Consider the following 111,466-nt stretch of genomic DNA (forward strand, 5'->3'; position numbering starts at 1 on the left):
CCCTCACCCGCCCGGCCCCCCCCCGCCGTCTCGCCGCCGGCCGGGGCTAACTCATTTTTGTGGTGGTTTCAGTTTTCCCCCCCCCCCCCCCCGGCGCCCCCCCCCCCCCCCCCCGCCGGGCCTCAATGCACGTTGAGGCTGATGCCGACCCGGGTCAGCCACTCCGCTTCCAGGGCGAAGTCGGCTTGAGTCAGCTGGTTTTCATCCAGCCAGTTTTCCGGGAACACCACATCCAGGCTGTCGCCCGCGGCGTGCAGTTTGACCTGGGGCATTTCCTGGGTGCCGCGGATGTGATGGAACAGAATCGCAAAGCGCAGCAACACGCACAGGCGAATCAGCTTGGTGCCTTCATCGCCGAACTCGGCGAACTTGTCCTTGGGAATATTGCGCCGGTGGCCACGCACCAGTAGCGCGAGCATTTGCTGGTCTTCGCGGGAGAAGCCGGCAAGGTCCGAGTGCTCGATCAGGTAGGCGCCGTGCTTGTGGTAGTGATAGTGGGCGATGTCCAGCCCCACTTCATGCACCTTGGCCGCCCAGCCCAGCAGCTCGCGCCACACGCCGTCTTCCAGGTCCCAGTCCTCGGCCACCTGGTCGAAGGCATGCAGCGCCTTGCGCTCGACCCGGGCAGCTTGTTCCAGGTCGACGTGGTAGCGCTCCATCAGCGAGCTGAGGGTGCGTTCGCGCACGTCTTCGTGATGATGACGGCCCAGCAGGTCGTAGAGCACGCCTTCACGCAGCGCGCCTTCACAGTGGTCCATGCGTTGCAGTTCGAGGGCATCGAAGATGGCTTCGAGAATCGCCAGGCCTGCCGGGAAAATAGTCCGGCGATCGGGCTTGATTCCTTCGAAGTCGATTTTTTCCGCATCGCCCAGCTTGAACAGCTTGCGCTTGAGCCACGCCAGACCTTCGGCGTTGACCTCGCCGGTGCCATGCCCGCCGGCCTTCAGCGCCAGGCCGATGGCGCGGATAGTGCCCGAGGAGCCGATGGCTTCATCCCAGGTCAGGCGGTGCAGGGCGTGTTCGATGCTCATGATTTCCAGGCGTGCCGCGGTGTAGGCCTGGGCATAGCGCGCCGGGGTGATCTTGCCGTCCTTGAAATAACGCTGGGTAAAGCTGACGCAGCCCATCTGCAGGCTTTCGCGCAGCAGTGGCTCGAAACGCTGGCCGATGATGAATTCGGTACTGCCGCCGCCGATGTCGGCCACCAGGCGCTTGCCCGGGGTGTCGGCGAGGGTGTGGGACACACCGAGGTAAATCAGGCGAGCTTCTTCACGGCCGGAAATGACTTCAACCGGGTGGCCGAGGATTTCTTCGGCGCGGCGGATGAATTCGCCACGGTTGCGCGCTTCGCGCAGGGCGTTGGTGCCGACGATACGCACGGCACCCAGGGGCATGCCATTGATCAGTTGGGCAAAGCGCTTCAGGCAATCGAGCCCGCGCTGCATGGACTCTTCGTTGAGCTGGCGCTCGTCGTTGATCCCGGCGGCCAGTTGAACCTTTTCACCGAGCCGCTCGAGAATGCGAATTTCACCGTTCTGGGCCTTGGCCACGACCATGTGAAAGCTGTTGGAGCCCAGGTCGATGGCGGCGATCAGGGACAGATTCTTGGCTTGGGATTGCGGCATGGTTGGGGGGATCTCGGTCGATAACCTGAACATCCTGCCACGATCAACCGCTGCCGCCAACGCGCAGTGTTTAATGCGTTGATTCAGCGCATAAAAGCGGGCGCTGGCGGCCAGAGGCTCAGCCTACGGCCTCCTGGTTGCCGATGAAGTTGGCCAGCTCCTGGGTTTGCGGGTTGGCGAACAGCACTTTGGGGTCGCCCACTTCATGCACTTTGCCCTGATGCATGAACACCAATTTGTCCCCCACCTCGCGGGCGAAGCGCATTTCATGGGTGACCATGATCAGGGTCATGCCATCCCTCGCCAGCTGGCGCACCACGCTGAGCACTTCGTTGACCAGCTCCGGGTCCAGCGCCGAGGTGATCTCGTCGCACAGCAGCACCTTGGGCGACATCGCCAGGGCCCGGGCGATCGCCACCCGCTGCTGCTGGCCGCCGGACAGGCGGTCGGGAAAGGCGTCGAACTTCTCCGCCAGGCCGACCCGTTCCAGCATCTGCCGTGCCAGCTCGGCGGCCTTGGCCTTGGGCACTTTCTGCACCACCTGGGGCGCGAGCATCACGTTCTCGCCGACGCTCAGGTGCGGGAACAGGTTGAACTGCTGGAACACCATGCCGACCTTCTGTCGCAGGCTGCGCAGGTCGGCTCGCGCCGCATCGAGGTATTCGCCATCGACCTCGATGACCCCGTCGTTGATCGATTCCAGGCCGTTGAGGGTGCGCAGCAGCGTGCTTTTGCCCGAGCCGCTGCGGCCGATGATCGCCACCACCTGGCCCTCTTCGATGCTCAGGTCGATGCCTTTGAGCACATGGTGGTCGCCGTAATATTTATGCAGGGCGGAAATTCTAAGCAGAGGCATGCAGTCTCCTTTCCAGGTAGCGCGCGCTGAGGGACAGGGGGTAGCAGAGCAGGAAATATCCGAGCGCTACCAGGCCGTAGACCATGAAGGGTTCGAAGGTGGCGTTGGCGAGCATGCCGCCGGTCTTGGTCAGTTCGGTGAAGCCGATGATCGAGGTCACCGCCGTGCCTTTGACCACCTGCACCGAGAAGCCCACGGTGGGCGCCACGGCAATGCGCAGGGCTTGCGGCAGGATCACATGGCGCAATTGCTCCAGCGGGCTCAGGGCCAGGCTCGATGACGCCTCCCACTGGCCATGGGGGATCGACTCGACGCAGCCGCGCCAGATCTCCGCCAAGTAGGCGCTGGTGAACAGGGTCAGGGCGATCGCCGCCGCCAGCCAGGCGGAGATGTCGATCCCGAGCAGGGCAATGCCGAAGAACACCAGGAACAGTTGCATCAACAGCGGCGTGCCCTGGAACAGCTCGATATAGAGGCGGGCGAAGCCCCGTGGGAAGGCCTTGGCGGAAATGCGCAGGGTCATGATCAGCAAGCCGATCAGGCCGCCACCGATAAAGGCCACCAGGGACAGGGCCAGGGTCCATTGCAGGCCGCCCAGCAGGTTGCGCAGGATGTCCCAGAAGGTGAAGTCGCTCATTGGCTGCTCCTCGCGATATAGCGCCGGCCGACCCAGTTCAGCAATTGACGGATCAGCAAGGCCATGCACAGGTAGACCAGGGTGGTCAGGGCGTAGGTCTCGAAGGCGCGGAAGTTGCGCGACTGGATAAAGTTGGCGGCAAAGCTCAGCTCCTCCGTAGCGATCTGCGAGCACACCGCCGAGCCGAGCATGACGATGATGATCTGGCTGCTCAGGGCCGGCCACACCTTGCCCAGGGCCGGTAGCAGCACCACGTGGCGGAAGGCTTCCATGCGGCTCATGGCTAGGGCCGCGGCCGCCTCCAGCTGCCCCTTGGGGATGGCCTGGATGCCGGCGCGGATGATCTCGGTGGAATAGGCGCCCAGGTTGATCACCATCGCCAGCACGGCGGCCTGCCATTCGGAAATCTGCAGCCCCAGGGACGGCAGGCCGAAGAAGATAAAGAACAACTGCACCAGGAACGGCGTGTTGCGGATCAGCTCGACGTAGACGCCGAAGATCGCCGAGAAGGGCTGGATCTTCCAGGCCCGCACCAACGCGCCGACGATCCCCAGGCTGACCCCGAGCAGGGTGCCGATGGCGGTCAGCTCAAGGGTGAACAGGGCGCCACGCAACAGCAGGCCGGTGTTTTCCAGCACCGGTAGAAAGTCGAACTGATAGGCCATGGCTAACCTCCGTCGGTGCGATCAGAGATCAGCCGGCAGTGGCTGTTTGAGCCACAGCTGTGCGTTCTTTTCCAGGCTGCCGTCGCTCTTGGCGGTGGCCAGGATCTGGTTGACTTTGTCCAGCAGCTCCGGCTGGTTCTTGTTCACGCCGACATAGACCGGAGAGTCCTTGAGCTTGACCTTCATGGCCGGGATGCGTTTCGGGTTGCGTTCGCTGATGGCCACCATTACCACGTTGCCGCTGGCGATCAGGTCGACTTGCCCGGCGAGGTAGGCGGCGATGGTCGAGTTGTTGTCCTCGAAGCGCTTGATGGTCACGCCCTGGGGTGCCACTGCGGTCAGTTCGATGTCTTCGATGGCGCCACGGGTGACGCTGATGGTCTTGCCCTTCAGGTCGTCGAGGCTGCTGATGGCGGCATCCGGCGGGCCGAACACGGCGAGGTAGAAGGGAGCGTAGGCGCGGGAGAAGTCGATGACCTTCTCGCGCTCGGGGTTCTTGCCGAGGCTGGAGATCACCAGGTCGACCTTGCCGGTGGTGAGGAACGGGATGCGGTTGGTGCTGTTGACCGGGGTCAGTTCAAGTTTGACCTTGAGTTGCTCGGCCAGCAGCTTGGCGGTGTCGATATCCAGGCCGCGGGGTTTCATGTCCGGGCCCACCGAGCCGAAGGGCGGGAAGTCCTGGGGCACGGCGACCTTGAGCGTGCCGCGGGCGACGACATCGTCCAGGCCATTGGCGTGGGCGGGGGCCTGGCTCAGCATCAGGCTGGCAAACAGGGCGCAGAGCAGGGCGCTGAAACGCTGGGTCATGGCAATTCTCCGGAGCGGCGGCGAGTGATTTCTGGGTTGCGACACAGCACAGCCCATGCCAGATCACGGCAAAAGCCTTGCAGGGCCGGGTTTTACTGGGCTTGGTCGGTCTTACTGGTCTGAACAGTTGTGCCGGTTTTCGCACCCTTATCGAGCGTCGGCCCAAACGCCCGAACCCGCTTGGGGCACGACTTGCCGGGCTCGGCGAATAGCTTTACAACTACCGCTTTCGTGGCCCGACCCAGCTGAAATCTATGAACTCGATCTCCCGCGCCGTGCCCGAAGTGGCGTTGCAAGCCATTCGTCAATTGATTACCGAACAGGGCTTCGGCCCGGGCGATGCCTTGCCCTCGCAAAGGGACCTGGCACTGCAATTGGGCGTCAGCCGGGCCTCATTACGTGAGGCGCTGTCGTCCCTGAGTGCACTGGGGGTGATCAGCGTGCAGCCGGGCAAGGGGGTGTTCGTCCAGGCGCCGGAGCCGTTGGCGAATGCCGCAGGCCTGAGCTGGCCGTTCGCGGCCCAGGCCTCGCCGGTGGATATCTTCCAGCTGCGCTATGCGCTGGAGGGGTTTGCCGCCGGCCTTGCGGCCGTGACCCTGACCGCCGACGAGCTGGATGCCCTGGAAGATAACGTCGAGGCCATGCGCCGCGAGCTGCGGGCCGGGGACTTCGAAGCGGCGGCGCGGCTGGACTTCGAGTTTCACCAGAAGATCCTCCTGGCCAGCGGCAACCAGGCGATGCTGAGCATCCTCAGTGCCAGTGCCGAGGTGTTTCTGGAGAGCCAGAAACTACCGTTCATCCGACCCGAGCGAGCCATGGAAACCTGGCAGGAGCACCGCAAGATCCTGCGCGGCCTGGCCCGGCACGCGTCCGGCGCGGCGCAGAAGGCCATGCAGGAACATGTTCGGGGTGCCGCGCTGCGCACCGGAATCGCCTTTGTGACCCCTGGCTCGTCCTGAGTTGAGCTATACCCAAACTCATGCCTCACCATAGCGAGAGTCAATCATCTCCGGCTTCCTGAACGCGGGAAGGGCGGCTATGATGGGCCACGTTTTTTTGCTTACAACCTGGAGACTTCCATGAGCAGCGATCTTATCAAACACGTTAGCGACGCTAGCTTCGAGGCCGACGTACTCAAGGCCGAAGGCGCTGTACTGGTCGACTACTGGGCTGAATGGTGCGGCCCTTGCAAAATGATCGCTCCGGTTCTGGACGAAATCGCCGAGACCTACAAAGGCAAGCTGACCGTTGCCAAGCTGAACATCGACGAGAACCAGGAAACCCCTGCCAAGCACGGCGTACGTGGTATCCCGACACTGATGCTGTTCAAGAACGGCAACGTTGAAGCCACCAAAGTAGGTGCTCTGTCGAAGTCGCAACTGGCTGCTTTCCTCGACGCCAACATCTAAGCGGCGTTGTCAGATCCGGTCAAAAAAAGCCCCGCAAATTGCGGGGCTTTTTCATGATTGAGGGCTAGACGCTCAGAAACTCAGGTGTTACATTCGGCCCCGCACTGGTTTCTCCACTGCCCCCTGCAAGCCGTCGCCGACGCTCTCCTTTCGAACAAGTACGCGATCCTGTCGCCTTCTCCGCGGCGCGGCCTCATTAAGCCAAAAGCTTAATTTCCCCCCCTCCATAAATGATTACGTCATTCCTATATGAATCTGACTGAACTCAAGCAAAAGCCGATTACCGAACTGCTCGAATTGGCCGAACAGATGGGCATAGAAAATATGGCCCGTTCGCGCAAGCAGGACGTGATTTTCTCCCTGCTGAAAAAGCACGCGAAAAGCGGCGAGGAAATCTCCGGTGATGGCGTGCTGGAGATCCTCCAGGACGGCTTCGGCTTCCTCCGTTCTTCCGACGCCTCCTACCTGGCCGGCCCAGACGATATCTACGTCTCGCCAAGCCAGATCCGTCGTTTCAACTTGCGCACCGGTGACACCATCGTTGGCAAGATCCGCCCTCCAAAGGAAGGCGAGCGTTACTTCGCGCTGCTCAAGGTCGACACGATCAACTACGATCGTCCCGAGAACGCCAAGAACAAGATTCTGTTTGAAAACCTGACTCCGCTGTTCCCGACCGTGCGCATGAAGATGGAAGCCGGCAACGGTTCCACCGAAGACTTGACCGGTCGTGTGATCGACCTCTGCGCCCCGATCGGCAAAGGCCAGCGTGGTCTGATCGTGGCACCGCCAAAAGCGGGCAAGACGATCATGTTGCAGAACATCGCAGCCAACATCACCCGTAACAACCCGGAAGTGCACCTGATCGTTCTGCTGATCGACGAGCGCCCGGAAGAAGTAACCGAAATGCAGCGCACCGTGCGCGGCGAAGTGGTTGCCTCGACCTTCGACGAGCCACCAACCCGCCACGTGCAGGTTGCCGAAATGGTCATCGAGAAGGCCAAGCGCCTGGTTGAGCACAAGAAGGACGTGGTGATCCTGCTGGACTCCATCACCCGTCTGGCCCGTGCCTATAACACCGTGATCCCGAGCTCCGGCAAAGTGCTCACCGGTGGTGTCGATGCCCACGCCCTGGAGAAACCGAAACGTTTCTTCGGCGCCGCGCGCAACATCGAAGAAGGCGGCTCGCTGACCATCATCGCTACCGCGCTGGTTGAAACCGGCTCGAAGATGGATGAAGTGATCTACGAAGAGTTCAAGGGCACCGGCAACATGGAGCTGCCTCTGGACCGTCGCATCGCTGAGAAGCGCGTGTTCCCGGCCATCAACATCAACCGTTCCGGCACCCGCCGCGAAGAGTTGCTGACCGCCGACGACGAGCTGCAGCGCATGTGGATCCTGCGCAAGCTGCTGCATCCTATGGATGAAGTCGCCGCCATCGAGTTCTTGATCGACAAGCTGAAACAGACCAAGACCAACGATGAGTTCTTCCTGTCGATGAAACGCAAGTAAGTCGAGCGGGACCGCAAAAGCCGGGGAAACCCGGCTTTTTGCTATCTGATTATTGATCAACGGGCAGTTCGCTGTTCTGAACAGCTGGGTTCGGCGCTAAACTGCCTGCCCCGAACGCCACGGCCAAAACGAGGCTCACGCATGCAGTATCGCGACTTGCGCGACTTTATCAGCGGCCTGGAACAGCGCGGTGAACTCAAGCGCATCCAGGTTCCGGTGTCCCCAGTGCTGGAAATGACCGAGGTTTGCGATCGCACCCTGCGTGCTAAAGGTCCGGCCCTGTTGTTTGAAAACCCCACGGGTTATGACATTCCGGTGCTCGGCAACCTGTTCGGCACGCCCGAGCGTGTCGCCCTGGGCATGGGCGCGGAAGCCGTCAGCGAGCTGCGGGAAATCGGCAAGCTGCTGGCTTTCCTCAAGGAGCCCGAGCCGCCCAAAGGTCTGAAAGACGCCTGGTCCAAGCTGCCGATCTTCCGCAAGATCATCGCCATGGCGCCCAAGGTGGTGAAGGACGCGGTGTGCCAGGAAGTGGTCATCGAAGGCGACGACGTCGACCTGGCGATGCTGCCGGTGCAGACCTGCTGGCCGGGCGATGTCGGCCCCCTGATCACCTGGGGCCTGACGGTCACCAAAGGCCCGAACAAGGACCGGCAGAACCTGGGCATCTATCGCCAGCAGGTGATCGGCCGCAACAAAGTGATCATGCGTTGGTTGAGCCATCGTGGCGGCGCGCTGGATTACCGCGAGTGGTGCGAGAAGAACCCGGGGCAGCCATTCCCGGTGGCCGTGGCCCTGGGCGCGGACCCTGCGACCATCCTTGGCGCCGTGACCCCGGTGCCGGACAGCCTTTCCGAGTACGCCTTCGCCGGCCTGCTGCGGGGCAACCGCACCGAGTTGGTGAAGTGCCGGGGCAATGACCTGCAAGTGCCGGCCACCGCCGAAATCATCCTTGAGGGGGTGATTCACCCGGGCGAGATGGCCGATGAAGGCCCTTACGGCGATCACACCGGTTATTACAACGAGGTCGACAGCTTCCCGGTGTTCACCGTGGAGCGCATCACCCATCGCATCAAGCCGATCTACCACAGCACTTACACCGGCCGCCCGCCGGATGAGCCGGCCATTCTCGGCGTGGCGCTCAATGAAGTGTTTGTGCCGATCCTGCAGAAGCAGTTCCCGGAAATCACCGACTTCTACCTGCCGCCCGAAGGCTGCTCGTACCGCATGGCGGTGGTGACCATGAAGAAGCAGTACCCCGGCCATGCCAAGCGCGTGATGCTGGGTGTGTGGTCGTTTTTACGACAATTCATGTACACCAAGTTCGTTATTGTCACTGACGACGATATCAACGCACGCGACTGGAACGACGTGATCTGGGCCATTACCACGCGCATGGACCCCAAGCGCGACACGGTGATGATCGATAACACGCCGATCGACTACCTGGATTTTGCCTCGCCGGTTTCCGGCCTGGGGTCGAAGATGGGGCTCGATGCCACGCATAAATGGCCCGGTGAAACCACGCGCGAGTGGGGCCGGGTGATCGTCAAGGATGAGGCGGTGACCCGCCGGATCGATGCCATCTGGAATCAGTTAGGAATAGATTGATGCGTGTAACCTTGCAGCCCTCCGGAGCCGTGCTTGAGACACTGCCCGGCGAGCGGATTCTCGATGCGGCACGACGCCTGGGCTATGAGTGCCCGCAAAGCTGCCGCAATGGCAATTGCCACGTGTGTGGCGCCTTGCTGGTCGAAGGCAGCGTCCGCCAAGCTGGCGATGTGCGTGACCATGGCGAGTTCTACACTTGCATTGCAGAGCCGCTGGAAGACTGCATTGTGTTGTGGGATGGCGTGCTTGCCCTGGGAGAGCTGCCGGTGCGCAGTCTGTCGTGTCAGGTCAGTGAGTGCGTGGAAGTCGGCGGTGATGTCTGGCGGGTGAGCTTGCGTGCGCCCGCCGGCAAGCCGCCGCGTTACCACGCTGGCCAATATCTGATGCTGGAGCGGGAAAACGGCGAGAAATCGGCTTTTTCCCTGGCTTCGGCGCCCCATTCCGGGCGTGATATCGAACTGCATGTGCTGGTCCGCGAAAGCAGTGCCCAGAGCCTGATCGAACAGCTGCAACGCAACCGCGTCGTGCGGGTGGAGCTGCCGTTTGGCGATACCCACCTGGCCGAGTTGCCCGATGGGCCGCTGGTGCTGATCGCCGCCGGTACCGGCATGGCGCAGATGCACAGTCTGATCGAGCATTGTCGGGCCAGTGGCTTCAAGCACCCGGTACACCTGTATTGGGGCGTACGCCGGCCTGAAGATTTCTACCGTATCGACGAATGGGAACAGTGGCAGCAACTGCCCAATCTCTATCTGCATCAGGTCGTCAGTGATCTGTGCGGTTGGGAAGGGCGCTGCGGCATGCTGCACGAAGCGGTCTGCGAAGATATTGCTGACCTGTCCGCGGTGTACGTCTACGCCAGCGGCTCGCCGGCGATGATTTATGCGACGCTCGATGCGCTGGTCAATGCGGGAATGGATGCGCACCAGATGCGCGCCGATGTCTTCGCCTATGCCCCGCGGCCCTGAGTCGAGCCCAGGTTGCGCAGGGCGTCGGCTCTAGAAACGCACGCCGGTGGTGATCATTGCGGCGTTGGCGCCCAACAGCACCAGTTCCGCCGCCATCGGGCCGTAGTAAGTGCCCAGCGACGGGATAATCACCGGCGCTACACCGAAGCGGTTGAGCGGGATCTTGTTCTGGTATTTGCCGCGGTAGCCCTCCAGTAATCCCCCCGTGAGTTTCAGGTACAGCGGATAGTTGGCACTTTGATAACGTTTGCCGGCGTAGGCGTAATAGGAGCGCTGGCTGAACGAGTTGCGAAAAGTTGCCGCGCCATATACCCAGCCCGACGCTTCATTGCGCTCCAGGCCCAATAAGTCCTGGTTGTTATTGTGATCCGGGTCGGGGGAATAGTGTTTGGTAAAGACACTGGTTTGCAGGTACCAGAAACCCTGGTCTGTTGCCTGAGTGTCGCCGCTTGCCAGTGCTGCACCGGCGTGGGCCAGTAATAGCAGGCCGCTGAGTCGAAGTTTTTTCATGAGGGGCCTCTTTAGGCGTGCTGTATATGCCTGGGGACGGCCAAGAGTGGCGGTACTTCAGAGAGATGAGGGCACATCCTAGTCAAACATTAGGCTTATGCATATTTCATTCTGATATTTAAGACATTTCCTAAGTAGTATTAAGCTATATGCAAGTGGCCTGCGGCACCGAGTTTGGCCATTGTTGCCAGGTAATTGAGTCATACGTCTTTAAGCACTTTTCGTTTTATTCTTATTGCGATATGTTTCAGGGCGTTAATCTTGATTGCATTTCGTAATACTTGCGGGGCCGAACATCATCCGTTATGACCGCCATTGAATCTGCTTGTTTGAATCCTGCTTATCCTCCGCGGCTCGATCTGGGGCCGCAGCTGACTCACGAACAATTACTCAGCTCAATGCAATCGACCATGGCTCGCCACAAGGGTGGCCCGGTGTGGTTGTTTGCCTATGGGTCGCTGATCTGGCGCCCGGAATGCTCTGCTGTCGAGCGCATGCGGGGCCGAGTGCACGGCTACCATCGGGGTTTGTACCTGTGGTCCCACGAGCATCGCGGCACGCCGGAATTGCCCGGGCTGGTCTTCGGCCTGGATCGCGGCGGCTCCTGCAGCGGCTTTGCTTATCGCCTGCCGCAGGAACAGCTCGACGCTTCGCTGTTTGCGCTGTGGCAGCGTGAGATGCCTTATCCGTCCTATCGCCCGCACTGGCTCAATTGCCGACTCGAAGATGGCAGTCAGGTCCAGGCCCTGGGTTTTGTGTTGGAACGGCACCTGCCCAGCTATGCCGGCAATCTGCCGGACCATGTGCTGAGCCAGGTGTTTGAGAGCGCCAGCGGGCGCTACGGCACCACGCGTGATTACGTCGAACAGACCGTGCACGCCTTGCGTAGCCACGCGATGCCGGATCGCAACCTGGAAGCGCGGCTCAAGCGCTGCAAGTCCGCAGCGCATTAAGCCCGGTTTGCTGCGCCTCAGCGTACCTGCACCACCACCTTGCCCACGGCCTTGCGCTGGCCCAGATCGTCGATCGCCCGTGCGGCCTGTGCCAGGGGGTAGACCTGGGATACCAGCGGCTTGAGCTTGCCTTCGGCGAACCAGCCGAACAGCTGCTGGAAGTTGGCCGCGTTGTCCTGGGGCTGGCGCTGGGCGAATGAGCCCCAGAACACCCCGACCACCGCCGCGCCTTTGAGCAGCGCCAGATTCACCGGCAGCTCGGGGATGCGTCCGCTGGCGAAGCCCACCACCAGCAGGCGGCCGTTCCAGGCAATGGAGCGCACGGCCTGGTCGAACAGATCGCCGCCTACCGGGTCGTAGATCACGTCGGCGCCGTTGCCGTCGGTCAGGCGCTTGATCTCGTCCTTGAGGTTGCTTTCGCTGTAGTTGATCAGCTCATCGGCTCCGGCGGCCTTGGCCACCGCGAGTTTCTCTGCGCTGCTGGCGGCGGCAATCACCCGGGCGCCCATGGCCTTGCCGATTTCCACTGCCGCCAGTCCCACGCCGCCCGAGGCGCCGAGCACCAGCAGGGTCTCGCCCGGTTGCAGGTGGCCGCGCTGCTTGAGCGCGTGCATCGACGTGCCGTAGGTCATGCTGAAGGCAGCGGCGGTATTGAAGTCCATGCTCGGCGGGATCGGCAGCACGTTGTAGCCCGGCACCGCCACCTGCTCGGCAAAGCTGCCCCAGCCGGTCAGGGCCATGACCCGGTCGCCGACCTTGAGGTGGCTGACTTTCTCCCCGACCGCGCTGACCACCCCGGCTGCCTCACCGCCCGGCGAAAACGGGAAGGGCGGCTTGAACTGGTATTTGCCCTCGATGATCAGGGTGTCCGGGAAGTTGACCCCGGCCGCGTGCACCTCAAGCAGGATTTCGTTCTTCTTCGGCACAGGACTCGCGACGTCTTCCAGCACCAGCGTTTCGGCGGGGCCGAAGGCTTTGCACAGCACGGCTTTCATCAGGGCTATTCCTTTGGGAGTGGTGGCCGATAAGTGTAGGTGTGTGAATAACGCGGTCAACGAGCATGCCCCGTCCTGATAGCCGCCCATAAGCTTTGTGCTTGGGCTCAGGCAGTGGGGCCTTTATGCTAGGCCGCAAACCGGATAAGGAGCGAACTGTGAAAGCGTGGATCATGTTGATGCTGGCCCTGACTCTGCCCATGGCAGCCATGGCCGAAGAAGCCAAAGAAGGCGAAGCACCGAAAGTCAGCTACATCAGCCTGAGCCCACCGTTCGTGGGTAACTACGGCCTCGATGGCACCCAGAAGCTCAAGGTCTACAAGGCCGACGTGGCCCTGCGGGTCACGGGCGATGAAGCGGCCAAGGCGGTCAAGGCCAATGAGCCGTTGATCCGCAACCAGTTGGTGGCGCTGTTCGCCCAGCAGACCACCGAGACCATGAACAACGTCGAAGCCAAGGAAAAACTGCGCCAGGAAGCCCTGAAGCAGACCCAGCAGGTGATGAACGACGAAACCGGCAAGCCGGTGGTGGAAGACCTGCTGTTCAACAACCTGATTATCCAGTAAGCCGCGGCTCGGCATCTCGAGCGAGGTGCCGCTCCTGCCTCCAGCGCCTGCACGTCGACCCCTTGGCATGACTCTCCAGGAATCGGCGGGCCGGCGCTGTGTCGTTTTCGGCGCCGGCTAAACCCCGGCGGCTATGAGGCCAGGCTTTTGCGAAAGCGCGCCAGGGCAATGGCGAAGAACAACAGGCCGATCCCCGCCAGGGCCAACAGGTCCGGCCACACCACGCTGACCCCGGCGTCGCGAAACAGGATCGCCGCGCTCAGGCTGACGAAATGCGTCGACGGCGAGCCCTGCATCACCCATTGCAGCCACTGCGGCATGCTGTCCAGCGGCGTGCTGCCGCCCGATAACAGCAGCATCGGGATGATTACCGGAATCGCCAGCAGGCCAAACTGCGGCGTGGAACGGGCCAGGGTCGCGAGGAAAATCCCCAGGGCGGTGCTGGCGAACAGGTACAGCGCGGTCACCAGCAAAAACAAAGTCATCGAGCCCGCCAGCGGCACCCCCAGGGCACCTTTGACGATCACCTCCAGCGAGATCCAGGTGCAGAGCACCACCACCAGCATGTTGCTCCAGATTTTTGCCAGCATGATTTCCAGTGCCGTCAGCGGCAGCACCAGCAAGTGGTCCAGGGTGCCGTGCTCGCGTTCGCGCAGCAGGGCGGTGCCGGTGAGGACGATGGCGAGAATGGTGATGTTATTGACGATCTGGATCACCGCCAGGAACCAGCCCCCTTCGAGGTTGGTGTTGAACAGCGCGCGCGTGGTCAGCAGGGCGGGCGCCTTGCTGGTCGCTTCGTTCTGGCCGCCGTAGGTCAGCAGTTCGCGCTGGAAGATCCGTCCTATATAGCCGGCGCCCATGAACGCCTGGCTCATGGCCGTGGCATCGACGTTGACCTGCACCGCGGGCTCGCGCCCGGCCAGCAGATCGCTCTGGAAGTTGGCCGGTACGTTGATCACGAAGGTGTACTGGCCACTGTCCATGACCTTGTCCAACTGATCGTAGGGCAGCGCCACCGCGCTCTGGAATTCGGGCGGTTGCAGGGCTTCGGCCAACTGCCGGGAGAGGTGGCTGTGGTCCTCGTCCACCAGGGCCACGCTGGCGTTGTGCACGCCGATGACCGAGCCGGCCGCAGGCATGTAGATCGCCACCGTGAAGGCGTACAGCAGGAACAGTAGCAGCACGCTGTCGTGGCGCAGGCTGGTGAGTTCCTTGAGGCCCAGGCGCAGGATGTGGGTGAGCTGGTGCATCAGACCTCCTGCTTTTTCAGCATGGCCAGGCTGAGCCCGGTGAAGCCGAGGAAGAACCCGAATAGCGCCAGGCACTGCGGCCACAGCTGGCGCAGGTCCAGGGCTTTGGTGAAGGTGCCGACGGCGATATCGAGGAAATAGCCGGCAGGGAACATCTGCCCCATAAAGGCCGCCGCGCCTTCAAGGGACGAGCGCGGCACGATCAGCCCGGAGAACTGGATTGTCGGCAGGCTGGTGATGATCATGGTGCCGAGGATCGCCGCGATCTGGGTCCGGGTGAATGCCGAGATCAGCAAGCCCATGCTGGTGGTGGCCAGCACATAAAGCATGCCGCCGAAGGCCAGGGTCAGGCCGCTGCCCTTGAAGGGCACGCCAAACAGCCAGCGATTCATCGCCACCAGCAGGCCGAGGTTGATCAGGCTGACCGCCAGGTACGGCGCCTGCTTGCCCAGGAGAAACTCCAGGCGCGTCAGGGGTGTGGCGTAGAAGTTGGTGATCGAGCCCAGTTCCTTCTCGCGGACAATCCCCAGCGCCGTCAGCATTGCCGGGATAAACGCCAGGATCAGCGCCATCACCCCGGGGCCGATGGCATTCACGCTGACCACGTCCTGGTTGTAGCGAAAGCGTGTTTCCAGCCGGGCCGCAGGGCGCGGGTTGTAGGCCGGGCTGCTTTGTTCGGCCAGTTGCTCCAGGTTGGCCTGGTGCACGGCCTCGACATAGTTGCGACTGGTTTCGGCGCGAAACGGCATACCGCCATCCAGCCAGGCCGCCACCGCAGGTTGGCGCCCGGCGTACAGATCGCGGCCGAAACCGGGGGGAATTTCCAGTGCCAGCTTGATTTCCGAGCGCTGCAGGCGTCGGTGCAGTTCGGCCGAATCGCGGATCGGCGGCTGTTCCTGAAAGTACCGCGAGCTGCGAAACGCCTCCAGGTAGGCGCGGCTTTGCGGCGTCTGGTCCTGGTCGTAGACGGCGAAAGCCAGCTTCTCCACATCCAGGGAAATGCCGTAGCCGAAGATCACCATCATGAAAATCGCCCCCAGCAGGGCAAAGCCCAGGCGCACCTTGTCGCGCAGCAATTCCTTGCCCTCGCGGGTGGCCACGGCCAGCAGGCGGGCCAGGCTGAAACCGGGTTTGCTTGGCGGTACGCTGCTCGGGGCCTGGGTGGTTTCTGCCGCAGGGGCTGGCGTCGGTGCGGCGTCGGCGGCGCCTTGGGCCTGCTCCAGGCAGGTCACGAAGGCGGCTTCCAGGGTATCGCCGGCGAACTGCTGTTGCAGCGCGGCGGGGGTGTCGCAGGCCAGTACCTTGCCGGCGTGCATCAGGGAAATGCGGTCGCAGCGTTGGGCTTCGTTCATGAAGTGGGTGGACAGGAAAATCGTCACCCCCTGCTCGCGCGACAACTCGATCAGCAGGCGCCAGAAGTCATCGCGTGCCGCCGGGTCGACGCCCGAGGTCGGTTCATCGAGGATCAGCACTTCCGGACGATGCAGCACTGCCACCGCGAGCGACAGGCGTTGGCGCAGGCCCAGGGGCAGGGCGCCGGACTGCTGCTCGGCGATGGCGCCGAGGTCGAAACGCTGGATCAGTTCTTCGATACGCGGCGCGCTTTCACTAGCCGGTAGGTCGAATAGCCGGGCGTGCAGCACCAGGTTCTGGCGCACGCTGAGTTCGCCGTACAGCGAGAAGCTCTGGGACATGAAACCCACGCGTTTGCGGGTTGCCAGGTCCTTGGCGTTGACCGGGTTGCCCAGCAGTTTGGCGCTGCCTTCAGTGGCCGGCATCAGCCCGGTCAGGACTTTCATGGTGGTGGTCTTGCCACAGCCATTGGAGCCCAGGAAGCCAAAAATCTCGCCGCGGCCGATGGCGAAGCTGACTTTGTTCACCGCCGTGAAATCGCCGAAACGCAGGGTCAGCTCGTGGGCTTCGATGGCGATGTCGTGGTTGTCGCCGGCGCGCGGCGGGATCACCAGCGGCTCATTGTTATGGCCACTGTCACCCTGGAAATGGGTAAAGGCTTCGTCGAGCTTACCGCTGGGGGTTGCCGCCGCCAGCTCGCGGCTCAGGCCCTGGGCGATCAGCTTGCCGCGATCGAGCATCAGGCAGTGTTCGAACTGTTCGGCTTCTTCCATATACGCCGTGGCGACCAGCAGGGTCAGCTGCGGGCGCTGGCTGCGCACGTCTTCCACCAACTCCCAGAAGCGCCGGCGGGACAGGGGGTCGACGCCGGTGGTCGGCTCATCGAGGATCAGCAGGTCCGGCTCGTGGATCAGGGCGCAGCACAGTCCGAGCTTCTGCTTCATGCCGCCGGACAACTTGCCCGCCGGCCGCTCGGCGAAGCGCAGCAGGTCGGTGGCCAGCAGCAGGCCATGCATGCGCTGCTCGCATTCGGCTTTCGACAGGCCGAACAGGGTGGCAAAGAAGCGGATGTTTTCGCTGATCGACAGTTCGGGGTACAGGTTGCCGCCCAGGCCCTGGGGCATGAAGGCAATGCGGGGATACAGGCTGTTGCGGTGCCGGCGCTGCTCGATGGGGCCGCCCAGTACTTCGAGCTGGCCCTGTTGCAGCTTTTTGACCCCGGCGATCAGGCCCAGCAGGCTCGACTTGCCGGCCCCATCCGGGCCGATCAGCCCGCAGCGGGTGCCCGCCGGCAGGCTGAAGGCAATGTCGATCAGGGCCTGCTGTTGCCCATAGCGATGGTTGATCCCCGTGGCTTGCAGCGCCAGGGCGGTCATTGCAGGTTAGCCGGCCAGTCCACGGTCGCGGTGCGCACATAGCCGGCGCCGGGCATGCCCGGTTTGGCCTGGGGCACGGCACTCGGCTCGGTCAGCCGCAGTTTTACCCGGAACACCAGCTTCTGCCGCTCGTCACGGGTCTCGACTTCTTTCGGGGTGAACTGGGACTTGGCCGCGACAAAGGTGATTTTTGCCGGCAGCGGCTGATCGGGCAGGGCGTCGAGCAGGATCCGCGCGTCCGAGCCAACGGTCAGGCGACCGGTGACCGAGGCGGGCAGGTAGAGGTTCATGTACTGGTCATTGGGGTCAATCAGCAGCAGGACCCGGCCGCCGGCACCCAGGACTTCGCCTGGCTCGGCCAGGCGCAGCTGGATAATGCCGTCGATAGGCGCACGCAGGCTGCTGTCGTCGATCTCGCTGGTGAGCTGGGCAACCTGGGCCTGGGCGGCGCCGATGGCGGCCTGGACCGCCGCGACCTGGGACCTGGCGGCCAGCACGGCCGCGTTCCCGGTGTTCAGGCGGGCCTGTTGCTGGTCGATGATCTGCTGGCTGGCGAAGCCGCGCTTGAACAGCTCCTGGGAGCGCTTGAATTCCTGGTTGGCCAGCAACAACTCGCTCTGGCGCAGCTGCACGTTGGCTTCGGCGGCCGCGAAGTTTTCCCGCGCCCGCAGCACTTCCGCTTCCGCCTGGGTGCGCTGGGCCTCCAGGGTGCGGGTGTCCATGCGCGCGAGGAGTTGGCCTTGCAGGACTTTGTCACCTTCGTTGACCCGCACTTCCGCCAGGCGCCCGGGGATCTTGCTGGCGATCTGCACTTCTGTGGCTTCGAGCCGACCGTTGCCCATGCTCAGGCCTTCGGGCAGGCGATCGCTGAGCGACTTCCAATAACCGAAGCCGCCGGCAGCGAGCAGCAGGACCAATAAAGAAATGGCGAAAAGGCGGGAAGAACGATGGTTCGTCGACATAGGTGCATCCTGCGGCTTATAGCGTCCAAGTCTGACGGTAGACGCCGTTAGGCGACTTGATACCCGTCAAATGAAAGCCGTAAGCCTAACCCTATTGGCCAGACGATGCATGGTTGTGCGCGATGACTGCCGGGTTCTCGAGATAAAAGCCGTGGGCGCGTGCCGCGAGCGGTGCGCGGCACGGCTTGCCGTGGATCAGCGCAGGGCCAGTACCGCGGCCCATTGCTCGGCGGTCACCGGCATCACCGAGAGGCGGCTGCCTTTTTGTACCAGCGGCATTTCGTCGAGGGCGGCCTGTTGTTTCAAATAGTCCAGGCGCAACACCTGGGAGAAAGTCTCGACATGGGCAACGGTGATTGCACTCCAGGCATTTTTTTCCGGCGTGGCCTTGGCGTCGAAGTAGGGACTTTGCGGGTCCAGGGCCGTTGGGTCCGGATAGGCGGCTTCGATGATCTGCCCGATGCCGGCGATCCCGGGCTCCGGGCAACTGGAGTGATAGAAGAAGAATAGGTCGCCCACCGCCATGGCCCGCAGGAAGTTGCGTGCCTGGTAATTGCGCACCCCGTCCCAACGGGCTTCGCCGAGCTTTTCCAGGCCCTTGATCGAGAGTTCTTCGGGCTCGGACTTCATCAGCCAATAGGCCATTTTTTGCGCTCCTCGAGGGCTGTGGGCAAGTTGTCTGGCAATTTTATGACAAACCGACAGTCGGTTGACGTCAGCATTTGCGTGTCGGTTCACGTTATCGCAGAATGCCGGGATTTTAAGCTTGACGCTGCTGCACGGACTATTACGCAAGCCGTTGCTGTCATCGTGTGTGATAGGCCTTAGGGGGGCAATCGATGAAACGCAAACCGGATTTACTATGGATTTTGGTTATTTTGTTCGGTTTGGGTGTGGTGACCACTGGCTATGCGCAGAGCCTGTGGGCCAGTAAAGCCGATGCCCCGATCGAGCTCGCGCAACAGCAGCAACCCTTCAAGCGTTGATCCCGTCTCAGGCGCCGCTGCCTTCAAGTGGCGCCTGCTCTGCAAAATACCACCGCCCGTCTGTCACCGTAGCCTGCAACGGTACATCCCAGCTCGCCTGATCCAGTCGCTCGACCTTCTGACACTCATGGGCCAGGCCCAATAGCGTCGGCTTGCGCCAATTCTGGCGCCGGGCCAGGTACGCCAGGCTGCGGTCATAGAAGCCGCCGCCCATCCCCAGGCGCCCCCCCACATCGTCGAAACCGACCAACGGCAATAGCACCAGGTCCAGGGCCCAGACCTTGCGCTGGCGCGCGACATTCACCCGTGGTTCAAGAATCCGGAAACGATTGGGCCGCAGCTTCTCTCCCGGACGTACCCGCTGGAACACCATCTTGGTCCTGGGCCAGGCGCTGAGCACCGGCAGGTAGGTGGCCTTGCCCCGGCGCTGGGCGGCGCGCAGCAGCAGGCGCGGGTCGATTTCACCGTCGGTGGGCAGGTACAGGGAGATATGCCGCGCCCGGCGGAACAGCGGGTTTTGCGCCAGCTGTCGATACAGCCCGCGTGCGGCCTGGCGCTGCTCGCTGGGGCTGAGGGCACGCCGCGCGCGGCGTAGCAGGCGACGAAGTTGCGGGCGGGAGAGGGGGGCGTCGGTCATGGGGGCAGGCCGTGGGAGCTGGGTTCGGATGGCCCAGCCTACCGCTAAACGGCCGGCGCCAGAAACAACAATGCCAGCACGATGGCTGGCATTGGTTTGCAATTCAGGCTCCCCGGATGAACCGCTGTCGACTTAGCCCTTGAACCCGAAAGTTCAAGGTGGAAGATGCAGTAGGCTTTAAGGCTTTCCGTCTAGCGGACATGCACACCAGCCCAACGTGCAACCTCCAGGGTAGTGCGAATCGGCTCAGGGACATCGTCAACTGGCAAGCACCCCAGGGAGTGGCGGGAGTATACCGCAACCGCCTTCAGGAATCAGCTTTGGGTTGTTCCGGATCGGTCGCCAGGACCAGATCGACGCGCTCCAGCAGGTCGCGTACTTGCTCGCGGGTCGAACCGCTGGCCTGTATGGCGGGGCGCTCCTGCTTGTGCAGCAAATCGTGGGTAATGTTGAGGGCGGCCATGACGGCGATGCGATCGGCGCCTATGACTTTGCCGCTGCTGCGAATCTCGCGCATCTTGCCGTCCAGGTAACGGGCGGCGCTCACCAGGTTGCTGCGCTCTTCCTGGGGGCAGATGATCGAATACTCTTTGTCGAGGATCTGCACGGTTACGCTATTGCTTGAACTCATGAGTCTTGCTCCAGGGCCTTGAGGCGCGAAATCATCGATTCGACCTTACGCCGGGCGATTTCATTTTTTTCAATGAGGTGCGCGCGTTCCTCGCGCCAGGTTTTTTCCTGAGCTAATAAGAGTGCGTTTTGACTCTTTAGTTGCTCGACCCTGGTAATTAGCAATTCGAGTCTGGCCATCAGCGCTTGCAGGTCGGTGTCTTCCATTGGATCCCACTGGATTTGTCTGATGAGTGGCAACAGGCTGGGCAAACGAGTTGACGGCCTTGATGGTCTTGGCGCGTCCGCCGATGCTACGATACAAGGCCTCCATTCTAGACATTGCGCCGCTTGGCGCCTAGCTGCCCATGCCCATTCAGAATTCTCCGTACAACGCCTTCGCCACCCTGCTCACCAGCAGCGGTCACCCTGTCTCGCCAGCCGAATTGCACGGCCTGTTGCTCGGTCGCAGTTGCGCCGGCGCCGGCTTTGATGTCGACGGCTGGTTGATCGACGCCGCCGAACTGCTCGAAGGCGAACCACAAGACAACGTGCGCAACGCCTTGATCGGCCTGCAGGAAATGGTCAAGGGCGAGCTGACCAGCGATGACATGACCGTGGTTCTGCTGTTGCCCAGCGACGATGCGCCCCTGACCGAACGTGCTGCGGCACTGGGCCAGTGGTGCCAGGGTTTCCTCAGCGGTTTCGGCTTGAACTCCCGCGACAGCAGCGCCCTGAGCACCGAAGCCACCGAAGTGTTGCAAGACCTTGCCGCGATCGCCCAGGTGCAAGATGCCCTGGAAGAATCCGATGACGGCGAAAGCGACTATATGGAAGTGATGGAGTACCTGCGGGTCGCCCCCTTGCTGTTGTTCACCGAGACCAACAAGAAAGTTGAACCGGCTGCGAAGCCGTCTTTGCACTAACTGCTTGATAGGGAAGTCCGTCTGCCCATGATCCATATCCCGAAATCGGAATACACCCGTCGCCGCAAGGCGCTCATGGCGCAGATGGAACCCAACAGCATCGCGATTCTGCCGGCCGCCGCCGTGGCGATCCGCAATCGCGATGTCGAGCACGTGTACCGCCAGGACAGCGACTTCCAATACCTCAGCGGTTTCCCCGAGCCTCAGGCGGTCATCGTCCTGATGCCGGGCCGCGAGCATGGCGAGTACGTGCTGTTCTGCCGTGAGCGCAACGCCGAGCGTGAACTCTGGGACGGCTTGCGGGCTGGCCAGGAAGGCGCGATGCGCGACTACGGCGCTGACGATGCCTTCCCCATCACCGACATCGACGACATCCTGCCGGGCCTGATCGAAGGGCGTGACCGGGTCTATTCGGCCATGGGCAGCAATCCGGAATTCGACCGGCACCTGATGGACTGGATCAACGTCATCCGCTCTAAAGCGCACCTCGGCGCCCAGCCGCCGAACGAATTCGTTGCCCTGGATCATCTGCTGCACGACATGCGCCTGTATAAATCGGCGGCAGAAGTGAAGGTCATGCGTGAAGCCGCGCGAATTTCCGCCCAGGCCCATATCCGCGCCATGCAGGCCAGCCGAGCCGGTCTGCATGAGTTCAGTCTGGAAGCTGAGCTGGACTACGAGTTCCGCAAGGGCGGGGCGAAGATGCCGGCCTACGGTTCCATCGTCGCCGCCGGGCGCAACAGCTGCATCCTGCATTACCAGCAGAATGACGCGCTGCTCAAGGACGGTGACCTGGTGCTGATCGATGCCGGTTGCGAGATCGATTGCTACGCCAGCGACATCACCCGTACCTGGCCGGTCAACGGTCGGTTTTCGCCGGAGCAGAAGGCGATCTACGAATTGGTCCTGGCTTCCCAGGAAGCGGCATTTGCCGAGATTGCACCGAACAAGCACTGGAACCAGGCCCATGAGGCCACGGTGCAAGTGATCACCCAGGGCCTGGTGCAGTTGGGTTTGCTCGAAGGCGATGTCGACGAACTGATCGCCAGTGAAGCCTACAAGGCGTTTTACATGCACCGCGCCGGACACTGGCTGGGCATGGATGTGCACGACGTCGGCGAGTACAAGGTCGGCGGCGAATGGCGGGTGCTGGAGGTCGGCATGGCGCTGACGGTGGAGCCGGGGATTTACATTGCCCCGGACAATCAGAACGTGGCGAAGAAGTGGCGCGGCATTGGCGTGCGCATCGAGGATGACGTGGTAGTGACCAAGCAAGGTTGTGAGATTCTCACCGGTGGCGTGCCGAAGACGGTCGCCGAGATCGAAGCACTGATGGCCGCCGCACGGGCCCAGGTCGCATGACCCGGGTCAATCTGGCGATCATCGGTGGCGGCCTGGTCGGCGCCAGCCTGGCGTTGGCGTTGCAGGCCGGGGCCAAGGCCCGGGGCTGGAAGATCGTGCTGATCGAACCCTTCGCCCCCGGCGACAGTTACCAGCCCAGCTATGACGCCCGCTCCTCGGCGCTGTCCTTTGGCGCGCGACAGATTTATCAGCGGCTGGGTGTGTGGCAGGAAATTTCCCGTCGCGCCGAGCCGATCAAGCAGATTCATGTCTCCGACCGTGGGCGGTTTTCCACCGCGCGCCTGTCGGCCATGGAGGAGGGGGTTCCGGCCCTCGGTTATGTGGTGGAGAACGCCTGGCTTGGCCAGTGCCTGTGGCAGGCCCTGGACAAGGACGTGATCAATTGGCGCTGCCCGGCTGAAGTCACGCGCATGGAGCCGTTGCCGGACTGCTACCGCCTGACCCTGAATGACGAGACCACCCTGGAATGCGAGCTGGCGGTATTGGCCGATGGCGGCCGCTCCGGGTTGCGCGAGCAACTGGGGATCGGGGTCAAGAATCGCCCATACAACCAGAGCGCGCTGATCGCCAACATCACCCCCAGCGAAGCCCACAACGGCATGGCCTTCGAGCGTTTTACCGATGACGGCCCGATGGCCTTGCTGCCCCTGCCGGAAAATCGCTGCGCCCTGGTCTGGACCCGCCTGGGGATGGATGCGCAGCGCCTTGCCAGCCTGGATGACCGCAGCTTCCTCAGCGAGCTGCAGGGCGTCTTCGGTTATCGCCTGGGCACCCTCAAGCAAGTGGGCGCGCGGCATCTTTATCCGCTGTCACTGGTGGAGGCCGAAGAACAGGTGCGCCCGCACCTGGCCGTCCTCGGCAACGCCGCCCACAGCCTGCATCCCATTGCCGGCCAGGGCTTCAACCTGTCTCTGCGCGATGCCCAGGCCCTGGCCGATGCGTTGCTGGCCAGCCAGGATTCGCCAGGGGATTTCGCCACCTTGCAGGCTTATCGCGAACGCCAGCGCCAGGATCAGACCCTGACCGTGGGCTTCTCCGACCAGGTCACCCGCCTGTTTGGCAGCAAGCAGCCGCTGGTGTCCCTGGGGCGCAATATCGGCCTGCTGGGGCTGGATCTCTTGCCCCCGGCCAAGCGCTGGTTTGCCCGTCAGGCCATGGGCCTGGGTACGCGCCCGGATGCTTAAGTGGCTGAACCAGCGCCTGGGCAAGGCGCGCCTGCTGCGCTGGATCATGTGCCTGTATCCGCCGTACCTCGGTGCCGGGGTGCGGGTCCGCCACATCAGCGCGGATTTTCGTGAGGTCCGGGTGTCCATGGGCCTGGGCTGGTACAACCGCAACTATGTCGGCACCCAGTTCGGCGGCAGCCTGTACGCCATGGTCGACCCGTTTTTCATGTTGATGCTGATGGAAAACCTCGGCCGCGAGTACATCGTCTGGGACAAGGCCGCCACCATTGATTTCATCGCCCCGGGCAAAGGCCCGGTGTTCGCCCGGTTCACGATCGACCAGGCCCTGCTCGACCAGATCCGTCAGCACACCGCCAGTGGCGAGAAGTACCTGCCGTTGTTGCAGGTGGATATCCACGACGGCGACGGCACCTTGGTGGCGCGGGTCGATAAAACCCTTTACGTGCGGCTCAAGCCGCAAGCGAGACAGGCTTAAAGCATGGAAATGCGCGCAGATCTGCTGATTGTCGGTGCCGGAATGGTCGGTAGCGCCCTGGCGCTGGCCTTGCAGGACAGTGGGCTGGAAGTCCTGCTGCTCGATGGCAGCCCGCTGACGGTCAAACCCTTCGCTGCCGAGGCGCCCTTCGAGCCGCGGGTGAGTGCCTTGTCGGCGGCCAGCCAGCGGATCCTGCAACGCCTGGGCGTCTGGGAGGGGATTGCCCGACGCCGCACCAGCCCTTACGCGCAGATGCAGGTCTGGGATGGCAGTGGCACCGGGCAGATCCACTTTTCGGCGGCCAGCGTGCATGCCGAGGTGCTGGGGCATATCGTTGAGAACCGCGTGGTCCAGGACGCCTTGCTCGAGCGTTTGCACGAATGCGACCTGGGCCTGCTGGCCAATGCGCGCCTGGAGCAGATGCGGCGCTCCGGGGATGACTGGCTGCTGACCCTGGCCGATGGCCGGGTGCTGCGCGCGCCCCTGGTGATCGCGGCCGATGGCGCCAACTCGGCGGTGCGGCGCCTGACCGGTTGCGCCACCCGCGAGTGGGATTACCTGCACCACGCCATCGTCACCAGCGTGCGCAGCAGCCAGCCGCACCAACTGACCGCCTGGCAGCGTTTCACCGACAACGGCCCCTTGGCGTTTCTGCCACTGGAGCGCGATGGGCAGCAGGATTGGTGCTCGATTGTCTGGTCGACCACGCCAGGCGAGGCCGAGCGCCTCATGGCGCTGGACGACGAGGTGTTCTGCCGCGAGCTGGAGCGCGCCTTCGAGGGTCGCCTGGGCACGGTGCTGAGCGCCGACCCACGGCTCTGCGTGCCGCTGCGCCAGCGCCATGCCAAGCGCTACGTGGCCGAGGGCCTGGCGCTGATCGGCGACGCCGCGCACACCATCCACCCGCTGGCCGGGCAAGGCGTCAACCTGGGCTTTCTCGATGCGGCGGTGCTGGCCGAAGAACTGCTGCGCGCGCACAGCCGTGGCGAGCGCCTGGCCGATGTGAAGGTGCTCAGCCGTTTCGAACGCCGGCGCATGCCGCACAACCTGGCGTTGATGGCGGCGATGGAAGGCTTTGAACGTTTGTTCCAGGCAGACCCGCTGCCGTTGCGCTGGCTGCGCAACACCGGGTTGAAAATCGTCGACCAGATGCCCGAAGCCAAGGCGCTGTTTGTGCGTCAGGCGCTGGGGTTGAGCGGCGATCTGCCGGCATTGGCCAAGGCCTGAACCCCTCGGCTCTGCGCCTATTGCGTTCGGTGCAACATCTGGTAACGCCTCAAGGGCACGTTCGGTTTGAGAAGGTAAATGTGAGTCCTTATCATTTGGCCTCACTTTGATATCGAGAGACCGCTCCCATGTTGGCACCGAAGCGTCTACTGACTGCCCTGGCACTCACCCTTATCGGCGGAACCGCCCAGGCGGCCGATGAGGTGGTGGTCTACTCCTCGCGTATCGACGAGCTGATCAAGCCGGTGTTTGATGCCTACACCAAAAAAACCGGGGTCCAGGTCAAGTTCATCACTGACAAGGAAGCGCCCCTGATGCAGCGGATCAAGGCCGAGGGTGAAAACGCCACCGCCGACCTGCTGCTCACCGTGGATGCCGGCAACCTCTGGCAAGCCGAGCAGATGGGCATTCTGCAACCGTTCACCTCCAAGGTGATCGACGCCAATATCCCCCTGCAATACCGCTCCTCGGCCCACGCCTGGACGGGCCTGAGCCTGCGCGCGCGGACCCTCGCCTACTCCACCGACCGCGTTAAACCGGGTGACTTGACCACTTACGAAGCCCTGGCCGGCAAGCAATGGGAAGGCCGACTGTGCCTACGCACGGCGAAAAAGGTCTACAACCAGTCGCTGACGGCCACGCTGATCGAAACCCATGGCGCGGAGAAAACCGAAGAGATCGTCAAGGGCTGGGTCAACAACCTGTCCACCGATGTGTTCTCTGACGACATCGCGGTGCTGGAAGCGATCAACGCCGGGCAATGCGACGTCGGTATCGTCAACACCTACTACTACGGCCGCCTGCACAAGCAGAAGCCGGATCTGGCGGTGAAGCTGTTCTGGCCGAACCAGGGCGACCGTGGGGTGCACGTCAACCTGTCGGGCATCGGCCTGACCAAGCATGCGCCGCACCCGGAAGCCGCCAAGGCCCTGGTGGAGTGGATGACCACCCCGGAAGCGCAGAAGATCTTCGCCGACGTGAACCAGGAATTTCCGGCCAACCCGGCAGTGCAGCCGTCGGCTGAAGTGGCCAGTTGGGGCAAGTTCGTCGCCGATACCCTGCCGGTGGAAGTGGCCGGCAAGCGCCAGGCCGAAGCCATTCGCTTGATGGACCGCGCTGGCTGGAACTGAGCCTGCCGTTATACTGCGCCCCGCCTATGCGGGGCGTTTGCTTTAAAGGGGCGGCGATACCGCCGAGTGCGAGCACGCTCCTCGCCCCGGCGATCCGCAAGCCTTTTTGCCTGTCCCACCTGCCCGAGAGTTTTTTGTGGCCCATCCCGCCCAACGCCGCTGGTATCCCCTGGTCTTCGCCATTGCCGCACTGGTCCTACTGCCGCTGAGCGTCCTGCTGCTGTCCTGGCAGGTGGTCGACCAGCAGATCTGGTCGCACCTGTGGCAAACCCAGATGCCGAGGCTGCTGGGCAACACCTTGGTCCTGGTGTTGGGGGTGGGTGTCGGCGTGACCCTGCTCGGGGTCAGCCTGGCGTGGTTGACCAGCCTCTGTGAGTTTCCCGGTCGGCGCTGGCTGGATTGGGCGCTGATGCTGCCGTTCGCGATTCCGGCTTATGTGCTGGCCTTTGTCTTTGTCGGCCTGCTGGATTTTTCCGGCCCGGTGCAAAGCCTGCTGCGTGAGTGGTTCGGCAGCGGGTTGCGCCTGCCCCGGGTGCGTTCCACCGGCGGGGTGATCCTGGTGCTGGTGCTGGTGTTCTACCCCTATGTCTACCTGCTGGCGCGCACCGCATTCCTGGCCCAGGGCAAGGGCCTGATGGAGGCCGCGCGGGTATTGGGCCAGTCGCCGTGGCAGGCGTTCTGGCGCGTGGCACTGCCCATGGCGCGCCCGGCCATCGGCGCTGGCGTGGCCTTGGCATTGATGGAGACCCTGGCCGATTTCGGCGCGGTCGCCGTGTTCAATTTCGACACCTTCACCACCGCTATCTACAAGACCTGGTATGGCTTCTTCAGCCTGTCCAGCGCCGCGCAACTGGCCAGTCTGTTGCTGCTGGCGGTGATGCTGGTGCTGTACGGCGAGCGTCGCGCCCGTGGCGCCAGCCGTGCAGGCAATGAGCGGCCGCGGGGCAAGGCGTTGTACCACCTGCGCGGGCTCAAGGCCCTGGCAGCCAGCAGTTGGTGCCTGCTGGTCTTCGCCTGCGCCTTCGTGATTCCGCTGCTGCAACTGGTGGTGTGGTTCTGGCAGCGTGGACGCTTCGACCTCGACGAGCGCTATGCCGGGTTGATCGTGCACACCCTTTACCTGGGGGCCATGGCGGCGCTGATCACGGTGAGCGTGGCCCTGCTGCTGGCGTTTGCCCGGCGCCTCGCGCCGACCCGGGCGATCCGTACCGGGGTCAGCCTGGCCAACCTCGGCTATGCGCTGCCGGGCTCGGTGCTGGCGGTGTCAATCATGCTGGCGTTCAGTTACCTGGACCGCGAGCTGGTGATCCCGCTGTCGAGCTGGCTCGGCGGCGCCGGCAAGCCGCTGCTGCTGGGCAGCCTCTGTGCGCTGTTGCTGGCGTATCTGGTGCGCTTCATCGCGGTGGCCTATGGGCCGCTGGAAAACAGCCTGGCGCGGATCCGTCCGTCCTTGCCGGAAGCTGCCCGCAGCCTGGGGGTCAGCGGGCCACGACTGTTTTGCAAGGTGTATCTGCCGTTGCTGCTGCCCGGAACCCTCAGCGCCGCGTTGCTGGTGTTCGTCGATGTGCTCAAGGAAATGCCCGCCACCCTGCTGATGCGCCCGTTCGGCTGGGACACGCTGGCGGTACGGATCTTCGAGATGACCAGCGAAGGGGAGTGGGCGCGTGCTTCGCTGCCGGCCTTGACCCTGGTTCTGGTCGGGTTGTTGCCGGTCATTGGCTTGATCCGCCGCTCGGCTCATCGAATCAGTTAGGTGCCAGTCCTCAACCTTGCGGCTACAATGCGCGGCATTCGGTGCGGTCCATCTTCGGATCTGCTGGCTGGAATCGGCTGAAAGCCATCTATTTCAAGGCTTTCACTCGTGCAGCGGCGGTCCGCACCTTCGCCACGCCCGGAAGGAGAAACCCATGGGACAGCGCACGCCTCTGTATGACTTTCACCTCGCCCTTGGCGCGAAGATGGTCGATTTTGGCGGTTGGGACATGCCTCTGCATTACGGCTCGCAAGTCGAGGAGCACCATGAGGTGCGCCGTGACTGCGGTGTTTTCGATGTATCCCATATGACCGTGATCGACATCAGCGGCCCCCAGGCCAAGGCCTGGCTCCAGTATCTGCTGGCCAATGATGTCGAGCGCCTGCAAAGCCCCGGGCAGGCTTTGTACAGCACCATGCTCAACGAACGTGGCGGCATCGTCGACGATATGCTGGTCTACCGCACCGAAGACGGTTACCGGCTGGTGGTCAACGCCGCCACTCGCGACCAGGACATCGCCTGGATGCAGGCGCAGCTGGGGGCGTTCCAGGTGCAGTTGCGCGAACGCTCGGACCTGGCGTTGCTCGCCATCCAGGGGCCCCAGGCGCGGCACAAGATCGCCGAACTGGTGACCCAGGCCCGTGGCGCGTTGATCCACCAGCTCAAGCCATTCGAAGGCCGTTTCGACGGTGACTGGTTTATCGCCCGTACCGGCTATACCGGCGAGGATGGCCTGGAAATCATGTTTCCGGCCGATCAGGCCCCGGCATTCTTCAACGACCTGGTGGGCGCAGGCATTTCCCCTATCGGCCTTGGCGCCCGCGATACCTTGCGTCTCGAAGCCGGGATGAACCTGTACGGCCAGGACATTCACCAGGACGTGTCGCCCCTGGCGGCCAACATGGCCTGGAGCATTGCCTGGGAGCCGGCCTCACGCAAATTCATCGGTCGCACCGCACTGGAAGCCGAGCGGGCGAGCGGAGTGAAGCAGAAGCTGGTGGGCCTGGTCCTGGAAGAACGCGGTGTTTTGCGAGCGCATCAGGTGGTTCGCATCACAGATGTTGGCGAAGGTGAGATCACCAGTGGTAGTTTCTCCCCTACGCTGAGCAAATCGATCGCACTGGCGCGGGTGCCGATGGCCACCGCCGACCGTGCAGAAGTGGAAATCCGTGGCAAGTGGTACCCGGTTCGAGTGGTCAAGCCGACCTTCGTGCGCCATGGCAAAACCCTGATCTAACTTTTTCCGGCGGGCAGTCAGCCGCTGACATTTCTTCTTGAGGACACAGAATATGAGCGATATCCCTGCCGACCTGCGTTTTGCCGAAAGTCATGAATGGGCCCGTGTGGAAGCCGATGGCAGCGTGACCGTGGGTATTAGCGACCACGCTCAGGAAGCCTTGGGCGACGTGGTATTCGTCGAGCTGACCGAAGTCGGCACCGTGTTCGGTGCAGGGGATCAGGCGGGCGTGGTGGAGTCGGTCAAGGCGGCTTCCGATATCTACGCACCGGTGGCGGGCGAAGTGATTGCCATCAACGAAGAGCTGAGCGCCAGCCCCGAGCTGCTCAACAGCGACCCGTATGGCGCCTGGATCTTCAAGCTCAAGCCAAGCAATGCCGCAGATCTGGATAAGCTGCTGGACGCTGCCGGCTACAAGGCCGCCATCGGCGAGTAAGCCCTTGGAAAGAAAAAGCCTCGATCATTCGAGGCTTTTTTATGGGCGCCGTATCAGGCGTCTTTCAGCACGGCCTTGACCGCCGCCACCGAGCGCTCGACGTCGCTTTTGCTCATGCTGGTGAACATCGGCAGCGAAACGATCAGGCGCCCGACCCGTTCCGCCACCGGGAACATGCCCTCCTTGAAGCCGAGTTTGCGGTACAGGCTCAGCAGGTGGATGGGCGGGTAGTGATAGCCGATCCCGATGCCGCGTTCCTGCATCTGCTCCATAAAACTGGCGCGGGCGGGCTTGCCGTCCCGGCGTTCAGGCAGCACCAGCTGGAACAGGTGCCAGTTGCTGTTGCTGAAGTCCGCCGGCGGCAGTTGGGCGCCGTAGGTGGCCTCGAAATCGCTGCCGAAGCAGTCGAAGTAGTAGCGGGCCAGTTCACGGCGATGGGTGGTGATGTGTTCGATATGGGCGAACTGCCCCAGGCCGATGGCGGCGGCGACGTCGGTCATATTGAACTTGCCGCCCAGGACATCCACATCCAGCCCGTCGAAACCGTTGCGGGTGACGCCTTGCAGGCGGTACTTCTCGGCCAGGCGCACTTCTTCGGGAGTGTTCAGCACCAGGCAGCCGCCCTCGGACGAGGTGACGTTTTTGTTGGCCTGGAAGCTGAATGACACAAAGTCACCGCTGGCGCCGATGCGCTGGCCGTCCCAGCTCGAACCCAGGGCCTGGGCGGCGTCTTCCACCACCCGCAGGCCGTGCTTGCGCGCCAGGGCGTAGAGGCGCGTCATGTCCACCGGCAACCCGGCCAGATACACCGGGATGATGGCTTTGGTGCGGGGGGTGATCGCCGCCTCCACCTGGGCCAGGTCGAGGTTGCGGGTGATCGGGTCGATATCGGCAAATACCGGAGTGGCGCCGACTTCCAGAATCACGTTGGCCGTGGCCACCCAGGAGATCGGGGTGGTGATGACTTCGTCGCCGGGGCCGATGCCGGCGATGCGCAGGGCGATCTCCATGGTGCAGGTGCCGGAGTTGAAGGTGCGCACCGGGCGTCCGCCGAAGAACTCCGAGAGTTGGGCTTCGAACGCCTGGACCTTGGGCCCGCTGGTGATCCAGCCCGAGCGCAGGACGTCGCCGACAGCGGCGATGGTGGCTTCATCGATGGTGGGTTTGGAAAACGGCAGGAAAGGCAGTTGGCTCATGACGAGGGTGCACCCGGTAAGCAGAGGGTAGAAACAGGCAGGGTGCGCGCCGAGGCTGGCGCGCTGACGCCCAGCATAATGGTACCGATTCGGCGACGGCGCCAGCGTGTCGACGCCCGAAAGCGGCTGCTATGCTGGCTTGACCGTGTTGCATCGACGTTGAGCGCCACTTAAGAGAGAGCCCGTCATGTCCCAGTTGCCGTCCTTGAGCCAATTGCGCGATCCGAACGCTTTTTTACGCCGCCACCTGGGGCCCGATGCCGCCGAGCAGCAGGCGATGCTCGACAGCCTGGGGCTGGGCAGCCGGACCGAGCTGATCGAGCAGACAGTGCCGCCGGGGATTCGCTTCAAGGGAGCGCTGGCACTGCCGCCAGCCCTGGACGAAGAGGCGGCCCTGGCCAAGTTGCGTGGCTACGCCGAGCAGAACCAGGTCTGGACCAGCCTGATCGGCATGGGCTACCACGCCACTCTGACCCCGGGGGTGATTCTGCGTAACGTGCTGGAGAACCCCGGCTGGTACACCGCTTACACCCCCTACCAACCGGAAATCGCCCAGGGCCGGCTCGAGGCCCTGCTCAATTTTCAGCAACTGACCATCGACCTGACCGGCCTGGAGCTGGCCAATGCCTCGCTGCTGGATGAAGCCACTGCGGCGGCCGAAGCCATGGCCCTGGCCCGGCGGGTCGCCAAATCCACCAGCAACCGCTTCTTTGTCGACCATAACTGCCACCCACAGACGATTTCCGTGGTTCGCACCCGGGCCGAAGGGTTTGGCTTCGAGCTGGTGGTCGACGCTGTGGATAACTTGCCAGGGCAGCAGGTGTTCGGGGCCTTGCTGCAATACCCGGACACCCATGGCGAGATACGCGACCTGCGTCCGCTGATCGACCACCTGCATGGGCAGCATGCCCTGGCCTGTGTCGCCACCGACCTGCTCAGCCTGCTGCTGTTGACGCCGCCGGGCGAGCAGGGGGCCGACGTGGTGCTCGGCTCATCCCAGCGCTTTGGCGTGCCTATGGGTTACGGCGGTCCCCATGCGGCCTTTTTTGCCTGCCGTGACGAGTACAAGCGAGCCATGCCGGGCCGGATCATCGGCGTGTCGCGGGACGCCCGGGGCAATGTGGCCCTGCGCATGGCCCTGCAAACCCGCGAGCAACATATCCGTCGGGAGAAGGCCAATTCCAATATCTGCACGGCCCAGGTGCTGCTGGCCAATATCGCCGGTTTCTACGCGGTGTATCACGGGCCCGAGGGCCTCAAGCGCATTGCCCAACGGGTGCACCGGCTGACCTGCATCCTGGCCGCCGGGCTGGAGCGCCATGGCATCACCCGGCTCAATCGGCATTTTTTCGACACCCTGACCCTGGAGGTGGGCGGGAGCCAGACGGCGATCATCGAAAGCGCCAAGGCGGCGCAGATCAACCTGCGGATTCTCGGGCGCGGACAATTGGGCCTGAGCCTGGATGAGGGCTGCGACGAAAGCACCGTGGCCCGCTTGTTCGACCTGTTCCTGGGGGCCGACCACGGGTTGCAGGTGGCCGAACTCGATGCCCAGGCGCTGCCCGGTGGAATCCCCCCCGAGCTGCTGCGCAGCAGCCGCTACCTGACCCACCCGGTGTTTAACGCGCACCACAGCGAAACCCGGATGTTGCGCTACCTCAAGCAGCTGGAAAACAAGGACCTGGCGCTCAACCAATCGATGATCCCGCTCGGCTCCTGCACCATGAAGCTCAACGCCAGCAGCGAGATGATCCCCATCACCTGGCCGCAATTTGCCAACCTGCATCCCTTTGCTCCCCTGGAGCAGGCGGTGGGCTATGGGCTGATGATCGACGAATTGCAGCGCTGGCTGTGTGCGATCACCGGTTTCGATGCGATCTGCATGCAACCCAACTCCGGGGCCCAGGGCGAGTACGCCGGGTTGCTGGCGATCAGTAAGTACCACGCCAGCCGGCAGCAGGCGGGGCGTGATATCTGCCTGATTCCAGCCTCGGCCCACGGCACCAACCCGGCTTCGGCGCAGATGGCCGGGATGCAGGTGGTGATTGTCGAATGCGACGCTGCGGGCAACGTCGACCTTGAAGACCTCAAGGCCAAGGCCCAGGCCGCCGGCGAGCAACTGGCCTGCCTGATGGCGACCTATCCATCGACCCATGGCGTGTACGAGGAGGGCATGCGCGAAATCTGCGAAGTTATCCACAGCCATGGCGGCCAGGTGTACATGGACGGTGCCAACCTCAATGCCCAGGTCGGCCTGGCCCGGCCGGCGGATATCGGCGCCGATGTCTCCCACATGAATCTGCACAAGACCTTTTGCATTCCCCATGGCGGCGGTGGCCCGGGCATGGGGCCGATCGGCGTGCGGGCGCACTTGGCGCCGTTTGTCGCCAATCATCCGGTGGTGCCGCTGGAGGGGCCGTTGCCAGGCAACGATGCGGTCAGCGCGGCGCCCTGGGGCAGCGCGAGCATCTTGCCCATCAGTTGGATGTACATCGCGATGATGGGCCCGCAATTGGTGGATGCCAGCGAGGTGGCGATCCTGGCGGCCAATTACCTGGCGGAGCAGTTGAGCGGGGCCTTTGCGGTGCTCTACAGCGGGCGCAATGGGCGGGTGGCCCATGAATGCATCCTCGACCTGCGACCGCTCAAGGCCCAGACCGGAATCAGCGAGGAGGACGTGGCCAAGCGCCTGATGGATTACGGCTTTCATGCGCCGACCATGTCCTTTCCGGTGCCGGGAACCCTGATGGTCGAACCCACGGAGAGCGAGTCCAAGGCCGAGCTGGATCGGTTTATCGAGGCGATGCTGAGTATTCGCGCGGAGATCGCCCAGGTCCAGGACGGCCACTGGCCAGCCGACGACAACCCGCTCAAGGGTGCGCCCCATACCCTGGCCGATATCACCGGAGTCTGGGAGCGGTCCTACAGCATTCAACAGGCGGTGCTGCCCAGCGCCCATACCCGCAGCCACAAGTACTGGCCGACAGTGAATCGGGTCGATAACGTCTATGGCGATCGCAACCTGTTTTGCGCTTGCGTGCCGGTGGATGCCTATCGCTGAGGGCGGACTGATCAAAAAACAGGCAAAAAAATGCCGCTCATGGGAGCGGCATTTTTTATCTCACAACTTTTATCTCACAAGCGCGATCACTCTTGCGCGACCGCGTTTTTGGCCAGGATGGCGTTTGCCAGTTCCATGTCCGTCGCCTGCAGGCCCGGGTTATCGGCCCGGACTTTCTGCATGGCGGCTTCCAGGTACGGGCCACGGATCCCGCCGTCGCTGGCAACGAAACTGCCCGCGTCGTCCTGCGCCGCAACGATCAGTTTGTGATCCTTGAAGGTCAGGTAGGTGGAACCGGTGGTGGCACCGGAGGAAATGACGTTACGCCAGAAGCTGTCGGCCATTGCCGAACCGACAGGAAGGGAGAGCAAGGCAAGTGTCGCGACAGCTATTTTTAGACGCATGGTGGGTGACTCCGACTGGGGGTATCTGAACAATTTGATTACAGACGACCTGAAGGAGTTCCGTGGCATGGGAAGAAGGTTTTCGACCTGTGGTGGGTGTTTGGCCGGCGAGTGCGTGTTTCAACTGCCCGGCGTGTGATCCAGCGGTATGCCCGCCGGGGAAAATTTGGCACGATGCGCGGCTTCTGCCAGAGCACGGATGTTCACCTTTGATTTTCGGCCCCAGCCCCATCGCGTTCATGTACCTGTACCTGTTGCTGATCCTCTGCGGCGCCAGCGCGGCAGGGTTGGTGTCCCTGGTCATGGCGCTGCGCCACCCGGAAAAACGCCAGCGACTGCGCAAGCGCCTGTGGCTGCACGTGCCCCTGACCCTGGCGATGCTGTTTTTCGTCGGCCTGGGGCTCAAGTTTGTGTGGGGTATGGTGGCCCTTTCCGTCGCGCAACAAGAGCGGACCCAGGCGCTGAACCCGCGGTTGCAAGCGGATCTGCAACTGGACGAACTGCACTTCCCGGCCGGGACCCTGGTCAAGCTCGATACCCTGGACCCGGTGGACTGGAAGGGGGAGTCGCAGCTGTCGGGCCTGCAAAGCGTCGCTTATGCGACGTTCAAGACGCCGCAGTCGGTGCTGGGCCTGCAGGTCAGCGACATAGACATGCCGCCGCATTACTACTTTTCAAAACTGTTGCTGGTGGGCGACCAACAGATCGCCGGCTGGCCCTGCAAGGGTGGCGGCTGGGTCAGCTTTGACCGCACCGTCGAAGACCGGACCTTTCCCAGCCGCTGGCGCTTCGATGAATGCCACATGAGCCCGGATGCCCGCTTGGCCGATGTCACCTGGCCCGCGGGCAGCCAGGTGTTCCACGAGTCCTCCGGCTTTATCGTGCGCACCGACGGCGAGGTGCCGCGTCCCGTGGCCTACCAGGGCATGCAGTTCCTGTCGCTGACCCTGGACCTGGATGAAAACCAACAGTTACGCCAATGGTCGGGTGTCCTGGCCCAGCCGGTGCAGCTCGGGGAATGGCATTACCCGGCAGGCATGCGGGTGCGCCAGGAAGCGCCGGACCGCCTGCTGTTCAGCCCGACCCGCGAGTCCACCGCGGTGAACCATCAGACCCGCAAGAAGCTGTCCGTGGGGCGTTCCATTCTGCAGCAGCGTGCCGATGGCGCGGTGCTGGATATCCAGCCCAATGACAAGGTCGGGGTCATCGACTGGGAGGAATTCGGGGGCTAGGGCTGCTCGCTTTGCGGCGTGACGCGCAACACCTCCTCCAGGGTGGTCAGGCCGGCAGCGACCTTCTGCGCGCCCGATAGACGCAAGCTGCGCATGCCGTCCCTGGCCGCCTGGCGGCGCAAGGCCAGGAGGTCGGTGTCGCGGCTGATCAGGGCCTTGAGGCTGTCGCTCATCTGCATGATCTCGTACACCCCGGCCCGCCCGTGGTAGCCGGTGTCCCGGCATTCCGCACAGCCAACGGCGCGGCAGGCATGTTCGGGCAGGGGCAATTGCCGGGGGTGGGTCAGGGCCTGCCAGTCATCTGCGCCCAGCTTCTGGGGCGCCTTGCAGTGCGGGCACAGGGTGCGTACCAGGCGTTGGGCCATGACCCCCAACACCGTGGCCTTGATCAGGTAATGGGGAACGCCGAGTTCCAGCAGCCGGTTGATGGCGCCAGGGGCATCGTTGGTGTGTGCCGTGGACAGCACCAGGTGCCCGGTGAGCGCGGCCTGGATCGCCATTTCCGCTGTTTCCAGATCGCGAATTTCGCCAATCATGATGATGTCCGGGTCCTGGCGCATCAGGGCGCGCACGCCGCTGGCAAAGGTCAGGTCGATATTGTGCTGGACCTGCATCTGGTTGAACGCCGGCTCGACCATCTCGATCGGGTCCTCGATGGTGCACAGGTTGACCTCGGGCGTCGCCAGTTGCTTGAGGGTGGTGTACAGGGTGGTGGTCTTGCCCGAGCCGGTGGGGCCGGTGACCAGGATGATGCCGTTGGGTTGGCGGGTCATGTCCTGCCAGCGCAGCAGGTCCTCGGCGCCGAAGCCGAGCTGGTCGAAGTCCTTGAGCAACACCTGCGGGTCGAAGATGCGCATCACCATTTTTTCGCCAAACGCGGTGGGCAGGGTCGACAGGCGCAGTTCCACTTCAGCGCCATCCGGGGTCTTGGTCTTGACCCGGCCATCCTGGGGTTTGCGTTTTTCCGCGACGTTCATTCGCCCCAGGCTCTTCAGGCGGCTGACGATGGCCACGGTGACGTGGGGCGGGAACTGGTAGACGTTGTGCAGTATCCCGTCGATGCGAAAGCGTACCGTGCCCTGCTCGCGGCGGGGCTCGATATGGATATCGCTGGCGCGCTGCTGGAAGGCGTACTGGAACAGCCAGTCGACAATATTGACGATATGGGCGTCGTTGGCGTCGGGCTGCTGGTCACTAGCGCCGAGGTTGAGCAGTTGTTCGAAGTTGCCCAGGCTGTGCATCTTGCGTTCGGTGTTGGCGCCGCTGACCGACTTGGCCAGGCGGTAGAACTCCTGGGTGAATCGCTGGATATCCGCCGGGTTGGCCACGACACGCTTGATGGGCAGTTTCAGGACATGGGCCAGGTCGGCTTCCCAGGCGTTCACATCAGGCTGTGCGCTGGCCACGGTGACCCCATGGGGGTCGATGGCCACCGCGAGAATCTGGTGGCGCTGGGCAAAGGCGTAGGACATCAGCGGCGTGATGCTGGCGACATCGATTTTCAGCGGGTCGATTCGCAGGTAGGGCTGGCCCGCGCGTTGTGCCAGCCACAGGGTCAGGCTTTCCAGGTCCAGGCTGCGTCCGGGGCGACGCTGATCATCGAGTTGCTGGCCGGCCAGAAATTCCAGAGGGTGCAGCTGGCTGTTGGCGGCGTTGCGCCGGCTGCTCAGTGCGCGTTCGGCCGAGTCCTGGTTGAGCAGGCCCTGGCTGAGCAGGTCGCGCAGCACATCATTGAGGTCCAGCCAGCGGTCCTGGGTAACGCGGGAAACAGGCATTCGGGCTCCTTGGGGGTATTCGGGCACCAAGCGGTTTCAAGGTGTGCGCCTCTGACCGCGAATTGCCAAGAATAGTCCCGGGTAACCGACGGCCCGTCGTCCAAGGGTTGCAGGATTTTGCCGGCAGCCTGTCAGCCCGCCGCGTGCAGGCGGGAAAGCTCGATGGGCTCGAGCGTTACCGATTCCACGCTGATCAGGTTACGAAGTTTTTCCGCGATCACTCCGGCCCGGTGCCAGCTCAGACCGTCGAGCGCCACCTCGATGTGTAACTGGCCATCCCGTTGCAGCACTGCAACCTGCTGCGGCACCAGGCTCTGCAAGGCGAAATGGTTGAGCACCCGGCACAGCACGTCGGCTTCGGCTTCCGCGCTCATTTGATAGCGCACCTGGCAGTGGCTGTTGGCGCGGCTCCACACATCTGCACGGCAAGGTTCACGGTTTACGGCTTCGAGGTGGGGCATGGCGTTCTCCAGATCAGTGGAGAAATTTTTACATGGGGTCCCGGGTATTTCTTATCTAAGATGAGCGTGATTGCGCGAATAATGAATTGTTCATTTCTTGTATATGGCTATTTAAGGAATATCTATGCACAGCGAGCTTGACGCTTATGACCGCCGGATTCTCGCCTTGCTGCAGGAGGACGCCTCGCTGTCCAGCGCGCAGATCGCCGAGCAGGTCGGGCTGTCCCAGTCGCCATGCTGGCGCAGGATTCAGCGGATGAAAGAGGAGGGGGTGATTCGCGCCCAGGTGACCTTGCTCGATCGCAAGAAAATCGGCCTCAACACGCAGATCTTCGCCGAGGTCAAACTCAACGCCCACGGGCGCTCCAACTTTACGGAGTTCACCGAGGCGATTCGCGGCTTTCCCGAAGTGCTGGAGTGTTATGTGCTGATGGGGGCGGTGGATTTCCTGCTGCGCATCGTCACCGCCGATATTGAAGCCTATGAGCGGTTTTTCTTCGAGAAGCTGTCGATGGTGCCGGGAATCCAGGAGGTGAACTCGATCGTCGCCTTGTCCGAAATCAAGTCGACGACGAGTTTGCCGGTGCTGCGCTGAAACTCTAGGGCGGTGCGCTCACCGACAGGCCCGCAGGCTTGCCGGTGAGGAGCAGGTTACAGGCGCAGCAGGGTTTTCCAGGCACGGCTCTGGAACACAGTGATGGCTTGCTGTTTGCGCGCGTCGAGCACTTCATCGCTGATGGGCTCGTTGGCCAGTTGCACCAGCTTGTTCAGTTCGCCGTACAGGCGGTCCAGCTCCGGGATGTCCAGGACGTTGCGGGCGTGGTGCAGCCAGGCCTGGATCCGTTCGATACGCGGCAACTGTTCAGCCAGGTCTTCAGGCTGTTGCTGATAGCGCGGCAGTTGCAGGGCCACGGCCTCGTCGGCCAGCAGGCGCGGCAGCCAGTTGCCCAGTTGCGCGGCGCCCTGGCGGTTGCCACGGGTGTTGCGCTCGGTGGTCCAACTGCGGGCCAGCAACCAGCGCGAAGTGTTCAGCGAGAACAGGCCCCAGCGCACGTCTTCCAGTTCTTCGATGAACTGCTCCGGCGCTGCCTTGCGCACGTCTTCGTCTTCCAGGCCGGCTTGCACCAGTGGGCGCCAGTCTTCAAGCAGGGCGTCGAGGGCGCTGCGCAGTTCGGCGGTGGACTGGCGCGGTGCGGCCTGGCCCAGGCTGCTGAGCAGGGCGCGCAGTTCGGCGAGGTTTTCCACCCAGTCCTGCAGCAGGCGCCAGTGGCCGTTGAAGCGATACTGTTCGGCCAGGCGCTGGCTGCTGCCCAGCAGGTGCCAGGTCAGGGCGGCAAAGGCGTCATCCAGTGCGGTTTCGGCGCTGAACTCCGGTGCCGGCAGGCTCAGTGTGTAGCTGTTGGCATCGAACAGGCGATAGCCGCGCTCGGCCTTGCTGATATCGCACGGCATCAGGGCCAGGGTCGCCGCCAGTTCTGCGGCCAGCTCCAGCAGCGCGGCCGGTTCACCTTCGCGCAGTTCCAGTTCCAGCTCGCAGATTTCTTCCTTCTGCTTGCCAGCAACCACGTGGCCCAGGTCCAGGGCGGCCTCGATCACTACTTTGGCCTTGCCGCGGCCCCAGGCGATTTCCGCGCGTTCGCGGACGAAGTCGGTGGTGAAGATTGGCTTGAGGGTCTTTTTGTCCAGCTCGGCCAGTTCGTCGGGCCAGCATTCGCCGTCGAGCTTTTTCACGTCGAGCTTGGGTTTGGCCAGGTGCCAGTCGTACTCATTGCGCTCGGACAGACCGGCAACGCTGTGGCCACGGGTCTTGAGGGTCTGAATCACTTCTTCGCCATCGCGACGCAGGCGCAGGGCGACCTTGGCCTGGGCCAGGTCACGCTCTGGGGTGTCGAAGTACTGGTTCATCAGCTCACGGCGTTCCCAGCCACTTTTGTTGCGTTTTTTCAGCAGCGGGTGCTCGCGCAAGGCGGCGAGGGTTTCGCGGCTGACGCGGAGTTTGATTTCAGTTTCTTTCTGCATGGCCGGAAAATCCAGAATCGGGAGCGCAGCCAGGGGAATGTGTGGCTGCCAAGGCCGTGCAGTGTACAGGACAAGGCGCCTGGAGGTGCCGCGCCGGTTTATTCCTGTCGCAAGATGGCTCTATGATGAGCCTCATCTTTGCCGTCGGGAGCCAGCGCATGCCATTGCCGTCCATGAAAGACCAGTTCGCCGCGCTGATTGCCGCACTGTCCGTCAGCTGCACCCAGGCGGCGCTGGATCAATCCAATCGTGCAGTGATCGACCTGCTTGCCGCCTGGCTCGGTGACCTGGGGTTTGCCTGTGATATCCAGCAGGTCAGCCCCGGCAAGTTCAACCTGCTGGCCAGCTTCGGCAGCGGCCCGGGCGGGCTGGTCCTGGCAGGTCATAGCGATACCGTGCCATTCGACGAAGCCTTGTGGCAGACCGACCCCTTGAAACTGACCGAAGTCGACGGGCGCTGGATCGGCCTGGGCAGCTGTGACATGAAGGGCTTTTTTGCCCTGGTGATCGAGGCGGTCCAGCCGCTGCTGGACCAGCCGTTCAAGCAACCGCTGCTGATTCTGGCCACCTGTGACGAGGAAAGCTCCATGGCCGGGGCCCGCGCCCTGGCCGAAGCCGGTCGGCCACTGGGCCGCGCTGCGGTGATCGGTGAGCCCACCGGGCTCAAGCCGATCCGCCTGCACAAGGGGGTGATGATGGAACGCATCGACATCCTCGGGCAGAGCGGGCACTCCTCTGACCCGCGCCTGGGCCACAGCGCGCTGGAGGCGATGCATGACGCCATCGGCGAGCTGCGCGGCCTGCGACTGGCGTGGCAGCGCGAATTTCGCAACCCGCAATTCAGTGTGCCGCAGCCAACCATGAACTTCGGTTGCATCCACGGCGGCGACAACCCCAATCGAATTTGCGGCCAGTGTTCCCTGGAATTCGACCTGCGGCCTTTGCCGGGCATGGACCCGCAGATGCTGCGCGCGGCCATTCGGCAGAAACTGGAACCCCTGGCCGAGCGCCATCAGGTGAAGATCGACTACGCGCCACTGTTCCCCGAAGTGCCGCCCTTTGAACAGGCGGAAGATGCCGAACTGGTGCGGGTGGCCGAACGACTGACCGGGCATCGCGCCGAAGCGGTGGCGTTTGGCACCGAAGCGCCTTATCTTCAGCGCCTTGGCTGCGAGACCCTGGTACTGGGCCCTGGTGACATCGCCTGTGCGCATCAACCGGGGGAGTACCTCGAAATGTCACGCTTGCAGCCTACCGTGCATCTATTACGTGAACTGATCGAACATTATTGCCTGACGCCGGCCCAACCCCAGTAAAGCGCCGGTGCCCAGGTCCGTACCTATAAGGAGAGTCAGCGTGTCGCCAAGCCTGTTCCGACGATAACCATCAGCCCGATGTGCGTTCTCTGTTTCACCCTTTTATAGGCTGCTTTTTATTAAGGCTCAGGTTCATGCCCGAATACGTCAATTGGCTTCGTCACGCTTCTCCTTACATCAACGCCCACCGCGATTGCACCTTCGTCGTCATGTTGCCCGGCGATGGGGTTGATCATCCCAACTTCGGCAATATCGTCCACGACCTGGTGCTGTTGCACAGCCTGGGCGTACGCCTGGTGCTGGTGCACGGTTCGCGGCCGCAGATTGAAACCCGCCTGGCTGCGCGAGGCCTGACCCCCCATTACCACCACGGCCTGCGCATTACCGATGCCGCGACCCTTGAGTGCGTGATCGATGCGGTCGGCCATCTGCGGATTGCCATCGAGGCACGCTTGTCCATGGACATGGCCTCGTCGCCGATGCAGGGCTCGCGCCTGCGGGTCGCCAGCGGCAATCTGGTGACGGCGCGGCCGATCGGCGTGCTCGAAGGCGTGGACTTCCACCACACCGGTGAAGTGCGGCGGGTCGACCGCAAGGGCATCAACCGCCTGCTGGACGAGCGCTCGATCGTGCTGCTGTCGCCCCTGGGTTACTCGCCGACCGGGGAGATCTTCAACCTCGCCTGCGAAGACGTCGCCACCCGCGCCGCCATCGACTTGGCGGCCGACAAGTTGCTGCTGTTTGGCGCCGACCGCGGGCTGATCGACGAAAACGGCAAGCTGGTGCGCGAGCTGCGGCCGCAACAGGTGCCCGCGCACTTGCAGCGCCTGGGGGCCAATTACCAGGCCGAACTGCTGGATGCCGCTGCCGAAGCCTGTCGCGGTGGCGTGGGGCGCAGCCATATCGTCAGCTACGCCGAAGATGGTGCGCTGCTGACCGAGCTTTTTACCCGCGACGGCGGCGGCACCCTGGTGGCCCAGGAGCAGTTCGAGCTGGTGCGCGAGGCAGCCATCGAGGATGTCGGCGGTTTGCTGGATCTGATCAGCCCGCTGGAAGAACAGGGGATTCTGGTGCGCCGCTCGCGGGAAGTGCTGGAGCGTGAAATCGAGCAGTTCAGCGTGGTCGAGCGCGAAGGGATGATCATTGCCTGCGCGGCGCTGTATCAGATCGCCGACTCCGATGCCGGCGAGTTGGCGTGCCTGGCGGTGAACCCCGAGTACCGCCACGGCCGTCGCGGCGATGAACTGTTGGAAAGGATTGAAACCCGGGCCCGGGCTCAAGGGCTGAAAACCCTGTTCGTACTGACCACGCGCACCGCGCACTGGTTTCGCGAGCGCGGCTTTGTGCCCAGCAGTGTCGAGCGCCTGCCATCGGCGCGGGCCTCGCTGTACAACTACCAGCGCAACTCGAAAATCTTCGAAAAAGCACTCTGAAACCCTGCTCGTCCCCGCCGTATCGGCGGGGGCGCACTCGCCGCTGTCCTGCAGCGGCATGTGTCAGGCGTATAGCGGCAATGTTGCAAAAAAAAGTCTGTTCGACACATAAACTGTAACAAATTGACGGGAGGATGAGCTCTTCGCCATGATGGCGTCGCTTTTCTGACCTGGTTTGACGTATTTACTTGCGCCAAATCAGATCGGTCTTAAGCATTTATGGGAAATACCATTAAGGAATTGGCTCGGTAGCCGATGTGGATGATTCGGCTGGCTTACGGCACGCCAAGGCATATTCCTGAATGGTATGAAAAAGAATGAAATAATTCTTTTTGGGTTTATGAGGAATTCATTACCCTGCAGGGACCAAATCAGCACGATTAGACCATGGTCGTAGACGCCGATAGTTGCGATTGACTTATCAGTCACGGTCTGGCGCTAATCGCGCATCTGTGGATCCGGGCGTACGACCCAGGGCCAAAGAACCACAAAAATTAGAAACGAGGAGCGAAACATGAATAAGTCCACCTTGGCCCTGGCTGTGGCCGTAGGGGTTTTGGCGCAGCAAGCAGGCGCCGCTGGTTTTATCGAAGACAGCAAGGCAACCTTGGGTCTGCGTAACTTCTATATCAACAACGATAACCGTGACTCCGCTGCTGGTTCGGCCGCCAACAAGGCTAATGGTGTGCAGAGCAAGGCTGAGGAATGGGGTCAGGGCTTCCAGCTCAACTTCACTTCCGGTTACACCCAAGGCACCGTGGGTTTCGGTATTGATGCCATTGGTTTGCTGGGCATAAAACTGGATTCCGGTGGCGGCACTAACGGTGCAACTGCTCGTTCCGGTACAAACTCCGGCTCCTATGGCGGTACTGTTTTCCCAAGCAAGTCCAACGGCGAAGCGGTTGATAACTACTCCAGCCTGGGCCTGACTGCCAAAGCCAAGATTTCCCAGACCGAGCTCAAACTCGGCACCCTGCAGCCAAAGCTGCCGGTTATCGTGACCAACGATGGGCGTTTGCTGCCGCAAACCTTCCAGGGCGGCCAGATCACTTCCAACGACATCAAGGACCTGACTCTGGTCGGTGGTCAGATCGAGAAAGCCAAAGGTCGTAACTCCAGCAACAATGAAAACCTGTCCATTGCGGGCGCCAACGGTGGTTCCAACTTTGGCAATGGCAAGTTCAGCAACAAGTTCTACTACGGTGGTGGTGACTACAAAATCACCAAAGACCTGACTGCCCAGTACTACTACGGCAATCTGGAAGACTTCTACAAACAGCACTTCCTGGGTCTGACCCATAACTGGGCGATCGGCCCTGGCGTATTGAAGTCCGACCTGCGTTACTTCAATAGCCGTGACGACGGTGCCAACGGCCACGAAGCGGCCTACTACACCTCCGGCAACTACTCCGGTGTGCCTAGCGGTAAAGGCAAAGTCGATAACAACCTGTACAGCGGCCTGTTCCTGTACTCGGTCGCCGGTCATACCTTCGGTGGCGGTTACCAGGTCAGCAACGGCAGCAGTGACTTCCCGTTCCTGAACCAGGGTGACGGCGCTTCGGCTTACCTGACCACTGACATGCAGATCGCCAAGTTCAACCGCGCTGGCGAGCGTACCTGGCAGGCGCGTTACGCTTACGACTTCGCCAAGCTGGGTGCACCAGGCCTGACCGCCGGTGTGATCTACCTGCGTGGCGATAACATCGACACCGTAGCGGCGAACCGTTCCGTTGCAGGCTCCGGCCGCTCCGAATGGGAACGCGACCTGACCGTTGCCTACGTTATTCCGGAAGGCCCGTTGAAAAACCTGGGTCTGACCTGGAAAAACGCCATGTGGCGCAACGATGTACCGGGCCAGCGCGACCAGGACGAAAACCGTCTGATCGTCAGTTACTCGCTGCCGCTGTTGTAATACCGCGTTAAAACCACGCCCGGCGCAATGCCGGGCGTGGTGCTGTTTCAAGTCGGGCCCACCCCCGCGAGCCCTTCCCGAATCCCCTCTTTGCAACCACTCAAGGCCTTCTCGAACCCTGATGAGAATGGTGGTCTTCGCCTGCTCGTGGGTCCAGTGAATAGATTTTTAATATTCCTTTATGATCTGAATAAATCGATATTTATTCTTTTTAAATAAGCTCCAGTGCAGGCAGAGTAGCTGCATACCGCACTCACAGGAGCAGCACCCATGAGCCTAAGACTGGGCGACATCGCCCCCGATTTCGAGCAGGATTCCAGCGCCGGCAAGATCCGTTTTCACGAATGGCTCGGCGACAGCTGGGGCGTGCTGTTTTCCCACCCGGCGGACTTCACCCCGGTGTGCACCACGGAGCTGGGCTTTACCGCCAAGCTCAAGGACGAATTCGCCCAACGTGGGGTCAAGGCCATTGCCCTGTCGGTGGACCCGGTGGACTCGCACCACAAGTGGATCGAGGACATCAACGAAACCCAGAACACTATCGTCAACTTCCCGATCCTGGCCGACGCCGATCGCAAGGTGTCCGACCTCTACGACCTGATCCACCCCAATGCCAACGACACCCTGACCGTGCGTTCGCTGTTCGTGATCGATCCGAACAAGAAAATCCGCCTGACCATCACCTACCCGGCCAGCACCGGGCGCAATTTCCACGAGATCCTGCGGGTGATCGACTCGCTGCAGCTCACCGACAACTACAAGGTGGCGACTCCCGCCAACTGGCAGGACGGTGATGAAGTGGTGATCGTGCCGTCCCTCAAGGACGAAGACGAAATCAAGAAACGCTTCCCTAAAGGTTACCGCGCAGTGAAGCCCTACCTGCGCCTGACGCCACAGCCCAATCGTTAATCGCGCCTGGGGGAGCCGCGGCGCCGGCCACCGACTATGGGCTGCCATGCCCGCTCCCCCTGGGCTTTGCAGAATCATGAAGCAGGGGTTTAAGGCCGTCTTGACGGCCTATTTTTTTGCCTGGAAGATTTTGCTTCTTATATTCTTTTTAAGAATAAACAAATGAAAAAATAAGATTTATAGATATATAAATTGACTGTTAAGGTCTGTCCCATTCAGCGAGATCGCAAACCGCGAATCGCTTTCAGCCCTCAAGGAAACCTCTGCATGCTGGTCGTCTCACTCGGTGGAAGTCCCAGCCAACGCTCCCGTTCCGGGGTGCTGCTGGATCACTCCAGGCGCTGGTTGCAGCAGCACGGTGTGGAAGTTGTCAGCTATCAGGTACGGGACTTCCCGGCCGAAGATCTGCTGCACGCCCGCTTCGACAGCCCGAAAGTGATCGACCTGTTGCAACAGATCGACCAGGCCGACGGCTTGCTGATTGCCACGCCGGTGTACAAGGCGTCGTTCTCCGGCGCGTTGAAGACCGTGCTCGATCTGCTGCCCGAACGCGCCCTGAGTCACAAGGTGGTATTGCCAATGGCCACGGGTGGCAGCATCGCCCACATGCTGGCAGTGGATTACGCGCTCAAGCCGGTGCTGTCGGCGCTCAAGGCCCAGGAAATGCTGCACGGCATTTTTGCCGAGGACAGCCAGATCGCCTACGGCGAAGGCAGTGCCCAGGCGCAACTGGCTCCGGCTCTGGAGCAGCGTCTGAGTGAGGCCCTGGAGCAGTTCCACAGCGCCATGGCACGCCGTCCCAAGCCGCTGGATCCGCATATCTTGAATGAACGTTTGTTGAGTGCTCGCTGGAGCATTTGAGCCGCAACCGCCTAACCCGAATTTTGCAGTACTCACCTTACTCAGCCGCTAACGGCCAAGCAGGTGCAGCCAAAAACCCCACAGCAAAAGGAGAGCGCCATGCGCCCTGTAGTTTTGCGTCGCGGTCTGGTCGCTCTGTTTATTGCGGCTGTGTCCTTCGGCGCCATCACCCAAGCCCAGGCTGAAAGCCTGCGTATCGGTTATCAGAAATACGGCACCCTGGTGCTGCTCAAGGCCAAAGGCTCCCTGGAGAAACGCCTGGCGGCGCAAGGCGTCGACGTGCAGTGGACCGAGTTCCCCGGTGGCCCGCAGCTGCTTGAAGGGCTCAATGTCGGTTCGATCGACTTCGGTGTGACCGGTGAAACCCCGCCGGTGTTCGCCCAGGCCGCCGGTGCCGATCTGCTCTACGTGGCTTACGAGCCGCCGGCACCGACCAGCGAAGCGATCCTGGTGCCCAAGGGCTCGCCGATCAAGTCGGTGCAGGACCTCAAGGGCAAGAAGGTGGTGCTCAACAAAGGCTCCAACGTGCATTACCTGCTGGTGCGGGCCCTGGAAGATGCAGGTCTGAAATACAGCGATATCCAGACCATTTTCCTGCCACCCGCCGATGCCCGTGCCGCTTTCGAGCGCGGCAGTGTCGATGCCTGGGTGATCTGGGACCCGTACCAGGCCGCCGCCGAGCAACAGTTGCAAGCGCGCACCCTGCGCGATGGCAGCGGCATCGTCGACAACCACCAGTTCTACTTGGCAACCAAGCCCTACGCCGAGCAACACCCTGAGGTGATCAAGGCCCTGGTGGAAGAAGTGCGCGCAGTCGGTGAATGGTCCAAGGCCAACCCCGAGGAGGTGACCAAACAGGTGTCGCCGCTGCTGGGCCTGCCCGCCGACATCACCCTGACGTCGGTCAAGCGCCAGGGCTACGGCGCGCTGTTCCTGACCCCCGAGGTGGTGGTCGCGCAGCAGAAAATCGCCGACAGCTTCTACCAGCTCAAGCTGATTCCCAAGCCGTTGAGCATCAAGGATGTGATCTGGACCCCACCTGCCGCCGTTGCCAAAGCGCCGTAACTCGAACCCCTTAGGAGACAACTCCATGAGCCTCAATATTTTCTGGTTCCTGCCTACCCACGGTGACGGCCATTACCTTGGCACCGCCGAAGGCGCACGGGCCGTCGATCACGGTTACCTGCAGCAGATTGCCCAGGCCGCCGATCGTCTTGGCTTTGGCGGGGTGCTGATCCCTACCGGACGTTCCTGCGAGGACTCCTGGCTGGTGGCCGCCTCGTTGATCCCCGTGACCCAGCGCCTGAAATTCCTGGTAGCCCTGCGCCCCGGGATCATTTCCCCGACGGTGGCGGCGCGTCAGGCAGCGACCCTGGATCGCCTGTCCGGTGGCCGGGCGTTGTTCAACCTGGTGACGGGTGGCGATCCGGATGAATTGGCCGGCGATGGGTTGTTCCTGAGCCATGAAGAGCGTTACCAGGCTTCCGTGGAGTTCACCCGCATCTGGCGCCGGGTACTGGAAGGTGAAACCGTCGACTACGACGGCCAGCACATCAGTGTGAAGGGCGCCAAGCTGCTGTACCCGCCCATCCAGCAACCGCGCCCGCCGCTGTACTTTGGCGGTTCGTCGGAAGCGGCCCAGGATCTCGCGGCCGAGCAGGTGGAGATGGTCCTGACCTGGGGCGAGCCCCCGGCGGCGGTGGCCGAGAAGATCGAACAGGTGCGGGCCAAGGCGGCCAAGCTGGGGCGCACCGTGCGCTTTGGTATTCGCCTGCATGTGATCGTGCGTGAAACCAACGACGAAGCCTGGCAAGCCGCCGAGCGCCTGATTTCCCACCTGGACGACGACACCATCGCCCGGGCCCAGGCCTCGCTGGCGCGCTTTGATTCGGTTGGCCAGCAGCGCATGGCAGCCTTGCATGGCGGCAACCGCGACCAGCTGGAAGTCAGCCCCAACCTCTGGGCCGGCGTCGGCCTGGTGCGCGGTGGTGCCGGCACCGCCCTGGTCGGCGACGGGCCGACGGTGGCAGCGCGCATGCAGGAGTACGCGGACCTGGGTATCGACACCTTTATCTTCTCCGGTTACCCACACCTGGAAGAGGCTTATCGGGTTGCCGAACTGCTGTTCCCGCACCTGGATATCGAGCGTCCCGAATTGCCCAAAAGCAGCGGTTACGTGAGCCCGTTCGGCGAGATGGTGGCCAACGACATCCTTCCCAAAGCTGTGTCCCAGAGCTGAGCGCGGCCATGAACAGTCAAAACGTATTCCATCGGCTGGCGCCGTGGGCCTTGCCGGTATTGCTGCTGGCGGTGTGGCAGCTGTCGGTGTCGGCGGGCTGGTTATCGACGCGGATCCTGCCGGCACCGAGCGCCGTGATTGAAGCCGGGGTCAGCCTGATTCGCAGCGGCGAAATCTGGACCCACCTGGCCATCAGCGGCTGGCGCGCGGCGATCGGCTTCCTGATCGGCGGCGGCATCGGCCTGGCCCTGGGCTTTATCACTGGCCTGTCGAAGTGGGGCGAGCGCCTGCTGGACAGCTCGGTGCAGATGATTCGCAACGTGCCGCACCTGGCGCTGATCCCGCTGGTGATCCTGTGGTTCGGCATTGATGAGTCGGCAAAAATCTTCCTGGTGGCCTTGGGGACGTTGTTCCCGATCTACCTCAACACCTATCACGGCATCCGCAACGTCGATCCGGCGCTGGTGGAAATGGCCCGCAGCTACGGCCTGTCCGGCTTCAGCCTGTTCCGCCAGGTGATCCTGCCGGGTGCGCTGCCATCGATTCTGGTGGGGGTGAGGTTTGCCCTGGGCTTTATGTGGCTGACCCTGATCGTGGCGGAAACCATCTCTGCCAGCTCCGGCATCGGTTACCTGGCAATGAACGCCCGGGAATTCCTGCAGACCGACGTGGTGGTACTGGCGATCGTCCTGTACGCCGTGCTCGGCAAGCTGGCCGACCTGGCCGCCCGCGGCCTGGAACGTGTCTGGTTGCGTTGGCATCCGGCCTATCAAGTGGCTAAAGGCGGTGCGCAATGACGGCTCAACAACCTCCACGCCTGCTGCGCGGCATTCCGCTGGCAGTGCGCAAGCTGCAAAAGACTTTTGGCTCGCGCCAGGTGTTGCGCGAGGTCGACCTGCATATTCCGGCCGGGCAGTTCGTGGCCGTGGTCGGTCGCAGCGGCTGCGGCAAGAGCACCTTGCTGCGCCTGCTGGCCGGTCTCGACAAGCCCACGGCCGGCGAGCTGCTGGCGGGGTCGGCAGCGCTCAGCGAGGCGATTGAAGACACCCGGCTGATGTTCCAGGAGGCGCGCCTGCTGCCTTGGAAAAAGGTCATCGACAACGTCGGCCTTGGCCTCAAGGGCAACTGGCGTCCGCAGGCGTTGCAGGCCCTGGAGGCGGTCGGCCTGGCGGATCGGGCTCAGGAATGGCCGGCGGCGCTTTCCGGCGGGCAGAAACAGCGCGTGGCCCTGGCCCGCGCCTTGATCCACCAGCCGCGCCTGCTGTTGCTGGATGAGCCCCTGGGTGCCCTGGACGCCTTGACCCGGATCGAGATGCAGCAGCTGATCGAAGGCCTGTGGCAAAAACATGGCTTCACGGTGTTGCTGGTCACCCATGACGTCAGCGAAGCGGTGGCCATTGCCGACCGCGTGATCCTGATCGAAGACGGTGAAGTCGGCCTCGACCTGCTGGTGGACCTGCCGCGCCCTCGGGCCCGTGGTTCGCATCGCCTGGCGGCGCTGGAAACCGAAGTCCTGAATCGTGTGCTGTCGCTGCCCGGGTCACCCCCGGAGCCGGAACCTGTTTCACCCTTGCCCACGCAATTACGCTGGGCACAGTAAGAGCCGCTGCACGTTGCAAGCGTCCAGCGGCAAGCAAGAGCACGGCGCTTTTACTTGCTGCTTGAAGCTCGCCACTTGCCGCTTATTTTCGACCCTAGGAGAAATCGCATGACTATCAAAGCCATCAACGTCCGTAACCAGTTCAAAGGCACCATCAAGGAAATCGTCGAAGGCGACGTGCTGTCGGAAATCGACGTGCAGACGGCCTCCGGCATCGTCACGTCGGTGATCACCACCCGTTCGGTCAAGGAGCTGGAGCTGGTGATCGGCAGCGAAGTGATCGCGTTCGTGAAATCCACCGAGGTGTCGATCGCCAAGTTGTGATCGCGGTGTTGAGACAGCCTCGACGGGTGTGAGCCCTTCGGGGCTTTTTTATGGGCGCCCGGGCAAGCGGCGGGTCACGCCTCGCGTTTGGCCAGGTACGGCGGCAGGTACAGCCCCAGGTAGGCGTCGAACACCCGCATGCCTTCCTCAGCCATGCGCGGGGTGATTTGGCCGTGCTGTTGCACCGAGCGCGCATAGACCCGATCGCCCAGCTCCATGGCCAGGGCGAACACGTCGACATCGGTCGGCAGCGCCGGCAACTGGAAATGCCGATCGAATAGAGTGTGCATCAGGTCGCCCAGCTCAAGGTCGTGCTGGCGGTCGGCCTGGGTGACTTCGGTCAGGCCGTGCTGGGCGAGGATCAACTGGCGGGCCGCGGCATCCTCGCTGTAGATGGCGAGCATGCGTTGCTCCACCAGGCGCGAGAGATCGCGCCAGCTGTGCAGGCGGGTGGTTTCGATGGGTTCTTGCAGACAGGCGCGAAAGGCGGCGTGGACATCGGCGGTGAGAGCCTCCAGCAACGCCGGGACGCTGGCGAAGAAGTGGTAGACCGACGACGGCGGGATCTGCGCCCGTTCCGCCACGCTGTAGATCGACAGGCTGGCCACGCCCTCGGCGGCCAGCAGGGTGCGGGCGGCATCGAGGATCGAGTCGATGCGGGCCTGGCTGCGAGCGCGGGGTTTGCGAAGGGGGGCGGGGCGGGTCATCGAAGTCTCCTCACTGGGCAGCGGGCATTGTACGAGCAGGGTGGAGTGTTGTCTGCCAGGACACCGTCGCGCACCGCCGCTGATAAAAGCGCCCGGTGGCGACCCATAAAAAAACGCCGCAGGCGCTGAAGCCTGCGGCGTTGTTTTTATCGCAACCGTTTACACGGTATGCAGGTACCAGTTGTATTCGAGGTCGGAGATGGAGTGTTCGAACTCCTCCAGCTCGCTCTCTTTACAGGCGACAAAGATATCGATGTATTTCGGGTCGATGTACTTGGCCATGACTTCGCTGTCGTCCAACTCGCGCAGGGCATCGCGCAGGTTGTTCGGCAGGCTTTGCTCGTTCTGCTCGTAGGAGTTGCCTTCAACCGGCGCCCCCGGCTCGATCTTGTTGGTCAGGCCGTGGTGCACGCCTGCGAGGACCGAAGCCATCAGCAGGTACGGGTTGGCGTCGGCGCCGGCTACGCGGTGTTCGATGCGCACGGCATCGGACGAACCGGTCGGGACGCGGATCGCCACGGTGCGGTTGTCCAGGCCCCAGCACGGCGAGTTCGGCACGTAGAACTGAGCGCCGAAACGACGGTACGAGTTGACGTTCGGGCAGAGGAAAGCCATCTGCGCCGGTAGGGTCTCGAGCACACCGCCGATCGCGTGACGCAATGCGGCGTTCTGCTCGGGATCCTCACTGGCAAAAATATTCTTGCCGTCTTTGTCCAGAATCGAAATGTGCACGTGCAGACCGTTGCCCGCCTGGCCCGGGTAAGGCTTGGCCATGAAGGTGGTGTCCATCTCATGGTCGTAGGCGATGTTCTTGATCAGGCGCTTGAGCAGTACTGCGTAGTCGCAGGCCTTGATCGGGTCGGCGACGTGGTGCAGGTTCACTTCGAACTGCGCCGGGGCACTTTCCTTGACGATGGCGTCAGCCGGGATGCCTTGCTCTTTCGCACCTTCCAGAATGTCCTGGAGGCAGTCGACGTATTCGTCGAGGTCGTCGATCAGGTAGACCTGTGTCGAGTGCGGGCGTTTGCCGGAGATCGGCGAGCGCGGCGGTTGCGGGCGGCCATTCACGTTCTCCTGGTCGATCAGGTAGAACTCCAGCTCGAACGCGGCGCAGATGGTCAGGCCCAGGTCATCGAATTTTGTAACGACTTGGCGCAACACTTCACGCGGGTCGGCGAAGAAAGGTTCGCCTTCGAGTTCGTGCATGGTCATTAACAGTTGCGCGGTGGGGCGCTTCTGCCACGGCTCATTGCACAGGGTATCGGGGATCGGATAACAGATTCGGTCAGCATCACCGATGTCCAGACCCAGGCCGGTGCTTTCCACCGTCGAGCCATTGATATCCAGAGCAAATAGAGAGGCCGGCAGGTTGATGCCTTTCTCGTAAACCTTGTGGAGGCTGGTGCGTTCGATGCGCTTGCCGCGCACCACACCATTCATATCCGCAATCAGAAGGTCAACGTACAGAACCTCAGGATGTTCCTTAAGGAACGCGTTCGCTTCGTTAAGCTGAACGGCACGCGGGGGTACCGACATGATGCAACACCTTTGTTGTTAAAAATATCAATCATTGATCTTTTCTGGTTTCAGTCAACCCGAACGGCATGCCGAAGTCAAGTGAGGCCTTTTACGCCCTAATAAAGCGCTTGCACGGCACTTTCGCGGCAAAACAGGGCGTTTTTCCGTCTTCAGCTGCCTCCGGTACCGCAGGCTTGAGCGGGCCGTGTTGTATTTTTTACGGGGGTGTTGTGTAAAAAAATGAACAAGGCTAAGCTCGATTCAAACCCATAACAGCAATAATACCGGGGTGCTTCATGTCTCGCCTGCCGTTAATCGGCGTCACCGCCTGCACCAAGCAGGTCGGTCTGCATGCTTATCATATCAGTGGCGATAAGTACGTCCGCGCAGTTGCTGTTGCTGCCAAGGGCTTGCCATTGATTCTGCCAGCCCTGGCAGAGCTGCTCGACCCGAACGATATTATTGACGGTCTGGACGGCATTCTCTTTACCGGCTCCCCTTCCAATATCGAACCTTTTCATTACCAGGGCCAGGCCAGTGCGCCGGGTACTGCTCATGATTCTGCACGCGACGCCACCACCCTCCCGTTGATTCGTGCTGCTGTTGCGGCCGGAATTCCAGTGCTCGGCATCTGCCGCGGCTTTCAGGAAATGAACGTCGCCTTCGGCGGCAGCCTGCATCAGAACGTTCATCTGGTCGGCCCCTATATGGACCACCGCGAAGATCCCAGCCAGCCGCTGGAGGTGCAGTATGCCCCGGCCCATGCCGTGCACATCCAGGCCGGCGGCGTACTGGCCGGCCTGGGCTTGCCGAGCGAGATCCAGGTCAACTCGATCCACGCCCAGGGCGTCGATCGCCCGGCCCCCGGCCTGCGGGTCGAGGCGGTAGCGCCCGACGGCTTGATCGAGGCGATTTCCGTGACGGCGGGCAAGGCTTTTGCTTTAGGCGTGCAATGGCATCCCGAATGGCAGGTAAGCTCCAACCCTCACTATCTGGCCATTTTCCAGGCCTTTGGTGAGGCCTGCCACAAGCGGGCAACACAACGCGACGCCGATGCGTCACAAAACGCCTGACTTATAAGAGTCAGGAAACTCAGCCTAGAGGCATTTATGAGTAACAACCTCGACCAGCTCACCGATTGGTTGAAAGACCACAAGATCACAGAAGTCGAATGCATGATTGGCGATCTGACCGGTATCACCCGGGGCAAGATCTCGCCGACCAACAAGTTCATCGCCGAAAAAGGCATGCGCCTGCCCGAGAGCGTGCTGTTGCAGACGGTCACCGGCGACTATGTCGAAGACGACATCTATTACGAGCTGCTCGATCCTGCCGACATCGACATGATCTGCCGACCTGACCAGAACGCCGTATTCCTCGTGCCCTGGGCCATCGAGCCCACGGCGCAGGTGATCCACGACACCTACGACAAGCAAGGCAACCCGATCGAGCTGTCGCCGCGCAACGTCTTGAAGAAAGTCCTGAAGCTCTACTCCGATCGCGGCTGGCAGCCCATTGTCGCGCCGGAGATGGAGTTCTACCTGACCAAGCGCTGCGAAGACCCGGACTTCCCGTTGCAGCCGCCCATCGGCCGCTCCGGTCGCCCGGAAACCGGCCGCCAGTCGTTCTCCATTGAAGCCGCCAACGAATTCGACCCGTTGTTCGAAGACGTCTACGACTGGTGCGAGCTGCAGGAACTGGACCTCGATACCCTGATTCACGAAGACGGCACGGCGCAGATGGAAATCAACTTCCGTCACGGCGATGCCCTGTCCCTGGCCGACCAGATCCTGGTGTTCAAACGCACCATGCGCGAGGCCGCGCTCAAGCACAATGTAGCGGCGACCTTCATGGCCAAGCCCATGACCGGCGAACCCGGCAGCGCCATGCACCTGCACCAGAGCATCATCGACATCGAGACCGGCAAGAACGTCTTCTCCAATGAAGACGGGACCATGAGCCAGCTGTTCCTGCACCACATCGGTGGTTTGCAGAAGCTGATTCCCGAGCTGTTGCCGCTGTTCGCACCGAACGTCAATTCGTTCCGCCGCTTCCTGCCCGATACGTCGGCGCCGGTGAACGTGGAGTGGGGCGAAGAGAACCGCACCGTCGGCCTGCGCGTACCGGATGCCGGCCCGCAGAACCGTCGTGTGGAAAACCGCCTGCCGGGGGCTGACGCCAACCCTTACCTGGCGATTGCCGCGAGCCTGCTCTGCGGTTTTATCGGCATGGTCGAGGGGATCAATCCAAGCGCGCCGGTGGTCGGTCGTGGTTACGAGCGCCGCAACCTGCGCCTGCCGCTGACCATCGAAGACGCGCTGGAGCGTATGGAAAACAGCGCCACCGTCGAAAAATACCTGGGTAAAAAATTCATCACTGGCTACGTCGCGGTCAAGCGGGCCGAGCATGAAAACTTCAAGCGCGTGATCAGCTCATGGGAGCGGGAATTCCTGCTGTTCGCCGTCTGACACACCGGGCGCCGCGGCCGCAAGCGGCGCCCAACTGACTCTAGGAGAGCCGTATGACCAGCAACAACCCGCAAACCCGTGAATGGCAAGCCCTCAGCAACGATCACCACCTGGCCCCCTTCAGCGATTTCAAGCAGCTGAAAGAGAAAGGCCCGCGGATCATCACCACCGCCAAGGGCGTGTACCTGTGGGACAGCGAAGGCAACAAGATCCTCGACGGCATGGCCGGCCTGTGGTGCGTGGCCATCGGTTACGGTCGCGATGAACTGGCGGATGCTGCCGCCAAGCAGATGAAAGAACTGCCGTACTACAACCTGTTCTTCCAGACCGCCCACCCGCCGGTGCTGGAGCTGTCCAAGGCCATCGCCGACATTGCCCCTGAAGGCATGAACCATGTGTTCTTCACCGGTTCCGGCTCCGAAGGCAACGACACCATGCTGCGTATGGTCCGCCACTACTGGGCGATCAAGGGCCAGCCGAACAAGAAAACCATCATCAGCCGGGTCAACGGCTATCACGGTTCCACCGTGGCCGGCGCCAGCCTGGGCGGCATGACTTACATGCACGAACAGGGCGACCTGCCGATCCCGGGCATTGTCCACATCCCCCAACCCTACTGGTTCGGCGAGGGTGGCGACATGAGCCCCGAAGAGTTCGGGGTCTGGGCCGCCAACCAGTTGGAAGAAAAGATTCTGGAAATCGGCGTGGATAACGTCGGTGCCTTTATTGCCGAGCCGATCCAGGGCGCCGGTGGCGTGATCGTTCCGCCGGAAAGCTACTGGCCGCGCATCAAGGAAATCCTCGCCAAGTACGACATCCTGTTCGTCGCCGACGAGGTGATCTGCGGTTTCGGGCGTACCGGCGAATGGTTCGGCAGCGACTTCTACGACCTCAAGCCGGACATGATGACCATCGCCAAGGGCCTGACCTCGGGCTACATCCCGATGGGTGGCCTGATCGTGCGCGACGAAGTGGTCGCGGTGTTGAATGAAGGCGGTGATTTCAACCACGGGTTCACCTATTCCGGGCACCCGGTGGCGGCGGCCGTGGCCCTGGAAAACATCCGCATCATGCGCGATGAAAAAATTATCGAACGCGTTCATGCAGAAACGGCACCCTATTTGCAGAAACGTCTGCGCGAACTCAACGATCACCCCCTGGTGGGCGAAGTTCGTGGAGTGGGTCTGCTGGGCGCCATCGAGCTGGTTCAGGACAAGGCGACACGGGCGCGGTATGTGGGCAAGGGCGTCGGCATGATCTGCCGTCAGTTCTGCTTCGACAATGGCCTGATCATGCGCGCCGTGGGCGACACCATGATCATCGCTCCACCGCTGGTGATCAGCCACGCGGAGATCGATGAACTGGTGGCCAAGGCACGCAAGTGCCTGGATCTGACCTTGAGTGCGCTGCAAGGCTAAGTGCTAGGCTCTGGGCGGAGTATCTCGCGGTACTTTCGCCCTGAGCAGTTATAAAGGATGGGTCTTTCCTTGAAAGCCTGCCTTGGATCTTGCCAGACTACCCGCTGTTTTTAGTTGCCCGGGAATCGGCCGCCGGCTCTTGGTTAACAAGAATGTGGTTAAAAAGAATAATTGGAGCATTACGCATGAAGGCATTAGGTATGAAGATAGCTGGCAAGACCCTCCTCGCGATCTCCCTGATGGGCGCATTCGCTGGCGCAGCCCAGGCCGATGACAAGGTTCTGCACGTTTACAACTGGTCCGACTACATCGCGCCGGACACCATCAAGAAGTTTGAAACCGAATCCGGTATCAAAGTCGTGTACGACGTGTTCGACAGTAACGAAACCCTGGAAGCCAAGTTGTTGGCCGGCAAGTCCGGTTACGACATCGTGGTGCCGTCCAACAACTTCCTGGCCAAACAGATCAAGGCCGGTGTCTACCAAGAGTTGGACCGCTCCAAACTGCCTAATTGGAAAAACCTCAACGAATCCCTGCTCAAGGCCGTATCCGTCAGCGACCCGGGCAACAAACACGCATTCCCTTACATGTGGGGCTCGATCGGTATCGGCTTCAATGCCGAGAAGGTCAAGGCTGCATTGGGCGCCGATGCACCGACCAACTCCTGGGACCTGCTGTTCAAGCCTGAGAACGCAGCCAAGTTGAAATCGTGCGGCATCAGCTTCCTCGATTCGCCAACCGAGATGATTCCGGTGGCACTGCACTACCTGGGCTATCCAACCGACAGCCAGGACAAGAAACAACTGGCCGAAGCTGAAGCACTGTTCCTGAAGATCCGTCCTTCGATCGGCTACTTCCACTCTTCCAAGTACATCTCTGACCTGGCCAACGGCAACATCTGCGTCGCGGTCGGTTACTCGGGCGATATCTACCAGGCCAAGTCCCGTGCTGCCGAAGCCGGTGACAAGGTGAAAGTCAGCTACAACATTCCGAAAGAAGGTGCTGGCAGCTTCTACGACATGGTCGCCATCCCGAAAGATGCGGAAAACGTCGAAGGCGCCTACAAGTTCATGACCTTCCTGCAGAAGCCGGAAATCATGGCCGAGATCACCAACGCCGTGCGTTTCCCCAACGGTAACGCGGCTGCAACCGCCCTGGTCGATAAAGACATCACCAGCGATCCAGGCATCTACCCGCCAGCGGACGTGCAGGCCAAGTTGTATGCGATTGCCGACTTGCCAGCCGCGACCCAGCGGATCCTGACGCGCAGCTGGACCAAGATCAAATCCGGTAAATAACGCAAACCTGTAGCCGCTGCCCAAGGCCGCGATGGCCCCGAAAGGGGCCTGGCGCTGATGAAAGCAGGGTTTTCTTCGTCAGCGCTGGCAGCCTGCCAGCAGCGGCTACATCGGTTTTGCCGTAATTAAATGACAGAAAGTTTTGCTGGAACGGTTTATCGAGGGTAAGTTGCGCGCCGGTTTTGTTGCCGGGCAGCTTCGGGCTGTCATGTGACACGGGGCAACTTGGGCCCAACTATTTAGAGGACCTCCACTTGCCTATTTCTTTATTTCGCAAAGCCTTGCTGGTCGGCGCCGGGCTGACGCTGGCCGTCAGTGTCCAGGCAGCACCTACCGTGCATATTTATAACTGGTCCGACTATATCGGTCAGAGCACTCTGGCGGACTTTGAAAAAGCCACGGGCATCAAGCCGGTCTATGACGTGTTCGACTCCAATGAAACCCTGGAAGGCAAGTTGCTGGCCGGGCATACCGGCTATGACGTGGTGGTGCCGTCCAATCACTTCCTGGGCAAGCAGATCAAGGCCGGGGCTTTTCAGAAGCTCGACAAGGCGCAGTTGAGCAACTATTCCAACCTCGACCCGGTGCTGCTCAAGCGCCTGGAGAAGAACGACCCGGGCAACCAGTACGCCGTGCCTTACCTGTGGGGCACTAACGGCATCGGCTACAACGTGGAGAAGGTCAAGGCCGCGCTGGGCGTCGACAAGATCGATTCCTGGGCCATGCTGTTCGAGCCGGAAAACATCAAGAAGCTGTCCAGCTGCGGCGTGGCCTTCCTCGATTCGGCCGATGAAATGCTGCCGGCGGTGCTCAACTACATGGGCCTGTCGCCCAACAGCCAGAACCCCGAAGACTACAAGAAGGCCGAAGCCAAGTTGCTGGCCGTGCGCCCTTACGTGACGTACTTCAACTCTTCCAAGTACATCTCCGACCTGGCCAATGGCGAGATCTGCGTCGCCGCCGGTTTCTCCGGTGATGTATTCCAGGCCAAGGCCCGTGCGGCAGAGGCCGGCAAGGGCGTGGAAATCGCCTACGTGATTCCCAAGGAAGGCGGCAACCTCTGGTTCGACATGCTGGCCATCCCGCGGGATGCCGGCAACGTCAAGGAGGCCCATGCCTTTATCAATTACCTGCTCAAGCCTGAGGTCATCGCTCAGGTCAGCGACGCCGTCGGTTACGCCAACCCCAACCCCAAGGCGGGCGAGCTGATGGACCAGGCAGTACGAACCGACGAGGCGGTTTACCCAGCGCAAGCCATCGTCGACAAGCTGTACGTCAACTCCGAGTTGCCGCCCAAGATTCAACGTCTCATGACCCGTAGCTGGACCAAGGTCAAGTCGGGTAAGTAGCTTCAAAGGCTCAAACTATCCAAGGCTCGCCTGTATCGGGCGAGCTGCAAATTTTGTTGGGAGTTTCGCAAATGGCTGTTGCCTCCGGCGCCTACAAGAAAGCCCTCGAGGGCGACCAGACACCTAAGCAGGTGTTGGTCAAAATCGACCGGGTCACGAAGAAGTTCGACGAGACGATTGCCGTGGACGACGTGTCCCTGGAAATCAAGAAAGGCGAGATCTTCGCCTTGCTCGGCGGATCGGGTTCGGGCAAATCCACCTTGCTGCGCATGCTCGCAGGCTTCGAGCGGCCGACCGAGGGGCGAATCTTCCTCGATGGCGTGGACATCACCGACATGCCGCCCTACGAGCGGCCGATCAACATGATGTTCCAGTCCTATGCGTTGTTCCCGCACATGACCGTGGCCCAGAACATTGCCTTCGGCCTCAAGCAGGACAAGATCCCGGCGGCGGAAGTCGACGCCCGGGTCGCGGAAATGCTCAAGCTGGTGCAGATGAGCCAATACGCCAAGCGCAAGCCGCACCAGCTTTCCGGTGGCCAGCGCCAGCGCGTGGCCCTGGCTCGCTCCCTGGCCAAGCGTCCGAAACTGCTGCTGCTCGATGAGCCGATGGGCGCCCTGGACAAGAAACTGCGCTCGCAGATGCAACTGGAGCTGGTGGAGATCATCGAGCGCGTCGGCGTGACCTGCGTGATGGTGACCCACGACCAGGAAGAGGCCATGACCATGGCCGAACGCATCGCCATCATGCACCTGGGCTGGATCGCGCAGATCGGCAGCCCGATCGACATCTACGAAACTCCGGTCAGCCGCCTGGTCTGCGAGTTCATCGGCAACGTCAACATCTTCGAAGGCGAAGTGATCGACGACGCCGAAGGCCACGCAACCATCACCTGCAAAGACCTGGATCGCCAGATCTACGTCGGCCACGGCATCAGCACTTCGGTGCAGGACAAGTCGGTGACCTACGCGATTCGCCCGGAAAAACTGCTGGTCACTGCCGAAATGCCGACCTGCGAATACAACTGGTCCAGCGGCAAGGTGCACGACATCGCCTACCTGGGCGGACACTCGGTGTTCTACGTCGAACTGCCGAGCGGCAAGCTGGTGCAGTCGTTCGTGGCCAACGCCGAACGCCGCGGCGCCCGTCCGACCTGGGGTGACCAGGTTTACGTCTGGTGGGAAGACGACAGCGGCGTGGTACTTCGCTCATGAACATGCGAAAGCTCAAGCGCCGACTCAATCGAATAATTCCCGGTGGCCGTCAATTGGTCATCGGGGTCCCGTTCATCTGGCTGTTCCTGTTTTTCATGCTGCCGTTCTTCATCGTCCTGAAGATCAGCTTCGCTGAAGCCGATGTGGCCATCCCGCCGTACACCGAGATCTACAGCTACGTCGACCAGAAGGTGCAGCTGCTGCTGAACCTGGGCAACTACTCGATGCTGGGCGACGACGAGTTGTACATCGCCGCCTACCTCGGCTCGCTGAAGATGGCGTTTTTCAGCACCATCCTCTGCCTGCTGATTGGCTACCCGATGGCCTACGGCATCGCCACAGCACGCAAAGAGATCCAGACCGTGCTGGTGCTGCTGATCATGATGCCGACCTGGACCGCGATCCTGATCCGCGTCTATGCCTGGATGGGCATCCTCAGCAACAACGGCCTGCTCAACGGCATCCTGATGGGCATGGGTTGGATCAACGAACCGCTGCAGATCCTCAACACCAACATCGCGGTGTACATCGGCGTGGTCTATTCCTACCTGCCGTTCATGATCCTGCCGTTGTACGCGAACCTGGTGAAGCACGACCACAGCCTGCTGGAAGCCGCGTCGGACCTCGGTTCAAGCACCTTCAACAGCTTCTGGAAGATCACCATCCCACTGTCCAAGAACGGCATCATCGCCGGCTGCATGCTGGTGTTCATCCCGGTGGTGGGCGAGTTTGTGATCCCGGAACTGCTGGGCGGCCCGGAAACCCTGATGATCGGTAAAGTGCTCTGGCAAGAGTTCTTCAACAACCGTGACTGGCCGGTGGCGTCGGCCCTGGCGGTGGTGATGCTGGCGATCCTGATTGTGCCGATCATCCTCTTCAACCGTAGTCAGGCCAAAGAGATGGAGGGCAAAGAATGAAGCGCTTCAGTTTTTCTACCCTGATGCTGGTGCTCGGCTTGCTGTTCATTTACCTGCCGATGCTGATCCTGGTGATCTACTCGTTCAACGCCTCGAAGCTGGTGACGGTCTGGGGCGGCTGGTCGATCAAGTGGTACGTCGGCCTGCTGGACAACACCCAACTGATGGGCTCGGTCCTGCGCTCCCTGGAGATCGCCTGCTACACGGCGATCGCTGCGGTGGCACTGGGGACCCTGGCGGCGTTCGTGCTGACCCGGATCACCCACTTCAAGGGTCGCACGCTGTTCGGCGGCCTGGTGACCGCGCCGCTGGTGATGCCCGAAGTGATCACCGGTCTGTCGCTGTTACTGCTGTTCGTGGCCATGGCACAGATGATCGGCTGGCCCCAGGAACGTGGCCTGGTGACCATCTGGATCGCCCACACCACCTTCTGCTCGGCCTATGTGGCGGTGGTGGTGTCGGCGCGCCTGCGGGAGCTGGACCTGTCCATCGAAGAGGCGGCCATGGACCTCGGGGCACGGCCGTGGAAGGTGTTCTTCCTGATCACCATCCCGATGATCGCGCCCTCGCTGGCAGCCGGCGGCATGATGTCGTTCGCCCTGTCCCTGGATGACCTGGTACTGGCCAGCTTCGTTTCCGGCCCGGGTTCCACCACCTTGCCGATGGAAGTGTTCTCGGCGGTGCGCCTGGGGGTCAAACCGGAAATCAACGCCGTGGCCAGCCTGATTCTGCTGGCGGTGTCCCTGGTGACCTTCCTGGTCTGGTTCTTCAGCCGCCGCGCCGAAGAAGCGCGCAAACGTGCGATCCAGCAGGCCATCGAAGAAAGCGCGGCCGATTCCTGGAAACAGCCTGACGTCCGTCGGGCCCAGGCGCCGGAAGCCGTTTAAGCCCCAGCGATGCACTAAACGCCCCTGTCGAAGGGGCGTTTTTGTTTCTGCCGTTGGCCCCTGCTCAAGAGCTCCAGGGCGATTGGCGGATCACCTCGACAAAATTCAGCGGCTTGAAACCGGGCTCGCTGTCCACCAACACATCGGCGTTCACCGTGCCGAAGGTGGTCAAGGGCTTGTGTTTGAAGCCCCCGGCGAACGCACAGAGGATGCATTCCTTGAAGCCTTCGCCCCGTGGGTGCGCGTGAACCACGGCCTCGCGTTGCGCGGCAGGAAAGGCCGCGTAGTCGATGCCCAGCACGTCCATCTCCACACCGGCGGTGACCAGCGCCACGTTCGGCCGCAAATGCTGGGTGACCCCTGGCGTGGTGTGCAGGGCGATGGACAGCCAGACCTGCTCGAGATCATCGTCGTTCAGGCCGTAAGGCTGGAGGAAGGCCTTGGCTGCATTGGCGCCGTCCACTTCAAAACGTTGGTCGGCACTGCGCTGGCCCTGGACCAGGCCCAGGTCGTGGAACATCGCGCCGACGTACAGCAACTCCGGGTTGTAGGCCAGTTGTCGGCGTTCGCCACTCAGGGCGCCGAACAGGAACACCCGCCGCGAGTGGTGGTACAGCAGGTCGGGCTCGAGGTCGCGAATGTATTCGGTGGTGGCCCGGGCCAGGGCGCTGTCGGGGATCGGGATGCCGGCGATGCGGTTGCTCATGGGGTGGTCCTCGGGGGCGGGCGCCGGTGTGGCGCTGATCGATCCAGTCTGTTCCCGAGCCCCAGGGCCGACAATCGAGCCATGGCTGCGATCCCGGCCAATCGGCGTGCATTTCGTGCCAGCTCGCTTACTGGCCGGTGATTCGCTAGGGTTATGCCCCTTCGCCCCAGGCTGGCATCCAGCCTCTGGTCCGCCCTTCAACTCCCGGCAGGTGATCGATCCCATGGGCAAAAGCGTTGCCATCATCGTATTTCCCGGGGTGCAGTCCCTGGACGTCACCGGCCCCATGGATGTGTTTGCCGAGGCCAATCGTTTCCTGGCCCCCGAGGCCCACTACCGGTTGCAGGTCATCGGCGTCGAGCGCGGTCTGCTGGCTTGTTCCAATGGGTTGACGCTGCAGGCGCACCGGCATTTCAGCGAAGCCGACGCCCACTACGACCTGCTGCTGGCGGCAGGCGGGCCGCAGTTGCCGTTTCTGGATTTCGGCCCGCAGTTCGATGCCTGGCTGCGGCAGGCGAGCCTGGGCGCCGGCGGCTTTGGCTCGATCTGCAATGGCGCGTTCATGCTGGCCCGGGCCGGTCTGCTGGAGGGGCGCACGGTCACCACCCACTGGAACGATGCCACGGCCCTGGCGGCGCTCTGTCCCTCGGCCCGGGTCGAGGCCGATCGGCTGTATGTGCAGGACGGCGAGCTGTTCACCTCGGCCGGGGTGACGGCCGGGATCGATTTGTCGCTGTACCTGCTGGCCCGTGATCACGGCCCCGAAGTGGCCCTGAGCGTGGCCAAGCGCCTGGTGGTGTTCACCCAGCGCGCGGGCGGGCAGTCGCAGTTCAGTCCGTTCCTCACGCCCCATGCCGAAGCGACCTCGGCGGTGGCGCTGGTGCAGCACTACGTGCTGGCCAACCTCAATGGCGACCTGAACATCGCCGACCTGGCGCGAGCGGCCAACATGAGCGCGCGCAACTTTTCCCGAGTCTTTGCCCGGGAGGCCAAGGTCACTCCGGCGGAGTTCGTCGAGCGCGCACGGCTGGACGCGGCACGGGTGATGCTCGAAAGCACCCGCGCGCCGCTCAAGACCGTGGCCTATCAGTGCGGCTTCCGCGATGCCCAGCACATGCGCAGCGTTTTCAATCGCCGCCTGGGGGTAACGCCGCAGCAGTTTCGCCTGAACTTCGCCGCGCCGGCCTGAGTGACCGGCGCCGGGCTTCAGTGTGCCGGACGTGCTGGCAGCAGTTTCAGGGTGCTGCGGGTATTGGCGACGACTTCTTCCTCGCTGAAGTGCGCCTGCTGGTAGACCCCTTCGATATAGGCTTCGGCCTGGTCCTGGTAGTGCTTGTCGAAGGGCACGCCGCTTTGCCCGACCGGGTTGATGGTCAGGCTGTGGGCCGCGTCGGCGAAGTCGATGATGCGGCGGGTCGACGGGCCGTAAGTCACCGGCCAGGGCGCCGGGCCAATTTTCGAGGTCTGGTTGTTCGGCACTTCGTGGGCACCGGGAGCGGCAAACGGGCCGACATCGAGCACCCGCTCCAGGGGCTTCTGCGTGCCCAGCGGGTGGCCGTGGGTCAAGGTGTGGGCATCGCCCCAGCGCCATTGCGCCGGATCGTCGCCCAGGGTGCGCTTGAGGTGGTCGATGCTGGCGCGCCAGGCCAGCTTGAGGGTGTCGGCGCGGGTTTCCCGTTGCGGCGTCAGGCGGTTGTCCCACCACGGCGAGTTGGCGTCGGCGGTCAGGCGCGGCAGGGCGGCATCGATGACGCGGGTGGTGAGCAGGGTGTCGAACAGCGAGTCACCCAATTTTTCATGGAAGACCGCATCGGTCAGCTCGAACAGCAACTGGTTGAACAGGGTGGCGCTGGTGGACTGCAGCGGGTAGTCGCCCGGCCATTGCGCCAGTTGCTCCACCAGTTTCAGTTCCTGGGGATCGCTGACCAGGCTGCGCAGCTCCGGCAGCAGCGGAGCCAGTAAACGCGGACCGTAGGCGGTGGTGGTGCCCAGTTGCAGCTTCTGGCTGGCGTCGATGTCCCACTTCACGGTTTTGTCACTGAGTTGCCGATCCAGCTGCTGGCCACGGTCGGACAGGTTGTAGTACCCGGGGATCTCCATCCCGCTGGGCGACACCGGCTGGAAGTTGGCCGACACAATGTAGCCGCGTGCCGGGTTCTCCTCCTGGGGGTTGGCGCTGAACGGGTAGAAGCCGTCCTTGTCGGCCTGCACGCTGCTGCCGTCGAGGATAAAGCCCGGGGTGGCCCCCAGCGGACGCTTGGGCAGCAGGGCCGCGGCCCACCAGCCGATATCGCCACGGGCGTTGGCCCAGACGATATTCAGGCCGGGCGCCTGGACCTTGCTCGCGGCGTTGCGGGCCTTGGCCAGGGTGTCGGCGCGGTTGAGCTGGTAGAAACCTTCGAGGATCGGGTTGGGGGTTTCCAGAAACGCCCACCACATGGCGATCGGTGTCTGGCCGGCGTTGGCGCCAAGGGCGTCGTTGACGATCGGACCATGGGGCGACTGGCGCAGCACCAGGGTCACCGGGGCCTGGCCCTTGACCGCGATCTGTTGCTCGCTGCTGATGAGGTCGACCCACTGGTCGTGGTAGCGCACCTGGTTGGGGTTGTCCGGGTTGACCTTCTCCGCGATCAGATCGAGGTCGTCGTTCTGGAACATGGTCAGGCTCCAGCCGAAATCCAGGTTGTGCCCGAGGAACGCGAAGGGCACCAGGGCCTGGTGGTGGCCGTAGAGCTCGAAGCCCGGCGCCGAAAGCTGCGCCTCATACCACACCGCAGGCACCGAGAAGCGGATGTGCGGGTCTCCGGCGAGCAATGGCTTGCCGCTTTTGGTGCGGCTGCCGGCGATCGCCCAGGCATTGCTGCCCTCGAACTGCGGCAGGCCGGCCTCTTCCAGGGCCTGGCGGCTGAGTTGGGCGAGGGCGCCCAGGCCTTGCCAGTCGCGGGCGGAAAGGGCCGGGGCCGGTGGGTTCTTGTGGCTTGCCAGCACGCCTTTGGGCTGCCAGTCGAGGTCGAAGACTTTCAGGTAGTCAATGCCCAGTTGATCGCGCACATAGGTCAGCACCGGCTCGGTGCGAAAGGCTGCGGCAAAGCTGTAGGCCATGTAGCCGGCGACGCTGATGGTGTCTTCGGCGGTGAAGGGCCGCTTGGGGATGCCCAGCACGTCGAACTCGATCGGGCTGGCGTGGCTGTCCTGATAGTGGTTGATGCCGTCCAGATAGGCTTGCAGCGCCTTCCAGGCCGGCGACTCCCGATCCAGCGCCGCCACATAGCTGGCTGCCCGTTCGCGAATGCGCAGGCTGCGAAACAGTTTGTCGGTGTCCAGCAGCTTGGGCCCGAGCACCTCGGCCAGTTCGCCGCGGGCCAGGCGGCGCATGGCTTCCATCTGGAACAGGCGGTCCTGGGCGTGGACATAGCCGAGGGCGCGGTACAGGTCGGTTTCGTTCTCGGCGCGGATATGCGGTATGCCGCGCTCGTCATAGCGCACGGTGACCGAGCCCTGGAGGCCGGCCAGTTCGACCTGGCCCTGGCGTGAAGGCTGCTTGCTGTACAGGTACCCGCCGGCCCCGGCGGCAAGGGCGAGGATCAACACGGCGAGTACGCGCAAGCTGCGTTTCATGGAGGCTCCTGGTTCGATCTTCGAATGCCGTCCGGCTGGACCGCAGACATTTAGCACGGCCCGTCGACGGCTGGGCAGCCCTGTCCTTGAAAAGTCGGGAATGCCCTAGTTCAGAGGGTTCACCGGCCATGGACAATAGCAGCCCACCGCCAGGGTGTGGGTCGCGTCGACCGCGCGTCCTTGATGCAGGGCCTGCAGGATGGGTTCGATAAAGCTGTTGCTGGAGTTGCAGGTCAGGCCTTCGCTGTAGGGGCCGAAGTACGCCAGCTTGCCGTTGCGGTCCCAGATCGCCACGGCCGGGCTGGCGGGGATCTGCTCGGCGCCGGGCAGCGCGGCGATGGGCTTGAGTGCGCTCAGGGTGGTGGGGAGCTGGCCATGGCTGCCGGGCTTTTGCACGGCGTAGAACTCCACGCCCAGGGGGCCGAAGTGTTCGATCAATTCGCCCAGGTGCTGCTGGTTGCCGACATTGCACGGGCAGGCCGGGTCCCAGAAGTGCACCAGGCGGATCGCGCCGGGGCCGGCCAGTTCGGCGGGCAGTTGCAGCGGGTCGCCGGAAAACACTGCGGTGTGTTCGCTGAAGGCGCGCAGGTAGCGGCCCTGGAACCAGTCGTAGGCTGCCCACAGCACCCCGGCGCAGATGAGTGCAAGCAGGCTGGCAAGGAGTGTCGTGCGGTAAGGCTTGGGCATGCGGATCGGTCCTCGAGGTCGCGTAGCTTGCCATGCTTGCCGCGACAGATGAATATCGCAGGCCCATAAAGCCTGTTTTGCGCTTCGCGCCACCTTTGGAAAGCCCTATGCCTGCGACGTTCGACCCCGATCAATTGCGTGCCAGCCTGCAACCGTTGGCTGCCGCGCAGCCACTGTCGGCGCAGGCGCGGGCCTATCAGCGCTTCTACGGGCTGGATTTTGCCCAGCGTGCGACGCCGTTCCGTTGCCGCTTGGGACGGTTTGAAGTGCCGGGGTTTGAAGTGGTCAGCCAGGTCTGGTGGCCGGAAAATCCGGTGGCGACCCTATTTCTGTACCACGGCTATTACGACCACATGGGCCTTTACCGGCACGTGATCGAGTGGGCCCTGGAGCATCAGTTCGTGGTGATTGCCTGCGATTTGCCGGGGCACGGGCTGTCCAGCGGCGAGCGCGCCAGCATCGATGATTTCGCGGTGTACCAGGCGGTGGTGCAGGGCTTGTTTGCCGAGGCGCGGTCCCTGGATTTGCCCCAACCCTGGCATCTGTTCGGGCAGAGTACCGGTGGCGCAATCGTGGTTGATCATTTGCTCCATCAGGGCGAGCAGAGTCCTGCCCAGGGCCGGGTGATCCTACTGTCACCCTTGGTGCGGCCGCGCTCCTGGGGTTGGTCGATGCTCAGCTATTACCTGCTCAAACCCTTCGTCAGCGGGATTGCCCGGCGCTTCAGCGAGAACACCAACGATCCCGATTTCATGCCGTTCCTGCAGGCCGACCCCTTGCAGCCGCAGCGCCTGCCAACGGCCTGGGTCGGCGCCTTGTCGCGCTGGATCAAACGCCTCGAAGCCGCGCCCCGCAGCCCCCGGCGCCCGTTGATCGTGCAGGGCGAACAGGACATGACGGTGGATTGGCGACACAACCTGCAGGTGATCTGCGGCAAATTCGATCAGCCCCAGGTACTGATGCTGCCGCGTGCGCGACATCACCTGGCCAATGAAACCCCTGAATTTCGCGAGCAGTATTTCGCCTTCCTCGACCAGCACCTGTAAGCGCTGCGGCAGGTCCTTTGGGGCGAGGCAGTTTCAGTGGGGGAAATTTGCGGCGTCTGTGCGGGACAACGTAGCCTGTCGGCAGCGGCTACACATCCGCGCTGTAGCCGCTGCCGCAGGCCCTGTGAAGCGATGCACCTGTAACGGATGTATTTCGGCAGGGCGGCGACAGGGCTATGGGGCGAGGCTGGAGCTGCTTTGGCCGACGGCCAGACCGGCGCGGATGGCGGCGAGGGCGGCCTGGTAGTAGGCCTTGCCTTCGGTGGATTCGGCGAAGGTCGCGAACTCTTCCAGTTCGGTATCCGACAGGTCGCGATAGACGTACAGCAAGGTGTTGTTCAAATCGGCGCCGATCTGCTCCATCAGCCGCTGGCGCTGGCCGTTGAGCATGCCCTGGGCCTGGCCACCGCCCAACAGCCCGGGAATCATCTGGCTCAGGCTGTCGGCGGCCACCCCGGCAATCGCCAGGCTGACTTCGGCACCGGCCTCGCGGGCGGGCAGGGCCTGGGCCAGGTGGCCGATGATCAATTGACGATTGTCACTGGCCTGCATCTTCGGCAGACCCTGAGCGTTCTTGGCCAATTGGTCGCGACGCGTCGCCAGCAGTTCGGCGGCGGTGATCTTGCGTCCCAGGGGCGACTGGAAAAACGCCAGCGCCGGCTGCGGGTCGGCGAGGTTCTGCCTCAGCTGCGCCTGGGCGCGCCGATCCATCGCCTGGGGGGCGAAGCGTTGGTTGCTGTTGTTCACCAACGCCTGGTAGACCGCCGGTGGCAGGCTGTTCTGGTAGCGTTGCTGAGCCGCGGTGAGGGCATCGTTGAAATGCGCGCGTTGTTCTGGCCAGCCGGCGACCTTGTACAGCTGGTCGAGGCTGTCTGCCCACGCGGGCAAAACGCAGAACATCAACAGTGAAAAAAGCAAACGGCGCATAAGGACTCCTGTCAGCAGCCCACTATTCTCCGGGGCGAGGCGATGGTTGTCGAGAATTCGTATCAGGATCAGGGTGCAAAGTGTCCGATACCGGTGCGTTGAATTTTTGCGCGGTCCTCCGCTACACGGCTCTGTCAGATTCATCTGAGGCTGGATACTATGCGCGCCATGCAAATACCCTCTGATCACCCATTGTTGTTACGTATCGTCGACGACTTGGCCGCCTGTGGCTGGTCGCAGCAGAATATCTTTCTGCCAGAGGCTCTGACCCTGGAGTTGGCGGCTGAGTGCCGTAAACGTGCAGCCGAAGGTGAACTGGCTCCGGCGGCAGTAGGGCGCGGGCCATTCCAGGAGATCCGCGAGGGGATCCGGGGGGATCATATCCAGTGGCTCGAACCCGGCCAGGCCGAGCCTTGCGACACTTATCTGGGGCTGATGGACAGCCTGCGCGTGGCGCTCAATCGCGGCCTGTACCTGGGGCTGGAGGATTTCGAAAGCCATTTCGCCCTGTACCCGCCGGGAGCGTTCTACCTGAAGCACCTCGACCGTTTTCGCGACGATGATCGGCGCATGGTGTCGGCGGTGATCTACCTCAACCCGGGGTGGCTGCCTGAATACGGTGGTCAGCTGCGGATGTATCTGAAGGGCGACGTCGAATACGATGTGGTCCCCACGGGAGGCCGGCTGGTGGTGTTTCTATCCGGCGAGGTGCCTCATGAAGTCATGCCCGCAACCCGCGATCGCCTGTCGTTGACCGGCTGGTTCCGGCGGCGCGGTAACGAGCCGTTCTGATCATGCACAAGATTCTGGTAAGCCGCTGCCTGTTGGGCCACCGCGTACGTTATGACGGGGGAGCCAGCGGGCCATTCGATCAATTGGCCCATTGGCAGGCCGAGGGGCGGGTGGTTGCCTTGTGCCCGGAAGTGGCCGGCGGCTTGCCGACACCGCGAGCGGCGGCCGAGATTCCTGGCGGGCAGGGGAGCGAGGTGCTCGATGGTCGTGCGCAGGTACTGACCAGCGACGGTGAAGACGTCAGTGGCGAGTTTCTGGACGGCGCCCGGCAGGCCCTGGCGCTGGTGCAGCGCCATGGCATTCGCATCGCGGTGCTCAAGGCCCACAGCCCGTCCTGCGGCAATGTGCTGACGTACGATGGCTCGTTCAGCGGGGTCAAGGTCCAGGGCGCGGGCGTCACCGCCGCGCTGTTGACGCGCCACGGGGTGCAGGTGTTCAGCGAGTTGCAGTTGCCCGAAGCGGCCGCCGCCCTGGCCAGCCTCGCAGAATAAGACAGCACACCCGTAAGCCGTAGCCGCTGCCGAGCGGGCGAGGCTGCGCTGGCCCTCTGCAACACTGCAAAGACACCAGACAGCCACCGCTTCGGCTAGAACGCAGCCCAGCCGCTACAGGCTCAAGGCTTTGGCGGCTTGCTCGCATCCATGCCGAACCATTTCTCCGACAGCGCCATCAGGCGCCCGTCACTCTTGATGCGCTGCAGGGCGCCATCCAGGCTGGCCTGAAAGGCCGGGTTACCTTTCTGAAACGGAATCGCCAGGCTCAGCGTGGGGCCGACCTTGGCGCCTTCCTTGACCGGCAGGCGGCTGTCGCGAATGGCATAGGGAATCAGCAGGCGGTCGCTGATGGCGGCGTCGATCTGCTTGTCCGCCACGTCCTTGAGGGGCTGTTGCGCGTCCGGGTAGCTGCGCAGGTTGATGCCTTCGACGGTCCGCGCCTGGTCCACGAACTGGCTGCCCTGGGCCACGCCCAAAGCCTGGCCTTGCAGGGCCTGCAGCGTACCCAGCGGGCGCTGTTCTTCCTGGCGCACGATCAATTGTGCGCTGGAGTAGCTGTAGGGCTCGCTGAAATCGAAACGATCCTTGAGTTCCGGGGTCACTGCTATGTGGTTGATGGCCACATCGTATTTGCCGCTTTCGACGCCTGGCAGCAAGTCGGCGGCATCGGTGACCACGAAGTCGGCGCGCACATCAAGCTCGCCGGCCAGCAGTTGGCCCAGTTCAACCTCGAACCCGCTGAGTTTGCCGTCGTCCTTGAAGTTGAAGGGCGGGCTGTTGGCCTCGAGGGCAATGCGCAGCTCCCCACGATCATTGATGTCATCAATCAGTTCGGCTTGAGCGTAAGTGCTCACAAGGGGTAGCAAAAGTATCAGGCCAGGCAGAAAGCGCATGGTCACTCCTTGAATTTATAGGTGCGGTTCGCCGTTCAGGCTCGCTTTGCTATGGTGTTGAGTGCCTTCGACAACGAATCGCTCCGAAGTTGTCACAAACGTAAAGATTTTGCCGAAAAACTGGAGAAAATAATGAAAAGCTTCATCTCTCGTACTGCACTGGCCAGCCTGTTGCTGGGTGCTTCGATGTTCGCCGGTGCCGCGGAAATTCCTCGTACGCCAGCGCCTGCCGGTGCCCAGGTGAGCATCGTATCCCCTGAAGACGGGGCAACCGTGGACAAGACCTTCAAGGTCAAATTCGGTGTCGAAGGCATGGCCCTGGCACCTGCCGGCGATCAGACCCCGAACACCGGCCACCATCACCTGTTGATCGATGTCGACCAACTGCCGGCGGAAAACCTGCCGATTCCGATGGACGCCAACCACCTGCATTTCGGCAAGGCCCAGACTGAAACCGAAGTCACCCTGGCGCCGGGCAAGCACACCTTGCAACTGGAGCTTGCGGACAAGAACCACGTGCCGTTCAAGCCAGTGATTGTGTCGAAGAAGATCACAGTGACGGTGAAATAATCGTTATTCCCAGCTTTGGGTAATGACAATTGAAACGGGGGAGGCCAATGTGCCTTCCTTTTTTTGTGGACCGGTTGAAGAGGGCAGGGATGCGTAGAAAGCTTGCAAGGATCGGCTCCAGGCTGTTCTGGTGGTGTGCGCTGTGTACGGTCCTGTCGCTCGTATCGATCATCGTCGGCGCAATTATGTTCGGCACGGCACCCGAGGTGTTTTCGGCGCCCATGTATCTGGTCAGGCCGCTGTTCTTCCTGAGCCTGTTCGCCAACCTGGCCGTGGTGTTCTGGCCCAGGGAAAAGTCCCCGAAACAGGCCCCATAAAAAAGGAGCCCCGAAGGGCTCCTTTTTAGTCCGGCGCTGAACGCTTAGAACAACACGCGGCAACGGATGGTGCCGTTGATGTGTTGCAGCTTCTCTTGCGCCAGGTCCGAGTACTCGGCGTCGACGTCGATTACCACGTAACCGACTTTCTCGTTGGTCTGCAGGAACTGACCGGAGATGTTGATGCCGTTTTCGGCGAAGACCTTGTTGATCTCGCTCATCACACCCGGGATGTTCTCGTGGATGTGCAGCAGGCGGTGCTTGCCCGGGTGAGCCGGCAGGGCCACTTCCGGGAAGTTGACCGAGGACACCGACGTACCGTTGTCGCTGTACTTGACCAGTTTCTCTGCCACTTCCAGGCCAATGTTGGCCTGGGCTTCAGCAGTGGAACCACCGATGTGCGGGGTCAGGATCACGTTGTCCAGGCCACGCAGCGGGCTTTCGAACTCTTCATCGTTGGAGCGCGGCTCCACCGGGAATACGTCGATGGCGGCGCCGATCAGGTGCTTGTCCTTGATCGCGGCGGCCAGGTGGTCCAGTTCGACCACGGTGCCGCGTGCTGCGTTGATCAGGATCCCGCCCTTCTTGATGGCGCGGATTTCCTTCTCGCCGATCATCCACTGGGTCGCAGCGGTTTCCGGAACGTGCAGGGTCACGATGTCGGACATGGCCAGCAGGTCGTGCAGCTTGCCAACCTGGGTCGCGTTACCCAGCGGCAGCTTGGTCACGGTGTCGTAGAAGAACACCTGCATGCCCAGGCCTTCGGCCAGGACCGACAACTGCGTACCGATCGAACCGTAGCCGACGATGCCCAGCTTCTTGCCGCGGATCTCGAACGAGTTGGCAGCGCTTTTGATCCAGCCACCACGGTGGCAGGAAGCGTTCTTCTCCGGGATGCCGCGCAGCAGCAGGATCGCCTCGGCCAATACCAGCTCGGCAACCGAACGGGTGTTGGAGTACGGCGCGTTGAACACCGCAATCCCGCGCTCGCGAGCGGCGTTGAGGTCAACCTGGTTGGTGCCGATGCAGAAACAGCCGACCGCGACCAGTTTCTTCGCGTGGTCGAAGATCTCTTCAGTCAGTTGCGTGCGGGAACGGATGCCGATGAAGTGAGCGTCAGCGATCTTTTCCTTGAGCTGGGCTTCCGGCAAGGAGCCCGTGAGGTACTCGATGCTGGTGTAGCCGGCGGCCTTGAGGACGTCGACAGCGGATTGGTGGACGCCTTCGAGAAGAAGGAACTTGATCTTGCTCTTATCGAGAGAAGTCTTGCTCATCTGCGTAAACCTGTGTCCCGGAGAAAAATGGCAGGGAATCGGACAGCGATAGCTGACCCGGACGGCAGGAAAGCCGTCACCGCAGAGCGCCTTTGGGCACTACCCTGCGGGGGCGGTATGCTAGCATACGCACCCCGCTAAACACTCATTCCTGCGACGTGAAGCGTTCTCAGGATGACCATGAATTGTTCGAGAGTTCTGTCGATGACCAATCCTGCCCTGATTGATGAGCTGAAGACCCTGGTTGAGCCTGGCAAGGTGCTGACCGATGCCGACTCCCTGAATGCTTATGGCAAGGATTGGACCAAGCATTTCGCTCCGGCCCCCACGGCCATTGTGTTTCCCAAGACCACCGAGCAGGTCCAGGCCATCGTGCGCTGGGCCAATCAGCACAAGATCGCGCTGGTGCCGTCGGGCGGACGCACCGGGCTTTCCGCCGCTGCGGTGGCGGCAAATGGTGAAGTGGTGGTGTCCTTCGACTACATGAACCAGATCCTCGACGTGAACCTCACCGACCGTACGGCAGTCTGCCAGCCCGGCGTGGTCACCGAACAGTTGCAGAACCTGGCCAGCGACAAGGGCCTGTACTACCCCGTGGACTTCGCTTCTGCCGGTTCCAGCCAGATTGGCGGCAATATCGGCACCAATGCCGGCGGGATCAAGGTTATTCGCTACGGCATGACCCGTAACTGGGTTGCCGGCATGAAAGTCGTCACCGGCAAGGGCGACCTGCTGGAGCTGAACAAGGACCTGATCAAGAACGCCACGGGCTACGACCTGCGTCAGCTGTTCATCGGCGCTGAAGGCACCCTGGGTTTTGTGGTCGAGGCCACCATGCGCCTGGATCGTGCGCCGAAGAACCTCACCGCGATGGTGCTGGGCACCGCCGATTTCGACTCGATCATGCCGGTGCTGCACGCCTTCCAGAGCAAGCTCGATCTGACCGCGTTCGAGTTCTTCTCCGACAAGGCCCTGGCCAAGGTCATGGCCCGGGGTGATGTACCGGCGCCGTTCGAATCCGACTGCCCCTTCTACGCCCTGCTGGAATTCGAAGCGACCACTGAAGAAGTGGCCAACCACGCCCTGGAAACCTTCGAGCACTGCGTTGAGCAGGGCTGGGTGCTGGATGGCGTGATGAGCCAGAGCGAAACCCAGCTGCACAACCTGTGGAAGCTGCGTGAGTACATCTCCGAGACCATTTCCCACTGGACCCCGTACAAAAACGACATATCGGTCACTGTGTCGAAAGTGCCGGCTTTCCTGAAGGAAATCGACGCGATCGTCGGCGAACACTACCCGGACTTCGAAATCGTCTGGTTTGGCCATATCGGCGACGGCAACCTGCACTTGAACATCCTCAAGCCGGACAACTTGAGCAAGGACGAGTTTTTCGCCAAGTGCGCCACGGTCAACAAGTGGGTGTTCGAAACCGTCGAGAAGTACAACGGTTCGATTTCCGCCGAACACGGCGTGGGCATGACCAAGCGCGATTACCTGACCTACAGCCGCTCTGCGGTCGAGATCGAGTACATGAAGGCAGTCAAGGCCGTGTTCGATCCGAACGGGATCATGAACCCGGGCAAGATTTTTGCCGTTTGAAGCCGCAGTCCCTGAAGAATCCAACGAGCAGGAGTCGGTAATGAGCTATCAGCACCAATATGTCGACGGTACAAAAATCCACTTCCCGGTAGGCAAGGTGGTATGTATCGGCCGCAACTACGCCGAGCACGCCAAGGAACTGGACAACCCGGTGCCCACCGAACCGCTGCTGTTTATCAAGCCGGGCAGTTGTGTAGTGGCGCTGGAAGGCGGGTTCAGCATTCCGACCGAGCGTGGCTCGGTGCACTACGAGGCGGAAATCGCCGTGTTGATCGGCAAGCCGCTGTCGACCAAGCCCAGCCGCGAAGAGGTGCTGGATGCGATTTCCGGTTTCGCCCCGGCCCTGGACCTGACCCTGCGTGACAAGCAGTCCGAGCTCAAGGCCAAGGGCCTGCCCTGGGAAATCGCCAAGTCGTTCGACGGCGCGGCGGTCCTGGCACCGTTCGTGGTCAGCAGCACCTTCGCCGACCTGACCGACATCGGCATCCGCCTGACCATCAACGGTGAAGTTCGCCAGGACGGTAACAGCAGCGCGATGCTCAACCCCATCGTGCCGATGATCCAGCACATGGCCGGTTGCTTCTCGCTGCAGGCCGGCGATGTGATCCTGACCGGCACGCCGGTGGGCGTCGGTCCGCTGAATGTCGGTGACGAGTTGGTCCTGGAGCTTCCGGGTGCCAGCTCCTTCAGCAGCAGCGTTCGCTGAGCCTTCGCTGCCAATCGTCCGGGCTGGCCGATCCTGATCGGGTCGCGCCAGCCTGCAAGCACTCGCCCTGGGTGTTTGGCATTTTTTTCACATCTTGTCTGGATAAATGCCGGCTCAAAGTGCGCGAATCGTTATTGCGTGTGCTATTACAAATGGCTGATTTTCTGGAATGTCATTGATGGCCGTGCATCCCCTTCCCAAACTCAAAACCGCTCACCGCTCGCGCTTCGTCATGCGCTGGTATTCCTGGTTGCTGCTGGTAGGCGTGATCGTCTACGGCCTGGCGTACGCCATGCATTGGGATGATCGCGGCTGGTTGTGGGTCCAGGAGGGGTTTGAAACGCCGGTGGAGCGCCAGGAAAGCGTGTGGCTGCCCGACTACCGTGCGGTGATCGATGCCAAGGTGCTGCCGGGTATGGAGAAGGACGAGGCCTCCGACCTGACCTATAACCCGCAGACCAAGACCCTGTTTTCGGTGATGGGCAAGAACCCGTTCCTGGTGGAGTTGAGCCTGCAGGGCGATGTGCTGCGCAAGATGCCGCTGGTGGGCTGGGGCAATCCGGAAGGCGTGGCGGCGTTGGAAAACGGGCTGTTGGCCATCGTCGACGAACGCCAGCACCTGCTGACCATCGTCAAGGTCGACGCCAGCACCCGCGAACTGAACATCGCTGACTTCCCCAAATACGACCTGGGCCCTTCGAAAGACCAGAACAAAGCCTTTGAAGCCATCGCCTGGAACCCGCGCAAGCAGCAGCTGCTGCTGGGCGAGGAGCGGCCGCCGGCGCTGTTCACCTGGAGCAGCGACGGCAGCCAGGTGCTCAAGGGGGACAAGCAGAAGCTGGCCAGTGATGAGCTGGACCTGCGCAACCTGTCGGCCCTGGGCATCGATCCGCGCACCGGTCACACCCTGGTCCTGTCCGCCGATTCCCATCTGTTGCTGGAGCTGGACGAAGCCGGTGAGCAGGTCAGCTTCATGACCCTGCTGGGCGGTTTCAACGGTTTGAAGAGCACCATTCCCCGCGCCGAGGGCGTGGCCATGGACGACGCCGGTGTGTTGTACATGGTCAGCGAGCCCGACCTTTTTTACCGCTTCGAGAAGCGCTGAGTCACACGGCTGCGCCCTGCGGTGATGGCAAGGCGGGCCAGACACCCCGGGCAATTAAGTTTAAATTCAGTCAGGCGTGATATTTCATCCGTCCGTCCTGATCCCGAGCTTGCCTGAATGCGCCGACTTGCCCGCCCCAAAGCCCTTTCCCTGATGCTGTGCCTGGTCGCTCTGTTGCTGGTCGGTGTCGCCGCCCAGCAGTACCGATTGTTCGAGCGCGCCTGGTTCAATGTGCAAGGCCTGTGGCAACCGGCCGATGCCCGTTCCATCGGCCTGGGCGATTACCGGGTGGAGATCGAGGCGCAACAGATTCCGGGCCTGGACGACGACGTGTCGGCACTGACCTACGACCCGGTGCGCAAGAGCCTGTTTACCGTCACCAACAAGAATGCCGAACTGATCGAGCTGTCGCTCGAGGGGCAGATCCTGCGCCGGGTGGCCCTGGTCGGCTTTGGCGATCCGGAGGCGGTGGAGTTCATCAGCGCCGACACTTACGTGCTGACGGACGAGCGCCGGCAGCGCCTGATCAAGATCCACCTTGAGGACGATACGCAGTTTCTCGATGCGGCCGATGCCGAGCAAATGACCCTGGGTGTGCACATGAGCAGCAACAAGGGGTTTGAAGGGTTGGCGTACGACTCGGTGGGCAAGCGCCTGTTCGTCGCCAAGGAACGTGATCCGATGTTGATCTATGAGGTGCAGGGCTTTCCTCACTACAACCCGGAAAAGTCCTACGCGGTGCACGTGGTCAACAACCCCAAGCGCGATGCCGGGATGTTTGTCCGTGACCTGTCCAGCCTGCAGTACGACGAACGCACCGGGCATTTGCTGGCGCTGTCGGATGAGTCGCGGTTGGTGCTGGAGCTGGATGTCGACGGGCGACCGCTGAGCACCCTGTCCCTGACCAAGGGCCAGCAGGGGTTGCGGGCGACAGTGCCGCAGGCGGAAGGGATCGCCATGGATGACGATGGCAGCCTGTACCTGGTGAGCGAGCCGAACCTGTTCTACGTGTTCAAGAAACCCGCATTGTAAGGCGAGCCTGCCGACGCGGGTCCCATTCAAGGATCAGCGCCGGCAGGCGACTGCGGGATCAGGCCTTGAGGGTTTTCACGCCTTCGCTGGTGCCCAGCAGCAGTACGTCGGCCGGGCGCGCGGCGAACAGACCGTTGGTGACCACGCCGACGATGGCGTTGATCTGGCGCTCCAGCTCCACCGGGTTGGTGATCTGCATGTTGAACACGTCGAGGATGATGTTGCCGTTATCGGTCAGCACACCCTCGCGGTACACCGGGTCGCCGCCGAGCTTGACCAGCTCGCGGGCCACGTGGCTGCGGGCCATGGGGATCACTTCCACCGGCAGCGGGAAGGCGCCCAGCACCGAGACCAGCTTGCTGGCGTCGGCGATGCAGATGAAAGTCTTGGCCACGGCGGCCACGATCTTCTCGCGCGTCAGGGCCGCGCCACCGCCCTTGATCAGGTTCAGGTGCGCGTCGCTTTCGTCGGCGCCGTCGACGTAGAACTCCAGGTCGCTGACGGTGTTGAGCTCATACACCGGAATCCCGTGGCCCTTGAGGCGCACGGCGGTGGCTTCGGAGCTGGCGACCGCGCCGTCGAAGGCGCCTTTGTGCTGGGCCAGGGCATCGATAAAGCAGTTGGCGGTGGAGCCGGTGCCGACCCCGACGATGCTTTTGTCATCGAGTTTCGGAAGGATTAAATCGACGGCGGCCTGGGCCACTGCCTGTTTGAGTTGATCCTGGGTCATGCGGGCTCCGGAGCGGGCGGGGAGTAAAGAGGGGCGCGAGTATAACCCAACAAAACCTCTGTTTTCGTGTGGTCGCCCGCCCAAACGCTGGGTTAGACTCCCTGGCCCTGCCCAACCCGCTCAGTGATGCTTTCCGATGCTTGAACAGTACGTCAAAAAGATCCTCACCTCGCGCGTTTACGACGTTGCCGTAGAAACCCCCCTTCAGACCGCCCGCCAGCTTTCCGAGCGGCTGGGCAACCAGGTCTGGCTCAAGCGTGAAGACTTGCAGCCGGTGTTCTCGTTCAAGATTCGCGGCGCCTACAACAAGCTCACCCAGCTCAGCGAGGCAGAGCGCGCGCGGGGCGTGGTCACGGCTTCTGCGGGTAACCACGCCCAGGGCCTGGCCCTGGCGGCCAAGGTTCTGGGGGTCAAGGCGACCATCGTGATGCCCAAGACCACCCCGGAGATCAAGGTCGAAGGTGTGCGTTCGCGCGGTGGCAAGGTGGTGCTGCACGGTGACTCCTTCCCGGAAGCCCTGGCCTACTCGCTGAAGCTGGTCGACGAAAAAGGCTACGTCTACATCCACCCCTACGATGATCCGCACACCATTGCCGGGCAGGGCACGGTGGCGATGGAAATCCTGCGCCAGCACCCCGGGCGCCTGGATGCGATCTTTGTTCCGGTGGGCGGCGGCGGCCTGATCGCCGGCATCGCGGCGTACGTGAAGTACCTGCGCCCGGAAATCAAGATCATCGGCGTCGAGCCGGACGACTCCAACTGCCTGCAAGCGGCCATGGCCGCCGGTGAGCGAGTGGTGCTGCCGACCGTGGGCATCTTTGCCGATGGCGTGGCGGTGGCGCAGATCGGCCAGCACACCTTCGATATCTGCAAAGACTACGTCGACGAAGTCATCACCGTCAGCACCGATGAGATCTGTGCGGCAATCAAGGATATCTACGACGATACCCGCTCGATCACCGAACCTGCCGGCGCCCTGGGCGTGGCCGGGATCAAGAAGTACGTCGAGCAGCGCGGCATCACCGGCCAGACCCTGGTGGCCATCGATTCCGGCGCCAACGTCAACTTCGACCGCCTGCGCCACGTCGCCGAGCGCGCCGAGCTGGGCGAGGGCCGTGAAGCCATCATCGCCGTGACCATTCCCGAGAAGCCGGGCAGCTTCAAGGCGTTCTGCGAAGCCATCGGCAAGCGCCAGATCACCGAATTCAACTACCGCTACAACACCGGCAGCGAAGCGCACATTTTCGTCGGGGTGCAGACTCACCCGGAAAACGACCCGCGCAGCGCCTTGATCGCCAGCCTGACCGAGCAGGGCTTCCCGGTCATCGACCTGACCGACAACGAGCTGGCCAAGCTGCATATCCGCTACATGGTCGGTGGCCATGCGGAAAAGGTCAGTGACGAAGTGGTGTTTCGCTTCGAGTTTCCGGAGCGCCCGGGCGCCTTGTTCAACTTCCTGCACAAGCTGGGCGGGCGCTGGAATATCTCGATGTTCCACTACCGCAACCACGGCGCAGCCGATGGCCGGGTGGTTGCCGGCCTGCAAGTCCCGGCTGCCGAGCGTCATCTGGTGCCGGCGGCACTGGCGCAAATCGGCTACCCGTACTGGGATGAAAGCGACAACCCGGCGTATCAGCTGTTCCTGGGCTGAACGGCTACGCTGATGGGCACGGCCTAAGGAATAGATGACATGGAAATATTGACCACGCTGAAGTTGCTGCATGTGCTGGCCACGGTGCTGCTGTTGGGCAGCGCCCTGGGCCTGGCGGTCTGGGTCTGGCGCAACCGGGGTGACGCCACCTTTTACAGCCGGGTGCTGCGTCGGCCGGGGCTGTTCGGCTGGTTGCTGATGGCGCTGGGCGTCCTGAGCCTGCCCTTCAGCGGCTGGTGGATGGTGCACCTGGTGGGCTGGCCGCTGGGCCAGACCTGGATCCTCGCCTCCAGCGTGCTCTACACCCTGGGCGCGCTGGCCTGGTTGTGGTTGCTGGTGCGGCTCAACCGCCTGCGGCTGGCCAAGGCGGCCAGCGGCCTGAAATTCACCCTGGCGTTGGCGATATTCAGCTTTGTGTGTTTTTTCGCCATCGCCGGGTTGATGGGCGCCAAGCCGGTCTGAGCCGCACTGGGGAATCTGATGAAAATCCTTCTGGTGGGGGCCACGGGGTTTATCGGTCGCCATCTGCTGACGGCGCTGCACGCCGCTGGCCATCAATTGATCGCCACCAGTCGCCAGCCCCAGGCGCCTGGGCTGCCCGGGGTTGAGTGGCGCTGCCTGGACCTCGACCTGCTGGCCCGGGACCCGACTTATTTTGCTTTTCCCGAGCAGGTCGACCTGCTGATCAACGCAGCCGGGCTGCTGACTACCGACACCACGGCGCTGGCGCTGACCCAGGATTGGGGCGCCCGCGCGCTGTTTGATCTGGCGGCCCAGCGAGGCATGCGGGTATTGCAGATCTCGGCCCTCGGCGCGGCGGCGCAATCGGACGTGGCCTTTCTCGCCAGCAAGGGCGCGGCGGATGACTATCTGCTGCAACTGGGTATCGACGCGGTGGTGCTGCGCCCTTCGCTGGTGCTGGGGCAGGGCGGCGCCAGCAGTGGCTGGCTGGCCCGGCTCTCGCCTTGGCCGCTGATTGCCCTGCTCGACCTGAAGGCGCAGTCGCAGCCATTGCATGTGGACGACCTGAGTGGCGCGGTCCTGGCATTGCTGCGCCAATGGCCGGCGCAGGCCATGGTCTTGCCGCTGGTGGGCCCGCAGTGCCTGACTTTGGCCCAGGTCCTGGACCAGTTGCGCGTGGCCCAGGGTTGGGCGCCGGGGCGCTACATCAAAGTGCCGTCCGGGCTGCTGGCGGTTGGCGCCTGGCTGGGGGAGCGCCTGGGCTGGCGTGCCCTGAATCGACAAAGCCTGCGCATGGCGCAGCGCGACAACCTGGCCGATCCGCAGGTGCTGGAGTCGGTCTGCGGCTACCGTGCGGCGCCGTTGCCGACGCGTTTGCACGACTGGCCGACGGCGAGCCAGAGCAGCCAGCTGGCGCTGCGCCCGCTGATGCTGGCAGTGATGGTGTTGATTTGGCTGGGCACGGCAGCCGTGTGCATCGGCCCCGGTTACGACTGGGGGCTGCGGATCATGGGCGAGGCCGGGGTCCACGGCGTCATGGCCATGCTGGCGGTGGTCGGCGGCTCGCTGTGCGATGCGCTGTTGGGCGTCGGGCTGCTGCTCAAGCGCTGGCAGCGACGAACCCTGCAGGTGCAGCTGCTGTTGATGCTGGGTTACACCCTGTTTATCAGCCTGGTGCTGCCGCACTACTGGTTTGACCCTTATGCCGCCGTTGCCAAGAACCTGGTGCTGATGGTGGCGACCCTTTGGCTTCTCTGGACCGAACCGCGTCGATGAGTGTTTACCTGCTGCTTAAAACCCTGCACATCCTGTCTTCGACCATTCTGTTCGGGCTGGGCGCCGGCTCGGCCTATTACGCCCTGCGTGCCTGGCGCAGCGGCAAGGTCGAAGTGATCGCTGTGACCTTCAAGCACCTGGTGTTCGCCGACTGGGCGTTTACCGCGACCACGGCGGTGTTCCAGCCGCTGAGTGGCCTGGGGCTGATTCACCTGGCGGGTTGGTCGATCGGGCAGAGCTGGCTGATGTGGAGCCTGGGTTTGTATGTGCTGGCGGGTATTTGCTGGTTGCCGGTGGTCTGGTTGCAGATCCGGGTCCACCGCATGGCCGAGCAGGCGTTGCGCGACGGCACGCCGATGCCGCTCAAGGCCGCCACCTACATGCGCTGGTGGTTTGCCCTGGGCTGGCCGGCGTTCCTGGCGTTCATGGCGATTTTCTATTTGATGGTGGCCAAGCCGGCGTAATGGCTGGCATGGCCTGGGCCCCGGCCCGCTTGCCCACGCGGACCGGGCAGCGGCATCAGCCTCGCAGGCTGAGCACGGGCCAGCCACGTTTCTGGGCTTCGGCCAGCAGGTTCGGGTCGGGGTCGACCGCCACCGGGTTCGCCACCTGCTCCAGCAGCGGCAGGTCGTTCATCGAGTCGCTGTAGAAGTAGCTGTCGTCCAGGGTGTGGCCGGTTTCTTCCAGCCAGCGGTTCAGGCGTGTCACTTTGCCTTCACGGAAGCAGGGTACATCGGTGCTGCGCCCGCTGTAGCGGCCGTCGACCATCTCGCATTCGGTGGCGATCAGGTGTTCCACGCCCAGGCGCTCGGCGATCGGCGCGGTGACGAAGCGGTTGGTGGCGGTGATGATCACCAGCTTGTCGCCGGCCTCGCGGTGCTTGGCCAGCAGCGCCAGGGCCTTGGGCAACAGGATCGGCTCGATGCAGTCGCGCATATAGTCGCGGTGCCATTGATCGAGCACGCTCATCTCGGTGCGGCCGAGAATTTCCAGGCAGAAGTTCAGGTAGGCGGCGTTATCGAGCTTGCCCGCCAGGTAATCCTGGTAGAACTCGTCGTTGCGGGCCTTGTAGGTGACGGCGTCGAGGAAGCCTCTTTCGCACAGGTAATCGCCCCAGGCGTGATCGCTGTCACCGCCCAGAAGCGTGTTGTCCAAGTCGAATAAAGCCAGGCGCATTGCAGTTACTCGCTCACAGAAGGCTGAAAAAGGCGTCCAGAATACGGTCTTTTCACAAGAGTGCACATAAGGTAAGCCGCCTCGTTGCTGCTTTAACAACCTTTGTGGAACAATGCGGCGACATGCGTTTGCGAGGTTGTTGCCGTGATCGACCCCGATGGTTTCCGCCCCAATGTCGGGATTATTCTGACGAATGATGCCGGCCAGGTGCTATGGGCTCGCCGTATCAATCAAGATGCCTGGCAGTTTCCTCAAGGGGGGATCAACCCCGAGGAGACTCCGGAAGACGCCTTGTACCGCGAGTTGAACGAAGAAGTGGGCCTGGAGCGCGAAGATGTGCAAATTCTCGCCTGCACCCGGGGCTGGTTGCGCTATCGTTTGCCGCAACGTCTGGTCAGGACACACAGCCAACCGCTGTGCATAGGCCAGAAACAGAAATGGTTTCTCCTGCGCCTGATCTCCAACGAGCAGCGGGTGCGGATGGATTTGACCGGTAAACCGGAATTCGATGGCTGGCGCTGGGTCAGTTATTGGTATCCGTTGGGCCAGGTGGTGACATTCAAGCGCGAGGTTTATCGCCGCGCTCTCAAAGAGCTTGCCCCGCGCCTATTAGCGCGCGACTGACGACGGAGTTCGACCCCGAGCCATGCTCAATACGCTGCGCAAGATCGTCCAGGAAGTTAACTCCGCCAAGGATCTCAAGGCGGCGTTAGGGATTATTGTATTGCGCGTCAAAGAGGCCATGGGCAGTCAGGTCTGCTCGGTCTATCTGCTGGACCCTGAGACCAACCGTTTTGTCCTGATGGCCACCGAGGGCTTGAACAAGCGCTCGATCGGCAAGGTCAGCATGGCACCCAATGAAGGTCTGGTCGGCCTGGTCGGCACGCGCGAAGAACCGCTCAACCTCGAAAATGCCGCCGATCACCCGCGCTATCGCTACTTCGCCGAAACCGGCGAGGAGCGTTACGCCTCTTTCCTCGGCGCACCGATCATCCACCACCGCCGGGTCGTGGGCGTGCTGGTCATCCAGCAAAAGGAGCGTCGCCAGTTCGACGAGGGCGAAGAAGCCTTCCTGGTGACCATGAGCGCGCAGCTGGCGGGGGTTATCGCCCACGCCGAAGCCACCGGCTCGATCCGCGGCCTGGGGCGCCAGGGCAAGGGGATTCAGGAAGCCAAGTTCGTCGGCGTCCCGGGTTCGCCGGGTGCCGCAGTGGGTACGGCGGTGGTCATGCTGCCGCCGGCCGACCTGGACGTGGTGCCGGATAAAACCATCAGCGATATCGATGCCGAGCTCGGGCTGTTCAAGACCGCCATTGAAGGCGTGCGTGCCGATATGCGCGCACTGTCGGCAAAACTCGCGACCCAGCTGCGCCCGGAAGAGCGCGCCCTGTTCGACGTCTACCTGATGATGCTCGACGATGCCTCGCTGGGCAGTGAAGTCACCACCATTATCAAGACCGGTCAGTGGGCCCAGGGCGCACTGCGTCAGGTGGTCACCGATCACGTCAACCGCTTTGAGCTGATGGACGACGCCTACCTGCGCGAGCGGGCGTCCGACGTCAAGGACCTGGGCCGCCGACTGCTGGCCTACCTGCAGGAAGAGCGCCAGCAAACCCTGGTCTACCCCGACAACACCATCCTGATCAGCGAAGAGCTGACGCCGGCCATGCTCGGCGAGGTGCCGGAAGGCAAGCTGGTCGGCCTGGTGTCGGTATTGGGTTCGGGCAACTCCCACGTTGCGATCCTGGCGCGAGCCATGGGGATTCCAACGGTGATGGGCCTGGTCGACCTGCCTTACTCCAAGGTCGACGGCATCCAGATGATCGTCGATGGCTACCACGGCGAGGTCTACACCAACCCCAGCGATGTGCTGCGCAAGCAGTTCGCCGAGGTGGTCGAGGAAGAGCGGCAACTGGCCCAGGGCCTGGATGCGCTGCGCGACCTGCCGTGCGTGACCCTGGATGGCCACCGCATGCCGCTGTGGGTCAACACCGGCCTGCTTGCCGATGTGGCGCGGGCGCAGAAGCGTGGCGCCGAAGGTGTGGGCCTGTACCGCACCGAAGTGCCGTTCATGATCAATCAGCGTTTCCCGAGTGAAAAGGAGCAGCTGGCGATTTATCGCGAGCAACTGGCGGCCTTCCATCCGCAGCCGGTGACGATGCGCAGCCTGGACATCGGCGGCGACAAGTCACTGTCTTATTTCCCGATCAAGGAAGACAACCCCTTCCTCGGCTGGCGCGGCATTCGCGTCACCCTCGACCACCCGGAAATCTTCCTGGTCCAGACCCGGGCCATGCTCAAGGCCAGCGAAGGCCTGAACAACCTGCGCATTCTGCTGCCGATGATCTCCGGCACCCACGAACTGGAAGAAGCCCTGCACCTGATCCACCGTGCATGGGGTGAAGTGCGTGACGAAGGCACTGATGTGCCGATGCCGCCGATTGGGGTCATGATCGAAATTCCGGCTGCGGTCTACCAGACCAAGGAGCTGGCACGCCAGGTGGACTTCCTGTCGGTCGGCTCCAACGACCTGACCCAATACCTGCTGGCCGTGGACCGCAACAACCCGCGGGTTGCCGATCTCTACGACTACTTGCACCCGGCGGTGCTGCAAGCCCTGCAAAACGTAGTGCGCGACGCCCATGCCGAAGGCAAGCCGGTGAGCATTTGTGGTGAGATGGCCGGTGATCCGGCGGCAGCGGTGCTGCTGATGGCGATGGGGTTCGACAGCCTGTCGATGAACGCCACCAACCTGCCGAAAGTGAAGTGGATGCTGCGTCAGATCAACCTGACCAAGGCCAAGGAACTGCTGGCCGAGCTGATGACCATCGACAACCCGCAAGTTATCCACAGCTCGCTGCAACTGGCGCTGAAAAAGCTCGGCCTGGCGCGGATGATCAATCCGGCTTCGGCCAAGACGCTTTAAACCGCGCGGTTCTACTCACCACCCGGCCGGATCCTGCTCTGCAGCATCCGGCCTGGGCGTTTTAAACCTTCAGCTCGACCTCTCCCAAATGCCCGCCATAGGGCCCGAAACTGCGCTCCACCAGGTGCCGGGTGCCATCGGCGTGGACGATCAGCGCGGTGCTGGCGCGGGTGCCGTAGCTGGGGCTGGCGATAAACACGCTGGACAGCAGACTCTCGGTGGCCAGGCCGACGCCGGTGTCCGGCAAGTCGGCAAAGGGCGCGGTCTGCGGATCACTGAGCAAGGCCAGCAGCGCCTGGGGCTGCGGATCGTCCAGCAGTTCACCGAGGGCGGCACGGGCCTTGAGCAGTTTCGGCCAGGGCGTATCCAGGCCGGCGTTGGACAAGCCATACACGCCGCTGCCCAGGCGTTGGGGTTGCAGGTCATTGGCGTTGTAATGCCACAGCGCTTCGGCGGTGCCGAGCAGCAGGTTAAAGCCGGCATATTCCACCGATCGGCCGACAACGTCGGTCAAATAGTCATCCAGCGGGATTTTTCCGGCGAGAAAGCGTGCCACCAGTTCGCCCCGGGAACGGCGCGCCGGCGGTTGATGAGGGTCGCGGATATTGGTCAGTGCGGCAAAGCGGCCATCGGCGCCGACCCCCAGCCAGGTGCCGCCGGCTTCCAGGTCGCGTCCGGCGTGAATTTCCGGGGTTTCAGGCCACTGGGCGAGGGGCAGGCTGGGGCGGGCATAGAATTCGTCGCGGTTGGCCGCGACGATCAGCGGCTGGGCGTGGCCCGGCCGCCAAGCGAAAACGATCAAGCACATCGGGCTTATCCCTTTTGTGTTTTTGCCCACTCTACGCACAGATGAAGCGGGTATCCATCGCCATCCAGTGGAGCCGAGGGCCGTGCATCCGTTACCATGCCGGTCTTATTTTGGGGTGCACCCATGGAATTTCTGCTCTATCTGCTGTTGGGCGCCTGTGCGGGCGTGCTGGCCGGGCTGTTTGGCGTGGGTGGCGGGATCATCATCGTTCCGGTGCTGGTGTTCAGTTTCAAGGCGCAAGGCTTCGACCCGCTGGTGTTGACCCACCTGGCGGTGGGCACCTCGCTGGCCACCATCATCTTCACTTCGGTCAATGCGATTCGCGAGCATCAGCGCAGGGGCGCGGTGCGCTGGCCGATCTTTGTCTGGATGACCGTAGGGATTCTGATCGGCGCCGGCTTTGGTGCGCTGACGGCGGAGGCGATTTCCGGTCCCCACCTGCAAAAGATCATTGGTGTATTCGCCCTGGTGATCGCCCTGCAGATGGTCCTTGAACTCAAGCCCAAGGCCAGCCGAACGGTTCCCGGCAAAGTGGGTCTGACCCTGGCCGGTAGCGTGATTGGCTGGGCTTCGGCGATTTTCGGCATCGGTGGCGGCTCGCTCACCGTGCCGTTCCTGACCTGGCGCAGCGTGCCCATGCAACAGGCGGTGGCCACGTCATCGGCCTGCGGCCTGCCGATTGCCCTGGCCAGTGCCTTAAGTTTCATGATTCTGGGCTGGCATGATCCGTTGCTGCCGGCCCATAGTCTGGGTTTTGTGTATTTGCCGGCGCTGCTGGGCATTGCGCTGACCAGCATGGTATTCGCCCGCTTTGGCGCGCGCCTGGCCCACAGCCTGTCGCCGCGCCTGCTCAAGCGTCTGTTTGCCGCGCTGCTGTTTGGTGTAGGGCTGAGTTTCCTGCTCTGAAAGGGGCCGCAATCCTGGCTTAATCCCGGCGTGCCACTGTCACGCCCGCAATCTTGAGTTTTCTACTCTTACGAGGAGTCGCAATGCTGCCTTACCCGCAGATCGATCCGGTGGCCCTGGCCATCGGTCCGCTGAAAATCCACTGGTACGGGCTGATGTACCTGATCGGCATCGGCGGTGCCTGGCTGCTGGCATCGCGCCGGCTGAACCGTTTCGACCCGACCTGGAACAAGGAGAAGCTCTCCGACATGGTGTTCTGGATGTCGATGGGGGTCATTGTCGGTGGCCGTCTGGGGTATGTGCTGTTCTACGACCTGAACGCGTACCTGGCCAACCCGACCCTGATCTTCGAGGTGTGGAAGGGCGGCATGTCGTTCCATGGCGGCTTTATCGGGGTGATGCTGGCGGCCTTGTGGTTTGGCAAGCGCAACAACAAGTCGTTCTTCGAACTGATGGATTTCGTCGCGCCGATGGTGCCGATCGGCCTGGGCGCCGGGCGGATCGGCAACTTCATCAACGCCGAATTGTGGGGCAAGCCGACTGACCTGCCCTGGGCAATGATTTTCCCGCCGTTCAGTGACCCTTCGCAGTTGCCGCGGCATCCGTCGCAGCTGTACCAGTTCGCGTTGGAAGGCGTGGCGCTGTTCGTGATCCTGTGGCTGTTCTCGCGCAAGCCGCGGCCGACCATGGCGGTCTCCGGCATGTTTGCCCTGTTCTACGGGATTTTCCGGTTTATCGTCGAGTTCGTCCGGGTGCCGGATGCCCAGCTCGGCTACCTGGCGTGGAACTGGCTGACCATGGGCCAGGTACTGTGCCTGCCGATGATCATCGGTGGCCTGTTCCTGATCTGGCTGGCTTATCACCGCGCTCCGGCGAACACGAGCGCCGCGCTTTAAATTCGAATACCGGGGCCCTGGCCCCGGGTTCAAGGATGCAGGTAATTCATGAAGCAATATCTCGATCTGGTCGCCCACGTCATCAACAACGGCACCAAGCAGGCCAACCGCACCGGTGTGAACACCATCAGTTTTCCCGGTGCCATGCTGCGCTATGACCTCAAGGAAGGCTTTCCGGCCATCACCACCCGCAAGATGGCCTTCAAGTCGGCCATCGGCGAGATGTGCGGTTTTCTGCGTGGGGTGAACAACGCCGCCGAGTTCCGTGCCCTGGGCTGCAAGGTCTGGGACCAGAACGCCAACGAAAACGTGCAATGGCTGGCCAACCCGTTCCGCCAGGGCGAAGACGACCTGGGTGAAATCTATGGCGTGCAATGGCGCAAATGGCCGGCCTACAAGCAGATCGCCCTGAGCAACCCGGCCGCCATCGAGCAGACCCTGGCCCAGGGCTATCGGCAGATCGCCGAAGGCGAGGAAAACGGTCAGGCCTATGTGGTGCTGTACAAGGCCATCGACCAGATCCGCCAGTGTGTCGACACCATCATCAAGGACCCGGGCAGCCGCCGGATCCTGTTCCACGGCTGGAACTGCGCTCAGCTCGATGAAATGGCCTTGCCGCCGTGCCATCTGCTGTATCAGTTCCACCCGAATGTCGAGACCCGGGAAATCTCCCTGACCCTCTATATCCGTTCCAATGACCTGGGCCTGGGCACGCCGTTCAACCTCACCGAAGGCGCCGCCTTGCTGAGCCTGATCGGGCGCCTCACCGGCTACACCCCACGCTGGTTCACCTATTTCATTGGTGATGCCCACGTCTACGAAAACCACCTGGACATGCTCAATGAACAGCTCAAGCGCGAGCCATTCCCGATGCCTAAGCTGGTGATCAGTGATCGGGTGCCGGAGTTTGCCAAGACCGGTGTCTACCAGCCGGAGTGGCTGGAGCTGATCGAGCCGAGCGACTTCTCCCTCGACGGCTACCAGCACCATGCGCCAATGACCGCGCCGATGGCGGTTTAGGCCTTTACCCGGGGGCCGTGGGGCTGACACCGCGCGGCCCTTGTCGCTTCATCCATGACCTTTATCGACCTGTGCCCGGGAACCCTCCCGGGCATTGCTGTACCTGGCGGGCGGCTACGCTCTCAGGAGCAGCCTCGGTTCGTTCGGGGTGCAGTCCTTCTGATATTGAATGCGAGCCCTTGAATGGAAGAACTCAACCGCAGCCTGTTCCTGGCCATCAATGCCAGCGCCGAAGCATCGTTGCCGATGCGCGAACTGGCGGTGTTCCTGGCGCAATGGCTGGTCCTGAGCGTGCCGCTGCTGCTCCTGGTGTTGTGGGTGTTTGGCGGGCGGCGGCAACGAATGATCGTGCTGATCGCGACCTTGAGCATTGTTTTCGCCCTGGCCTGCAACCTGCTGATTCGCGATCTGTGGTTTCACCCACGGCCGTTCATGCTGGGCCTGGGGCAGAACTTCCTGGCCCACGCGCCTGGGGCGTCCTTTCCCAGCGATCATGCCAGCGGCATGTTTGCCATGGCGTTCGCTCTGATCCTGGTGTCCCTGTACCGAACCGGGCTGGTGATGCTGGCGCTGGCGCTGTTGGTGAGCTGGGCCAGGGTCTACCTGGGGGTGCATTTCCCGTTCGATATCCTTGGCGGCTGCCTGGTCGGGTTGCTCAGCGCCTGCCTGGTGCGCCAGGGCCTGGCCTGGCGCGATCTGGATCAACGGCTGCTGACGCTGCTTGAGGGGATCTACCAGCGGCTGATACCTCTGGGCCGCCACGGCTCCTGAAAACATGGCGCCCGGCCCACGGGCCTAGTGCCCGTGGCTGCGGCCGACATGGGAGTGCTCGGCGTCGCTGGGCGCGACCGAACCGCTGACCTCCAGGCGCTGCAAGATCCCGCATTGATCCAGGTCCGGCCCTTCGCAGCAGCGTTGGCGCAGGTCGAGCAGTTGTTCCTGCAGCGCCAGCAAGCCGTCGATGCGCAATTTGACGTGGTGGATGTGTTCGTCGATCAGGGCGTTGACGTTCTCGCACTGTCCTTGCGGGCTGTCGCGCAGGCCCAGCAGGCTGCGGATCTCCTCGAGGGTCATGTCGAGGCTGCGGCAATTGCGGATAAACGTCAGGCGTTCGGTGTGGGCCTGGGTGTAAAGACGGTAGTTGCCTTCGCTGCGAGCCGGTTCCGGCAGCAGCCCTTCACGTTCGTAATAGCGGATGGTTTCGACCTGACAGTCGGTCAGTTTCGCCAATTCACCAATTTTCATGGGGGCCGTCTCGTTTTGGGTGCTTGACCCTATAGTGGCTACAGGGTGTTCACTTGGCAACAGGCACCTTTCATGGACGTCACCACAATGAACAATTCGCTCCACACTTCCGGCAAGCCCCACGCTGATCACGATCACGATCACGATCACGATCACGATCACGATCACGGCCAGGAGCCGAAGCTGCAGGCCATCCCCAAGCATGACCACGGCAGCCATGGCGATTCCTGCTGTTCGTCCAAAGTCGCGCCGGCGCAGGTCCAGTTGAGCGCGACCATCAGCGCCAGCGCCCGCTTGAGCAGTTTTCGTATCGAAGCCATGGACTGTCCGACCGAGCAGACGCTGATCCAGAACAAACTGGGCAAGCTGGCCGGTGTGCAGCAATTGCAGTTCAACCTGATCAACCGGGTCCTGGGGGTCACCCACGACTTGCCGAGCACCGCGCCGATCATCGAGGCCATCAAGTCCCTGGGCATGCAGGCCGAGCCGATCGAGCAGGGCGCCGACGCCGGGCCGGCAGCGCCGCCGGTGAAGAAACACTGGTGGCCGCTGGCCCTGTCCGGCGTGGGGGCATTGGCGGCAGAAGTGATCCACTTCACCGACAGTGCGCCGTCGTGGGTGATTGCCCTGGTGGCGCTGGTGTCGATTCTCAGCGGTGGCCTGGGCACCTATAAAAAGGGCTGGATTGCCCTGAAGAACCTCAACCTCAACATCAACGCGCTGATGAGTATCGCGGTGACCGGCGCGGTGCTGATCGGCCAGTGGCCGGAAGCGGCGATGGTGATGTTCCTGTTCACCGTGGCCGAGCTGATTGAAGCGCGTTCCCTGGACCGGGCGCGCAACGCTATCGGTGGCCTGATGCAGATGACCCCGGAACAGGTCACGGTGCAGTTGCCGGACGGAACCTGGGTCGAACGTGAAGCCAAGAGCATCGAACTCGGAGCCTTGGTCCGGGTACGCCCCGGTGAGCGCATCGGCCTCGATGGCGAGGTGGTCTCGGGCAGTTCGACCATTGACCAGGCGCCGATTACCGGTGAAAGCCTGCCGATTGAAAAGACCGTGGGCGACAAGGTCTTCGCCGGCACCATCAACCAGGCCGGCTCCCTGGAATATAAAGTCACCGCCGCGGCCAACAACTCGACCCTGGCGCGAATCATCCACGCCGTGGAGCAGGCGCAGGGCGCACGGGCGCCGACCCAGCGCTTTGTCGACAAGTTCTCCACCATTTACACCCCGGTAGTCTTTGTTTTTGCCCTGGCCGTGGCCGTGATTCCGCCGCTGTTCATGGGCGCGGCCTGGTTCGACTGGATCTACCGCGCCCTGGTGCTGCTGGTGGTGGCGTGCCCGTGTGCACTGGTGATCTCCACCCCGGTCACCATCGTCAGCGGCCTGGCCGCCGCCGCGCGCAAAGGGATCCTGGTCAAGGGCGGGGTGTACCTGGAGGGCGGTTACAAGCTCGACTACCTGGCCCTGGACAAGACCGGCACCATTACCCACGGCAAGCCGGTGCAGACCGACTTCCTGCCCCTCGACCCCCTGGCCGAAAACACCGCGCCGGCATTGGCCGCCAGCCTGGCCGGGCGTTCGGACCACCCGGTGTCGCTGGCCATCGCCAATGCGGCTGTGGATAAAAAACTGGCGCTGCACGCTGTGGATAACTTCCAGGCCCTGGCCGGGCGCGGCGTGAGTGGCGAGATCAACGGTGAGCTGTACCACCTGGGCAACCACCGCTTGGTGGAAGAACTGGGCCTGTGCTCGCCCGCCCTCGAGGAAAAACTCTTCGCCCTGGAAAAACAAGGCAAGACCGTGGTCCTGCTCCTCGACCGCTCCGGGCCGCTGGCGCTGTTTGCCGTGGCCGATACGGTCAAGGACACCAGCCGCGAAGCCATTGCCCAGCTACATGAGCTGGGGGTCAAGACCCTGATGCTGACCGGTGACAACCCGCACACCGCCCAGGCCATTGCGGCCCAGGTGGGCATCGACCAGGCGCGAGGTGACCTGCTGCCCACCGACAAGCTGCAAGCGATTGAAGCGCTGTATGCCCAGGGGCACCGCGTGGGTATGGTCGGCGACGGCATCAACGACGCTCCGGCCCTGGCCCGGGCCGAAATCGGTTTCGCCATGGCCGCCGCTGGCACCGACACCGCGATTGAAACTGCCGATGTCGCCCTGATGGACGACGATCTGCGCAAGATTCCGGCGTTTATCCGCCTGTCGCGTCAGACCTCAAATATCCTGGTGCAAAATATCGCCCTGGCGCTGGTGATCAAGGCGATCTTTCTTGGAGTAACCTTTGCCGGCCTGGCCACGATGTGGATGGCAGTCTTTGCCGACATGGGGGTCAGCCTGTTGGTGGTGTTCAATGGTTTGCGCCTGTTGCGCAAATAACGACGAGAGTGCGCAGTGCTGAGTGCCGAGCTGAAGGCTTTTTACATGGTCGCCCGCCTGGGCAGCATTACCCTGGCGGCGAAAAAGCTCGGCCTTAGCCAGCCGACGGTCACCACCCAGATTCGCCACCTGGAAAGCCAGTACGCGGTTGAGCTGTTCTACCGTGGCGGTCGCCGCCTGAGTCTGAGCGACGAGGGTGCGCGGCTGCTGCCGATGGTCAAGCAACTGTTGCAGCAGGAGGCGGACATCGAGTTCTTCCTGCGCAACAGCGGCCAGATGCAGGGCAGCCTGCGCATCGCCGCCACCGCGCCGTATTACATCCTCGACCTGGTCAAGACCTTCCGCGAGCGCTTGCCCCAGGTCCAGGTGGCCGTGGAAATCGGCAATTCGCAGCAGGTGCTGGAGGCGCTGGAAGAGTACCGAGTGGACATCGCCGCCTCGTCGCAACTGCTCGAAGACCCACGCTTGATCCGCCGGGTGCTGGGCACCGACCCACTGGTGCTGGCGGTGCATCGCAACCATCCGCTGGCGGCGCTGGATCACGTGCCCCTGAGTGCATTGGCCGGGCATACCCTGTTGATGCGCGAAGCCGGCTCGACCACCCGCAGCCTGACCGAAGAACTGCTCAACAGTGCCCAGGTCAGCTTCGGCCCGCTGCTGGAGATCGGCAGCCGTGAGTCCATCCGCGAAGCCGTGCTGCGCAACATCGGCATCAGTATCATCGCCCGCCAGGAAGTGCCCCACGACCCGCAATTGCGCGTGCTGACCTTCGAAAACGCCCCACAGATCGCCGAGTACCTGTACTGCCTCAAGGAGCGTAAAAACGCGCGTCTGCCGGCGGCCTTCCTCGGGCTGGCCCAGGAAATGGCCGGCTGCTGAACCTGCTGTGCAGGGTTGCCTGGCCCCGGGCCAACCCAAATCTACCAATACCACTATCGGCAACTTTTGCCTCGCTGCCACAGTAACTACGCATTCGTTCCCTAGGATGGCCTGCATCTGCTTGATGAGGCCCCTCCATGAACAACTCGATTGCCACTGCCCTGAGCAACCCCGGTGCACCGATGAAGGTGCGCGGTCTGCAGAAACGCTTTGGCGCCTTTGCGGCGCTGGATAACGTGTCCCTGGACGTGGCGGCCGGCGAGCTGGTGTGCCTGCTCGGCCCGTCTGGCTGCGGCAAGACCACGCTGCTGCGCTGCATCGCCGGCCTTGAGCGCCAGGACCAGGGCGAGTTGTACCTGGGTGAGCGCGATGTGTCGCGCCTGGCGCCCCAGGCCCGGGACTACGGGATCCTGTTCCAGTCCTACGCGTTGTTCCCCAACCTCAGCGTCGAGGCCAACATCGCCTACGGCCTGGCCGGCAGCGGGCGCGACGAGGTGCGCCAGCGGGTAGGGCAGATGCTTGAGCTGGTGGGCCTGACCGGCAGCGAAAAGAAGTACCCCGGCCAGCTGTCCGGCGGCCAGCAGCAGCGGGTGGCCCTGGCCCGTGCCCTGGCACCGGCGCCTTCCCTGCTGTTGCTCGACGAGCCGATGTCGGCCCTGGATGCCCGGGTTCGCGAGCACTTGTGCACCGAGCTGCGCCAATTGCAGCGGCGCCTGGGCGTGACCACCTTGATGGTGACCCACAACCAGGACGAGGCGATGTTGATGGCCGACCGCATCGCGGTGATGAACAACGGCAAGGTCGAGCAGTACGCCACACCCCAGGAAATCTACGACCGGCCGGCGACGCCTTTCGTCGCCGAGTTCGTCGGCCAGGGCAACTGGCTGCCCTTCAGCCGTAACAGCGAGAGCCATGCCCAGGTCGGCGGAATGAGCATGCGCCTGGCCGACAACAGCGGCAAAGCCGCGTCGGGCCGGCTGTTCTGCCGCCCGGAGGCGATCAGCGTCAACCCGCTGGTGCACGAGGAAAACCTGTTTCCGGCCAAGGTCCGTGAAATCACCTTCCTCGGTAACCGCTGCCGCATGAGTTTTGAGCTGGAGCATTTGCCCGGCCATGCGCTGCTCGCCGAACTGGCGCCCGAAGCCATGCCGCGCCTGGGGGCGCAGAACATCATGGTCGCCCTGCCGCCGCGCAGCCTGCAGGTGTTTGCCTGATGGGCGCGCAGATCGCCCTGCCGCTGCCGGGCAAGCAGGTACGCCAGGCCTCCCGCGCCGAGCTGGGTGATCGGCTGTTCGTGGTCGGCGGCAAGGTCCTGCTCCTGTGTCTGCTGGGGGTTGCTGTGCTGATGCCGTTGCTGGCGATCTTCTGGCGCGGCTTCAGCAGTGAAGCCGGGCAGGGCGGTGGGCTGGTGGCGGCGCGGGAACTGCTGCGCAGCGAAAACTTCCACTGGCTGCTGGGCAACAGCCTGAAAGTCTCCCTCAGCGTGGCGGCCATCGTGGTGCCGCTGGCTTATCTGTTCGCCTACGCCCTGCAACGCACCCTGATCCCGGGCAAGGCTGTCTGGCGCGGCCTGTCGCTGCTGCCGCTGATGGCGCCCTCGATGCTGCCGGGCATCGCCCTGGTGTATCTGTTCGGCAACCAGGGCATGCTGCGCGGGCTGCTGTCGGACAACATCTACGGCTTCTGGGGGATTGTCCTGGGGGAGGTGATCTACACCTTTCCCCATGCCTTGATGATTTTGCTCTCGGCGCTGTCCCTGGCCGATGCGCGGCTGTTCGACGCAGCGTCGAGCATGGGCGCGAGCCCGGCCAAGGCCTTTCGCAGCATCACCTGGCCTGCGACCCGGCAGGCGGTGTTCGCCGCGTTCTGCCTGGTGTTCACCCTGACCATCACCGACTTCGGCGTGCCCGTGGTAGTCGGCGGCGACTATCAGGTGCTGGCACTGGAGGCCTACAAGGCGGTGGTCGGTCAGCAACAGTTCGGGCGCGGTGCCCTGATCGGCATGGTGTTGCTGCTGCCGGCGCTGTTCAGCTTCGCGGTCGATGCCTGGTTGCGCCGGCGCCATGGCGACTCCATGAGCGGCCGGGCCCAGGTCTTCAAGCCGCTGCCGAGTCGCGCCCGGGATGGCTGCTACCTGGCCATCGTGCTGCTGATCTGCGCGGCGTTGCTGCTGGTGTTCGGCATGGCGGTGTTCTCGTCCCTGGTCAAATTCTGGCCGTACAACCTGTCGCTATCGCTCAATCACTACCAGTTCAGCGACACCGCCGGCGGTGGCTGGCTGGCCTATCGCAACAGCCTGACCATGGCCCTGTGCACCGCCCTGATCGGCAGCGGGCTGATTTTCACCGGCGCCTACCTGATGGAGAAGACCCAGGGGCAGCGCGGCCTGAACCTGCTGCTGCGCATGCTGAGCTTTGTACCGATGGCAGTGCCGGGCCTGGTTCTGGGCCTGGGCTACGTGTTCTTTTTCAACCTCAACGGCAACCCGCTGCATGTGTTCTACGGAACCATGAGCCTGCTGGTGGTGTGCACCATCGCTCACTATTTGACCACCGCGCAGATGACCGCCACCACCGCCCTGCGCCAACTCGACGCCGAATTCGAAGCTGCCGCGCTGTCGCTCAAGGCGCCGCTGTACCGGCACTACTGGCGGGTCACGCTGCCGATCTGCCTGCCGGCACTGCTGGACATCGTGCGCTACCTGTTCGTCTCGGCCATGACCACGGTGTCGGCGGCGATTTTCCTCTACAGCCCGGACACCATTCTCGCCGCCGTCGCCGTGCTGAACATGGACGACGCCGGCAACGTCGGCGGCGCGGCGGCCATGTCGACCCTGATCCTCTTCACCTCGGCCGGCGTTTCGCTGCTGCTGGCCTGGGCCTCGCGCGGTTTGCTGCGCCGCTCCCAGGCTTGGCGCCAGACCGCGCCGGGCCACTGATTCCGCCCCTCCACCCACACTCATTAAAAGGAACCGCACCATGTTCAAGCCCCTGGCTCTTGCCGCTGCTGTCCTCACCGCCTTCAGCCTGAATGCCTTTGCCGCCAAGACCGAGTTGACGGTGTACACCGCCCTCGAAGCCGAGCAGCTGAAGTCCTACAAGCAAGCCTTCGAAAAGGCCAACCCGGACGTCGAGATCAAGTGGGTGCGCGATTCCACCGGGATCATCACCGCCAAGCTGCTGGCGGAAAAAGCCCGGCCACAGGCCGATGCGGTCTGGGGCCTGGCGGCGTCGAGCCTGGCGATCCTCGATCAACAGGGCATGCTGCAAAGCTACGCCCCCAAGGACCTGGGCCAGATCGGACCCAACTACCGCGACGCCGCCAACCCGCCCGCCTGGGTCGGGATGGACGTGTGGGCCGCGACCATCTGCTTCAACACCGTGGAAGCGGAGAAGCAGGGCCTGACCAAGCCGGTCAGCTGGCAGGACCTGACCAAGCCCGAGTACAAGGGCAAGATCGTGATGCCCAACCCGGCGTCCTCCGGCACGGGCTTCCTCGATGTCAGCGCCTGGTTGCAGACCTTCGGCGAGAAACAGGGCTGGCAGTACATGGATGAGCTGCACCAGAACATTGGCCAGTACGTCCACTCCGGCTCCAAGCCGTGCAAGCTGGCCGCTGCCGGCGAATTCCCGATCGGCATTTCCTTTGAGTACCCGGCGGTGCAGCTCAAGCGCCAGGGCGCGCCGCTGGATATCGTGCTGCCCAAAGAGGGCTTGGGCTGGGAAATCGAAGCCACTGCGGTGATCAAGGGCACCCCTCATGAAGAGGCGGCGAAGAAGCTCGCCGACTTCTCCGCCAGCCCTGCGGCGATGGAGCTGTACAAGGAAAACTTCGCGGTGCTGGCCCAGCCGGGTATCGCCAAGCCGCAGACCGAACTGCCGGCCGACTATGAGCAGCGCCTGATCAAGAACGACTTCGCCTGGGCCTCGAAGAACCGCGACCAGATCCTCGCCGAATGGCGCAAGCGCTACGACGGCAAGTCGGAAAAAGTGGCGGCGCAGTAAGCGCCAGGGACGCTCCCTGCGGGCCAAGGGCCTGTCAGGGGAGGACGAGTGGCTTTTTGTGGCGAGGGAGCTTGCTCCCGCTGGAGTGAACAGCACTCCTGACAGCAGAGTTTGCGGTGTGCTTGAAACGCCGCAGTACCCGGGGTTGGGACCGCTGAGCGGTCCAGCGGGAGCAAGCTCCCTCGCCACGCCCGCCTAATCTTTTCAGGACACGTACATGACTCGACACAGCGATATGCTGATTATCGGCGCCGGCATCCTGGGCCTGTCCCATGCCTATGCGGCCGCCAAGCGCGGCCTGCGGGTGCGGGTATTCGAGCGCAGTGCCACACCCCTGGGCGCATCGGTGCGCAACTTCGGCCAGGCCCTGGTCACCGGCCAGCCGCCGGGCATCATGCTTGAGCTGGCCCGGGCCAGCCGGGAGATATGGGGTGACTGGGCGCAGTTGGCGGGGTTGCAACTCAAGCGCAATGGCTCCTACCTGTTTGCCCGCACCGAGGCCGAAGAGCATCTGCTGCAAGCCTTTTGCAATGGGCGTGCAGTGGAGCACGGTTATCGGGTCGAGCTGCTGCGAGGCGCAGCCCTGAATGACCTGTACGGCGGCCAGTTTCGTCATCATCGCGCGGCGCTCCACGGCCTGGACGACCAGCAGTTGTATTCCCGCGAAGCGATTCCGACGCTGATCGAGTACCTGCGCCGCGACCTGGGGGTGGAGTTCCATTTTTCGACCCTGGTCCGCGACATCGAACCCGGGCAGTTGCACAGCACCGCCGGGACCTTTCGTGGCGCGCAGATCGTGCTCTGTTCCGGCCACGACTATCAGACCCTGCTCGCTGAACCCCTGGCCCGGCTCGAGCCGCAAATCTGCCGTCTGCAAATGCTCCGCGCCCGGCCCCAGGTCGACCTGAAGCTGCAGCACGCGCTGCTCACCGGCCTGAGTTGCGTGCACTACGGTGCGTTTTCCGACTTGCCGCAAGCGGCGGCGGTCCAGGCGCAAATCCTGGCCCAGGCGCCCCATCTGCATGAGCATGGCATTCACCTGCTGATCAGCCCGACCCCTTACGGTGAGTTGATCATCGGCGATTCCCACGATTACGGTCGCGATCCTTCGCCATTCAATGCCGAACAAGTGGACGACTGGATGATCGAGCTGGCCGAGCAGACCCTGGGTTGCAAGGTTCAGGTGCTGGAGCGCTGGCAGGGCGTGTACGGCGCGCGCGGGCCGCAGCCGTTTTCGTTCCTGCAGGCGGCGCCGGGGGTGCATGCGTCACTGATGCACACCGGAGTGGGGATGAGTGTTGGTCCGGCGATGGCGGAAAACAATATCGCCCGCCTGCTGGGAGAAAGCTGATGGAGCATCAGGCCCGGGCGGTTGCCGAGGTGTTTGCGCTGTACGAGCGCTTTGGCGACCACGACTACATTGGCGAGCCGGTGTCGCAGATCGAGCACATGTCCCAGGCGGCGCAACTGGCCATGGCCGAAGGCTTTGACGATGAAGTGGTGTTGGCGGCGTTCTTTCACGACATAGGGCACATTTGCGCCGAAGATGCGGCAACCATGGATGGTTTCGGCGTGGTCAGCCATGAGCGGCTCGGTGCCGACTACCTGCGTCGGATCGGCTTCAGCGAGCGCCTGGCGCGGCTGGTGGAGTATCACGTGCAGGCCAAGCGCTACTTGACCCTCAAGGAGCCGGGTTATTACCAGCGCCTCAGCGAAGCCAGCCGCCGGACCCTGGAGTTTCAGGGCGGGGTGATGAGTGCACAGGAGGCGATAGCTTTCGAGCAAGACCCGCTATGGGCCATCAGCCTGCGCTTGCGGCACTGGGACGAACAGGCCAAGGAGCTGTGGGTGCCGGTGATTGATATGCAGATCCTCAAGGACAAGGCGCTGGCCCTGCTGGCGCCGCTGCCGCTGGGCGGTTCGGACGCCGAGGTTATGCCGGGGGAACCCCGTCGTCAGTGATGGCCGGCGCAGCCTCGTACCTCGGCAGCGGCTACAGGTTGGTTATAACGACTGGGCCAGTAGCTCCACCTGTTCCTGGCGTTCTGCCTGATTCAGCCGCGGCTGAGGGTTGAGCGACGACCACTGAGGGTGGGCCCGGGCCTTGTGCAGGGCGTCGGGCAGCTTGCCTTCGCGCCAGCTTTTGTCCTCCGGCGTCGCCACCTGGATGCTGTCCATGGCCGCATGCCCGCGCTGGTTCAGGGCCTGCACCAACTGCCGTTGGCGCAAGGCCAGCAGGCGCAGCACGCTGTCATCCACCGTCAGTTCGCGCTGGCCCTTGATCTTGCCCAGCAGGCGGCTGCCATAGCTGCGGGCGGTTTGCAGGGCACCGCCGGCAATTGCACCGGCCAGCGCCGCCGCGCCCAGGGTCAGGCCGCCCACCAGCAGGTCGACGCCAGCCCCGGCGGCGGCCCCGGCCGCGATTCCGCTACCGACCCGAACCCCCAGTTGCTTGAGGGTTTCCGGGTTGAACAGGTCATCGCCCCAGCGTCCGTCCAGCAGCGGCAGGTCGCTGGCGGCGGCGTCTCCGGTGCGAAAGGCATAGAGCTTGAGCAGGGCTTCGACACAACGCTGCTCCCGTTGGCGGATGGCGCTGCGCAGTTCGCCGATGGCCTGTTGTTCCAGCGCCGCATCGCTGGCCACGCTGCGGCGGCAGGCCGCGCAATCAATCAGCAATTCGGCGATCAGCCGCTTCGCGCTCTGCTCGCGGGCCTGGCGTTGCGCCTGTTGGTCCGCAACCAACCGTTCCAGCTGCGGGCGCGAGCTTTCCAGGAGCAGGGCCAGGCTTTCATACAGCCTGCGCTCGCCGTCTTCCGGTGGCGCCACGCTGTCAAAACGCACCAGGGCGTGCAGCCCGAGTCGTGCCAGGGCTTCGCGCCAGTCAGGTTCGCGGTGGTTGGCGCTGCTGACAAAATTCAGCACCGGCAGCAGCGGCTTGCCGCAGCTGGCCAGTACTTGCAGCTCATCGCGGTACTTGGCCAGCACCGGTTCGCGGGCGTCGATCACATACAGCCCGGCGTCCGAGGCCAGCAACTGGCGCAGAACCTTGGCCTCCTGCTCGAAGCGCTGGCGAGCTTCGCTGCCTTCAAGAAACCGCGCCAGCCGCGCCGGGCCATCCAGGCGTTCGCCCGGGCGCTCCAGGCGTTCGAGGTAGTCGAGCAGGGCGATGGCGTCTTCCAGGCCAGGTGTGTCGTACAACTCCAGCAGGGCTTCGCCGTCCACCGACAAGCGCGCGCCCTCGACATGCCGGGTGGTGCTCGGCCGGTGGGAGACTTCGCCGAAGCCGACATCCCGGGTCAGGGTGCGCAGCAGCGAGGTCTTGCCGACATTGGTGTGGCCGACCACCGCCAGTTTCAGGGGCGGTTTGCGGGTATCAGTCATGACCGGTCTCCAGCCAACTCAAGGGGGCGCCATCGCTGAAGGGCAATTCCAACTGCTGCAGCGCAGCGTGCCAGTCGCCCAGGCGTTCGGCATCCAGGGCCTGGCCGGGCGGCGCCGGCAGCAACCAGGCGCGGCTGGCACCGGCATTGCGCGCCAGTTCGGCGATCAGCGCCAGGCTGCCGCGATCCGGCGAGCGCCGGGGGTCACAGGCGATGGCCAGGCGCGCCGGGGGGAAGCGGGTCATCTGTTCGAGGAGTTTTTGGCGCGACTCGCGGCTGTCGAGGATGCCGGCGTCTTTCACGCCGTGAGGCAATTGCGGCGGCCAGGGGTATTGGTCGTCGAGTTCGATGGCCACCAGCAGGGCGCCGTCGCTGTTCAGGGTGCCGGTCGCGCCTTCGACGCGATGCAACTGCTGTGGGGCGGCATCCTTGACCCCCAGGCGTTCGCTGCTCGGCATCAGCGCTTCGCGCAGTTGACTGTAGCCCGGCAGGTTGAGGTCCAGGCTCAGGGCCGCGCGGCCACGCTTCCAGCGCCACAGGCACAGCAGGGCCAGCAGCAGGCGCGGCAGCAGGCCGTAAACCAGCACCACGCCAACCAGCCATGCGGCCCAGGCCTGGCGGGCGTTTTCGATATTCAGGGCGCTGTCGCCACTGGCGCGGATCATGGCCTCGCTGGGGAGGCTGAAGCCGATCAGCGCGGGCAGGGCGCCCAGGGCCTGGGTCAGGGCGACGAAGGTGTCGCTGCGCAGTATGGTGGTTTCCCAGACAAAGCCGTAGCGCCGGGTGGCCATCAGCGTCAGCAACAGCACCAGGGCGCTGAGCATCGCCAGCAGCCACAGGCCATGCACCAGCAGGCCGATGGCCCAGCGATTGAGCTTTTTGCGTTGCAGCAACAGCAGCAGGGCCGGCGCCAGCTGCGCGGCCTTGGCGTCGCGCGCGAGTTTCTCGCTGAGCCACAGCCACAAACGGCCAAGGCTGGCGCCGTGTTCGCCAGCGAACAGCAGCCCCAGGGCCCAGCTCAGGAGCAGGATCAGGTTCAGGCCGAGCAGGCTGCCCAGGGCCCAGAACACATTGACCGGGAGCTGACCGTCACCCAGGGCGGCGAACGCCAGGCCGGCGCCGCTGATGATCGCCAGCAGCGCCATGGCCAGCAGCGCCAGGCGCGCGCCTTGCAGCCAATGGCCCAGGGCCTCGCTCAGGCCATCGCGGTCGGCCAGCCAGCGGGCGCGGGCGTGGACCCGGGTTGCCAGGTCGCCGCCGGCGTGGCGGGCCAGGCGATTGGCTTCCTGATCCTCGAGTGGGCCGGCGTGTTCCTCGCGCAGGCGCACGGTTTCGGTGAGCCAGAGTTGTTGCAGGGGCGTCAGGTCTGTCACGCGGTGGTCCGTTGCTCAAATGTGCGCTGAGCATAACCGCTGTCACGCTGATCGGGGTACGTGGCGAGGGCGCGAGCCTCTGGTATCCTCGCCGCCATGAAAAAAACTCTCCCCCTCAGCCTGATCGCAGCCCTCGGTGAAAACCGTGTGATCGGCATCGACAACAGCATGCCCTGGCACTTGCCGGGGGATTTCAAATACTTCAAGGCCACCACCCTGGGCAAGCCGATCATCATGGGGCGCAAGACCTGGGACTCCCTGGGTCGGCCGCTGCCGGGTCGCTTGAATATTGTGGTCAGCCGTCAGGCGCAGCTGCAGCTCGAAGGTGCCGAGGTCTTTCCATCGCTGGAGGCCGCCGTGGCCCGGGCCGAGGAATGGGCGCTGGAGCAGGGCGCCAGCGAGCTGATGCTGATTGGCGGGGCGCAGTTGTACAGCCAAGGGCTGGCGCACGCCGACCGCCTGTACCTGACCCGCGTGGCGTTGAGCCCGGAGGGGGACGCGTGGTTCCCCGAGTTCGATCAGCAGCAGTGGCAGTTGGTGTCGGACCTGCCGACCCCGGCCGAAGGCGACAAGCCCGCCTATAGTTTTGAGGTCTGGGAGCGGCGGTAGCCGCTGCCGCGAGGCTCGGGCCGCGTTTGGACGCTGGCCCTGAGCAGCTACATCCCTGTACCTGACACTCCCACGTCGCCCATTCTGGCCAGCGCAGCTTCGCGCCGCTCGGCAGCGACTACGGGTCAGGCTTGGGCCAGTTCTTCGTGTTCGTCGGCGTTGAGCAGGGTTTTGTCGGTTTGAGCCATGACTTGGCTGGTGATGGCGCCGGCGGTGATCGAGCCGCTGACGTTGAGGGCGGTGCGGCCCATGTCGATCAGCGGTTCCACCGAAATCAGCAGCGCCACCAGGGACACCGGCAAGCCCATGGCCGGCAGCACGATCAGCGCGGCAAAGGTCGCGCCGCCACCCACCCCGGCCACGCCGGCCGAACTCAGGGTCACGATGGCTACCAGGGTCGCGATCCACAGCGGGTCCAGCGGGTTGATGCCCACGGTCGGAGCCACCATCACCGCCAGCATCGCCGGGTACAGGCCGGCGCAGCCGTTCTGGCCGATGGTGGCGCCAAACGAGGCGGCAAAGCTGGCGATGGACTGCGGGATACCCAGGCGCCGGGTCTGGGCTTCGATGCTCAGCGGGATGCTCGCGGCACTGGAGCGGCTGGTGAAGGCGAAGGTCAGCACCGGCCAGATCTTGCGGAAGAAGCGCAGCGGGTTGATCCCGGCCAGGGACACCAGCACACCGTGGACCACAAACATCAGGCCCAGGCCGAGGTAGGACACCACCACGAAACTGCCGAGCTTGATGATGTCCTGCAGGTTGGAGCCGGCCACGACCTTGGTCATCAGCGCCAGCACACCGTAGGGCGTCAGCTTCATCACCAGGCGCACCAGGCGGGTGACCCAGGCTTGCAGGGTGTCGATGGCGTTGACCACTTTCTGGCCTTTCTCGACATCGTCCTTGAGCAGTTGCAGGGCGGCCACGCCGAGGAAGGCGGCGAAGATCACCACGCTGATGATCGAGGTCGGCTTGGCCCGGGCCAGGTCGGCGAAGGGGTTCTGCGGAATGAACGACAGCAGCAACTGCGGCACATTGAGGTCGGCGACCTTGCCCGCGTAATCGCTCTGGATCACCTGCAGGCGGGCCATCTCCTGGGTGCCGGCCACCAGGCCTTCGGCGGTGAGGCCGAACAGATTGGTCAGGCCGATACCGATCAGTGCGGCAATTGCGGTGGTGAACAGCAGGGTGCCGATGGTCAGGAAGCTGATCTTGCCCAGGGACGAGGCGTTATGCAGACGGGCCACGGCGCTGAGGATCGACGCGAACACCAGCGGGATCACGATCATTTGCAGCAACTGCACGTAGCCGTTGCCGACCAGGTCGAACCAGCCGATCGAGGCCTTGAGCACCGGGTTGCCCGCGCCATAGATGCTGTGCAGGGCGACCCCGAACAGCACGCCGAGGACCAGTGCCAGCAGCACTTTCTTGGCCAGGCTCCAGGAGCTGTGGCGGGTTTGCGCCAGGCCCAGCAGCAAGGCGAGGAATACCAGCAGATTGAGGATCAGCGGCAGATTCATTGAAGCTCCGAAAAGATAGGTGCCAATCGCGTGTGGCTGCGATTGCGAACCGGAAATCCTAACAGCTTGATAACTAAAAGATTTAATACCAAAAAAGCAGGTTGACTGTCGTTTTTGGAATAAGCGGCTGGCGCGCAGACGAATGTCGGTGGCGGAATCAGGACGCAGGCGGTCGCGTCGAGACGAGGATCGTCACACTTATTTGTTAGCGTCGATCTCTTTGAATCAGGGAGAACCGCCGATGAAACTTGCTCCGAAATTTCTGGCTGTCGCACTCTGCCTGGGCCTGGCTGGCCAGGCCCTTGCCGCTACCGAACTCAAGCACTGGCCGGCGGCGCAGGCCAAGCAGCTGGACGCGATGATTGCGGCCAACGCCAACAAGGGTAACTACGCGGTGTTCGACATGGACAACACCAGTTACCGCTACGACCTGGAAGAATCCCTGCTGCCCTTTATGGAGAACAAGGGCCTGATTACCCGCGAGACCCTCGACCCGTCACTGAAACTGATGCCGTTCAAGGACACCGCCGAGCACAAGGAAAGCCTGTTCAGCTACTACTACCGCCTGTGTGAAGTCGACGACACGGTCTGCTACCCCTGGGTCGCGCAAGTGTTCTCGGGTTTCACCCTCAAGGAACTCAAGGGCTACGTCGACGAGCTGATGGCGTCCGGCAAGCCGGTGCCGAGCACCTATTACGACGGCGACGTGGTCAAGACCATCGAGGTCAACCCGCCCAAGGTCTTCACCGGCCAGGCCGAGCTGTACAACAAGCTGATGGAGAACGGTATCGAGGTCTACGTGATGACCGCCGCTTCCGAAGAGCTGGTGCGCATGGTCGCCGCCGATCCCAAGTACGGCTACAACGTCAAGCCGCAGAACGTGATCGGCGTGACCACCCTGCTCAAGGATCGCAAGACCGGCGCCCTGACCACCGCGCGCAAGCAGATCAGCGACGGCAAATATGACGAGAAGGCCAACCTCGGCCTGGAGCTGACCCCCTACCTGTGGACCCCGGCCACCTGGATGGCAGGCAAGCACGCGGCGATCCTGACCTACATCGACGAGTGGAAGAAACCGGTGCTGGTGGGCGGCGACACCCCGACCAGCGATGGCTACATGCTGTTTCACGATGTGGACGTGGCCAAGGGCGGCATCCACCTGTGGATCAATCGCAAGGACAAGTACATGACCCAACTCAACGGCATGATGGCAAAGCACGCCGCCGCCCAGGCCAAGGAAGGGCTGCCGGTGACTGCCGACAAGAACTGGGTGATCGTCAAGCCCGAGGACATTCAGTAACCCGGTGACCGACGCCGGATCCTGCAGCCTCCGGTTGCAGGTGCCGGCTCGGGGTTGTGGATAAGATCGTTGCAGAGTGTTTCAACTTGTGACAAATAAAGGCCCTCTGCCATAATCGCCGCCGCTTAACGCCGCGGCTTGTTCCTTGCGTGCTGGGCTCCCTTCCGTCTGCGCGTAATGGAATACGTTGTGAGCTATCTCTCGATCGAATTCGGCTTCTGCTTCATCCTGTTTTTCGTCCTGTACTGGTGCCTGTGCGCGAGCCCGCGTCTACAGAACGTGCTGCTATTGGGCGCGAGCTACGCGATCCTCGCCAGCTTCAGCCTGAACTTCCTGTACATCCTGCTCGGCTATACCAGCCTGGTGTACCTGCTGGGGCTGTTGAGCCATCGGTATCCGGGGCGTGGCTGGGTCAATGGCTTGATGCTGTTGCTGGTGCTCGGCACCTTCTACCTGTTCAAGTATCAGGACTTCTTTACCAGCAGCCTGCAAAGCGCCCTGGCCCAGTTCGGCTTGGAAGTGTCGGTGCCGCTGCTGGAAGTGCTGCTGCCGGTGGGGCTGTCGTTCTATACCTTTCATTCGGTCAGCTACCTGGTGTCGATCAACCGGCGCGAAATGAACCCGGCATCGCCCTTCGACCTGGCGCTGTACCTGGCATTTTTCCCGAGCCTGATCGCCGGCCCGGTGAACCGTGCCAGCCACATGCTGCCGCAGATCCGCCCGCAAACCGTGCGCCAGGTGCTGGAGCCGCAGCGTGCCTTGGGCCTGATAGCCCTGGCGGTGGTCAAACTGTTTTTCCTCAGCTCGTGGCTGGCCAATGAATGGGTCGACCCGGTGTTCGAGAGCCCGGTGAGCTTTTCCGCCGAGCAGATTCTGCGCAGCGTCTACGGCTACTCGTTCCTGATTTACTTCAACTTCAGCGGTTACACCGACCTGGTGACCGGCATCGCGCTACTCCTGGGCTTCCGTCTGCCGGAGAACTTCAACTTTCCCTACGCGGCACGCAACCTCAAGGAATTCTGGGGCCGCTGGCACATCAGCCTGTCGACCTTTATCCGCGACTACGTGTACATCCCCCTGGGCGGTAACCGTCGGGGCGTGTGGCGCGGCAACCTGAACATGCTGCTGGCGATGCTGATTTCCGGGCTGTGGCACGGCGCCAGCGCCAACTTCATTATCTGGGGTGCCCTGCACGGCATCGGCCTGGCGCTGTACAAGCTCTTCAGCCAGTGGCTGCCGCAGCGCCCGACCTGGATCGGCGCCGACCTGCTGGCCCGTTTGCTGACCTTCCACTATGTGGCGTTTGCCTGGATTTTCTTCCGCTGTGCGTCCTTCAGCGATGCCATGGACATGTTCGCCGGCCTTGGCAACCTGTCGCTGGCCGGCTTGACCAGCCAGGGCGCCTCGCTCCTGGCGTGCCTGCTGTTTGTCGCCCTTTACCCGCAGATCGTGGCGCTGTTGCGCCGCCTGTTCGATGCCAGTACCCGGTTGCCGTGGCTGCTGTATCCGCTGCCGTTGGGGTTGTTCATTTGCTTGGTCATCTTTGCCTCGCCGTCGGGCGTACCGGGGTTTATCTATGCCAGTTTCTAACAGGTCGCCGTGGTTGAGCAGCCAGGGTGCTGCCGCCAAAGTGCTGTACGCCGTGCTGGTCATCAGCCTGATGCTGGTGTGGTTCAACCAGAACTCGATCCGCCTGTACTGCCAGCAGAAGTACCACGAGGGCTGCGAGATTCCCGGGCTGGCGCAGAACCCGCAGTGGCGTTGGGGCGCGCAGTTGAACCAGACGCTGGAGGATGGCCGGCAACGGCTGGTCAGCCAGTTCACCGGGCACGACGGGCTTGACCTGGTGGCCCAGGCCGAAGCCTCGGAAGACGAGCCGCTGGCGCCATTGCCGACCCTCGCCCCGACCTCTGTCGAGCCGGTGGTCCTGGCACCCGCAGCGCCGGCCGCGCACTCGGCCAGCCATCCGGTGGCGGTCCAGGCGCCGGTGCACGAACCGGCCCAGCCGGCCGTGCACGAGCCGGTGCATGAACCTGCAGTGGCCGTAGCGGTCGAACCCTCGACCCAGGCCAGCCCCACCCCTGGTGACAGTGCCCAGGTCACGCCGTTGATGGCGTCCCTGGCCTTGGGCGATGAAGTGTTTTTTGTCGGTGACTCGCTGATGCAAGGCGTGGCGCCGCACATGGCCAATACCTTGCGCAAACGCTACAACGTCAAAAGCGTGAACCTCAGCCGGCAGAGCACGGGGTTGGCCTACCCGAACTTTTTCAACTGGCCCAAGACCGTGGAAAGCACCCTGGCCGCCAATCCGAACATCCGCCTGATGGTGATTTTCCTCGGGCCCAACGACCCGTGGGACATGCCCGATGGCAAAGGCAAACCCTTCCTGCGCTTCAAGGCGCCGGACTGGGAAGTGGCTTACCGCCAGCGCATCGATTCGATCCTCGACGCCGCGCGCGAGCACAACGTGCAGGTGATCTGGGTCGGTCCGCCGAATATGGAGAAAGCCAAGCTGTCGGCGGCCATGGCCTACCTCAACGTGCTGTATAAAAGCCAGATCGAGCAGTACCACCAGCACTTTGTCTCGGCCAACGAGATCCTGGGCTATCAGAACGACCAGTTCTCCTATTACCTGACGGACGCCAACCAGAAGAAGGTCAAGACCCGGGTCGATGACGGCATCCACTTCACCCCTACCGGGCAACGGCTGATCGCCGAACGCGTGATCTCCATGATCAACTTTCCAACCCAACAAATAACGGAGCACTGACATGCGGCGACTGCACGGCATTGCGCTGTTGTTGAGCATTACCCTGCTGAGCAGTTGTAGTCCTACCTCCCAGGTCCAAGCCACTCCCGCGGCGGGCGCCGGTAAACCGGGTGTGGCCTCTAAGAAAATCCTCCCGGTGCCGGGCAGCGACCCGAACCTTGCCTTGCTGGCGCGCAAGTTCAGCACCTCGGATCGCACCCCGATCAGCATCGTGCAACTGGGCGACTCGCACACTGCGGCCGACCTGTTCAGCGGTGAAATGCGCCGTTTGTTACAGGCTCAGTACGGTGACGGCGGTATCGGCTTTATCGCCGCCACGCCGGTGCCGGGGACCCGCTATGAGCGGGTGATCCTCAACGTGGCCAAGCGTCAGTGGTCGCTGGTTTCGGCGCGTAATCAGCAGAGCACTCAGTTTCCCCTGGGCGGTTATCTGTCGTTGCCCCAGACCCCGGGGGCCAAGGTACAGATCCGCGAGCGCGAGCCCAGCCGCCAGCAGTACCGGGTGTCGGCGCTGTACCAAGCCACTACCAACGGCACCCTCAAGGCCCAGTCCAACCTGACCCAGGCTACCCGCATGCTGGCCGCCACGGGTGGGCAATGGCGCTTCAGCCCGCCGTTCAACAACCTGAGCATGCCCATGGAGCTGAGCGTCGCCAACAACACGGGCCTGGCCCTGGGCGGCTGGAATATCCTCGGGCAGAAGAGCGCCGGAGTGATCTATTCGTCGCTGGGCATCAACGGCGCGCGCCTGGATGTGGTGGATAAATGGCAGCCGGGTTGGGCCGATGCGCTCAAGGCCCTGCGTCCGGACATGGTGATCCTGGCCTACGGCACCAACGAGGCGTTCGATGATGACCTGGAGCTGGACAAGTACCGCGCCCAGTTGCAGGACAAAATCACCCTGTTGCGCAAAACCCTGCCCAAGGCGGTGATTCTGCTGGTCGGTCCACCGGACTCGATCAAGCGCCGTGGTGCTGGTTCCTGCGCCGCCGCGCAGCCGCAGCCCCTGCGCCAACTGGTGCGGATCCAGAAGGACCTGGCGCAGCGTAACCGCACCCTGTTCTGGGACTGGCAGGCCTTTATGGGCGGCCCGTGCTCCATCAGCCAATGGCAATCCAACGAACTGGCGCGCAACGACCTGGTGCACCTGACGGCCGATGGCTACCGCAAGAGCGCCGATGGCCTGTACCGTTTCCTGCGTGAGCAATTGGGCCAGCCTGTGCCCTAGGCGTGACCTGGCCCCGAATCGCTCGGCGGCCTGGGTAACGGACAAAAAAATGCCCCGCACTTGGCGGGGCATTTTTATTCAACGGTCAGTATCACAGCCCGTCGAGCATGGCCTTGTTGCGGACCGCGCCCTTGTCGGCGCTGGTGGCGAGCAGGGCATAGGCTTTCAGGGCGGTGGTCACTTTACGTGGCCGCACTTCGACCGGTTTCCAGCCTTTCTTGTCCTGTTCGGCGCGGCGTGCTGCCAGTTCCTCGTCGCTGACCAGCAGGTTGATCGAGCGGTTGGGGATGTCGATCAGCACTTTGTCGCCGTCCTGCACCAGGCCAATGGCGCCGCCGGCTGCCGCTTCGGGCGAAGCGTGGCCGATGGACAGGCCCGAGGTGCCGCCGGAGAAGCGGCCGTCGGTCAGCAGGGCGCAGGCTTTGCCCAGGCCCTTGGACTTCAGGTACGACGTCGGGTAGAGCATTTCCTGCATGCCCGGGCCGCCTTTCGGGCCTTCGTAACGGATGATCACGATGTCGCCGGCTTTTACTTCGTCGGCGAGGATGCCGCGCACGGCGCTGTCCTGGCTTTCGAAGATCTTGGCATTGCCTTCGAACACGTGGATCGACTCGTCGACGCCGGC

The 111,466-nt window shown here is 62.9% G+C and carries 105 protein-coding genes and 1 other RNA gene (1 of these 106 running past the window's edge); 70 read left to right on the top strand and 36 right to left on the bottom strand.

What is annotated here, in order from left to right:
* Positions 1-122: 122 nt before the first annotated feature.
* The 5 genes from ppx to ACOZJV_RS19200 form a co-directional block, all read right to left on the bottom strand.
* The gene (gene ppx / locus ACOZJV_RS19180) at positions 123-1,625 is read right to left on the bottom strand and encodes an exopolyphosphatase (protein ID WP_078470516.1); all 1,503 of its coding nucleotides are present in this window, start codon (positions 1,623-1,625) and stop codon (positions 123-125) included.
* 118 nt (positions 1,626-1,743) lie between these two features.
* Positions 1,744-2,481, bottom strand: a complete 738-nt coding sequence (locus ACOZJV_RS19185; protein ID WP_078470517.1) for an amino acid ABC transporter ATP-binding protein — start codon at positions 2,479-2,481, stop codon at positions 1,744-1,746.
* Positions 2,468-3,118 carry an amino acid ABC transporter permease gene (locus tag ACOZJV_RS19190; protein ID WP_078470518.1) on the bottom strand — a complete coding sequence of 217 codons (651 nt, stop codon included), beginning with the start codon at positions 3,116-3,118 and terminating at the stop codon, positions 2,468-2,470. The genes ACOZJV_RS19185 and ACOZJV_RS19190 overlap by 14 nt, the downstream gene beginning before the upstream one ends.
* Positions 3,115-3,783, bottom strand: a complete 669-nt coding sequence (locus ACOZJV_RS19195; RefSeq protein ID WP_020295942.1) for an amino acid ABC transporter permease — start codon at positions 3,781-3,783, stop codon at positions 3,115-3,117. Before ACOZJV_RS19195 ends, ACOZJV_RS19190 begins: the two co-directional genes overlap by 4 nt.
* A gap of 21 nt (positions 3,784-3,804) precedes the next feature.
* Complete coding sequence (locus ACOZJV_RS19200; protein WP_020295941.1) at positions 3,805-4,590, bottom strand: transporter substrate-binding domain-containing protein; 786 nt, start codon at positions 4,588-4,590, stop codon at positions 3,805-3,807.
* Positions 4,591-4,844: 254 nt separating this feature from the next.
* On the opposite strand from ACOZJV_RS19200, the gene ACOZJV_RS19205 reads away from it, so the two are divergent.
* The 5 genes from ACOZJV_RS19205 to ACOZJV_RS19225 all read left to right on the top strand — a co-directional run bounded on the left by ACOZJV_RS19205 (position 4,845) and on the right by ACOZJV_RS19225 (position 10,084).
* Complete coding sequence (locus ACOZJV_RS19205) at positions 4,845-5,549, top strand: FadR/GntR family transcriptional regulator (protein ID WP_078470519.1); 705 nt, start codon at positions 4,845-4,847, stop codon at positions 5,547-5,549.
* Between the two features lie 120 nt (positions 5,550-5,669).
* Entirely contained in the window at positions 5,670-5,999 is a 330-nt protein-coding gene (gene trxA / locus ACOZJV_RS19210; RefSeq protein WP_003206727.1) for a thioredoxin TrxA, read from the top strand.
* A 249-nt stretch (positions 6,000-6,248) separates the two neighbouring features.
* Positions 6,249-7,508 (top strand): transcription termination factor Rho, encoded by a 1,260-nt coding sequence (gene rho, locus ACOZJV_RS19215; RefSeq protein ID WP_020295939.1) that lies wholly within the window; start codon positions 6,249-6,251, stop codon positions 7,506-7,508.
* Between the two features lie 141 nt (positions 7,509-7,649).
* Complete coding sequence (gene ubiD / locus ACOZJV_RS19220; protein ID WP_020295938.1) at positions 7,650-9,116, top strand: 4-hydroxy-3-polyprenylbenzoate decarboxylase; 1,467 nt, start codon at positions 7,650-7,652, stop codon at positions 9,114-9,116.
* The gene (locus ACOZJV_RS19225; RefSeq protein WP_078470520.1) at positions 9,116-10,084 is read left to right on the top strand and encodes a CDP-6-deoxy-delta-3,4-glucoseen reductase; all 969 of its coding nucleotides are present in this window, start codon (positions 9,116-9,118) and stop codon (positions 10,082-10,084) included. Before ubiD ends, ACOZJV_RS19225 begins: the two co-directional genes overlap by 1 nt.
* A 30-nt stretch (positions 10,085-10,114) precedes the next feature.
* On the opposite strand, the gene ACOZJV_RS19230 is transcribed toward ACOZJV_RS19225, so the two are convergent.
* Positions 10,115-10,594, bottom strand: a complete 480-nt coding sequence (locus ACOZJV_RS19230; protein WP_421548243.1) for a sn-glycerol-3-phosphate transporter — start codon at positions 10,592-10,594, stop codon at positions 10,115-10,117.
* A 305-nt stretch (positions 10,595-10,899) separates the two neighbouring features.
* Here ACOZJV_RS19230 and ACOZJV_RS19235 point away from each other — a divergent pair, with 305 nt between their 5' ends.
* Positions 10,900-11,547, top strand: coding sequence for a gamma-glutamylcyclotransferase (locus ACOZJV_RS19235; RefSeq protein WP_201128513.1), 648 nt, complete (start codon positions 10,900-10,902; stop codon positions 11,545-11,547).
* A 17-nt stretch (positions 11,548-11,564) separates the two neighbouring features.
* On the opposite strand, the gene ACOZJV_RS19240 is transcribed toward ACOZJV_RS19235, so the two are convergent.
* Positions 11,565-12,542, bottom strand: coding sequence for an NADPH:quinone oxidoreductase family protein (locus ACOZJV_RS19240; protein WP_421548244.1), 978 nt, complete (start codon positions 12,540-12,542; stop codon positions 11,565-11,567).
* Between the two features lie 158 nt (positions 12,543-12,700).
* Here ACOZJV_RS19240 and ACOZJV_RS19245 point away from each other — a divergent pair, with 158 nt between their 5' ends.
* Positions 12,701-13,108 (top strand): flagellar basal body-associated protein FliL, encoded by a 408-nt coding sequence (locus ACOZJV_RS19245; protein WP_020295933.1) that lies wholly within the window; start codon positions 12,701-12,703, stop codon positions 13,106-13,108.
* Positions 13,109-13,239: 131 nt separating this feature from the next.
* On the opposite strand, the gene ACOZJV_RS19250 is transcribed toward ACOZJV_RS19245, so the two are convergent.
* The 4 genes from ACOZJV_RS19250 to ACOZJV_RS19265 form a co-directional block, all read right to left on the bottom strand.
* On the bottom strand, positions 13,240-14,358 hold the full coding sequence (locus tag ACOZJV_RS19250) for an ABC transporter permease (protein WP_201128502.1): 1,119 nt from the start codon (positions 14,356-14,358) through the stop codon (positions 13,240-13,242).
* A complete protein-coding gene (rbbA, locus tag ACOZJV_RS19255) occupies positions 14,358-17,087 on the bottom strand; it encodes a ribosome-associated ATPase/putative transporter RbbA (RefSeq protein WP_421548245.1) in 2,730 nt (909 codons plus the stop codon). The genes ACOZJV_RS19250 and rbbA overlap by 1 nt, the downstream gene beginning before the upstream one ends.
* A complete protein-coding gene (locus ACOZJV_RS19260) occupies positions 17,084-18,049 on the bottom strand; it encodes an HlyD family secretion protein (protein ID WP_078470526.1) in 966 nt (321 codons plus the stop codon). The genes rbbA and ACOZJV_RS19260 overlap by 4 nt, the downstream gene beginning before the upstream one ends.
* 195 nt (positions 18,050-18,244) lie before the next feature.
* A complete protein-coding gene (locus ACOZJV_RS19265; RefSeq protein WP_078470527.1) occupies positions 18,245-18,694 on the bottom strand; it encodes an EVE domain-containing protein in 450 nt (149 codons plus the stop codon).
* A 194-nt stretch (positions 18,695-18,888) separates the two neighbouring features.
* Between ACOZJV_RS19265 and ACOZJV_RS19270 the strand changes: the two genes are divergently transcribed.
* Complete coding sequence (locus tag ACOZJV_RS19270; RefSeq protein ID WP_178102934.1) at positions 18,889-19,035, top strand: hypothetical protein; 147 nt, start codon at positions 18,889-18,891, stop codon at positions 19,033-19,035.
* A 7-nt stretch (positions 19,036-19,042) separates the two neighbouring features.
* Here ACOZJV_RS19270 and ACOZJV_RS19275 read toward each other — a convergent pair whose 3' ends face one another.
* The 4 genes from ACOZJV_RS19275 to ACOZJV_RS19290 all read right to left on the bottom strand — a co-directional run bounded on the left by ACOZJV_RS19275 (position 19,043) and on the right by ACOZJV_RS19290 (position 20,509).
* Entirely contained in the window at positions 19,043-19,672 is a 630-nt protein-coding gene (locus ACOZJV_RS19275; RefSeq protein WP_421548246.1) for a 5-formyltetrahydrofolate cyclo-ligase, read from the bottom strand.
* Positions 19,673-19,777: 105 nt separating this feature from the next.
* Positions 19,778-19,956, bottom strand: a non-coding RNA gene (gene ssrS / locus ACOZJV_RS19280) — 6S RNA.
* 23 nt (positions 19,957-19,979) lie between these two features.
* Positions 19,980-20,303, bottom strand: coding sequence for a cell division protein ZapA (locus ACOZJV_RS19285; RefSeq protein ID WP_421548247.1), 324 nt, complete (start codon positions 20,301-20,303; stop codon positions 19,980-19,982).
* Positions 20,300-20,509 (bottom strand): TIGR02449 family protein, encoded by a 210-nt coding sequence (locus ACOZJV_RS19290; RefSeq protein WP_007940359.1) that lies wholly within the window; start codon positions 20,507-20,509, stop codon positions 20,300-20,302. The genes ACOZJV_RS19285 and ACOZJV_RS19290 overlap by 4 nt, the downstream gene beginning before the upstream one ends.
* A 140-nt stretch (positions 20,510-20,649) precedes the next feature.
* Between ACOZJV_RS19290 and ACOZJV_RS19295 the strand changes: the two genes are divergently transcribed.
* The 9 genes from ACOZJV_RS19295 to gcvH all read left to right on the top strand — a co-directional run bounded on the left by ACOZJV_RS19295 (position 20,650) and on the right by gcvH (position 30,014).
* Complete coding sequence (locus tag ACOZJV_RS19295) at positions 20,650-21,207, top strand: YecA family protein (protein WP_078470529.1); 558 nt, start codon at positions 20,650-20,652, stop codon at positions 21,205-21,207.
* Between the two features lie 27 nt (positions 21,208-21,234).
* Complete coding sequence (gene pepP, locus ACOZJV_RS19300) at positions 21,235-22,569, top strand: Xaa-Pro aminopeptidase (RefSeq protein ID WP_201128498.1); 1,335 nt, start codon at positions 21,235-21,237, stop codon at positions 22,567-22,569.
* On the top strand, positions 22,566-23,753 hold the full coding sequence (ubiH, locus tag ACOZJV_RS19305) for a 2-octaprenyl-6-methoxyphenyl hydroxylase (protein WP_421548248.1): 1,188 nt from the start codon (positions 22,566-22,568) through the stop codon (positions 23,751-23,753). The genes pepP and ubiH overlap by 4 nt, the downstream gene beginning before the upstream one ends.
* Positions 23,746-24,231 (top strand): DUF4442 domain-containing protein, encoded by a 486-nt coding sequence (locus ACOZJV_RS19310; RefSeq protein WP_421548249.1) that lies wholly within the window; start codon positions 23,746-23,748, stop codon positions 24,229-24,231. The genes ubiH and ACOZJV_RS19310 overlap by 8 nt, the downstream gene beginning before the upstream one ends.
* A gap of 9 nt (positions 24,232-24,240) precedes the next feature.
* The gene (locus ACOZJV_RS19315; protein WP_201132082.1) at positions 24,241-25,458 is read left to right on the top strand and encodes a 2-octaprenyl-3-methyl-6-methoxy-1,4-benzoquinol hydroxylase; all 1,218 of its coding nucleotides are present in this window, start codon (positions 24,241-24,243) and stop codon (positions 25,456-25,458) included.
* Between the two features lie 128 nt (positions 25,459-25,586).
* Positions 25,587-26,588, top strand: a complete 1,002-nt coding sequence (locus ACOZJV_RS19320; RefSeq protein WP_078470534.1) for an extracellular solute-binding protein — start codon at positions 25,587-25,589, stop codon at positions 26,586-26,588.
* Between the two features lie 136 nt (positions 26,589-26,724).
* Complete coding sequence (locus tag ACOZJV_RS19325; RefSeq protein ID WP_421548250.1) at positions 26,725-28,341, top strand: ABC transporter permease; 1,617 nt, start codon at positions 26,725-26,727, stop codon at positions 28,339-28,341.
* 154 nt (positions 28,342-28,495) lie between these two features.
* Positions 28,496-29,578: a glycine cleavage system aminomethyltransferase GcvT gene (gcvT, locus tag ACOZJV_RS19330; RefSeq protein WP_078470536.1), complete on the top strand. Its 1,083-nt coding sequence runs from the start codon at positions 28,496-28,498 to the stop codon at positions 29,576-29,578.
* A 52-nt stretch (positions 29,579-29,630) separates the two neighbouring features.
* A complete protein-coding gene (gcvH, locus tag ACOZJV_RS19335; protein WP_020295916.1) occupies positions 29,631-30,014 on the top strand; it encodes a glycine cleavage system protein GcvH in 384 nt (127 codons plus the stop codon).
* Between the two features lie 53 nt (positions 30,015-30,067).
* On the opposite strand, the gene ACOZJV_RS19340 is transcribed toward gcvH, so the two are convergent.
* Positions 30,068-31,210 (bottom strand): DegT/DnrJ/EryC1/StrS family aminotransferase, encoded by a 1,143-nt coding sequence (locus ACOZJV_RS19340; RefSeq protein ID WP_078470537.1) that lies wholly within the window; start codon positions 31,208-31,210, stop codon positions 30,068-30,070.
* 187 nt (positions 31,211-31,397) lie between these two features.
* Between ACOZJV_RS19340 and gcvP the strand changes: the two genes are divergently transcribed.
* Positions 31,398-34,271, top strand: coding sequence for an aminomethyl-transferring glycine dehydrogenase (gene gcvP, locus ACOZJV_RS19345; RefSeq protein WP_421548251.1), 2,874 nt, complete (start codon positions 31,398-31,400; stop codon positions 34,269-34,271).
* Positions 34,272-34,357: 86 nt separating this feature from the next.
* Here gcvP and ACOZJV_RS19350 read toward each other — a convergent pair whose 3' ends face one another.
* Complete coding sequence (locus ACOZJV_RS19350; RefSeq protein WP_020295913.1) at positions 34,358-34,675, bottom strand: DUF2388 domain-containing protein; 318 nt, start codon at positions 34,673-34,675, stop codon at positions 34,358-34,360.
* A gap of 209 nt (positions 34,676-34,884) precedes the next feature.
* Between ACOZJV_RS19350 and ACOZJV_RS19355 the strand changes: the two genes are divergently transcribed.
* Positions 34,885-35,907: a hypothetical protein gene (locus ACOZJV_RS19355; protein WP_421548252.1), complete on the top strand. Its 1,023-nt coding sequence runs from the start codon at positions 34,885-34,887 to the stop codon at positions 35,905-35,907.
* Here the strand turns inward: ACOZJV_RS19355 and ACOZJV_RS19360 are convergent.
* Complete coding sequence (locus ACOZJV_RS19360) at positions 35,904-37,682, bottom strand: GspE/PulE family protein (protein WP_421548253.1); 1,779 nt, start codon at positions 37,680-37,682, stop codon at positions 35,904-35,906. The two genes, ACOZJV_RS19355 and ACOZJV_RS19360, sit on opposite strands and share 4 nt — an antisense overlap.
* 131 nt (positions 37,683-37,813) lie before the next feature.
* On the bottom strand, positions 37,814-38,143 hold the full coding sequence (locus ACOZJV_RS19365) for a hypothetical protein (protein ID WP_421548254.1): 330 nt from the start codon (positions 38,141-38,143) through the stop codon (positions 37,814-37,816).
* A 124-nt stretch (positions 38,144-38,267) separates the two neighbouring features.
* Here ACOZJV_RS19365 and ACOZJV_RS19370 point away from each other — a divergent pair, with 124 nt between their 5' ends.
* On the top strand, positions 38,268-38,738 hold the full coding sequence (locus tag ACOZJV_RS19370; protein WP_020295909.1) for an Lrp/AsnC family transcriptional regulator: 471 nt from the start codon (positions 38,268-38,270) through the stop codon (positions 38,736-38,738).
* A gap of 56 nt (positions 38,739-38,794) precedes the next feature.
* On the opposite strand, the gene ACOZJV_RS19375 is transcribed toward ACOZJV_RS19370, so the two are convergent.
* Positions 38,795-40,162 carry an inorganic triphosphatase gene (locus ACOZJV_RS19375; RefSeq protein ID WP_421548255.1) on the bottom strand — a complete coding sequence of 456 codons (1,368 nt, stop codon included), beginning with the start codon at positions 40,160-40,162 and terminating at the stop codon, positions 38,795-38,797.
* 158 nt (positions 40,163-40,320) lie between these two features.
* On the opposite strand from ACOZJV_RS19375, the gene argE reads away from it, so the two are divergent.
* The 10 genes from argE (at position 40,321) to ACOZJV_RS19425 (ending at position 50,756) form a co-directional block, all read left to right on the top strand.
* On the top strand, positions 40,321-41,478 hold the full coding sequence (argE, locus tag ACOZJV_RS19380; RefSeq protein WP_421548256.1) for an acetylornithine deacetylase: 1,158 nt from the start codon (positions 40,321-40,323) through the stop codon (positions 41,476-41,478).
* Between the two features lie 134 nt (positions 41,479-41,612).
* Positions 41,613-42,911, top strand: a complete 1,299-nt coding sequence (argA, locus tag ACOZJV_RS19385) for an amino-acid N-acetyltransferase (protein ID WP_020295906.1) — start codon at positions 41,613-41,615, stop codon at positions 42,909-42,911.
* 514 nt (positions 42,912-43,425) lie between these two features.
* The gene (locus ACOZJV_RS19390) at positions 43,426-44,823 is read left to right on the top strand and encodes an OprD family porin (protein WP_421548257.1); all 1,398 of its coding nucleotides are present in this window, start codon (positions 43,426-43,428) and stop codon (positions 44,821-44,823) included.
* 270 nt (positions 44,824-45,093) lie between these two features.
* Positions 45,094-45,732, top strand: coding sequence for a peroxiredoxin (locus tag ACOZJV_RS19395; protein WP_020295904.1), 639 nt, complete (start codon positions 45,094-45,096; stop codon positions 45,730-45,732).
* Between the two features lie 267 nt (positions 45,733-45,999).
* On the top strand, positions 46,000-46,593 hold the full coding sequence (gene ssuE / locus ACOZJV_RS19400) for an NADPH-dependent FMN reductase (protein WP_020295903.1): 594 nt from the start codon (positions 46,000-46,002) through the stop codon (positions 46,591-46,593).
* A gap of 99 nt (positions 46,594-46,692) precedes the next feature.
* Positions 46,693-47,658 (top strand): sulfonate ABC transporter substrate-binding protein, encoded by a 966-nt coding sequence (locus ACOZJV_RS19405; protein WP_421548258.1) that lies wholly within the window; start codon positions 46,693-46,695, stop codon positions 47,656-47,658.
* A gap of 25 nt (positions 47,659-47,683) precedes the next feature.
* Positions 47,684-48,832, top strand: coding sequence for an FMNH2-dependent alkanesulfonate monooxygenase (ssuD, locus tag ACOZJV_RS19410; RefSeq protein ID WP_020295901.1), 1,149 nt, complete (start codon positions 47,684-47,686; stop codon positions 48,830-48,832).
* A gap of 8 nt (positions 48,833-48,840) precedes the next feature.
* Complete coding sequence (ssuC, locus tag ACOZJV_RS19415) at positions 48,841-49,629, top strand: aliphatic sulfonate ABC transporter permease SsuC (RefSeq protein ID WP_020295900.1); 789 nt, start codon at positions 48,841-48,843, stop codon at positions 49,627-49,629.
* Complete coding sequence (gene ssuB / locus ACOZJV_RS19420; RefSeq protein WP_201128468.1) at positions 49,626-50,432, top strand: aliphatic sulfonates ABC transporter ATP-binding protein; 807 nt, start codon at positions 49,626-49,628, stop codon at positions 50,430-50,432. The genes ssuC and ssuB overlap by 4 nt, the downstream gene beginning before the upstream one ends.
* 108 nt (positions 50,433-50,540) lie before the next feature.
* A complete protein-coding gene (locus ACOZJV_RS19425) occupies positions 50,541-50,756 on the top strand; it encodes a TOBE domain-containing protein (protein WP_003213899.1) in 216 nt (71 codons plus the stop codon).
* A gap of 74 nt (positions 50,757-50,830) precedes the next feature.
* On the opposite strand, the gene ACOZJV_RS19430 is transcribed toward ACOZJV_RS19425, so the two are convergent.
* Positions 50,831-51,463, bottom strand: a complete 633-nt coding sequence (locus ACOZJV_RS19430) for a TetR/AcrR family transcriptional regulator (RefSeq protein ID WP_201128467.1) — start codon at positions 51,461-51,463, stop codon at positions 50,831-50,833.
* A gap of 159 nt (positions 51,464-51,622) precedes the next feature.
* Entirely contained in the window at positions 51,623-52,999 is a 1,377-nt protein-coding gene (locus tag ACOZJV_RS19435; protein ID WP_020295897.1) for a glutamine synthetase family protein, read from the bottom strand.
* A gap of 278 nt (positions 53,000-53,277) precedes the next feature.
* Here ACOZJV_RS19435 and ACOZJV_RS19440 point away from each other — a divergent pair, with 278 nt between their 5' ends.
* The 8 genes from ACOZJV_RS19440 to ACOZJV_RS19475 all read left to right on the top strand — a co-directional run bounded on the left by ACOZJV_RS19440 (position 53,278) and on the right by ACOZJV_RS19475 (position 62,532).
* Complete coding sequence (locus ACOZJV_RS19440) at positions 53,278-54,054, top strand: gamma-glutamyl-gamma-aminobutyrate hydrolase family protein (protein WP_421548259.1); 777 nt, start codon at positions 53,278-53,280, stop codon at positions 54,052-54,054.
* 36 nt (positions 54,055-54,090) lie between these two features.
* Positions 54,091-55,449: a glutamine synthetase family protein gene (locus tag ACOZJV_RS19445; RefSeq protein WP_078470548.1), complete on the top strand. Its 1,359-nt coding sequence runs from the start codon at positions 54,091-54,093 to the stop codon at positions 55,447-55,449.
* 53 nt (positions 55,450-55,502) lie between these two features.
* Positions 55,503-56,867: an aspartate aminotransferase family protein gene (locus ACOZJV_RS19450; protein ID WP_078470549.1), complete on the top strand. Its 1,365-nt coding sequence runs from the start codon at positions 55,503-55,505 to the stop codon at positions 56,865-56,867.
* A 200-nt stretch (positions 56,868-57,067) separates the two neighbouring features.
* A complete protein-coding gene (locus tag ACOZJV_RS19455; RefSeq protein ID WP_078470550.1) occupies positions 57,068-58,165 on the top strand; it encodes a polyamine ABC transporter substrate-binding protein in 1,098 nt (365 codons plus the stop codon).
* 254 nt (positions 58,166-58,419) lie between these two features.
* Complete coding sequence (locus ACOZJV_RS19460) at positions 58,420-59,514, top strand: polyamine ABC transporter substrate-binding protein (protein WP_078470551.1); 1,095 nt, start codon at positions 58,420-58,422, stop codon at positions 59,512-59,514.
* 71 nt (positions 59,515-59,585) lie between these two features.
* Positions 59,586-60,728 carry an ABC transporter ATP-binding protein gene (locus ACOZJV_RS19465; RefSeq protein ID WP_020295891.1) on the top strand — a complete coding sequence of 381 codons (1,143 nt, stop codon included), beginning with the start codon at positions 59,586-59,588 and terminating at the stop codon, positions 60,726-60,728.
* A gap of 35 nt (positions 60,729-60,763) precedes the next feature.
* The gene (locus ACOZJV_RS19470; protein WP_177326759.1) at positions 60,764-61,645 is read left to right on the top strand and encodes an ABC transporter permease subunit; all 882 of its coding nucleotides are present in this window, start codon (positions 60,764-60,766) and stop codon (positions 61,643-61,645) included.
* Positions 61,642-62,532, top strand: coding sequence for an ABC transporter permease subunit (locus ACOZJV_RS19475; RefSeq protein WP_020295889.1), 891 nt, complete (start codon positions 61,642-61,644; stop codon positions 62,530-62,532). The genes ACOZJV_RS19470 and ACOZJV_RS19475 overlap by 4 nt, the downstream gene beginning before the upstream one ends.
* Positions 62,533-62,596: 64 nt before the next feature.
* On the opposite strand, the gene ACOZJV_RS19480 is transcribed toward ACOZJV_RS19475, so the two are convergent.
* Positions 62,597-63,238 (bottom strand): HD domain-containing protein, encoded by a 642-nt coding sequence (locus ACOZJV_RS19480; protein WP_421548260.1) that lies wholly within the window; start codon positions 63,236-63,238, stop codon positions 62,597-62,599.
* A gap of 223 nt (positions 63,239-63,461) precedes the next feature.
* On the opposite strand from ACOZJV_RS19480, the gene ACOZJV_RS19485 reads away from it, so the two are divergent.
* On the top strand, positions 63,462-64,427 hold the full coding sequence (locus ACOZJV_RS19485; RefSeq protein ID WP_421548261.1) for a GlxA family transcriptional regulator: 966 nt from the start codon (positions 63,462-63,464) through the stop codon (positions 64,425-64,427).
* A gap of 17 nt (positions 64,428-64,444) precedes the next feature.
* Here the strand turns inward: ACOZJV_RS19485 and ACOZJV_RS19490 are convergent, their stop codons facing one another.
* Together ACOZJV_RS19490 and ACOZJV_RS19495 are read right to left on the bottom strand one after the other, a co-directional pair.
* Positions 64,445-66,856, bottom strand: a complete 2,412-nt coding sequence (locus ACOZJV_RS19490; protein ID WP_421548262.1) for a penicillin acylase family protein — start codon at positions 66,854-66,856, stop codon at positions 64,445-64,447.
* 105 nt (positions 66,857-66,961) lie between these two features.
* On the bottom strand, positions 66,962-67,543 hold the full coding sequence (locus ACOZJV_RS19495; RefSeq protein WP_421548263.1) for a DUF6436 domain-containing protein: 582 nt from the start codon (positions 67,541-67,543) through the stop codon (positions 66,962-66,964).
* A gap of 107 nt (positions 67,544-67,650) precedes the next feature.
* Between ACOZJV_RS19495 and ACOZJV_RS19500 the strand changes: the two genes are divergently transcribed.
* Positions 67,651-68,589, top strand: a complete 939-nt coding sequence (locus ACOZJV_RS19500; RefSeq protein WP_078470556.1) for an alpha/beta hydrolase — start codon at positions 67,651-67,653, stop codon at positions 68,587-68,589.
* Between the two features lie 174 nt (positions 68,590-68,763).
* Here ACOZJV_RS19500 and ACOZJV_RS19505 read toward each other — a convergent pair whose 3' ends face one another.
* On the bottom strand, positions 68,764-69,516 hold the full coding sequence (locus ACOZJV_RS19505) for a DUF2059 domain-containing protein (protein WP_020295883.1): 753 nt from the start codon (positions 69,514-69,516) through the stop codon (positions 68,764-68,766).
* Positions 69,517-69,675: 159 nt separating this feature from the next.
* Here ACOZJV_RS19505 and ACOZJV_RS19510 point away from each other — a divergent pair, with 159 nt between their 5' ends.
* Complete coding sequence (locus ACOZJV_RS19510; RefSeq protein WP_421548264.1) at positions 69,676-70,308, top strand: 2OG-Fe(II) oxygenase; 633 nt, start codon at positions 69,676-69,678, stop codon at positions 70,306-70,308.
* A gap of 2 nt (positions 70,309-70,310) precedes the next feature.
* Positions 70,311-70,799 (top strand): DUF523 domain-containing protein, encoded by a 489-nt coding sequence (locus tag ACOZJV_RS19515; RefSeq protein ID WP_078470557.1) that lies wholly within the window; start codon positions 70,311-70,313, stop codon positions 70,797-70,799.
* A gap of 122 nt (positions 70,800-70,921) precedes the next feature.
* Here ACOZJV_RS19515 and ACOZJV_RS19520 read toward each other — a convergent pair whose 3' ends face one another.
* Positions 70,922-71,695: a transporter substrate-binding domain-containing protein gene (locus ACOZJV_RS19520; RefSeq protein ID WP_078470558.1), complete on the bottom strand. Its 774-nt coding sequence runs from the start codon at positions 71,693-71,695 to the stop codon at positions 70,922-70,924.
* A 132-nt stretch (positions 71,696-71,827) separates the two neighbouring features.
* Here ACOZJV_RS19520 and ACOZJV_RS19525 point away from each other — a divergent pair, with 132 nt between their 5' ends.
* Positions 71,828-72,265, top strand: a complete 438-nt coding sequence (locus ACOZJV_RS19525) for a DUF4399 domain-containing protein (RefSeq protein ID WP_020295879.1) — start codon at positions 71,828-71,830, stop codon at positions 72,263-72,265.
* 89 nt (positions 72,266-72,354) lie between these two features.
* Complete coding sequence (locus ACOZJV_RS19530; RefSeq protein ID WP_421548265.1) at positions 72,355-72,582, top strand: hypothetical protein; 228 nt, start codon at positions 72,355-72,357, stop codon at positions 72,580-72,582.
* Positions 72,583-72,626: 44 nt separating this feature from the next.
* Here the strand turns inward: ACOZJV_RS19530 and serA are convergent, their stop codons facing one another.
* Entirely contained in the window at positions 72,627-73,856 is a 1,230-nt protein-coding gene (serA, locus tag ACOZJV_RS19535; RefSeq protein WP_020295877.1) for a phosphoglycerate dehydrogenase, read from the bottom strand.
* Between the two features lie 204 nt (positions 73,857-74,060).
* Here serA and ACOZJV_RS19540 point away from each other — a divergent pair, with 204 nt between their 5' ends.
* From ACOZJV_RS19540 to ACOZJV_RS19555, 4 genes are all read left to right on the top strand, one after another.
* Positions 74,061-75,455, top strand: coding sequence for an FAD-binding oxidoreductase (locus tag ACOZJV_RS19540; protein WP_078470560.1), 1,395 nt, complete (start codon positions 74,061-74,063; stop codon positions 75,453-75,455).
* Between the two features lie 40 nt (positions 75,456-75,495).
* Entirely contained in the window at positions 75,496-76,161 is a 666-nt protein-coding gene (locus ACOZJV_RS19545; RefSeq protein WP_078470561.1) for a fumarylacetoacetate hydrolase family protein, read from the top strand.
* A gap of 178 nt (positions 76,162-76,339) precedes the next feature.
* Entirely contained in the window at positions 76,340-77,266 is a 927-nt protein-coding gene (locus ACOZJV_RS19550) for an SdiA-regulated domain-containing protein (protein ID WP_078470562.1), read from the top strand.
* 117 nt (positions 77,267-77,383) lie between these two features.
* Positions 77,384-78,298 (top strand): SdiA-regulated domain-containing protein, encoded by a 915-nt coding sequence (locus ACOZJV_RS19555; protein ID WP_078470563.1) that lies wholly within the window; start codon positions 77,384-77,386, stop codon positions 78,296-78,298.
* 58 nt (positions 78,299-78,356) lie between these two features.
* Here ACOZJV_RS19555 and rpiA read toward each other — a convergent pair whose 3' ends face one another.
* Positions 78,357-79,028 carry a ribose-5-phosphate isomerase RpiA gene (gene rpiA / locus ACOZJV_RS19560; protein WP_421548266.1) on the bottom strand — a complete coding sequence of 224 codons (672 nt, stop codon included), beginning with the start codon at positions 79,026-79,028 and terminating at the stop codon, positions 78,357-78,359.
* Positions 79,029-79,164: 136 nt separating this feature from the next.
* On the opposite strand from rpiA, the gene ilvA reads away from it, so the two are divergent.
* From ilvA to ACOZJV_RS19580, 4 genes are read left to right on the top strand one after another with little or no spacing between them, the layout of a single operon-like run.
* Entirely contained in the window at positions 79,165-80,679 is a 1,515-nt protein-coding gene (ilvA, locus tag ACOZJV_RS19565) for a threonine ammonia-lyase, biosynthetic (protein ID WP_020295871.1), read from the top strand.
* Between the two features lie 39 nt (positions 80,680-80,718).
* Positions 80,719-81,141: a DUF2269 family protein gene (locus tag ACOZJV_RS19570; protein ID WP_201128453.1), complete on the top strand. Its 423-nt coding sequence runs from the start codon at positions 80,719-80,721 to the stop codon at positions 81,139-81,141.
* An 18-nt stretch (positions 81,142-81,159) separates the two neighbouring features.
* A complete protein-coding gene (locus ACOZJV_RS19575) occupies positions 81,160-82,416 on the top strand; it encodes an SDR family oxidoreductase (RefSeq protein ID WP_421548267.1) in 1,257 nt (418 codons plus the stop codon).
* Positions 82,413-82,880, top strand: a complete 468-nt coding sequence (locus ACOZJV_RS19580; protein WP_078470567.1) for a DUF2269 family protein — start codon at positions 82,413-82,415, stop codon at positions 82,878-82,880. The genes ACOZJV_RS19575 and ACOZJV_RS19580 overlap by 4 nt, the downstream gene beginning before the upstream one ends.
* Before the next feature lie 55 nt (positions 82,881-82,935).
* On the opposite strand, the gene ACOZJV_RS19585 is transcribed toward ACOZJV_RS19580, so the two are convergent.
* A complete protein-coding gene (locus ACOZJV_RS19585) occupies positions 82,936-83,592 on the bottom strand; it encodes an HAD family hydrolase (protein ID WP_078470568.1) in 657 nt (218 codons plus the stop codon).
* A 144-nt stretch (positions 83,593-83,736) separates the two neighbouring features.
* Between ACOZJV_RS19585 and ACOZJV_RS19590 the strand changes: the two genes are divergently transcribed.
* Positions 83,737-84,216 carry an RNA pyrophosphohydrolase gene (locus ACOZJV_RS19590; protein WP_007927344.1) on the top strand — a complete coding sequence of 160 codons (480 nt, stop codon included), beginning with the start codon at positions 83,737-83,739 and terminating at the stop codon, positions 84,214-84,216.
* A 22-nt stretch (positions 84,217-84,238) separates the two neighbouring features.
* Positions 84,239-86,518, top strand: coding sequence for a phosphoenolpyruvate--protein phosphotransferase (gene ptsP, locus ACOZJV_RS19595; protein WP_020295866.1), 2,280 nt, complete (start codon positions 84,239-84,241; stop codon positions 86,516-86,518).
* A 61-nt stretch (positions 86,519-86,579) separates the two neighbouring features.
* On the opposite strand, the gene ACOZJV_RS19600 is transcribed toward ptsP, so the two are convergent.
* On the bottom strand, positions 86,580-87,326 hold the full coding sequence (locus tag ACOZJV_RS19600) for an NRDE family protein (protein ID WP_201128451.1): 747 nt from the start codon (positions 87,324-87,326) through the stop codon (positions 86,580-86,582).
* A 123-nt stretch (positions 87,327-87,449) separates the two neighbouring features.
* On the opposite strand from ACOZJV_RS19600, the gene ACOZJV_RS19605 reads away from it, so the two are divergent.
* From ACOZJV_RS19605 to ACOZJV_RS19620, 4 genes are all read left to right on the top strand, one after another.
* Positions 87,450-88,232, top strand: a complete 783-nt coding sequence (locus tag ACOZJV_RS19605; protein ID WP_020295864.1) for a sulfite exporter TauE/SafE family protein — start codon at positions 87,450-87,452, stop codon at positions 88,230-88,232.
* An 83-nt stretch (positions 88,233-88,315) separates the two neighbouring features.
* Complete coding sequence (gene lgt / locus ACOZJV_RS19610; RefSeq protein ID WP_020295863.1) at positions 88,316-89,128, top strand: prolipoprotein diacylglyceryl transferase; 813 nt, start codon at positions 88,316-88,318, stop codon at positions 89,126-89,128.
* A gap of 48 nt (positions 89,129-89,176) precedes the next feature.
* Positions 89,177-90,148 carry a thymidylate synthase gene (locus tag ACOZJV_RS19615; protein WP_201128445.1) on the top strand — a complete coding sequence of 324 codons (972 nt, stop codon included), beginning with the start codon at positions 89,177-89,179 and terminating at the stop codon, positions 90,146-90,148.
* Between the two features lie 183 nt (positions 90,149-90,331).
* Positions 90,332-90,919 carry an undecaprenyl-diphosphatase gene (locus ACOZJV_RS19620; protein WP_421548268.1) on the top strand — a complete coding sequence of 196 codons (588 nt, stop codon included), beginning with the start codon at positions 90,332-90,334 and terminating at the stop codon, positions 90,917-90,919.
* Positions 90,920-90,943: 24 nt separating this feature from the next.
* Here the strand turns inward: ACOZJV_RS19620 and cadR are convergent, their stop codons facing one another.
* Entirely contained in the window at positions 90,944-91,393 is a 450-nt protein-coding gene (gene cadR, locus ACOZJV_RS19625; RefSeq protein ID WP_020295860.1) for a Cd(II)/Pb(II)-responsive transcriptional regulator, read from the bottom strand.
* Between the two features lie 87 nt (positions 91,394-91,480).
* On the opposite strand from cadR, the gene ACOZJV_RS19630 reads away from it, so the two are divergent.
* From ACOZJV_RS19630 to ACOZJV_RS19660, 7 genes are all read left to right on the top strand, one after another.
* Positions 91,481-93,781, top strand: coding sequence for a heavy metal translocating P-type ATPase (locus ACOZJV_RS19630; RefSeq protein ID WP_421548269.1), 2,301 nt, complete (start codon positions 91,481-91,483; stop codon positions 93,779-93,781).
* 15 nt (positions 93,782-93,796) lie between these two features.
* Positions 93,797-94,660 carry a LysR substrate-binding domain-containing protein gene (locus tag ACOZJV_RS19635; protein ID WP_201128441.1) on the top strand — a complete coding sequence of 288 codons (864 nt, stop codon included), beginning with the start codon at positions 93,797-93,799 and terminating at the stop codon, positions 94,658-94,660.
* Positions 94,661-94,797: 137 nt separating this feature from the next.
* The gene (locus ACOZJV_RS19640) at positions 94,798-95,874 is read left to right on the top strand and encodes a putative 2-aminoethylphosphonate ABC transporter ATP-binding protein (RefSeq protein WP_020295857.1); all 1,077 of its coding nucleotides are present in this window, start codon (positions 94,798-94,800) and stop codon (positions 95,872-95,874) included.
* Entirely contained in the window at positions 95,874-97,598 is a 1,725-nt protein-coding gene (locus ACOZJV_RS19645; RefSeq protein WP_421548270.1) for a putative 2-aminoethylphosphonate ABC transporter permease subunit, read from the top strand. Before ACOZJV_RS19640 ends, ACOZJV_RS19645 begins: the two co-directional genes overlap by 1 nt.
* 40 nt (positions 97,599-97,638) lie before the next feature.
* The gene (locus ACOZJV_RS19650; protein WP_201128439.1) at positions 97,639-98,664 is read left to right on the top strand and encodes a putative 2-aminoethylphosphonate ABC transporter substrate-binding protein; all 1,026 of its coding nucleotides are present in this window, start codon (positions 97,639-97,641) and stop codon (positions 98,662-98,664) included.
* 217 nt (positions 98,665-98,881) lie between these two features.
* A complete protein-coding gene (locus ACOZJV_RS19655; RefSeq protein ID WP_421548271.1) occupies positions 98,882-100,015 on the top strand; it encodes a TIGR03364 family FAD-dependent oxidoreductase in 1,134 nt (377 codons plus the stop codon).
* Positions 100,015-100,626, top strand: a complete 612-nt coding sequence (locus tag ACOZJV_RS19660; protein WP_078473500.1) for a phosphonate degradation HD-domain oxygenase — start codon at positions 100,015-100,017, stop codon at positions 100,624-100,626. The genes ACOZJV_RS19655 and ACOZJV_RS19660 overlap by 1 nt, the downstream gene beginning before the upstream one ends.
* Before the next feature lie 42 nt (positions 100,627-100,668).
* Here the strand turns inward: ACOZJV_RS19660 and ACOZJV_RS19665 are convergent, their stop codons facing one another.
* On the bottom strand, positions 100,669-102,045 hold the full coding sequence (locus tag ACOZJV_RS19665) for a GTPase/DUF3482 domain-containing protein (protein ID WP_421548272.1): 1,377 nt from the start codon (positions 102,043-102,045) through the stop codon (positions 100,669-100,671).
* Complete coding sequence (locus ACOZJV_RS19670; RefSeq protein ID WP_421548273.1) at positions 102,038-103,417, bottom strand: DUF2868 domain-containing protein; 1,380 nt, start codon at positions 103,415-103,417, stop codon at positions 102,038-102,040. Before ACOZJV_RS19670 ends, ACOZJV_RS19665 begins: the two co-directional genes overlap by 8 nt.
* A gap of 96 nt (positions 103,418-103,513) precedes the next feature.
* On the opposite strand from ACOZJV_RS19670, the gene ACOZJV_RS19675 reads away from it, so the two are divergent.
* Entirely contained in the window at positions 103,514-104,026 is a 513-nt protein-coding gene (locus ACOZJV_RS19675) for a dihydrofolate reductase (protein ID WP_201128432.1), read from the top strand.
* Between the two features lie 125 nt (positions 104,027-104,151).
* Here ACOZJV_RS19675 and ACOZJV_RS19680 read toward each other — a convergent pair whose 3' ends face one another.
* A complete protein-coding gene (locus tag ACOZJV_RS19680; protein ID WP_078473504.1) occupies positions 104,152-105,543 on the bottom strand; it encodes an L-cystine transporter in 1,392 nt (463 codons plus the stop codon).
* Positions 105,544-105,784: 241 nt separating this feature from the next.
* Between ACOZJV_RS19680 and ACOZJV_RS19685 the strand changes: the two genes are divergently transcribed.
* The 4 genes from ACOZJV_RS19685 to ACOZJV_RS19700 all read left to right on the top strand — a co-directional run bounded on the left by ACOZJV_RS19685 (position 105,785) and on the right by ACOZJV_RS19700 (position 110,841).
* Positions 105,785-106,843, top strand: coding sequence for a haloacid dehalogenase-like hydrolase (locus ACOZJV_RS19685; RefSeq protein ID WP_421548274.1), 1,059 nt, complete (start codon positions 105,785-105,787; stop codon positions 106,841-106,843).
* A 189-nt stretch (positions 106,844-107,032) separates the two neighbouring features.
* Complete coding sequence (locus tag ACOZJV_RS19690) at positions 107,033-108,433, top strand: MBOAT family O-acyltransferase (protein WP_238596238.1); 1,401 nt, start codon at positions 107,033-107,035, stop codon at positions 108,431-108,433.
* Complete coding sequence (locus ACOZJV_RS19695; protein WP_421548275.1) at positions 108,420-109,613, top strand: DUF459 domain-containing protein; 1,194 nt, start codon at positions 108,420-108,422, stop codon at positions 109,611-109,613. The genes ACOZJV_RS19690 and ACOZJV_RS19695 overlap by 14 nt, the downstream gene beginning before the upstream one ends.
* 1 nt (position 109,614) lies before the next feature.
* On the top strand, positions 109,615-110,841 hold the full coding sequence (locus ACOZJV_RS19700) for an SGNH/GDSL hydrolase family protein (protein ID WP_421548276.1): 1,227 nt from the start codon (positions 109,615-109,617) through the stop codon (positions 110,839-110,841).
* A gap of 91 nt (positions 110,842-110,932) precedes the next feature.
* Here the strand turns inward: ACOZJV_RS19700 and ilvD are convergent, their stop codons facing one another.
* A protein-coding gene (gene ilvD, locus ACOZJV_RS19705) for a dihydroxy-acid dehydratase (protein ID WP_421548277.1) crosses the window boundary here: on the bottom strand, positions 110,933-111,466 show its final stretch. It continues 1,308 nt past the right edge of the window; only the last 534 of its 1,842 coding nucleotides appear in the window; the start codon falls outside the window, past its right edge; it ends in the stop codon at positions 110,933-110,935.

It is taken from the genome of Pseudomonas sp. QD4, assembly GCF_049199125.1.
Lineage (GTDB): Bacteria > Pseudomonadota > Gammaproteobacteria > Pseudomonadales > Pseudomonadaceae > Aquipseudomonas.

What these genes read in the sequence shown, in the direction of transcription:
- ubiH (WP_421548248.1), top strand. Translation starts at nt 22,566, where the DNA reads ATGACCCGGGTCAATCTGGCGATCATCGGTGGCGGCCTGGTCGGCGCC.
- ACOZJV_RS19480 (WP_421548260.1), bottom strand. Translation starts at nt 63,238, where the DNA reads ATGAGCAACCGCATCGCCGGCATCCCGATCCCCGACAGCGCCCTGGCC.
- ACOZJV_RS19505 (WP_020295883.1), bottom strand. Translation starts at nt 69,516, where the DNA reads ATGCGCCGTTTGCTTTTTTCACTGTTGATGTTCTGCGTTTTGCCCGCG.
- ACOZJV_RS19275 (WP_421548246.1), bottom strand. Translation starts at nt 19,672, where the DNA reads ATGACCGACGCCCCCCTCTCCCGCCCGCAACTTCGTCGCCTGCTACGC.
- ptsP (WP_020295866.1), top strand. Translation starts at nt 84,239, where the DNA reads ATGCTCAATACGCTGCGCAAGATCGTCCAGGAAGTTAACTCCGCCAAG.
- ACOZJV_RS19695 (WP_421548275.1), top strand. Translation starts at nt 108,420, where the DNA reads ATGCCAGTTTCTAACAGGTCGCCGTGGTTGAGCAGCCAGGGTGCTGCC.
- ACOZJV_RS19285 (WP_421548247.1), bottom strand. Translation starts at nt 20,303, where the DNA reads ATGAGTTCAAGCAATAGCGTAACCGTGCAGATCCTCGACAAAGAGTAT.
- ACOZJV_RS19270 (WP_178102934.1), top strand. Translation starts at nt 18,889, where the DNA reads ATGAAACGCAAACCGGATTTACTATGGATTTTGGTTATTTTGTTCGGT.
- argA (WP_020295906.1), top strand. Translation starts at nt 41,613, where the DNA reads ATGCCCGAATACGTCAATTGGCTTCGTCACGCTTCTCCTTACATCAAC.
- ACOZJV_RS19340 (WP_078470537.1), bottom strand. Translation starts at nt 31,210, where the DNA reads ATGAGCCAACTGCCTTTCCTGCCGTTTTCCAAACCCACCATCGATGAA.
- ACOZJV_RS19580 (WP_078470567.1), top strand. Translation starts at nt 82,413, where the DNA reads ATGAGTGTTTACCTGCTGCTTAAAACCCTGCACATCCTGTCTTCGACC.
- ACOZJV_RS19700 (WP_421548276.1), top strand. Translation starts at nt 109,615, where the DNA reads ATGCGGCGACTGCACGGCATTGCGCTGTTGTTGAGCATTACCCTGCTG.
- ACOZJV_RS19265 (WP_078470527.1), bottom strand. Translation starts at nt 18,694, where the DNA reads ATGGCCTATTGGCTGATGAAGTCCGAGCCCGAAGAACTCTCGATCAAG.
- ACOZJV_RS19320 (WP_078470534.1), top strand. Translation starts at nt 25,587, where the DNA reads ATGTTGGCACCGAAGCGTCTACTGACTGCCCTGGCACTCACCCTTATC.
- ACOZJV_RS19375 (WP_421548255.1), bottom strand. Translation starts at nt 40,162, where the DNA reads ATGCAGAAAGAAACTGAAATCAAACTCCGCGTCAGCCGCGAAACCCTC.
- ACOZJV_RS19545 (WP_078470561.1), top strand. Translation starts at nt 75,496, where the DNA reads ATGAGCTATCAGCACCAATATGTCGACGGTACAAAAATCCACTTCCCG.
- ACOZJV_RS19640 (WP_020295857.1), top strand. Translation starts at nt 94,798, where the DNA reads ATGAACAACTCGATTGCCACTGCCCTGAGCAACCCCGGTGCACCGATG.
- ACOZJV_RS19515 (WP_078470557.1), top strand. Translation starts at nt 70,311, where the DNA reads ATGCACAAGATTCTGGTAAGCCGCTGCCTGTTGGGCCACCGCGTACGT.
- ACOZJV_RS19620 (WP_421548268.1), top strand. Translation starts at nt 90,332, where the DNA reads ATGGAAGAACTCAACCGCAGCCTGTTCCTGGCCATCAATGCCAGCGCC.
- trxA (WP_003206727.1), top strand. Translation starts at nt 5,670, where the DNA reads ATGAGCAGCGATCTTATCAAACACGTTAGCGACGCTAGCTTCGAGGCC.
- ACOZJV_RS19200 (WP_020295941.1), bottom strand. Translation starts at nt 4,590, where the DNA reads ATGACCCAGCGTTTCAGCGCCCTGCTCTGCGCCCTGTTTGCCAGCCTG.
- ACOZJV_RS19550 (WP_078470562.1), top strand. Translation starts at nt 76,340, where the DNA reads ATGGCCGTGCATCCCCTTCCCAAACTCAAAACCGCTCACCGCTCGCGC.
- pepP (WP_201128498.1), top strand. Translation starts at nt 21,235, where the DNA reads ATGATCCATATCCCGAAATCGGAATACACCCGTCGCCGCAAGGCGCTC.
- ilvA (WP_020295871.1), top strand. Translation starts at nt 79,165, where the DNA reads ATGCTTGAACAGTACGTCAAAAAGATCCTCACCTCGCGCGTTTACGAC.
- ACOZJV_RS19315 (WP_201132082.1), top strand. Translation starts at nt 24,241, where the DNA reads ATGCGCGCAGATCTGCTGATTGTCGGTGCCGGAATGGTCGGTAGCGCC.
- ACOZJV_RS19370 (WP_020295909.1), top strand. Translation starts at nt 38,268, where the DNA reads ATGCACAGCGAGCTTGACGCTTATGACCGCCGGATTCTCGCCTTGCTG.
- gcvP (WP_421548251.1), top strand. Translation starts at nt 31,398, where the DNA reads ATGTCCCAGTTGCCGTCCTTGAGCCAATTGCGCGATCCGAACGCTTTT.
- ACOZJV_RS19250 (WP_201128502.1), bottom strand. Translation starts at nt 14,358, where the DNA reads ATGCACCAGCTCACCCACATCCTGCGCCTGGGCCTCAAGGAACTCACC.
- rho (WP_020295939.1), top strand. Translation starts at nt 6,249, where the DNA reads ATGAATCTGACTGAACTCAAGCAAAAGCCGATTACCGAACTGCTCGAA.
- ACOZJV_RS19660 (WP_078473500.1), top strand. Translation starts at nt 100,015, where the DNA reads ATGGAGCATCAGGCCCGGGCGGTTGCCGAGGTGTTTGCGCTGTACGAG.
- cadR (WP_020295860.1), bottom strand. Translation starts at nt 91,393, where the DNA reads ATGAAAATTGGTGAATTGGCGAAACTGACCGACTGTCAGGTCGAAACC.
- ACOZJV_RS19645 (WP_421548270.1), top strand. Translation starts at nt 95,874, where the DNA reads ATGGGCGCGCAGATCGCCCTGCCGCTGCCGGGCAAGCAGGTACGCCAG.
- ACOZJV_RS19490 (WP_421548262.1), bottom strand. Translation starts at nt 66,856, where the DNA reads ATGAAACGCAGCTTGCGCGTACTCGCCGTGTTGATCCTCGCCCTTGCC.
- ACOZJV_RS19430 (WP_201128467.1), bottom strand. Translation starts at nt 51,463, where the DNA reads ATGACCCGCCCCGCCCCCCTTCGCAAACCCCGCGCTCGCAGCCAGGCC.
- ACOZJV_RS19310 (WP_421548249.1), top strand. Translation starts at nt 23,746, where the DNA reads ATGCTTAAGTGGCTGAACCAGCGCCTGGGCAAGGCGCGCCTGCTGCGC.
- ACOZJV_RS19290 (WP_007940359.1), bottom strand. Translation starts at nt 20,509, where the DNA reads ATGGAAGACACCGACCTGCAAGCGCTGATGGCCAGACTCGAATTGCTA.
- ACOZJV_RS19440 (WP_421548259.1), top strand. Translation starts at nt 53,278, where the DNA reads ATGTCTCGCCTGCCGTTAATCGGCGTCACCGCCTGCACCAAGCAGGTC.
- ACOZJV_RS19525 (WP_020295879.1), top strand. Translation starts at nt 71,828, where the DNA reads ATGAAAAGCTTCATCTCTCGTACTGCACTGGCCAGCCTGTTGCTGGGT.
- ACOZJV_RS19685 (WP_421548274.1), top strand. Translation starts at nt 105,785, where the DNA reads ATGAAACTTGCTCCGAAATTTCTGGCTGTCGCACTCTGCCTGGGCCTG.
- ACOZJV_RS19570 (WP_201128453.1), top strand. Translation starts at nt 80,719, where the DNA reads ATGGAAATATTGACCACGCTGAAGTTGCTGCATGTGCTGGCCACGGTG.
- ACOZJV_RS19585 (WP_078470568.1), bottom strand. Translation starts at nt 83,592, where the DNA reads ATGCGCCTGGCTTTATTCGACTTGGACAACACGCTTCTGGGCGGTGAC.
- ACOZJV_RS19205 (WP_078470519.1), top strand. Translation starts at nt 4,845, where the DNA reads ATGAACTCGATCTCCCGCGCCGTGCCCGAAGTGGCGTTGCAAGCCATT.
- ACOZJV_RS19350 (WP_020295913.1), bottom strand. Translation starts at nt 34,675, where the DNA reads ATGCGTCTAAAAATAGCTGTCGCGACACTTGCCTTGCTCTCCCTTCCT.
- argE (WP_421548256.1), top strand. Translation starts at nt 40,321, where the DNA reads ATGCCATTGCCGTCCATGAAAGACCAGTTCGCCGCGCTGATTGCCGCA.
- ACOZJV_RS19465 (WP_020295891.1), top strand. Translation starts at nt 59,586, where the DNA reads ATGGCTGTTGCCTCCGGCGCCTACAAGAAAGCCCTCGAGGGCGACCAG.
- ACOZJV_RS19605 (WP_020295864.1), top strand. Translation starts at nt 87,450, where the DNA reads ATGGAATTTCTGCTCTATCTGCTGTTGGGCGCCTGTGCGGGCGTGCTG.
- ACOZJV_RS19555 (WP_078470563.1), top strand. Translation starts at nt 77,384, where the DNA reads ATGCGCCGACTTGCCCGCCCCAAAGCCCTTTCCCTGATGCTGTGCCTG.
- gcvT (WP_078470536.1), top strand. Translation starts at nt 28,496, where the DNA reads ATGGGACAGCGCACGCCTCTGTATGACTTTCACCTCGCCCTTGGCGCG.
- ACOZJV_RS19485 (WP_421548261.1), top strand. Translation starts at nt 63,462, where the DNA reads ATGGGCAAAAGCGTTGCCATCATCGTATTTCCCGGGGTGCAGTCCCTG.
- ACOZJV_RS19665 (WP_421548272.1), bottom strand. Translation starts at nt 102,045, where the DNA reads ATGACTGATACCCGCAAACCGCCCCTGAAACTGGCGGTGGTCGGCCAC.
- ACOZJV_RS19390 (WP_421548257.1), top strand. Translation starts at nt 43,426, where the DNA reads ATGAATAAGTCCACCTTGGCCCTGGCTGTGGCCGTAGGGGTTTTGGCG.
- ACOZJV_RS19530 (WP_421548265.1), top strand. Translation starts at nt 72,355, where the DNA reads ATGCGTAGAAAGCTTGCAAGGATCGGCTCCAGGCTGTTCTGGTGGTGT.
- ACOZJV_RS19230 (WP_421548243.1), bottom strand. Translation starts at nt 10,594, where the DNA reads ATGAAAAAACTTCGACTCAGCGGCCTGCTATTACTGGCCCACGCCGGT.
- ACOZJV_RS19510 (WP_421548264.1), top strand. Translation starts at nt 69,676, where the DNA reads ATGCGCGCCATGCAAATACCCTCTGATCACCCATTGTTGTTACGTATC.
- ACOZJV_RS19650 (WP_201128439.1), top strand. Translation starts at nt 97,639, where the DNA reads ATGTTCAAGCCCCTGGCTCTTGCCGCTGCTGTCCTCACCGCCTTCAGC.
- ACOZJV_RS19600 (WP_201128451.1), bottom strand. Translation starts at nt 87,326, where the DNA reads ATGTGCTTGATCGTTTTCGCTTGGCGGCCGGGCCACGCCCAGCCGCTG.
- ACOZJV_RS19185 (WP_078470517.1), bottom strand. Translation starts at nt 2,481, where the DNA reads ATGCCTCTGCTTAGAATTTCCGCCCTGCATAAATATTACGGCGACCAC.
- ubiD (WP_020295938.1), top strand. Translation starts at nt 7,650, where the DNA reads ATGCAGTATCGCGACTTGCGCGACTTTATCAGCGGCCTGGAACAGCGC.
- ACOZJV_RS19450 (WP_078470549.1), top strand. Translation starts at nt 55,503, where the DNA reads ATGACCAGCAACAACCCGCAAACCCGTGAATGGCAAGCCCTCAGCAAC.
- ACOZJV_RS19455 (WP_078470550.1), top strand. Translation starts at nt 57,068, where the DNA reads ATGAAGATAGCTGGCAAGACCCTCCTCGCGATCTCCCTGATGGGCGCA.
- ACOZJV_RS19425 (WP_003213899.1), top strand. Translation starts at nt 50,541, where the DNA reads ATGACTATCAAAGCCATCAACGTCCGTAACCAGTTCAAAGGCACCATC.
- ACOZJV_RS19435 (WP_020295897.1), bottom strand. Translation starts at nt 52,999, where the DNA reads ATGTCGGTACCCCCGCGTGCCGTTCAGCTTAACGAAGCGAACGCGTTC.
- ACOZJV_RS19195 (WP_020295942.1), bottom strand. Translation starts at nt 3,783, where the DNA reads ATGGCCTATCAGTTCGACTTTCTACCGGTGCTGGAAAACACCGGCCTG.
- ssuD (WP_020295901.1), top strand. Translation starts at nt 47,684, where the DNA reads ATGAGCCTCAATATTTTCTGGTTCCTGCCTACCCACGGTGACGGCCAT.
- ACOZJV_RS19360 (WP_421548253.1), bottom strand. Translation starts at nt 37,682, where the DNA reads ATGCCTGTTTCCCGCGTTACCCAGGACCGCTGGCTGGACCTCAATGAT.
- rbbA (WP_421548245.1), bottom strand. Translation starts at nt 17,087, where the DNA reads ATGACCGCCCTGGCGCTGCAAGCCACGGGGATCAACCATCGCTATGGG.
- ACOZJV_RS19475 (WP_020295889.1), top strand. Translation starts at nt 61,642, where the DNA reads ATGAAGCGCTTCAGTTTTTCTACCCTGATGCTGGTGCTCGGCTTGCTG.
- ssuB (WP_201128468.1), top strand. Translation starts at nt 49,626, where the DNA reads ATGACGGCTCAACAACCTCCACGCCTGCTGCGCGGCATTCCGCTGGCA.
- ACOZJV_RS19365 (WP_421548254.1), bottom strand. Translation starts at nt 38,143, where the DNA reads ATGCCCCACCTCGAAGCCGTAAACCGTGAACCTTGCCGTGCAGATGTG.
- ACOZJV_RS19495 (WP_421548263.1), bottom strand. Translation starts at nt 67,543, where the DNA reads ATGCCCAAGCCTTACCGCACGACACTCCTTGCCAGCCTGCTTGCACTC.
- ACOZJV_RS19260 (WP_078470526.1), bottom strand. Translation starts at nt 18,049, where the DNA reads ATGTCGACGAACCATCGTTCTTCCCGCCTTTTCGCCATTTCTTTATTG.
- ACOZJV_RS19575 (WP_421548267.1), top strand. Translation starts at nt 81,160, where the DNA reads ATGAAAATCCTTCTGGTGGGGGCCACGGGGTTTATCGGTCGCCATCTG.
- ACOZJV_RS19675 (WP_201128432.1), top strand. Translation starts at nt 103,514, where the DNA reads ATGAAAAAAACTCTCCCCCTCAGCCTGATCGCAGCCCTCGGTGAAAAC.
- ACOZJV_RS19500 (WP_078470556.1), top strand. Translation starts at nt 67,651, where the DNA reads ATGCCTGCGACGTTCGACCCCGATCAATTGCGTGCCAGCCTGCAACCG.
- ACOZJV_RS19295 (WP_078470529.1), top strand. Translation starts at nt 20,650, where the DNA reads ATGCCCATTCAGAATTCTCCGTACAACGCCTTCGCCACCCTGCTCACC.
- gcvH (WP_020295916.1), top strand. Translation starts at nt 29,631, where the DNA reads ATGAGCGATATCCCTGCCGACCTGCGTTTTGCCGAAAGTCATGAATGG.
- ACOZJV_RS19520 (WP_078470558.1), bottom strand. Translation starts at nt 71,695, where the DNA reads ATGCGCTTTCTGCCTGGCCTGATACTTTTGCTACCCCTTGTGAGCACT.
- ACOZJV_RS19190 (WP_078470518.1), bottom strand. Translation starts at nt 3,118, where the DNA reads ATGAGCGACTTCACCTTCTGGGACATCCTGCGCAACCTGCTGGGCGGC.
- ACOZJV_RS19445 (WP_078470548.1), top strand. Translation starts at nt 54,091, where the DNA reads ATGAGTAACAACCTCGACCAGCTCACCGATTGGTTGAAAGACCACAAG.
- ACOZJV_RS19540 (WP_078470560.1), top strand. Translation starts at nt 74,061, where the DNA reads ATGACCAATCCTGCCCTGATTGATGAGCTGAAGACCCTGGTTGAGCCT.
- ssuE (WP_020295903.1), top strand. Translation starts at nt 46,000, where the DNA reads ATGCTGGTCGTCTCACTCGGTGGAAGTCCCAGCCAACGCTCCCGTTCC.
- lgt (WP_020295863.1), top strand. Translation starts at nt 88,316, where the DNA reads ATGCTGCCTTACCCGCAGATCGATCCGGTGGCCCTGGCCATCGGTCCG.
- ACOZJV_RS19680 (WP_078473504.1), bottom strand. Translation starts at nt 105,543, where the DNA reads ATGAATCTGCCGCTGATCCTCAATCTGCTGGTATTCCTCGCCTTGCTG.
- ACOZJV_RS19235 (WP_201128513.1), top strand. Translation starts at nt 10,900, where the DNA reads ATGACCGCCATTGAATCTGCTTGTTTGAATCCTGCTTATCCTCCGCGG.
- ACOZJV_RS19405 (WP_421548258.1), top strand. Translation starts at nt 46,693, where the DNA reads ATGCGCCCTGTAGTTTTGCGTCGCGGTCTGGTCGCTCTGTTTATTGCG.
- ssuC (WP_020295900.1), top strand. Translation starts at nt 48,841, where the DNA reads ATGAACAGTCAAAACGTATTCCATCGGCTGGCGCCGTGGGCCTTGCCG.
- ACOZJV_RS19615 (WP_201128445.1), top strand. Translation starts at nt 89,177, where the DNA reads ATGAAGCAATATCTCGATCTGGTCGCCCACGTCATCAACAACGGCACC.
- rpiA (WP_421548266.1), bottom strand. Translation starts at nt 79,028, where the DNA reads ATGACCCAGGATCAACTCAAACAGGCAGTGGCCCAGGCCGCCGTCGAT.
- ACOZJV_RS19395 (WP_020295904.1), top strand. Translation starts at nt 45,094, where the DNA reads ATGAGCCTAAGACTGGGCGACATCGCCCCCGATTTCGAGCAGGATTCC.
- serA (WP_020295877.1), bottom strand. Translation starts at nt 73,856, where the DNA reads ATGAGCAAGACTTCTCTCGATAAGAGCAAGATCAAGTTCCTTCTTCTC.
- ppx (WP_078470516.1), bottom strand. Translation starts at nt 1,625, where the DNA reads ATGCCGCAATCCCAAGCCAAGAATCTGTCCCTGATCGCCGCCATCGAC.
- ACOZJV_RS19225 (WP_078470520.1), top strand. Translation starts at nt 9,116, where the DNA reads ATGCGTGTAACCTTGCAGCCCTCCGGAGCCGTGCTTGAGACACTGCCC.
- ACOZJV_RS19240 (WP_421548244.1), bottom strand. Translation starts at nt 12,542, where the DNA reads ATGAAAGCCGTGCTGTGCAAAGCCTTCGGCCCCGCCGAAACGCTGGTG.
- ACOZJV_RS19655 (WP_421548271.1), top strand. Translation starts at nt 98,882, where the DNA reads ATGACTCGACACAGCGATATGCTGATTATCGGCGCCGGCATCCTGGGC.
- ACOZJV_RS19630 (WP_421548269.1), top strand. Translation starts at nt 91,481, where the DNA reads ATGAACAATTCGCTCCACACTTCCGGCAAGCCCCACGCTGATCACGAT.